We start from the raw sequence: 113,028 nt of genomic DNA on the forward strand, positions 1-113,028 counted from the left end.
CTTGCCATCGTGCGGGTCAACGCCCCGGGCGAGCAGGATCCCCGCTTCCCGTTTGGCAGCATCCACTTCGGTCAGCTCGGTTTTGCCAGCAATGATCAGGTGGTGCAGGAGACGGCCCACGATGGGGTCTACCGCGGCGCGGATGACTATGCGGCCATCCAGGCCATCGAGCAGGCCGGGGTGCCCATGGTGCTCTCCGTCTATCTGGACAGGCCCGCCATCCTGACCGAGGTGGCCCCGGCGGCCCGGGTGCTGCTCGCCAACTTCGGTGCCCTGGATCAGGCCCTGTTCGATGTCATGAGCGGCACCCAGAAGGCACGCGGCAAGCTCCCCTTCGAGCTGCCCTCCAGCTGGCAGGCAGTGCTGGCCCAGTCCCCGGACGTGGCCAAAGACTCACAAAGCCCGCTCTATCCCTACGGGGCCGGTCTGGCCTATTGACGGACAGGGATGTTCTGTCTCTCATCAAGGCGCCTTCGGGCGCCTTTTTCATGGGGAGGTGGTGATGGCCACGCCTGTTGGCCAGCGCTGCTGGTGGGAGAGAATGTGGTCCAGATGAGGAGCATTTCAGAACCAGCCCGGTTGTTATACTCTGGGGCACCCATGAGAGGGGCACTGGCAAATAATATCTGGACACCTGGCGGCCGGCATATCGGACAGCGTGGGTGGCAATAATAAAAATGGGCGAGGTAGCTATGCACCATCACAATAACGAAAAAATATTTGATCCAGATTTTTTGTCCAGCTTGGGGCCCGGCAAGACAATCACCATCCCGGTCACCTTTATTCAGGACCTGACCAGGGCCGCGTCCCTTCAGGATGTATTGAACGTGATGGCGAAGTGGATATTCCATCTTTTTTCTGCCGAACGGGTCAGCATCACCATCAAGGAAAATGAAGACTCCCTGACGCTCTATTCGGTGATGGGCAACAATGCCATTCCCATGGATTTTCTGGTGCCCATTCAAGGGACCATGGTGGGCCGGGTATTTTCGACCGGCATGCTGAGAATATGCGACGACCTGGCCCAGTCCGCGGATCTCGATTGCGAGATGCTCTCCCGGCACGGCATGGGCTGCTGCATGGATGCCCCCATGATTCAGGGGACGGTCAGTATCGGGACCCTGAATGTCGCCCACCACGAGAAGGGCTATTACACCGCCGACCACGCCATGGTATTGCAATGTCTGGCGAACTGGCTGGCCCTCAATATCCAGCTGCACCTTCAAATCGCCGACATGGAGCAGCAGGCCTGCACGGATTATCTGACGGAGACCGCCAATCGCCGGGCCTTCATGAATGAGGGAGAACGGCGGCTGATATTGTCCAAGCTGACGGGCACCCCTTTTATCATCGCCATTCTGGATCTGGACCATTTCAAACGTCTCAATGACCGATATGGTCATGTCGCCGGGGATCATGCATTGAAGGCGGTGGCCAGCCTCGTCAAGCGCAACATGAGGCAGGAGGATATCTTCGCCCGCATCGGGGGAGAGGAATTTGCCATGATCATGACGGGGGGTGACAGCGAGCCCCCGTTTTCCGTGCTCGACCGCCTTCGCGCCCTCATCGAGGCCCAGGTGATCGAGTACGAGGGCGAGACCATCAGGCTGACCGCGAGCATCGGGTATTCATCCTCGTCACCTGAAGACGGCGCCCTCAGCACCCTTCTCAAGCGGGCGGATGATGCCCTCTACGCCGCGAAACGGCGGGGCCGCAACCGGGTGGAATTCACTCCCGGCTAGTGCGAAGGCCCGGCGAGGGCTGGGAAGAGAGTGTCCCTGGGCGCCTTCGGGCGCCTTTTTCATTGCCCCCATCGACAATCCCGGTTTGGCGCAAGGGGTTGGCTTGGGCATAATGGCGCCCCGGCAACGGGTGCGGTGGCCAGCGCGGCTGGCACCCGGTCACAGTGCACAGGAGATGAGATGAAATTTATCGGAGCCCACGTCAGTGCGGCGGGCGGGGTGGAAAACACCATCGCCCGGGCCAAAGCCATCGGGGCCAACGCCTTCGCCCTGTTTACCAAGAATCAGCGCCAGTGGCAGGCGGCGCCCCTCTCCGAGGCCAGCATTCGCGCCTTCAAGGCCGCCTGCGAGAAGGAGGGCTTCCACCCCGAGCAGATCCTGCCCCACGACAGCTACCTCATCAACCTGGGTCATCCCGACCCCGATGCCCTCGCCAAGTCCCGGGATGCGTTTCTGGACGAGATGAAGCGCTGCGAGCAACTGGGGCTGTGCTACCTGAACTTCCACCCGGGCAGCCATCTCAAGCAGATCCCCGAGGCGGTGAGCCTCAAGCTCGTGAGCGAGTCCATCAACTGGGCGCTGGAGCGCAGTGAAGGGGTGACGGCGGTGATCGAGAATACCGCCGGCCAGGGTACCAACCTCGGCTGGTCGTTCGAGCACCTGGCCACCCTCATCGACGGGGTAGAGGACAAGAGTCGGGTCGGCGTCTGCTTTGACACCTGCCACGCCTTCGCCGCCGGTTACGATCTGCGTACCCCCGAGGGGGGCGAGGCGGTGTTTGCCGACTTCGACCGCATCGTGGGGTTCGAGTACCTCAAGGGGATGCATATCAACGGCGCCAAGTGTACCTTCGGTAGTCGGGTCGACCGTCACCACAGCCTGCGGGAGGGCAACCTCGGCGAGGCGGTGTTCCACCACATCATGAACGACGACCGTTTTGACGGCATCCCGCTTATCCTCGAGACCATCGACGAGTCCATCTGGGGCGAGGAGATAAGCTGGCTGCGCAGCCTGGCCGGGAGCCCGCGCCCGGCGTGATGCCGGGGTCCACCATTGGGTAGCAAGGAGAGACGATGCACGACGAGACAAGGGCGCCCCTGCGCTTTGGCATTGCCGGGGCGGGGGCCATCGCCCGGCGTTTTTGCCGCGATGTGAACGGGCACGCCAGGGGAGCCGAGGTGGTGGCCATCGCCGCCCGGGACCAGGGACGGGCGGACGAGTTCGCCCGGGATCTGGGGCTGCCCCACGCCTATGGCAGCTATGAGGCCCTGGCCGCCAGCCCCGAGGTGGAGGCCGTCTATGTGGCGGTCATCCACCCGGAGCACGCGGGCCTGGTGAGGCAGATGCTGCTGGCGGGCAAGCACGTATTAGTGGAGAAACCGGCGGTGACCCGGGTGGCGGATTGGGACGCCCTGGTGGCGCTCGCCCACGCCCGGGGCCTGCTGCTGCTCGAGGCCATGAAGGTAATGTGCTTCCCCGCCATGCGCGCCCTGTTGCAGCGCCTGCCCCTGCTCCCGCCGCCGCGCGAGCTGCGGGCGGCGTTCGGTTCGGCCCAGCCCAGGGTGGGCAAGCTGTTCGATCCGGCGCTGGATGGCGGCGCTGCCTGGGACGTGGGGGTCTATCCCCTCTGGTTCCATGCCGCCCTCTGCCATCGGCTGGGGCTGGGCTGCCCCGCCCCCGAGGTGACGCTGACGCGGGCTCCGGGGGAGGTGGATCTCGCCGCCAGCTTCACGTTCGATGAGCCGTTTCGGGCCGAACTCGGGGCCTCCATCATCGAGGATCTCGAGCGGGAAGCGTCCTTGTCCGGGGAGGGGTGGCGCCTGGTCATCGAGGGCAAGTGGTGGAATCCCCAGCACATTCGCTGGCAAGGGGGGCCTGCCCCCGTCATCTGGCCGGCGGACATCTATCTGCCGGTGGAGGGGGGCGGCATGCAGCACGAGGCGGATCACTTTGCCGATTGCCTGCGCCACCGGCTGCTGGACTCCCCCTGGGTGCCCCAGGCCGTGACCCGGCAGGTGCTCGGCTGGATTGAAGGGGGACTCGCCGGCTGAGGCCGGGGAAGGGCTGAGGGCCGAGGGGAGTATCGGCTGAACGACAAGGGTGCCAATGGCGCCCTTGTTGCATCCGAAGGGCTTCTCACGCCAGGGTCTGGGCGCGGCAGAAGGCCAGGAAGCGGCGCAGGGCGGCGGAGTGGAACTTCTGCTTGTGCCAGACAAGGGAGAGCTGGCGGGGGAAGCGGCGACTCGGGGTGAGGGCCACCAGGCGCCCCTGTGCCAGTCGGTCCGCCACCGCGAGGCGGGAGATGAAGGAGATACCGAGCCCCTTCTCCACCGCCAGCATCACCGCCTCCAGGGTATTGAGCTCTATCCCCGCCTGCCAGCGGGGCAGGTGGGGCTGGAGCTGCTGCTCGAACTGCTCGCGGCTGCCGGATTGCGCCTCGCGCAGCACCCAGGTTTCCCCGGCAAGCCGGCGCAGGGGCAGCTCGAGCTGATCCGCCAGGGGGTGACCGGGGGCGGCGATGATGAGCATCTCGTCCTCCAGCCAGGGTTCGCTCACCAGATCCGGGTGGTGGTTCTCCCCCTCGATGAGGGCGAGATCCAGCTCGAAGTGGGCGAGGGCATGGCACAGGAGGTGGGTGTTGGCGATGGTGACCCTGGGGGCGGCCCCCAGCTCCTGGGCCCCCTCCGCCAGCAGGGCGGGCAGCAGGTAGTTGCCGATGGTCTGGCTGGCCCCGAGGTGCAGCTGGCCGCTTGGCTCGGCATCGGGGCTGAAGAGCTGTTCTATCTCCTGCATCCGGGTCAGCAGCTCCTCGGCGGCCGGTTGCAGCAGGCGCCCCTCGCTGTTGAGCTGGAGCCTCGGGTGCACCCGGTCGAACAGGGGCGTGGCGAGCTGGCGCTCCAGCTCCTGCAGCGACTGGGAGACGGCCCCCTTGCTCAGGCAGAGTTCATTGGCGGCGCCCCCCAGGTTGCCGTGGCGGGCGATGGTGGCAAACACCTTGAGTTGTTGCAGGGTGAGCTTCATATCGTTTGATTTTCCTAAACGCTAAGTTCAATTCATTTAGATATCGTAAACGATAGACCCCCTTTATCCTATGCCCATCGTCATCATCAAGAGGGTATTCGCCATGATCGCAAGAACCCGCCGCTCCCTGGCCGCCGCCCCGACCCCCATGGCCGGTCTGGCTCTGGGGATCGCCAGCCTCGGCTGGTGCTGGGAAAATGCCGGTCAGTTCGATGGCCGTCTGCAACTGCTGGGGGCCGCCATCGCCGCCGTGCTGCTCCTCGTCCTGACCTTCAAGTTTCTGATCCACCCGCGCCTGCTGTGGCAGGATCTCGCCCATCCCGTGGTGGGCAGCGTGGTGCCTACCTACGCCATGGGGACCATGGTGGTCTCCAAGGCGGTCGGCCTGCTCGCCCCGACCCTGGGGCAGGGGCTCTGGCTGTTTGCGGTCATCATCCACCTCGTCTTCCTCGCGACCTTCGTCTGGCACAGGGCCAGAGCGTTCGAAATCCATCACATGGTGCCGAGCTGGTTTGTGCCGCCGGTGGGGATCATCGTGGCTGACGTGGCCTACCCGGGCGGTCCCTTCGCATCCCTGGCCACCGGCCTGCTCTGGTTCGGCATGGCCTGCTACGGCCTGATGCTGCCGCTGATGCTCTATCGCCTCATCTTCAGCCACGAGGTGCCGGATGCCGCCAAGCCCACCATCGCCATCCTGGCCGCCCCGGCGAGCCTGTCGCTGGCCGGCTACCTCACCGTGAGCCAGGATCCCTCCCTGCTGCTGGTGGCGGTGCTGCTCGGAATCGCCGTGCTGATGACCGGCATCATCTACCTGGCCTTCATCAAACTGCTGCGCCTGCCGTTCTCGCCGGGTTACGCCGCTTTCACCTTCCCCCTGGTGATCGGGGCCACCGCCCTGTTCAAGGTGAGTCACCTGCTGTCGCAGTGGCCACAGGCGGCCCGCTATGCCGAGCAGCTCCATCAGCTGGCCTATCTGGAGCTGGGGGTGGCCACCCTGGTGGTGGGTTACGTGGCCCTGCGTTACCTGATGTTCTTCCTGCCGGCGGTGCAGGATGACCTGCCGGGGCAGCCCGCACGCCGCTAGGCACAAGGTTTTCATCCCCCCTTGTCATCGACCCCGCCCGTGCGGGGTCTGCCGTTCGTGATGCAGTGACACAGAGGGGAATCAAATGAAGCAGATTAATTTTGTCAATCCGTGAAGTGGCTTAAATAGTTGCCCATACAGGCGACATTCAGTTGGCGTTAACTGGTAATACCTGTCACGATGCGCGCCACTTTATCTTCCCACTGTTTTGTCGTGCCCCATGTCCTCATCTGATCCCGTGTTTGACGCCCGATTCCAGCCTCGTCTGCTGCACCCCCGTTACTGGTTGAGCTGGCTCGCCCTCGGCGCCATCGGTGTGTTCGCCTTCGTGCCCCCGCGCTGGCGGGATCGCCTGGCCGATGCTCTGACGCCCCTGGTATGCGCCATCTCGAAGAAGCAGATCTACATCGCCAGGACCAACCTCGCCATCTGCTTCAAGGAGAAGAGCGAGGCCGAGCGGGAGGCCATCCTGATGACCTCCATCCGGGTCGGCCTCAAGAGCCTGCTGGGCTTTGGCGAGTTCACCTGGCGCAGCCCCGCCCACGTGATGGGGCGGATCCAGGTCCGCGGCTGGGAACATATCGAGGCGGAGCAGGCCGCTGGCCGACCGGTGATCCTGGTGGTGCCCCACAGCTGGCCCATCGACGCGGCGGGCTACTACTTCGCCCAGCGGGGCCTGCCCATGTGCACCATGATGAAGAGCGCCCGCAACCCGGTGTTCGACTGGCACATCAACGGCGCGCGGGCCCGGCACGGCTGCCGCGTCTATGAGCGCAGCGCCGGCATCAAGCCGGTGATCAAGGCGGTGAAATCCGGTCTGAGCTTCTTCTATCTGCCGGATCAGGATCACGGCCGGGAGGCGAGCCTGTTCGCCCCCTTCTTCAACCACCCCAAGGCGACGTTGCCGGCCCTGCCACGGCTGGTGAAGCTGACCGGTGCCCGGGCCCTGCCGGTGCTGGCCTGCTATGACGAGCAGGCGCACGGCTACCGGTTGGAGGTCGAGGCTCCCTACGCCGACTACCCGAGCGGGGATCTGATGGCGGATACCTGCCGCATGAACGACAGCGTGGAGCGCCAGCTCTGCCGCCACCCGGGCCAGTACATGTGGTTCCTCAAGATCTTCGACACCCGTGAGGATCAGGTGGGGCCGGATGGCCTCTACGAAGAGGGGATCCGGCGCATCCGCCGGGGCCTTGCTCCTCACCCCTGAGCCTTGCGCTCACCCGGTGCAAAAATGTGGCCCCAAGCGGGCCACTTTTTATTTCTAACTTGTCTGATCAGTGACTTGGCGCGAGGGCGCTGTGCAGGGCAGGGTAGAAAAAGCTGTCAGGATCACTAAAATGACGGTCTGTTTTGATGATTCGATGGCGACCATGTCCGCACAAGATCCGGTGTTTGATACCTCTTTTCATCCGCGCCTGCTGCACCCCCGTCTGTGGGGCAGCTGGCTGGCCGTCGCCCTGCTCTCCCTGCTGGCCTGGGTGCCGGCAAGGGCACGGGACAAGCTGGCCGACTACCTGGCCCCCCTGCTGCTGCGCGTCTCCAGGAAGCAGGCCTACATCGCCGACACCAACCTCAAGATCTGCTTCCCCCATCTCGACGAGGCGGGCCGTCAGGCCCTGCTGCTGAAATCCATCCGGGTGGGGCTCAAGACCTTCCTGGGCTTTGGCGAGCTGACCTGGCGCAGCCCCGACTTCCTCAAGGGGCGCGTCAAGGTGAGCGGCTGGGAGCACGTGGAGGCGGAGCGGGCAGCCGGTCGCCCCATGATCTTCGTGGTGCCCCACACCTGGGCGGTGGACATGATTGGCCGCTACTTCCCCCTCCAGGGGATCAAGATGTGCACCATGATGAAAAGCCCCAAGGATGCGGTGTTCGACTGGTACATTAACCGCGAGCGCAGCAAGGGCGGGCGTATCTACGAGCGCAGCGTCGGCATCAAGCCCGCCATCAAGGCCCTGCGCAGCGGCGACAGCTTCTTCTATCTGCCGGATCAGGATCACGGCCGGGAGGCGAGCCTCTTCGTGCCCTTCTTCAACCACCCCAAGGCGACCCTGCCGGCCCTGCCCAAGCTGGTGAAGCTGACAGGTGCCCGCGCCGTGCCCATTCTGGCCTGCTACGACGAGGACGAGGGGTGCTACCGGCTGGAGATCGAGGCGCCGTTCGATCCTTATCCCACCGCGGATCTGGTGGCGGACGTCAACCAGATGAACCGCATGGTAGAGCAGCAGCTTGGCCGCTTCCCCGAGCAGTACATGTGGTTTCTCAAGATCTTCGAAACCCAGGAGCACGATCAGGGCGAGGACGGTCTCTACGAGGCGGGGATCCGCCGCATCCGCCAGGGGCTGCCACCGGAACCTTGATCGACACGACCCCCTTGCGGGCCGTTTCTGACAGGGGTGGCAGGCCACCAGCAAACAGGTGCAAACAAGGTGCAAATAGGGTAAAAGGGCGGTCATGAAAATTCCAAATCGAATCCAACCTCTGGTTGATGACGGCCTGGTGGACGATGTCATCAGCCGGCTGATGAGCGGCAAAGAGGCCGACGTCTATGTGGTGCGCTGCGGCGACGAGATCCGCTGCGCCAAGGTCTACAAAGAGGCGTCAAAGCGCAGCTTCAAGCAGGCCGTGGTCTATCAGGAAGGGCGGCGAGTGCGCAGCAGCCGCGATGCCCGCGCCATGGAGAAGGGCTCCAAGTACGGTCGCAAGCAGCACGAAGAGGTGTGGCAGAACACCGAGGTGGATGCCCTGTTCAAGCTGGCGGCGGCCGGGGTGCGGGTGCCCAGGCCCTATGTCTGCCTCGATGGCGTGCTGCTGATGGAGCTCATCACCGACGCCGACGGCAACGTCGCCCCCCGTCTCAACGACGTGGCCCTGACCCGTGAGCAGGCTTTGGTGGATCATGGCAAGGTGATCCGCTACGTGGTGCGCATGCTCTGCGCTGGCCTCATTCACGGGGATCTCTCGGAGTTCAACGTGCTGGTGGACGAAGAGGGGCCCGTCATCATCGACCTGCCCCAGGTGGTGGATGCTGCCGCCAACAACCAGGCCAGGGCCATGCTGGAGCGGGATGTCGACAACATGCGCAACTACTACGGCATGTATGCCCCCGAGCTGCTCAAGACCCGGTATGCCCGGGAGATGTGGTCCTTGTTCGAGGATGGCAAGCTGGGCCCCGAGACCGAGCTCACCGGCCTGTTCGAAGAGAGCCGGGAGGCCATCGATCTGGATGGCGTGCTGCACGAGATAGAGAGTGCCCAGGAAGAGGCCATGGCCCGCCGGGCCAGGTTGCAGGCGGAGCAGGAAGAGGGGTCCTGACGGGCCTTCATTCCAATCAACAAGAGCGCCATGGGCGCTCTTTTGTTTTGGAACCCTGGCTCAGAGCCCGGTCAGGGGCGGCGCCTTGAGACGGGGCCCCTGGTAACCCGTCACCTCGCCAAAGCGCGGATGACCGCTCTCCCAGTCGGCGGCGGCGGTGCGAATGGCCTCCTTGTCGACGTTCACGAAGTTCCACCAGATCTGCAGCGGTCTGGGCAGGGGCTCGCCGCCGATGAGCAGCAGCCGGGCGCCCGGGCGCAGAGTCAGCGCCACCTCCCGGTTGCCGGGGGGCAGGTAGAGCAGCTGCTCCGGGGCCAGGACCTCCCCTGCGACGATGGTCTCCCCCGCGAGGGGAAAGAGGCCGTGCTCGAAGGCGGGATCCAGGGGGAGGGTGATCTCGCCTCCCTCGGGGGCGTGCAGATCCAGCCCCAGAATCGGGGAGAAGTGCAGGGTGGGGGCGCGCTGGCTGCCGTGCTCACCGATGAGCAGGGTGAGGGTGATCTCCCCTTGCTGCCAGCGGGGGAGCGTCGGGTAGTGATCGAAGCGTGGCGGGGTATGCTGATCCGCCTCGGGCAGGGCTATCCAGAGCTGGGCGGCGTGCAGATCGGGCTGGTTCGGGACCGACTCCTCGGTGTGGGCGATGCCCCGTCCTGCGGTCATCAGGTTCACCTGGCCCGGACGGATCACCTGCTTGCTGCCCAGGCTGTCCCGGTGGAGGATCTCCCCCTCCAGCATCCAGGTGAAGGTCTGCAGGGCGATGTGGGGGTGGGGCCCCACATCCATGCCGGGGGCGCCGGGGGCAAAGCGGGTCGGGCCGATATGATCGAGAAAACACCAGGGCCCTATGGTGCGCCGCTCCTTGACCGGGATGGCGCGAGCCACCGGGATGCCGCCCACATCGGTGAGGCGGGAGGCAATGCGTTGCCACTGTTGTGTCATGGGGTGCTCCTTGTCGAGGAAAAGGTTGGCGCACGCGGGCGCAGGTTGCAGCGTCTGCAGGGGGACGGACATGCCGTCTCGCCCGGTGCCGGTGAGTGATGCCGAGGTTACTATGCCCCAATCCGGCGCCGGATGGCAAAGACGGGGCACAGCGCCTGCCCTGAGGGCCCAGCCCGGCAATTGCAGCCGGGTACTGTATGAACGTACAATAGTCCCATCCCACTCTTGAGCCCGACCACCTGCATGACCGACATCCAGCCCCTCCCTCCCGTGACCCCGCCGCTCGACGGCTTCATCCTGACCCGCCATGGTCGGGATGTGCAGGGGCGTACCGAGATCGTGATGTGGCTCTGGAGCGCACAGGGACCGGTACGGGTGGTGGTGCCGGGGCAGGAGCCGGTCTTCTTCCTGCCGGAACGCCACCTGGAGGAGGCGGCCGAGCTCTTCAAGGGGGCCGGGGTGAGGGGGCGTTTTCGCCGCCTCCCCATGCACACCTTCGAGGGGAGCCGGGTGGTGGGCTGCTACTTTGCTACCCTGAGCGCCTTTCACCGCGCCATCGAGCTGCTGCTCATCCGTGGTTTGGAGCACTTCGAGGCGGATATCCGCCTGCCCGAGCGCTTTCTCATGGAGCGCTTCATCACCGCCGGGATGCGCTTTGACGGCAAGGCGAGGCGAAAGGGGGGCAGGCAGGGTTACTGGGAGGTAAACGAGGCGCGCTGTGCGCCGCAGGCGGTGACGCCGACCCTCTCCTGGGTCTCCCTGGACGTGGAGTGCGCCATGGATGGCACCCTCTTCTCGGTGGGGCTCCATAGCGAAGAGGACGCGCGGGTCATCATGATTGGTGCCCCGGAGCCGGACTCGCAGGACTGGGAGACCCCCGTCGAGTGGGTGGCGGACGAGCCTGCCCTGCTCGGTGCCCTGGAGGGCTGGTTCAGCCTGCACGATCCCGATCTCGTCATCGGCTGGAACGTGGTGAATTTCGACTTTCGCCTGCTGCTGCGCCGCGCCGAACTCCACAAGCGGCGGCTGCGGCTCGGGCGCGGGCGGGAGCTCTGCTTCTGGCGCTCGTCCCGAAACGACCCCCAGAGCGGCAACGTCATCATCCCGGGGCGCATGGTGCTGGACGGCATCGATACCCTCAAGAGCGCCACCTGGCAGTTCCCGAGCTACAGCCTGGATGCGGTGGCAAGCGAGCTGCTCGGGCGGGGCAAGGACATCGAGGACGTGGCCAACCGGGGGGAGAAGATCACCGAGCTGTTCCACTCCGACAAGGAGGCGCTGGCCCGCTACAACCTGGAAGATTGCAGGCTGGTGTGGGAGATCTTCGATTTCTGCCACCTCATCCCCTTCGCCATCGAGCGCGCCTCCCTCACCGGTCTCGAGCTCGACCGGGTTGGGGGGTCGGTGGCGGCGTTCACCAACCTCTATCTGCCACGGCTGCACCGCGGTGGCTATGTGGCGCCCAACCTGCCGGCAGACGGCGGGCTCGCCAGCCCCGGCGGCTATGTGATGGACTCCAAGCCGGGGCTCTATCGCCACGTGCTGGTGCTCGACTTCAAGAGCCTCTATCCCAGCATCATCCGCACCTTCTGCATCGACCCCATGGGGCTGGTGGAGGGGCTCAAACACCCGGATAACGCCATTCCAGGCTTTCGCGGCGCCCTGTTCTCCCGAACCCGTCACTTCCTGCCGGATCTCATCGCCACCCTCTGGGCGGCGCGGGATCGGGCCAAGGCCGCCAGTAACAAGGCCCTCTCCCAGGCCATCAAGATCATCATGAACTCCTTCTACGGGGTGCTGGGGTCGGGGGGCTGCCGCTTCTACGACCCGAGGCTCGCCTCCTCCATCACCTTGCGGGGCCACGGCATCATGCAGCAGACCCGGGAATGGATAGAGGCAGAAGGGTTCGAGGTGATCTATGGGGATACCGATTCCACCTTCGTGCACCTGGGGAGCGATATCCGTCTCGAACAGGCGGACGAGATTGGCCAGCGACTGGCGAAGATGATCAACGACAACTGGGCCGCGCTGATCAGGCGGGAGTTCGACCTGCCGAGCCATCTGGAGATCCAGTACGAGACCCACTACCGCCGTTTCCTGATGCCCACCATTCGCGGGCTGGAGAAGGGGAGCAAGAAACGCTATGCGGGACTGGTGGGCGAAGGGGAAGGGGAGCACCTGGTGTTCAAGGGGCTGGAGACGGTGCGCACCGACTGGACCCCCCTTGCCAAGGCATTCCAGACCCGGCTCTACGAAATGGTATTCCACGACCAGGATCCCAGCAGCTATGTGCGCACCATGGTGGACGAGACCCGGGCCGGCCGTCACGACGATCTGCTCATCTACCGCAAGCGGCTGCGCCAGAAACTCGAGGAGTATCAGAAGAACGTGCCGCCCCATGTGCGGGCGGCGCGCCTGGCGGACGAGGAGAATCTGCGCCGCGGCCTGCCCCAGCGCTATCAGCACAGGGGCACCATCGCCTACCTGATGACCCTGAACGGCCCCGAGCCTTTGGAGTACCGGCGCAGCGCCGTCGACTACGAGCACTACATCGACAAGCAGCTCAGGCCCATCGCCGACGCCATCCTTCCCTTTGTGGGGGAGTCGTTCGAGCGGATCTGCGGCCAGCAGCTCGATCTCTTCTGACAACGCGAGGTAAACGCGGCGGCCATGGCAGAACAATGGCGGCCCGCGGGCCAGAGGGAGGCAGAGGACGGGGGAGAGCGGGTGTCAGAGCCGGGCAATGCAAAAAGCCCGCTATCAAGCGGGCTTTTCAAATCTGGTGCGTCCTAGTGGATTCGAACCACCGACCCCCACCATGTCAAGGTGATGCTCTAACCAGCTGAGCTAAGGACGCAGGGTGCGCAAGGCGACTTTGTGTGTCATTGCAGGGGAGTGGTGGGTTTAATTGGATTCGAACCAACGACCCCTACCATGTCAAGGTAGTGCTCTAACCAACTGAGCTATAAACCCACATCAAATTCATATCTGCAATTTATTCAAACTGTTATGGTGCGTCCTAGTGGATTCGAACCACCGACCCCCACCATGTCAAGGTGATGCTCTAACCAGCTGAGCTAAGGACGCATAACAGGGTTTCGTGATGGTGCGTCCTAGTGGATTCGAACCACCGACCCCCACCATGTCAAGGTGGTGCTCTAACCAGCTGAGCTAAGGACGCATCACGAAAAGTGGTGGGTTTAATTGGATTCGAACCAACGACCCCTACCATGTCAAGGTAGTGCTCTAACCAACTGAGCTATAAACCCACTTCATAAACCGGGCTGAAGACCCGTTTTATCCCGCCAGCACTGCTGGCGTGGTCGGCATACTACCCATGGCCCCCAAGGCTGTCAACAAGGGACATGCACAAAGGAGACTGTTTGCCCAGTTCTTGTGCAGCCTGTTGATTTTACAGGCGAGCCGCCCCAAAAGTGCGGCTCCCCGTGCCCCTGGCCGCGCCCTATTGCGCCCGGGAGAGGGCGGTGCAGGCCGCGGGGCTGGCGAAGCGGCCGTAGATGACGCGCAGCCGTGCGCCCAGCATGAGGGCGGCGGAGGTGAGACCGACGATGAAGCCTATCCAGAATCCCTGCGGGCCCATGCGCGGTACCACCCAGTCGGTCAGCCCCAGGATCATGCCGGTGGGCAGACCCAGCCCCCAATAGGCGACGATGGTGACGTAGAAGATGGCCTGGGTATCCTTGTAACCGCGCAGGGCTGCCGCGGCCACCACCTGCACCGAATCGGAGATCTGGTAGATGGCGGCGAAGAAGAGCAGGGTGGCGGCGAGGCCGATCACCTGCAGGTCGTCGGTGTAGATCCCCGCGATGGGGTCGCGCAGCAGCACGGTGAGGGCGGCGGTCGCGGCGGCGACGCCCATGCCCAGCATCAGGCCGGTGCGGGCGGCGACCCTGGCCTGATCCGGTTGACCTTCCCCTATGTTGTGACCGACCCGGATGGTCACGCCGACACCGATGGAGAGGGGCAGCATGAAGACCAGGCTGGAGAAGTTGAGCGCAATCTGGTGACTCGCCACCGTCTCCGCGCCGAAGGGGGCCAGCATCAGGGCCACCACGGTAAACAGGGTCACCTCGCAGAAGATGGCCATGGCGATGGGGAACCCCAGGCGGAACAGGCGCCAGATCCGGCTGCCGTTGGGGCGTGCCAGCTGGGCGAACAGGTTGATGCGCTTGAAGTGGGCAGAGCACTTCACATAGACGATCATCGCCAGCAGCATGGCCCAGAGCACGATGGCAGTGGCCACGCCGCAGCCGACGCCGCCGAGTTTCGGCATGCCGAAGTGGCCGTGAATGAAGATGTAGTTGGCGGGGATGTTGACCGCAAGCCCCACGAAACCGATCACCATGGTCGGCATGGTGTGGGAGAGCCCCTCACTGAAGTTGCGCAGCACCTGGAACATCACGAAGGCGGGCAGGCCCCACAGGATGGCGTGCAGGTAGCCGGCAGTCTTGGCCGCCATGACGGGATCCACGTCCATGAATTGCAGTGCCAGGGGGCTGAAGTAGAGTGCTACCATGGCGATGGGCGTGACGATGAGGGCGAGCCAGAAGCCCTGGTGCACGGCGGGGCGTACCTCGTCCTGCTTGCGGGCGCCGTTGAGCTGGGAAACGATGGGAGTGAGGGCCATGATGATGCCCTGCACCAGCAAGATGATCGGCAACCAGAAGCTGGACGCCACCGACACGGCGGCAAGATCCACGGCGCTCACCTGTCCCGCCATCACGGTATCGACGAAGTTCATGGCGATCTGGGCCACCTGGGCGACCAGAATGGGGCTGGCTAGACGAACGAGCTGCTTCGCCTCGGACCAATAACGTTGCACTGACACCTCCGAGTGGATCAGATAAAAGAGAAAGAGCGGGCAAGAGAGATGGGCTTTTGCCTCCTCGTCCTGAGGAGACAAAATGCGGGGGTGTCATTTTAGCCTGAAAAACCGCCAACGGGGAAGGTCGGCGGCAGATTTGTAGCCGGGATCAGGCGTCTTCGTGATCGCTGATCAGCAGGTTGGCCGCGGCATAGGCCGCCTGCTCGCGCAGATCCGCCGGTACCCGCTCGTCGGAGGCCACGGCGTTGAGCGCCCGTATGCTGGCGGCAATGGCCTGGGGCACATAACCCTGCTCGCCGGAGCCAATCTGGTTGTAGGCGATGCGAATGGCTTCACAGCATTGATATACCTGCATTTTTGTTTCCTCATTCAGTCTGGATTGATTGGGGTCACTATAGCGATCGCGCCTCTCCTTGTCAGCCGGCACCCTTGTCTTGCAAGGTGCCCGGGGGTAACCTGCCGACAATTTTCACAGCCTGGAGAGACTCATGTTCACCGGCATCGTACAAGGGACCGCCGAACTGGTGGCCATCGATTCACTGCCCAATTTTCGCACCCACGTGATCCGCATGCCGAGCCCGGCCTGGGGCGAGGGGCTGGCCCTGGGGGCCTCGGTGGCCCACAACGGCTGCTGCCTGACCGTCACCCGGGTGGAGGGGGACCTGGTCAGCTTCGATCTGATGCAGGAGACTCTGCGCCTCACCAACCTTGGGCAGCTGGTGGTGGGTGACAAGGTCAACGTGGAGCGGGCCGCCCGCTTTGGGGACGAGATTGGCGGCCATGCCATGTCCGGCCACATCATGGGCACGGCCGAGGTGACCTCGGTCATCGACACCCCCAACAACCGCCAGGTGTGGTATCGCCTCGATCCTGCGCTCATGAAGTACGTGCTGACCAAGGGCTACATCGGCATCGACGGCATCAGCCTCACCGTGGGCGAGGTGCGCGCCAGCGAGTTCTGCGTCAACCTGATCCCCGAGACCCTGGCCCGCACCAACCTGGGCTGGGTCAAGGCCGGCTGGCGGACCAACATCGAGATTGACCCCCAGACCCAGGCCATCGTCGACACGGTGGAGCGGGTGCTGGCGGCGCGCCAGTAACCACCTGAGCGCTGCCCCCAGGGTACGAAGAGGAGGGCGGCATCACGGAAAAGGCGCCCTCCTGTGGAAGAGGCGCCGCCCCAGAGCCTTGGAGACTTCCCTATGTTTGTCGTGACATTGACCTATGTGAAACCGCTGGCGGAGATCGATGCCCTGATCCCGGCCCACATTGCGTGGCTGGAGCGGCAGTATGCCGCAGGCCATTTTCTGGCATCCGGGCGTCGGGTACCCCGAGTCGGGGGCGTCATACTGGCGCAGGGAGTGAGCCGAGACGCCCTGGAGGCGATGCTGGCAGAGGATCCCTTCAAGCAGGCAGAGGCGGCCGATTATCAGGTGGTGGAGTTTGTTCCGACCATGACGTCGGCGAAGGCGGCGTGCTTGAGGGAGGCGTGATCCAGCCTGACGATGGCACCAGAACAAACGGGACCCACAGGGTCCCGTTTGTTTTTGTCTGTGTCTGGACAGGGGGATTCAGAACAGCTGCTCGTCGTCGGCATCCACGAAGAGTTGCAGGCAGTCGCGGGCTTCATCCCGGTGCAGCCGCAGATGGATGGGGTTGCAGCAGGCCATGCAATCTTCGTAGAACTCCTGATCCCCCTGGCTGGCATCCAGCTCGACCCGGGTGTGGTGGCCGCAGTGGGGGCAGACGATACGCTTGCTGGTGTATTCGATCATGGTGACCTCCTCGGGCCCGTGGGCCGTCTCTGTGCTCCTGCTGATTCTAGTCGCCACAAGGCGGCGCAACCGCGAGCAAGCGCACGTTTATGAGCGGGCTCAAGGGAGGCAGGAGGTCAGTCCGTGTTGCCTACTTGACCCAGCCGGCCAGCATCTCTGCGTTCAGCTCGGCAAGAGAGCGCAGCTCGTGGTTGGCGATGGCCAGACGGGGATCGCCGACCAGCGCCGGGTCCGGCACGATCAGCGCCGTCATGGAGGCTGCCTTGGCCGCCAGCAGGCCGGTGAAGCTGTCCTCGATGGCGAGACAGTGCACAGGCTCGACGCCGAGCTTCTCGGCGGCGTGGATATAGACATCCGGGTGGGGTTTGCCAAAGCGCTCCACCTCGGCGGAGTGGACCGCCATGAAACGGTCCTGGATGCCGAGTTTGCCGAGCACCGCCTCGACCATGGCAAACGGGGAGGAGGTGGCGAGCCCGATCTTGAGCCCTTGGGCCTCGATGAGGTCGAGGGCTTCCAGCACCCCGGCCTTGGGCTGCCCCTCTTGCAGGATGAGCGCGATCACCTGATCCAGAATGCGCTGTACCACCTCTTCCTGGCTGGGGCTGCTCCAGGGGCGGATCCGGTACCAGTGGGCCACCAGCTGATCGATGCGCACCCCTATGGTGGAGTTGCAGTCCTCCTCGGTGTGGAAGTGGCCCAGTTCGGCGAAGACGGCCATCTGTGCCCGTTGCCAGAAGGGTTCCGAGTCGATCAGAACACCATCCATATCGAAGATCACGGCAGTTAACATCTTGTACTCCTGACATAGGTGAAGGGGGGATTATAAGCCCGGTGCTTCAATGGGAAAGGGGCAGTCACCTGCCCCTTGCGCCGGATCACGCAGATAAACGTTTGTTTTTGCGTGGTAAAGCGGATTGCCTAGAACAGTACTTCTACCCGGGCTGCCACCGTCTTGGCCTGCTCCACGGCTTCCTGGCAATCCTGCCCACGGGCGAGCGCCACCCCGAGGCGACGACGACCTGCGATCTCCGGCTTGCCAAAGAGACGCAACTGGGCACCCGGCACCAGGGCCAGTGCCTCGCCAATCCCCTGATAGCGGATATCCTGGCTGTGGCCTTCCCGCAGCACCACGGCAGAGGCGCTCGGGCCGTACTGGGTGATGGTGCCGACGGGCAGCCCCAGGATGGCGCGCACGTGCAGGGCGAACTCGGAGAGATCCTGGGAGATCAGGGTCACCATGCCGGTGTCGTGGGGGCGGGGGGAGACTTCGCTGAACCACACCTTGTCACCCCTGATGAAGAGCTCGACCCCGAACAGACCGTAGCCGCCAAGGGCTTCGACCACCTTGGCCGCCACCTCCTTGGAGCGGGCCAGGGCCAGCTCGCTCATGGCCTGGGGCTGCCAGGATTCGCGGTAGTCGCCATCCTCCTGACGATGGCCGATAGGCTCGCAGAAGTGGATGCCATCGACGGCGCGCACCGTGAGCAGGGTGATCTCGTACTCGAAAGGAACGAAGCCTTCGACAATCACCTTGCCACGACCGGCACGGCCCCCCTCCTGGGCATAGGTCCAGCTTTCATCCAGCCTGGCGAGATCGCGCAGCAGGCTCTGCCCCTTGCCGGAGGAGCTCATCACCGGTTTGACCACGCAGGGGAGGCCGATGGCCTCGACGGCGGCCACAAACTCCTCCTTGCTCTGGGCAAAGCGGTAGGCAGAGGTGGGCAGCCCCAGGGTTTCGGCGGCGAGGCGACGGATCCCCTCCCGGTTCATGGTGAGCTGGGTGGCGCGGGCATTGGGCACCACCTTGACCCCTTCCTGCTCGAGAGCGGCCAGGGTGTCGGTGGCGATGGCTTCAATCTCGGGGATGATGAGGTCGGGCTTGACCTCGGCCACCAGGGCGCGCAGGGCGGCACCATCCAGCATGTCCAGCACGCGGGCCTGGTGGGCCACCTGCATGGCGGGGGCGTTGGCATAGCGGTCGGCGGCGATCACCTCGATACCGAGCCGCTGCAGCTCGATGGCGACCTCCTTGCCGAGTTCGCCTGATCCCAGCAGCAGGGCGCGGGTCGCAGTGGGGCGGGTGGCGGTTCCAAACATCTGATCTCTCCTGAGGTCGGTGGTCAGCAGGGCTGATCCGGGTGAGCAAAAAAAGAGGCACGCATGGCGTACCTCAGGAAGTGGGTGGGTGGGCGCGCTGCTCCAGATGGGTGAGCAGGGTGATGGCGCCGATGATGATGGCCGCCCCCAGCCACAAGCGACCGGGGGGCGCCCAGCCAAATACCAGCCAGCCGGCCAGCACGTTCATGGGCAGCTTGGCAAAATCAAAAGGTTGCACGAAGGAGGCCTCCGCCACGCTGTAGGCGCGGGCGATGGACATCTGGGCCAGTGCCGACAGTACGCCCGAGGAGGCCACCAGCAGCCACTGGGTTTCGCTCGGCCACTGCCATTCAGGGATCGCCAGCATGGCGTTGAACGGGGTGCTGAAGACGAGCAGGTAGACGACGATGGTGTGGGACGACTCGCTGGCCGCCTGATAGCGCACCAGCAAGGAGTAGCCTGCCCAGAAGAGGGCGGCCGCCACCGGCAGCAGGGAGGCCAGGGTGAAGTCGTCGGTCCAGGGGGCCAGGATCAGCATGGCGCCCACAAACCCCGCCAGGGTCGCGAGAATGCGGGCCCGGCTCACCTGCTCTTTGAGAAAGAGGGCTGATCCCAGGGTGGCAAACAGGGGGGAGGTCATCAAGAGCGCGATCCCCTGCCAGATGGGGACGGGGACCGCCAGTGCCCAGAGCCAGAACTGGATGCCGGTCACCGCAAGGGCGACCCGCAGCAGGTGCAGGCGCAGCTGGTTCGTCATCAGGGACTGGCGCAGACCGTGGCGCACCAGCCAGGGCAGCAGGCAGACCAGGGCGATCAGATATTGGTGAAAGGCGACCTGGGTCGAGGGGAGGCCGAGCGTGAAGCTGACATACTGGCTCAGGCTGTTGACGGCGGCGAAGCAGAGGCCTGCCACCATCATCCAGACGGCGCCGGCAAAGGGGGAGTGCCTGCGGGAGGAGGTCATGAGATCCGGATCACGTACAAAAAGTGCGGCGGATCATAACGGCAATCGTTTGTCATGCCAAGGGTGCGGAGTTTGATGAGCCCCTCTCTGTCGAGGAAATGCACAGACATCAAATTTTTTGAATGACTTGAGCATCTATTTTCGCTATCAGGCTTTAATGCCAGTCTTTATAGTGACCTCCATCGACAGCCTGGCTGTTCAATTGACAATCAAATGGAGTTTCACCATGGCCAATATCCTCGTTCTGAAGTCCAGCATCCTGGGCCAGTATTCCCAATCCAACGCCCTGATCGACGGCTACCTGGCCGAGCGCCAGGGTGACACCATCCAGGTACGCGATCTGGCGACCCTGAACCTGCCGGTGCTGGACGGCGAGCTGGCCATGGGCCTGCGTGGTGGCGAGAACCTGAACGAGCGTCAGCAAGCGGTGCTGGCCCAGTCCGACGAGCTGGTCGCCGAGCTCAAGGCGAGCGATCTGGTGATCATCGCGGCCCCCATGTACAACTTCAACATCCCGACCCAGCTGAAAAACTGGATCGATCTGGTGGCCCGTGCCGGCGTGACCTTCCGTTACACCGAAACCGGTCCGGTCGGCCTGGTGGAGAACACCCGCGCCCTGGTGGTCAGCCCCCGTGGCGGCATGCACGTGGGCAATGCCACCGACCTGGTGACCCCCTACATGCGTACCGTGCTGGGCTTCATCGGCATCAACGAAGTGGACTTCATCTATGCCGAAGGCATGGGCATGGGTCCGGAGGCGCAAGCCAAGGGGATCGAGCAGGCCAAGGAGCAGCTGGAAACCCTGGCTTACTGATGCGACTCGGGGCCTGGGCCCCCAGTATCCTGAAACAACAACGCAGCCCTCGGGCTGCGTTGTTGTTTTTGCGCAGGCATCACGCTCTGGCGTCGTTATTCGCGCAGGAAGTGGCGACAGCCGCTGCCGACCATCAGAAAGACCGCCACCAGGGAGGCCAGCAGCAGGGTGGTGAGCCACTGCTCGGCGCTGCTGGGGACCTGGGGGAGGAAGAGGCTGATCACCAGCAATGTGCAGAGGGTGATCAGGCTGATTGGTCGAATGAGGCGCATCATGGGTCATCCTTGGCTGCGGGTGGTGAACGAGAGGCTAACCGCGGTCTGTGACAACAAGATGTATCCATACCTCTTGCGAAGATCAACTGACCGGGTAGCCACCACCTTAGCAGCTTTTGCCGACGGAGCCAGCGGCATGGGTCGGGTTGTGATCCGGATCCCTATCTGAACTGCTTCTGATCTTCCTGATAGTGAAAATCGCCACTGGCCAGTCTGGCAATCAGGGCCTCTTGATCGAGATCCTGCGCCCGGCAGAGATCATCGAGATCCTCGTAGTGATCACGCAGCTGCATGTTGACCAGGCTCAGCAGCATGTTGACATCCATGGTGGCAAAGTTGTTCAGCTTCATGAGGGTTGCTCGTTGTCCAGCAGGTGAAGTTGTTCGATGGCATCGCTGACGCTCTGCAGGTGCAGGCGAATGCTCTGGCGCGCCTCGGCCGGCAGATAGTCGGTGAGGGTGTGCTGCCAGCTTCCCGCTTCCGTCTTGAGCTGCTGGAACAGGGTGAGCCCCGCCGGGGTGAAGGAGACCAGGCTGATGCGCTTGTCCTGCACGCTGTTCTCGGTGAACAGGATGCCTTTCTCCACCAGACGATGGATCTCGCGGGAGATCCGTACCTTGTCCATGCCGCTCGCCTCCACCAGCTCCTTCTGGCTGATGGGGTAGTGGGGGCCGAGCACCATCATCAGGCGCCACTGGGGCACGGTGAGTTGGTACCGCTGCTGATAAAACTGTTCAAAGGTATCGCGCACCATCTCAGCGGCGTGAACCAGCTGATAAGGAGGGTAGTGCGCGAGCAGCTCAATGATCTTCGACATATGACATCCTGCTGTGGCGGCTGCATCGGGTGCAGTTTCTCTTGATACTTTGGCCTTGATGATACGTAACACAGGGGCATTTGTCTGACCAGTCACCAGAAAAATGTGCGTTTGCGCACGTGTTCTGTCATCGAATCGGCAATTGGGGTCTCAACTGGCCTGCTTGCCCGCACTCTTTCGCAGCCATATCAAGGCGTTGTGGGTCAGCCAGGCCTCGCGACTCTGCAAGGCGTAGAGCGCCGCCTCGTCACGGCTGCCTCCCTGCCAGCGGCGAGGCTCCTGCTTGGGCAAGCGGCGCTGGCCCAGCAAAGTGGCGGGCACATGGGGATTGACCCCCATTGCCGCCGCCAGATGAGGGCGCGCCGCCGCTTCCCCTTCGCAGACAAAGCTCATCAAGGCCTTGTTGTAGAGCAGCCAGCAGGAGGCTTCATCAAAGCGCACCAGCAGTTGTTGCAGGGCATCCCACTCCCCTTGCCAGGCATAGAGGGTGGAGAGGGGGTGGCGGCAAGCGGGCTCGTCGGCGCGGCAGAGTGCGAGCAGGGCCAGGTACTCATCCCGAGCCTGCCCAAGCTGCCCAAGTCGCAGCAGGCAATCGGCTCGACCGGCCCTGGCCGCGATCAGAGGGCGTGCCTCGGGGACCTGCCAGCCATGGCCCGCGTGGGCTTGCCAGAATGCCTCATCGAACAGGAGGTTGGCATCGGCAATGATGCGCTCGAACCAGCCAAGGCGAGGGAGGGGATCGCGGCTCTCTGCCGCCAGCTCGAACCACTGCTGCCACTGGCGAGTCTGCTCGTTGTCCAGGGACGGGCTCTCTTCAGGCTCGGCCTCGTAGTGATCCTGGCCGAGCAGGAGGTTGAGGGCCGTCTTCATCTGCTGGCGTTGACGCTTGCAAAAATCGAGGAAGGGGAGCTCGCTGGCCGCAGCCTGGTGCAGCATCATGGCCATGGGCTTGTCGCGAAACAGGCAGAGCTCGGCCACCAGGCTGAAGCGATGGCGGGTCGCCGGATCGTTCAGGTCGGTCGGCGCCGGCCAGCAGGCCACCCCCTGACTGAAGCCATAGCTCCATTGGCCCAGAGGATGGCGCTTGTCAAACACCTGCTCCGGGTTGTCGGTAGAGAGGCGACACTGGCTCGGCAGGGCCAGCTGCGCGTCGTCGGCCTGGGCTTCCAGCTCGGCGATCAGGTGATGCAGCGCCTCGGCACTCTTCTCGTCCAGCGCTGCATCATGAGGCAGCAGGCCGGCCAGCGGATCTTGCCAGTCGGGGGCAACGGGCCCCGTCAGACGGGCGCACAGGAAGCCGTGCAGGGCGGGGTAACTCATCTCCTGCTGGCTGTGGGTCTGGATCCATTGATTGAGATGACGGGTACGAGTGGCTGGGTTCATCGACGCTTCCTCTGGATTTGACGGCCGCGAAGTCTACCTAAAAGTGGGGTTATTTGCAGCAAAGGGGAAACTGAATGCTGCTAATATCGTCAATCTGGCCGCCCGGGAGCGGGAAAAGAGGTCAGACACAGGGGGGAGGGGCTAGGTCCTGCTGCCGCTCTGGGGTAACATGCGCGCCTGCATGACATAAATCGGCCCCGTCCTCTCTCATCTGACGGCGGCGATGCACCTCTATATGACGGGTCTTCCATGAGATGGGCCCATCCGGATATTGAAAGAAGAGATCACCATGTTACAGATTGGCAAGATGAACACCCTGACCGTCGTCGAGATCGAGGAGCGCGGCGCCTGGCTGGCGGCGGGGGAATACGGCGAGCTGCTGCTGCCCAGGCGCCAGTTGCCGGAAGGCGTCGCCGAGGAGAGCGAGGTGTCCGTCTTCCTCTATCTGGATGCGGATTGCGAGCCGGTGATCACCACCGACAAACCCTTCGCCATGGTGGGGGACATCGTCGGTCTCAAGGTGGTCAACGCCAACAAGATTGGTGCCTTCCTCGACTGGGGCATGAAGAAGGATCTCTTCGTTCCAAGCCGCGAGCAGAACAAGCCGATGCAGGTGGGCCATGTCTATCTGGTGCACCTGATGCTGGACAACGAAGGGCGCATGGTCGGTACCAGCCGTCTGGAGCGCTTCCTGCGCATCGACCCTCCTTTGAAGAGCGGTGACGAGGTGACGGTGCTGCCGGGGGAACACACCCCCCTTGGCATCAAGGCCGTGGTCAATGGCCAGTACGCCGGCATGCTGTTCAAGAACGAGGTGTTCGGCCGCGTGATGACGGGCCGACCGCTGACCGCCTGGGTCAAGCAGGTGCGCGAAGATGGCAAGCTGGACCTGACCCTGCAAAAGCCGGGGCTGGCCCGGATGGATGACGCCGGTGCGCGCATCCTGCTGCGCCTGCAAAAGCAGGGGGGCAGCCTTGCGGTGGGAGACAAGAGCGATCCTGACGTCATCTACAAGATGTTCAGCATGAGCAAGGGCACCTTCAAGAAAGCGATTGGCGGCCTCTACAAACAGGGCAAGATCGTCATCGAGGAGCACAGCATCCGCCTCGTGGGCTCCGACACGCCGGCAGGGGACGAATAAGTTGCCGAGTCCCTGCATCGGTGACTGCCGGGCCAAAGAGGGGCTCTGCCTCGGTTGTGGCCGCACCCTGACCGAGATAGGCCAGTGGTCCACCATGGACAGCGAGGCCCAGCTGGCCCGCATGGCCGAGCTCGATGGCTCGAAGAGCACCCATGCCTGCCCGGGCTGCGGCGAGCCGGCGTTCTGCGCCGTATCGGCGGGGGAACCCATCGAGCGCTGCTGGTGCAACCAGCTTCCCGCGTTGCCTATGAGCGATGCCAGCGCCTGCTGGTGTCGCCGCTGTCTGGCCAAGGCCATCGCGGCACGTCCCTGACTCGGGCATCGCAAAAAACGAAAAAGGCGCCTGGGGCGCCTTTTCTTATGCCTGTTGCTGGCGGTGCCAGCGGATATGCACGTCGTGCTCGCTCTGATCCCGGGGGAGCAGGAAGGTGGCGTAGATCACCTCGAACTCGTCCTGATGATCCAGCAAGCCGACCCAGACCTCGGCCCAACGTGCCATGTCCACCGGCTCGCCGAGTTCGGTCGACCAGTCGGCATTGGGCAGGGTTGCCTCCACCGCGCCACGTTGCTCGAACTCGAGGGTGATGTCGACGATTTGTTCGGGGGCCAGCATGTCGGCGGCCTGCTCCAGAAACTGATCATAGGCCCACTCGACCAGCTGATCCGGGCTACGTTGTTCCATGAAATCACTCCAGATACGTCCAGGTTCGCCACTTTAACAAGTATTGGGATGGGCAGCCAGCCCGGGGGCGGTGACGCCGTGCTGTCAAATGGCGGGATCAGGGGATAAGGTTAACAGAGCCGCCAGCAGGGGCGGCGTGACGGGGCGGCCTGGCAAGATGAAGCGACGACAGTACAGAAGGCAGATCAAGCGGCGGCGCGAAACCTGGTGGTGGCACTATCTGCCCCTTCATCGGGAAACCGTCGGCGGCCATCTGGGGCCCGCCTCTGATCCGCTGGATGGCGCTACTCTGTGCCGTGGACCCGGTTCAGGGTGACTTGGCCGAGTTGACCCATCTGACGACGGATCCAGGCCGAGCGCTGTTGCACATAGGGTGAGGGGGGCTTGACCCGATAACGCCAAGGATTGGGCAGGGCGGCGGCGAGCAGGGAGGCCTCGTAACGGGTGAGGCGTATCGCCGGTTTGCCGAAGTAGTGCCTGGCGGCCGCCTCGGCGCCATAGATGCCGGGTCCGAACTCCACGATGTTGAGATACACCTCGAGAATGCGGGACTTGTCCCAGCCCAGCTCCATCAACAGGGTGAACCAGGCCTCTATCCCCTTGCGCAGGAAGCTGCGATCGCTCCACATGAAGAGGTTCTTGGCGGTCTGCTGGCTGAGGGTGCTGGCACCGCGCACCCGCCCGCTTTGCTGGTTGTGCCTGAGGGCCGAGCTGATGGCGTCCATGTCAAAGCCGTGATGTTCGGCAAAGCGCTGATCCTCGGCGGCGATCACCGCCAGTTGCAGCTCCCGGGAAATCTGCTCAAGCGGCACCCAGTCGTGCTTCACCTCGGCCACCTTGGCAGGGGGAAACAGGGCGCGTTCGAGGCGCCAGGTCCACATGGGAGGGTCGATGAAGCGCAGCAGCGCGACCGAGACGATGGTGCTCGCAAAGGCGGCCAGCAGCAGCTTGCCGAGCCAGCCCAGCAGTCGCCGTCTCCGCGAAGGCCTCACGGGCTCGGGCCCGCCGTCCCAGTCATAGTGGCCAGGATCATCGGGATCCGGAATTATTGGGGCAGCCATTCGATGTGGCAGAACTTCTCGTCGACGCGGCGGGAGAGCAGCATGCGGGCAAACAGGTGCTCGTACTCTTCTTGTTCGTTGCCAAGGCCGACCCAGATCTCGGCATAGTCGGCGTCGCTCACCTCAAATCCCACGTCGGCCGCCCAGTCGTCGGCGGGATCGGTCTCCGCCAGCAGGCCGCGGTCGTTGAACTCCTGATTGAAGCGGACGATCTCCTGCTCGGGCAGGTTGTCGGAGGCCAGCTCCATGAAGAGTTCGAGGGCGGTGTCGAGCAGTTCCTCGACGCTGTGCATTTCGTCATTCAAAGACATAAAAGCCGTGTTCCAGATAAGGGGGGAGGGAAAGTCCGTCGGCAGCGCCTCGGGGTGCGCGGTATTCTAGCTGGCCCTGATGCCCTTGGCGAGATGCCGGGACGCAAGGCATTAAAAAACCGGATCCTGGGAAAGGATCCGGTCTTCATTGGGGGAAGGGGTCGCGCATGGTGCGTCAGCTCATCCCTTCTTCTGGTCGTCGGCGAAGGTGATGTTGAGCTCCAGCACCGACAACTCGTCACTCTTCTGATCAAGCTGGACGGTGATCTTGTCCGGGTCGATCTGCACGTATTTGCGGATCACGTCGAGGATGTCCTGCTTGAGCTGGGGCAGGTAATCCGGCCCCCCTCTGGATGAACGCTCGTGAGCCACGATGATCTGCAACCGCTCTTTGGCCAGTTGTGCGGTGTTCTGTTTCTTGTTGGAACGAAAATAATCCAATAATGACATGCTTAACTCCCGAACAGTCGGCTAAAGAAGCCCTTCTTCTCTTCTTCCAGAAAACGGAAATCCTTGGTGTCACCCAGCAGACGGGCGACGGCGTCCTCGTAGGCCTGACCGGCATCGGACTCCTTGTCCAGAATGACCGGCTCGCCGGAGTTGGAGGCGCGCAGCACCGCCTGGGACTCCGGGATCACCCCGAGCAGTTTGATGGCCAGGATCTCCTGTACGTCCTGCACGCTCAGCATGTCGCCGCGGTTGACGCGGGTCGGGCAGTAGCGGGTCAGCAGCAGGTGCTCCTTGATGGGATCCTCACCGCGCTCGGCACGGCGGGACTTGGAGGCCAGGATACCGAGGATGCGATCCGAGTCACGCACGGAAGAGACTTCCGGGTTGGTGGTGACGATGGCCTCGTCGGCGAAATAGAGCGCCATCAGGGCACCGGATTCGATACCGGCGGGGGAGTCGCAGACGATGTAGTCAAACTGCATCTCCGCCAGCTGATCCAGGATCTTCTCCACCCCTTCACGGGTCAGGGCATCCTTGTCACGGGTCTGGGAGGCGGGCAGGATGAACAGGTTTTCGCAACGCTTGTCCTTGATGAGGGCCTGGTTGAGGTTGGCTTCCCCGTTGATGACGTTGACGAAGTCATAGACCACGCGCCGCTCGCAACCCATGATGAGATCCAGGTTTCTCAGACCAATGTCAAAATCGATGACCACGGTCTTGTGGCCACGCTGGGCCAGACCGGTGCTCAGTGCCGCGCTGGTTGTCGTCTTGCCAACGCCACCCTTGCCCGATGTAACGACTATGATTCGCGCCATTCTCGCTTCCTTGTAACTCTATTTGATTCGGTCTATACGAAGTTGTTCATTGTCGAGCCGGATATGGACCGGCTCTTGTATCACGCCTGCAGGCAATGCATCGCTGAGCTGGAAGGTGCCCGCGATGGAGAGCAGCTCGGCCTGCAATTGCTGGCAATAAATGCGGGCCTTGGGATTGCCCTTGGCCCCTGCGATGGCTCGGCCACGCAGGGCACCATAAACATGGATGCTGTCATCGGCGATGACTTCGGCGCCAGGGCTCACCGAGCCCAGCACCACCAGCGAGGTGCCGGCTGCATAGATCTGCTGACCGGAGCGCACCGGGCCCACGTGGACCTTGCTTGCCTCCACGGGCGCTGGCACCGGAGGAACCGGTGCGGCCTCCACTGGCTTGGGCTCAGGCACTGGCGGCGTCGGTTCAGGCTCTGCCTTGCGGCTCTTGCCTGACACCATGACGGCGAGGCCTGCCGCCTTGGCGGCCGTCTTCATCGCCTCGTCCCGCGCCCCCGTGATCCCGACCAGCACGAAGTCTTCCGACTCGACCAGCTCCCTGAGCTGTTCGAAATCGGGGATCGCCTCGAGGCGTTCCACATTGAGGACGAGGGGGGCACAATTAAAAAACTGGGGGGCCTGCGCGACCTTGGCCTCCAGCAGTTGTCGGATCCGGGCCGGATTGCCATCGCTGAGATGCAACACAGAAATAGTGAAGGTGGTCCCTTTCAATTCGTTATCGCGTTCAACCATGAATCTTCCCCGAACCGAGACGGTAATACGTTATTGTTATTCAATTCCTGATGTTATAGTTTGCCACCACCAGAGGCAATAAACCCGTCGGATTATATCAATTTCCATGTTGTGTGCAGTCTATAAAAGTCGCAAAAAAGCCGAGACCTATCTCTTTATTGAACGAAGAGAGGACTTTTCCCGCGTTCCCGAGGTGCTGATGAGTACCTTCGGGCGTCCCGAACTGGTCCTGATGACCAAACTGGACCCGGCCAAGCCCCTGGGGCTGGCCTCCACGGAGCGGGTGATGGCCGCCCTGAAGAGCCAGGGCTTTTATCTGCAGGTGCCACCGCCACCGGAAAACCTGCTGGAGCAGCACAAGGCGCAATTAAAGGACGCACGATGAGGGCGGGGCGGCTGGCACTGCTGTTGTCAGGCGCCCTGTCGGGATCGCCGGTGCAGGCCGGCCCCGATTTTGACCAGTACGTGGCAAGCCTCAAAGAGCAGGCGCTGGCGGCGGGCATGTTGCCCGAGACGGTGAGTGCGGCCTTTGCGGATGTCCACCTTGTCGATGCCGCCATCAGGCACGACAAAAATCAGCCGGAATTCAAACTGACCCTGGACACATATATTCCCCGAGCGGTGCCGGAATGGAAAGTCAAGCAAGCCCAAACCTTATATCGCCAGCATTTGCCGCTGCTCACAAAAATAGGCCGGGAATATGGGGTTCAACCCCGCTTTATTGTTGCCTTGTGGGGAATTGAAACCAATTTCGGCAAAATAACCGGTCATTATCCCCTTATCTCTTCTCTCTCGACCCTGGCCTGGGACGGTCGCCGTGAAGCCTTCTTCAAAGGCGAGTTGTTCGATGCCCTGCGCATTCTGGAGCAGGGACATGTGAACCCCGCCCACTTCAAGGGATCCTGGGCGGGGGCCATGGGACAGGTGCAGTTCATGCCCTCGTCATTCCTGCGATACGCGGTGGATCAGGACGGGGACGGCAAGAAGGATCTCTGGGGCAATCTGGCGGATGTATTTGGATCGGCTGCCAATTATCTGAGCCAGAACGGCTGGCGTGAAGACCAGACCTGGGGACGGCGGGTGAGGGTGCCCGAGGCGCTCGATCCGGCGCTGCTGGGGCTTGAGATCCGCAAGCCGCTGTCGGCCTGGCAGGCGCTCGGGGTGCGGCAACTGGACGGCTCCCCCCTGCCCAGGGTCGACATGCAGGCCTCCCTCATCCGCCCCGACGATATTCACGGGCGAAGCTACCTTGCCTATGACAATTACCGGGTACTGCGTCACTGGAATCGCTCCCCCTATTTCGTGGTGGCCGTCGGTACCCTGGCCGATCGCATCGTGAAATAGCTCTCCCCTGTTCTCCTGTCACGGCGAACGGGTGGAGGTGATATGCCCGTCTCTTTTTATCCCTTGTCGGCCTCCCTTTATTCAGGAACGCTGCCCTTTAAATCGCGACCAAAAAAAAAGCGGGAATATATCCCGCTTTTTTCATGTCATCGCGACTCGGCGTTAGTCGCAGGCAACCTGCATCACCTTGATGGCCAGGCCACCGCGGGAGGTCTCGCGGTACTTGGAGTCCATGTCCTTGCCGGTGATGTACATGGTCTCGATCACCTTGTCCAGCGACACGCGCGGCTTGGAGGTGCGACGCAGGGCCATGCGGGAGGCGTTGACCGCCTTCATGGCAGCGATGGCATTGCGCTCGATGCAGGGTACCTGTACCTGGCCGGCCACCGGGTCGCAGGTCAGACCCAGGTTGTGTTCCATGCCGATCTCGGCGGCTTCACAGACGTGCTCGGGGCTGCCGCCCATCAGCTCGGTCAGGCCGGCGGCGGCCATGGAGCAGGAGACGCCCACTTCACCCTGGCAGCCCACTTCGGCGCCGGAGATGGATGCGTTCATCTTGTAGAGCATGCCGACGGCGGCAGCGGCCAGATAGAAGCGGGTGTACTCGTCGCGGCCCACCGGCTGGATGAACTTGTCGTAGTAGGCCAGCACGGCGGGGATGATGCCGGCGGCGCCGTTGGTCGGCGCGGTGACGACGCGGCCACCGGCGGCGTTCTCTTCACTCACCGCCAGGGCGAACATGTTGACCCAGTCCACGATGTTCATGGGATCGTTGGAGAGGTTCTCGTTGGTGGTCAGCTGGCGGTAGAGCGGCGCGGCGCGGCGCGGTACGCGCAGCGGGCCGGAGAGGACGCCCTCGGTGCGGCAGCCGCGCTCGATCCCTTCCCGCATGGTGGTCCAGATCTTGCCGAGCTTCTTGTAGATCTCTTCCGGGGTGTTGAAGCACTTCTCGTTTTCCATCATCAGGGCGGAGATGGAGAGACCGCTCTGGCTGCAGTGGGCGATGAGCTCGGCGGCACTCTTGAAGGGATAGCTGACGGACATGTCGCCGCTGTCACCCTTGCCAAAGTTCTCTTCGTCGACGATGAAGCCACCGCCGATGGAGTAGTAGGTCTTGCTGTAGACGGCGTCATCTTCGATGAAGGCGGTCAGCCTCATGCCGTTTTCGTGCAGGGGCAGGGCCTCGTCATGGAAGATCATGGCGCCCTTGGGGAAGCTGACGGTGTGGCAGTGCAGGCCGATGGGCAGACGACCGGTCTGCTCCACGCGGGAGATGAATTCGGGGATGGCGTCGATGTCGACGTTCTCCGGCAGGTTGCCCGCCAGACCCATGATGATGGCGGTATCCGTGTGGTGGCCTTTGCCGGTCCAGGAGAGTGAGCCATAGACATCGACCTGGATCCGGGTGATGTCACGGATCTTGCCGCCAGCACGCAGTTCATCCACGAACTGTTTGGCTGCCTTCATGGGGCCGACAGTGTGGGAAGAGGAGGGGCCAACACCGATTTTGAAGATATCAAAAACGCTGATCATGTAACAATTACCTCAGGGTAGAAGGGGGCGCCATGCCCACTCGCAGAAAAGGGATCCATGGGACGGGTCTGTCGTCACAAAGGCCAGGGAACCGGATAACCACAGTGTAACGGTTCAATGCCTAAAAAAAGTTGAAACAGATCTATTTTTGTTGAATTCGTGGCGCGAGTATAAAATTTATTTTGATGGTTATCCATTTTGTTAAGCGCCAGACAAACGTTTTGCAAAAAAATACCCGGCGATGCCGGGTATTCGAGTGCCATATGCGGCTTTATCACAGAGGCTTAACACTCGGTGATGTTGACGGCAAGGCCGCCCCGGGCGGTCTCCTTGTACTTGGTCTTCATGTCGTTGCCGGTTTCCCACATGGTTCTGATCACCTTGTCCAGCGACACCTTGTGCTCGCCGGTGCCGCGCAGGGCGAGGCGGGCGGCATTGATCGCCTTGACCGCGCCCATGGCGTTGCGCTCGATGCAGGGCACCTGCACCAGGCCACCGACGGGATCGCAGGTCAGCCCGAGATTGTGCTCCATGCCGATCTCGGCGGCGTTCTCGACGATGGCGGGACTGGCACCCAGCAGCTCGGCCAGGGCACCAGCGGCCATGGAGCAGGCCACGCCGACCTCGCCCTGACAGCCGACCTCGGCCCCCGAGAGGGAGGCATTCTTCTTGTAGAGGATGCCGATGGCGGCGGCAGTGAGGAAGTACTGCATCAGCAGCTCGTCATCCACCTTGCGCACGAAGCGATCGTAATAGTGCAACACGGCGGGGATGATGCCGGCGGCGCCGTTGGTCGGCGCCGTCACCACGCGGCCTCCGGCGGCGTTCTCCTCGTTGACGGCCAGCGCAAAGAGGTCCACCCACTCCATCACCATCAGCGGATCCTTGTTGAAATTGGTTTCGCCACAGAGCTGGCGATAGAGGGCGGGAGCCCGACGCTTGACCTTGAGGCCGCCTGGCAGCACCCCCTCGCTCTTGCAGCCACGCTCCACACACCCCTGCATCGCCTGCCAGATCTTGCGAAGCCCGGCCTTGATCTCCGCTTCCGAGCGAAACACCTTCTCGTTGGCCAACATCAGCCCCGAGATTGAGAGGCCGCTCTCCTGGCACTGGGCCAGCAGTTCGGCGCCGCTCTCGAAGGGATAGGGGATGGGGTGGGCGGCATCGAAGCGGGCCGCCTCTTCCCGGGCGTTGGCGAAGTGACTCTCCTCGATGATGAAACCGCCCCCGATGGAGTAGTAGGTCTGCTCGAACACAAGGGTGTCACCCTCATAGGCGCGCAATGTCATGCCGTTGGAGTGGGCGGGAAGGGTTTTGCGCCGGTTGAAGAGGATGGCGCCGATGCGAGGAAATTCGCTGGGTTGCTCGCCGCCCAGGCAGAGGGTCTGGGTCTGCTCTACCTGGGCGAGGAAGGCGGGAATGGCCTCGATGTCCACGGATTCGGGTTCAAATCCGGCCAATCCCAGGATGATGGCCTTGCCGGTGCCGTGCCCCTTGCCGGTCTGGCCCAGTGAGCCGTAGCACTCGACGACAACGCGTCCGGTACGGGAGAGGAGTGCGTTCGCTTTGAGGGTCTGGATGAAGGCGCAGGCGGCCCGCATCGGTCCCACGGTATGGGAGGAGGAGGGGCCTATCCCGATGGAAAACATGTCGAAGACACTGATCATGACGTACTCCAATTATGGATTTCGTCTAAACATTGTAAATTTTTTGTAGTCGTTGAAAAGGGGGGAGATAGCGGGGTGTGATGGCGGTAGGGAAATGGGCGCGGGATAGACGCGCCATGGGGGAGCCGCTCGGCATCCCATGGCGCCCGTGATACATCAGTCGAGGAACTCGCACAGATAGGCGGAGGCGATCTTCACTTCCAGCTTGAAGGAGGAGTGACCGGCCACGTCGAAGGATTCCCCCTGCTGGTAGGTGTGCCACTCATCTTCGTCGGCCAACTGGATGGTGAGGGCGCCCTTGATCACCGTCATGCGCTCCGGGGCGGCGGTATTGAACAGGTACTCGCCCGCTTCCATCACACCAACGGTAGCTTTCTCGCCTTTTTGCTCGAAACCGATGGATTTAACATTTCCGTCAAAATACTCGTTAACTTTCAGCATCTTTTCTTCCCTGTATGCACGTTTGCAGAGCCAACGTAGCACACTGTTTTGGATGTTGTCATGGTAAAAGGAGCAAAAACAGCCGTGTCTCTTTTGAGGCTTTACTTTCTCATAAAGTTATCAATGCATTTCGTTAACGGATTCTGATGTAAAACGGGGCGCAAATATGAGATAAAGCGCACCGCCAGAGCAATGGAGAGGATTTGACGCTCTGGGTGGTCATTTACGCTGTAAAAGTGTGAGTAATTGCTAAATAAAGGAACATTCTGTGTTAACAAAAGGATTAATCAAAAACATCGGCTTCCAGGTAGTGGTGGCCATGGTGCTGGGCGCGCTGGTCGGGGCGCTCATGGGAGAGCAAGCCACGGTGTTTGCGCCGCTCGGCACCCTGTTTATCCAGCTGATCAAGATGCTGGTGATCCCGCTGGTAGCGGTGGCCATCCTGTCCGGGGCCGCCAACCTGGGGGCCAGCCCCGCTGCTGGCAAGATTGGCGTCACCACGCTCGCTTTCTTCCTCGTCACCTCCGCACTGGCGGTGTTCCTGGCGTTGGTGATGGGTCAGGTGTTCAAACCCGGTGTGGGTGTTGACTTTGGCGCCACCGCGGCCATGTTCTCCGGCGACTACGCCGACAAGGGGGCACTGCCCGATGCAGTGGCCACCCTGCTTGGCATGATCCCGACCAACGTGTTCAGCGCCTTGAACGAGGCCAACATCCTGCAGATCCTGGTGTTCTGCATGTTCCTCGGCATCGCCCTGGCCAAGCAGCCCCGCGAGCGCGCCAAGCCGCTGGTGGATGGGCTCAACACCCTGGTGGACGCCTTCGTCTGGATGATCAACAAGGTGATGCTGATCGCCCCCATCGGCGTCTTCGGCCTGATGGCCGACGCCATCGGCACCTACGGCTTCGACGTGCTGACCCTGGTGCTCAAGCTGTTCGTCGTCTATGTCGCCGCCATCCTCATCTTCGGCTTCGTGGTCTATCCGCTGCTGATCGCGTTCTTCTCCAACACGCCGGTACGCAAGTACTTCTCCGCGATGAAGAAACCGCAGATCGTGGCCTTCTCCACCGCCTCTTCCATGGCGACCCTGCCGGTCAACATGGAGACCTGCGAGCGCGATCTGAAGGTGACCAACGCCACCGCGTCCTTCGTGCTGCCGCTGGGCGCCACCATCAACATGAGCGGCAACGCCATTTATTACGGCCTGGTCGCCATCTTCTTCGCCCAGGTCTACAACATCGATCTCTCCATGGGTGCCTGGGCGGCGATCATCGTCACCTCCACCCTGGGTGCCATCGGTCAGGCCGGTGTGCCGGGCCCGAGCTTCCTGGTGGTTGCCGTGCTGCTGGCGGCCGGGATCCCCATCGAGGGTCTGCCGCTGCTGTTCGCGCTGGATCGTCTGTTCGACATGATCCGGACCGCGCTGAACATCACCGGTGATGCGGCCTGCGCCATCATCGTCGATCGCTACAGCCCGGATTACGATCCGAACCGCTGGAGCAAGGAGGCCTGATATCGGGTCATCCACCGTGCATGACAAGAGGGAGGCTTCAAGCCTCCCTCTTTCATTTGTGTCTATTTGCTGGCGGTGTTCCCCGCTCGCCTCGCCCGTCTGCGTGCCTCAGGGAGAGAGGTGTGCCAGGGCCTGGCGGCAGCGCTGTTCGGCCGCCTCCAGCTCCAGCAGGACCATCTGGATATCTTCCAGCTGTTGCTGCAGGGTTTCCCGCTTGTCGGCCACCAGCCCCAGCATGGTCTGCAACTGGGAGCGGCTGCTCTTGTCCGCATCGTAGAGATCGAACAGCTCCCGGATCTCTGCGAGGCTGAAGCCCAGACGCTTGCCACGCAGGGTCAGCTTGAGCCGCACCCTGTCCTGACGGCTGTAGATCCTGTGCTGTCCCTGGCGGGTCGGGTTGAGCAGGCCCTGATCCTCGTAGAAGCGGATGCTGCGGGTGGTCACATCGAACTCGCGAGCCAGTTCGCTGATGCTGAAAGTGCGGGTGTCGTCCCTGGATTTGGTCATGGGGCTGTCTTGGCTGCCATCTGGTTGTCAATGCAGGCTGGCACCTTACCCAAACGTCAACTTCCCCGCAAGTCTTGTTCCCGTCGCGGCCGCGGCATATGTTATCCCGATGTAACAAGGAGAGTGCTATCGATGGATATCGTGATTGTGGCGGCCAAACGTACCCCCATGGGGGCCTTCCAGGGGGCCCTGAGCGGGCTCGGTGCCCCCGAGCTTGGCGCCTGCGCCATCCGCGCCGCGCTGGCGCAGGCCGGGATGACGGGGGAGCAGGTCAATGAGGTCTATATGGGCAACGTGCTGAGCGCAGGGGTCGGCCAGGCGCCAGCCCGCCAGGCGGCGCTCAAGGGGGGGCTGCCGGACAGCGTGCCCTGCACCACCATCAACAAGGTGTGCGGCTCCGGCATGAAGGCGGTGATGCTGGCGGCGGACAGCCTGCGCCTGGGGGAGGCCGAGGTCGTGGTGGCGGGGGGCATGGAGAGCATGAGCCGCGCCCCCTATCTGCTGGACAAGGCGCGCAGCGGTTTTCGCATGGGGCATCAGAGCGTGCTCGATCACATGTTCCTGGACGGCTTGCAGGATGCCTACGAAGGCCATCTGATGGGTCATTACGCCCAGTTGAGTGCCGATCGCAGCGGACTGACCCGGGCCGACATGGATACCTTTGCCATCGCCTCCCTGGAGCGGGCGCTGACGGCGCAGCGCAGCGGTGCCTTTGCCGCGGAACTGGCTCCCGTCATGACCTCTGAGGATACCTTGCTGCTGGCCGAGGATGAGCAACCGGGCAAGGCCAGGCCCGACAAGATCCCCGGCCTCAAGCCGGCCTTCAGCAAGCACGGTACCATCACGGCGGCCAATGCAAGCTCCATCTCGGACGGAGCTGCAGCCCTGGTGCTGATGCGGGGCGAGACCGCTGCCCGGCTCGGATTGCCGGTGCTGGCCAGGGTAGTGGGTTACCAGAGTCACGCCGCCTTGCCGGCGGAGTTTACCAGTGCCCCCGTCGGCGCCATCGACAAGTTGCTGGCCCGGGTGGGCTGGTCGGTGGAGGAGGTGGATCTGTTCGAGGTGAACGAGGCATTCGCCATGGTGAGCATGCTGGCCATGGCCGGGTGCGGCATTCCCCATCACAAGTTGAACGTGAACGGCGGGGCCTGTGCGCTGGGGCACCCTCTTGGCGCCAGTGGCGCCCGCATCCTGGTGACCCTGATCCATGCCCTGCGTACCCGCGGCCTCAGGCGAGGGGTGGCGAGCTTGTGCATCGGGGGAGGGGAGGCAACGGCCATCGCCATCGAGGCAGGCTGAATGCGTGGGTGAGATTGCAGCGGGTTGATGACATGACAACGTCCCTTCAAGAGGGACGTTGTCATGTCTGGCGGGAGTGGATCGGTTGCTCTTCCATGGCCTGAAGCTGCTGGTTGACCCAGGCGGTGGCGCTCAGATAGAGGTGGCTGACCTTCTCTTCGTTGAGGCCGAGCCGGACGGTGTTGGCGGCGACCCGCTGCCAGTCGGCTTTCTCGAAATCTTCACAGAACGCCAGGTAGAACCCGAGTTTGCCCTTGCGGGTGAGCAGGGCGGCACGAATGTCGTCGGTCAGGGGAATGGAGCCGAGCAGCTGATCCAGCGGTTCTCCCATGAGCACGTCCAGCAGGGAGAAGAGGCCGGTGACAAAGGCTTGCTGTGCCTGCTCTGCGGGCGCATGGGTCTGGGCCAGCAGTTCGCAGAACCGGGCTCGGATGAGGGACATCTGATGGAGCTCGGCGCTCTTTTCACTCCCCGCACTGGTGGCGGCGATCAGGGCGACGAAGCGCTTGAGCTGGGCGTGCCCCAGGGAACTTGCGGCCTGGCGAAACGAGGCGATGGGTTGGGGGAAGCGCTTGAGGTGGTTGATGTAGCGCAACAGCTTGAGGGAGAGGGTGAGATCCTGGTTGAGCAGTTGCTCAATCTTGTCCAGATCCGGTTCGGTCTGATTGACCACCTCGAGCAGCTGCATCACCACCAGCTGGGCCGGCGGTATGGTGGGCTGTTGCACCATCTGGGGGCGGCTGAAGAAAAATCCCTGGAACAGGGTGACGCCGAGCTGCTTCATCCGCTCGAACTCGGCCTGATCCTCGACTTTCTCGGCCAGATAGGTGAGGGGCAGGTGGCGATGATTCGCCATGAAGTGCTCGATGCAGGGTTGCGGCGTGCTGCGCAGGTCGAACTTGATGATATGGATGTAGGGGAGGAACCTGTCCCAGTCTGAGACCATGGTGAAGTCATCCAGCGCCAACCGATAGCCCAGCCCATAGAGCTGGATCACTTTCTCCAGCAGCGCATCGTCGGGCTCGGCATCCTCCAGGATCTCGATCACCACCTTGTCACGGGGGAGGCATTCGGCCAATCCGTCCAGCAACAGGGAGTGGGGGAAATTGATGTAGCAGGGGTGATCTCCGATGAGCTGATCGATGTTCTGCTGCAAGAACTGCTCGGCAACCAGCCTGGAAGTGGCCTGCTGTGCGGAGACGGAGGGAAATACATTGTCCAGGCTGTCGCGAAACAGCAGCTCATAGGCTTGGGTGTTCAACTCCCGATCCAGAATGGGCTGCCTTGCTACATAGGAATACATGCATCTCTCCACCATGGTTACAGGCTTGATTCTATGGTGAAGCGGATCACTATGCCAGTGCCGACCGGTCGGGAAGGTCAACAACTGGCATACTATTTGTCAGGAAACCCGGGGTGTCAGAACAGGTAGTTGAGCTGCAGGCCGGCGAGCCAGGCATCCCCTTCCGAGGTGCCATTGAAGGTGGAGGTGGTCTGGGGGATGCCGGGCCTGAGCTGCATGGTTTCGCTCACGTCCACCTTCTTGCCGTCGATCAGGGTCAGCCCCAGATCCAGCGAGAGGTGACGGTCAATCTGGTAGCCCACGCCAGCGCTGTACCAGACCCGATCCGAGTCGGGGATGGAGATGGTGCGGCGATCCGCCGGGACCGGGCTGCGGTCGTAGGCGATACCGGAGCGCAATTGCCACTGGGGGGCCAGCTGGTAGGTCATCCCCAGGGCATAGCGCCAACTGTCTTCCCAGTGCTCCTCCTTGATATGCATGGTGCCGTGGTGGTCGAGTTCGGATTCGAGCTGCACGAACTTGCTCCAGTTGGTCCAGTTGATGCTCGAATGCAGCGCCAGGGCCGGGGTGAGTTGATGGAACAGAGCCAGCTCGGCGGTGGCGGGCAGGGGCAGATCCAGGCTGCCGGTATCGGTGAAGGGCTGGCCCCTTTGATCGATGCCGATGGCGTCACCGGAGAGGGTCAGGGTCACGTCGTGGCGATAGGAGAGACCGACGCGGGTTGCCTGCGACAACTCAAGCAGGGTGCCCAGGTTCCAGCCCATGGCCCAGCCATCCCCTTTCAAGTGCTTGGCTATCTGGTTGTTGGAGGGGAAAGTGCCGCCCACTTCCCCTTCCCCCTGAATGGCGGAGAGACCGGCCCCGACGGACCAGATGCGGTTGATGCGATAGGCCAGGGAGGCCCCCAGATCCACTGTCTTGATGTCGGAGACGCTGCCGAAGTGACCGGCGTTGTAGTTGTCCGGCATCTTGACCCCGAGTCCGTAATAGGAGGTGGCGGCAAGCCCGAGGCGCCATTGCTCGCTGAGGGGCACGATGAGATAGGCGTTGGGTACCCAGGCGTCACCCGCAATGTCGTGGGCTCCGGCGTCCAGGCTGACCGGCCCCTGGGTGGTAGGCACCCGGGTGGTGCCCTCGATGTTGACGTCGGGGTGCACGTGGATGACGCCGCCGGAGAAGGCCAGGGTATCGAATCGGGTCATGGCGGCGGCATTGCGGGAGAGCACGCTGGCATTGTCGGCGATGGCGGCCTCACCCGCGAAGGCACGCCCCATGCCGGTGGCGGATTGCTCAGCGAGCTGGAAGCCGGCAGCCTGCACCTGGCTCGACAGCAGCAAGAGGGCAATGAGGGAGGGTTTGAACGTCGGATGCATGGTCTTTCCTCGGGATGAACTGGGTGTTCATTCTGTTATTCGGTTGGGGCCGGGATTTTATATGGTATGACCAGCAAGGCAACGGGGAGAGGGGAACGTGGGGCAAAACGGGATTAAATGCTGAAAGAAATACCCATAACAGCTTGATAAAAAAAGAAAAGAGTACAGTTGTTTACTACAGCTGTGCGCTCAGATAACGAAATTGGATAAAAAAAGAGCGCCCTGGGGCGCTCTCGATGATGACATGAAAATCAGAATTTCATGTTGAACTGGGCGGAAGCCAGCAGGGCGTTGCCGTGAGAGGTGCCCTTCCAGCGCAGCGCATCGCTGTGGTTGCGCAGGCCTTCGTTCACGTCCACTTCCTTGCCGTCCAGATAGGCCATGCCGAAGTCGAGGCTCATGTCCGGATTGATGTGGTAGGTGGCACCGGCGCTGTACCAGATACGGTCGGAGTCAGGAATGCTCAGGCTGCGGTATTCCGGCTCGATGGGGCTGTTGTCGTAGGCGAAGCCGATACGGGCTTCCCAGGACGGGTTGACGTACCAGGTACCGCCCAGGGCGTAACGGGCAGAGTCCTTGAACTTCTCGTCTTTTTGCAGGCACACGCCGCCGGCGCAGTTGCTGCTGGTGGCCTTGAGCTCCTGGAAGGCGCTCCAGTCGGTCCAGTTCACGGAGTAGTGGACAGCGAATTGCTGGTTCAGGCGGTGGTAGCCTGCGAACTCGGCCTGGGCCGGCAGATCCAGCTTCAGGTTGCCATCGACGACGCGGTTGCCGGAGGTGGCACCCTGGAAGTCGCCGTCAAAGCTCAAGTCCACCTGGGAGCGGTAGGTCAGGGCGAGACGGTTGTTTTCGTTGATCTCGTACAGGGTGCCGACGTTCCAGCCAAAGCCCCAGGTGTCGCCCTTCAGGTGAGCCAGACGGGTATCGGAGTTGGCGCCCGGAATGGCGGCGGAAAGCGCACCGGCATAACGGTTCAGCTCGGCGGCGGCGTAGACGGCATTGATGCCGGCACCGACGCTGAAGCTGGAGTTGATGCGATAGGCGATGTTGGGGTTGATGTTGAAGGTCAGGAGCTCGGTGTCACCGGCGCCGGCACCGGCCGCGAAGGTCTTGGAATATTCGGTGGAGAGGCCGTAGTTGGAGAAGAGGCCGATCCCCCAGGCCCACTGATCATTCAGGGGCTGGATGAAGTAGGTGGCCGGCACGAAGGCATCGGGGGCGATGTCGCTTTCGCTGGACGGAGCCAGCTTGGTGGGGCCGGCATAGATGTCGCCAGCCACATCCACGTCGGGCTTGATATAGGTGCCGGATACAGACAGTGCCATCTTGTCGAAGGTGGTCATGGCCGCCGGGTTGCGGGACAGCACGGCCGCGTTGTCGGCGATGGCTGCTTCACCTGCGTAGGCGCGACCCAGACCGGAGGCCGAGTGCTCGTTCAGCTGGAACGCGGCGGCGAAGGTCTGGGTGCTGGCCAGGGTCACGGCCGCAGCGATCAGGCTTTTCTTGAAAAAGGCAGTTGTCATAGTGTTCTCTCTTTGTAAGCAGATTTTCTGTCGACATCGCGGCTCTTTGGCGGCTATTGACGACATGATCTGTTGTTATGTCAGCTTCTTCCCATTCATTGCTGGCGTGATTCTATGGATCTGGTAGGAGGTAAGAAATCAGACCAGTGACAGCAGAATACATAAAAGTTTCCATTGTGTTAATCATTTGTTTTAACTTGCCGTTTTATTAGGCTGATTTATCTATTATTGGATAAATAAAGCACAAATGGTGCCGTTTGCGTCATTTAAAATAAATAGTAAAAATGTGACTTCGCGCGGGCAATGGGCGGGAACATGCGGGGATGTGGGGATGAACAGGCAGACAATGAGGATGTCTGCCTGTGATGTGGCTGAGGCGGAGGACGAGTCAGCCTGGGTCAAGGTCTGTTAAATGGACCAGTGCAGGCGTGACTCAAGCTGGCGGGCAACCGGGGCGAGGGGCTCCTGCATGTTTCCGATGAGCACCATGTTGGCCCCCTTGAGCGGCAGTATCTCCCCCTTGAGGGTCCCGTCTGCAAAATCGGACTGGATCGTCAGTGGCAGGTGCTTGGGGACGAGGAACAGGGTGACCGGTCCCATCTTGCCCTGCAGCACCATGTGCAGGGCCGGTCCCTGGTAGAAGGCGCAGTGGTTGACATAGGTTACCTTCATGCCCGGCATCTCGCTCAGGGTGGCGCCATATTTCTCCATTTTCGCGTTGATGGTGTGCAGGCTGACCCGCTCATCCACCGCATGAATGAAGGGCTCTTCCCCATAAACGTGGGACATGGCGACTTGAGCCAGCGACAGGGTGTCCGGTGCCACAGGCCAGCTGATCCAGCGGGTGCTCATGCCGAGCAGGAAGGCGACCGAAGCCGCGATGGCCAGAGCGCGCCATGGCGTGCGTGCAGGAGTGGCGGGTAGCGGGACCACCTGCTCCTCTTCGGCTGCCATCGCCTGCCTGAGCAGGATCCGCTCCGCAAGACCGGCCGGTACGTCCACTTCCAGAGTGCTGCGCACCTGGCGCTCGAGCTGCTGCATCTCGTCCAGATGCTTGCGATTGGCCGGTGACGCCTCGGCGGCTTTCAGGAAGGCGGGATCCCTGTCCGAGGGGTGAGTGATGGCCCGGCGGCGAAATTCAAGCTCATCCATTGGTGTGTCCTCTCTGTTGTTTCGCAGACTCCATGGCCTCTTTTATCTGGTTGCGGGCGCGAAACAGCCTTGTCATGACGGTGTTCTTGTTCAGGCCGAGTTGCTCGGCGATCTCTTCTCCGCTGAATCCCCCCAGTACCTGCAGCAGCAGCGGCTCCTGATACTCGGCAGGCAGGCGGGCGATGTGGCGCCTGAGCCATTCGTGCTCCATCTCCTGCTCGCTTGGCAGGACACCCTGATCCCGCAGGGGGTGCTCGTCGAGGTCGACGAGATCGAACTGCTTTCGCTCAAAGCGGCGGGCATTCTCCCGCCGCAATATGGTGATGAGCCACGCCTTGGCAGCCTTGTCGTCCAGCAGGGTATCTATCGCCTTCCAGGCGCGCAGGAAAGTCTCCTGCACCAGATCCTCGGCGATTTGCGGATCCCGGCACAGCCAGTAGGCGTAGCGGTAGATGTCCCCGTGCAGGGCGTGCACCAGGGCTTCGTACTTGGTTTGTTTGTCTGCCATCTCCCCATAGACCGGAGAAGCGCAGGGATCCTTTCCCGTGTCGGCCCTTTTTCTTCTGAAAAAACCTAACGCCATAAAGGGGTGTCCTGTTTCATGAGGGGCGCATCATGCACGCATCCACGCCAGTATTCGAAGACCATAGGCTATCGCAAAGCTCTCCCAGGTGCACAACTCCCTGGCGAGCGCCTGTCTGGGCAGGTGTTCGCCAGGGGCGAGTACGGGGGCAAAACAGGCCCGATCCAGGTCGTCCAGCAGCGCCCCCATGGCGGGGTCGCGGTGACAGGGCAGCCTGGTCAGATGAAGACTGGGGGTGTCCCAGCGCAGGGCGGCCCAGGTCAGCAGGGTTTCTCTGGTCTCGTCAGGAGAGCCCGTTGCGAGGGCCCGTTGCAGGCGATAGAAGGCGCGCCAGCGCGGCCAGCGGCGCATGAATGCCCGCAGCAGGATGGCCAGGAGCACCCAATAGAGATACTGGACCCCTGGTGCGGGGGAGGCGGGAGTGGCGCTCTCCCTTGCCGTGAACACCAGAGAATGTGCGGGCAGGCGCGCCTCCTCGATGCGGCCGCTCTGGGTGTTGAACCAGCGAAGGGTCTGGGGGGGCAGCACATAGCGCCCCGCCTCGTCGGCGGTCAGGGCCTGGCGCCACTGGCGCTCGAAGCGAAGCGCCCCCTCGGCCACGAATCGCTCCTGTTGCTGCTCGCCGTCCGGCTTCATGGAGAGGCCGGCGGGCAGGGGCGGGGCCGGCAAGGGGGGCAGGCGGTTGCCATCCCCCCCTTCCATCACCAGGGTGAGGGTGCGGATCACCGGCTCACCCACCCTGGCCTGCGCCGGGCTGAACTGCTGGCGCAACACCAGGCTGCTCGCCACCGGCTCCAGGGGGGCCTTGTCCACCTTGATGAAGAGGGTCGCCGCCCTGGCGGACAGCAGATCCCCCGCGTTGCCCGGCGCGGTCGCACCGGCCGCATCCTGGTGCGGCAACCGCCCCTGAAAGCGGGGGGATTCGATGGGATGGAGCCCGGGCCCTTTGGCCTGCAGCAGCCATTTTCGCGTGAGACGCCCGGGCAGGCCGGGGCTGGCGGGAGAGTCCCAGCGGTCCTCGCCGAGGCGGCGGATGGTAAAGGCCGGGGTGATGGGCTCGCCGAGGTTGGGGGCCTCCAGGTTGGCAGGCAGCCAGAGGGTCAGCTCATAGATGAAGGGCTGGCCGGGGTAGAGATTCCCCTCATGGAGCACCCGGGCCTGCAGCTCGACCGGAGAGAATACCGGGTCTTGTGTCGGCATCAGGGTGCCGTCCAGGGAACGTGTCGGCACCGCCAGGGAGGGGGTGAGATCGGCGCCAAGGGGCAGGGAGGGCACCTGGCGCGGGCTGGTATCGAGCAGGTGCAGGGGGATCTGCCAGCGAGTCAGGCTGCGGCTCTGGGCACTGACCCGCTGGATACTGACCCGCCCGACCGCAAACTGGCGCAGCAGCGGTTGCAGGTTGAGATCCTCATCGCGGTGCAGCCCGTCGGCCTCGATGACGAGCAGCCAGTCACGCTCGCTCGCCCCCGGCAACAGCTCGGCCTCGACAGGGGCGGCCTGCACCCGCATGGCGCACAGGGCGAGCAGCAGCCAGCAGCCGATCCGGGGGGAGAGCAAGCGCAGTACGAGGATCACCAGGGCTCCTCCACCTTGATCAGGGGGCGGCGCAGGGCCTCCTTGCGAAGACGCTGCTCCAGCAGCAGCACGGGGGGCGCCGGGGGGCGGGGAGCCTCTGAGGCGTGGGCGGGGTCGGGAGTGTCAACCTGCTCCGGGGCATTTGCCGAGGGCGTTGTCTGCGGCGGGTTGGCCCGCAGCAGGGCCAGGTTGTGCAAGGCATCCCTGTGCCCAGGTTCAAGGCGAAGGGCGCTCAGATAGGCCTGCTCCGCGGCGGCAAGATCCCCGAGCCAGACCAGGGCATTGCCCCTGTTGTAGTGGGCGGTGGCGCTGTTTGCCCTGCCATAGGCAGCGACTGCCCTGGCGTAATCCCCGGCTCTATACCAGGCGTTGCCTTGCCAGACCGGATCCTGGAAGGTGTTGGCCGCTTCCCGATAGTGTCCCTGGCGATAAGCCTGCCAGCCTGCTTCATCTTGTCGGGAGGCCGCCTGCAGGGAAGGGGGCGCGACGCCAATGACGAGGATCACCAGCAGCCAGTGGGCGCCGATCCGCGCCAGCAGCGCCAGGGGGAGCAAGGGGATGAGCAGCCAGGGGCCGAGATCCCGGGATTGCCCCTGCGTCAGGGCCTGGCCCATGGGCAGGGGGGCAAAGCGGGGCTGGCCGGAATCAAGCCAGGCCAGCCTGCCTCCAGTGCTGGCGGCAAGGGCGGTCATGGCCTCCTCGTCGGGCGCAGGCAAGGTGTGACCGATCGGGCTGCCGAGCTGCCAGCGCTCGGCAGCCACGCCGGGCAGCCGGGTCTCCTTGCCCCCGCTGGCCAGCAGGATGTCGAGCCGCGGGGCCGAGCCTGCCTTGCAGAACAGGTCGTTGAGGCAGGGCCAGAGGGCTGCGATGCGATCGCGCGCTGTCCCGGAGAGGCCGTCGGTCACGAGCAGCAGACGGGCGGACTGGCCCGGCGGGATCAGGGTGAGGGCCAGGGCAACGGCGCGCTCGGGGGCGCTGCCCTGGACAGGCATGATGGCCGGGCGCAGGTCCGGCAGCAGCAGGGCGATGGCCTGATGATCCCGGGTGGGAGGCATGGCGAGGTAGGCATCCCCGGCAAACAGGATGAGGGCGATGGGATGGGCCGCGTCCTGCCGCGCTATGTCGGCCAGCATCTCCTGCAATCCCAGTCTCACCCGGGTTGCCCGGTCCGGCGCCAGATCCTGTGCCAGCATGGAGTCGGAGAGATCCAGCAGCCAGATATCGAGGGCCGGGCTCGGCATGGGGAGACTCTGCTGGCGCAGGGCGGGGCCCGAGAGCGCCAGGATCACCGGCAGACAGGCAAGCCAGCGCCAGGGGATGGCCCGATGGCGGCTCGGCAGCAGATAGGCCTGCATGGCCGGGGAGAGCAAGCCGGGATCGCGGCGGCGGCGCCACCCCCGCCACAGCCAGGGGAGCAGGGCCAGCAACCAGAGGGGGCGCAGCAAGGTCAGCTCCATGGTGCCACCATCATGGCCTGCCTACTCATGGGATGGCCTGTGTGACAGGGGGATGCGCCAGCGGGCTGGCCAGCAGAGCAGCAGCCAGGCCAGGGCCAGTGGCCAGGGGTAGAGCTCCTGGTGGGGCCGAGAGAGGGTCTGGGGCCGGGCGAGGGGCTCCAGGGTGTCGATGGCCTGGTTGATGGCGGCGAGATCGCCCCGGTTGCGGGCGCGAAAATAGCGGCCTCCTCCCAGCGTCGCCAACTGCTGCAACAGGGCTTCATCCAGTTCGGCACTGGGATCGGCGTCCCCTGCGGGCGCGGCGAAGGTGTCGGGGTCGGCGCCCACCCCCAGGGTATAGATACGGATGCCTGCTTTGGCGGCGAGCCTGGCCTCGGTCAGGGGATCCGCATTGCCCGAGGTATTGCGCCCGTCCGTCACCAGCAGCAGGGCGGTGGGGCGGGTGGGGTCGGCGTGCTGGCGTGCCAGCAGGATGGCTTCCCCCAGGGCCGTGGTGCGCCCCACCAGATCGAAGTCGAGCTCCCTGGCCAGGGTGAGCAGAGCCCCGGTCTCCTGGGTGAGGGGGGAGAGCAGATAGGCGTGATCGGCAAAGACGACAAGGGCGATGCGATCCCCCGGGCGGGAGGCGACAAGGTTGCTTATCTGCTGGCGCACCGCGGCAAGCCTGTCCGTTTGCTCTCCGTCATCCAGCATGTCCTGGGTGCGCATGCTGTCGGAGAGATCCACCGCCAGGATGAGGTCCCGGCTGCTCTGGTAGTGAATGATCGGGGGCTCCTGCCACTGGGGGCGGCACAGGGCCAGTACCAGGGCGCACCAGCAGAGCATCATACGCCACAAGGGCTGCCCCGCCTGGGGCTGGAGCAGGGGAAAACCTCCGTGAACGAGCCGGTTTCCTCCCTTGCGCCCCTTCATGGGAGGCAGGCCGAAGCGCACCAGCAGCGGCAAGGCGAGGGCGAGGGAAAACCAGGGCCAGGCGAGGATCATCGCGTACCCTCCGGGGGAGGTGCCCCTCGCTTGCTTGCCGGGAATCGCGGCGCACTGACGCAGCGTCGCCCCCAGGCGAGATAGGCGAGGCGCAATCTTTTGCGCTGCGCCTCATCGGGCACTCTGCCCCCATAGAGCCAGAGCGGCCACTGGGCGGCAAACCGGGAAAAATCGCTCCCCCCCTTGCTGTCCAGCCAGGCGAGCCAGGCCTCCCCTTGCAGGGGGGCCGCCTCGGGCCAGCGGGCCATGGCCGCTTCTCGCAGGGCATCCTGCAGCCTGGGGACGAGATCGTCTGCCTGCCAGTCTATCCGGTGCGCCCAGCGGCGCTGGCGCAACAGGGTGAGGGCAGTCGTGGCGATCAGGCAAGCGGCGATCGCCGCGATCAGCAGCCCCCCGAGGGCCATCAGGCGAGGATCCTGTGCAGGCTCGAGAGCGGGGCCTTGGTGGATGTCACGCAGCTCGGCACGGATGGCTTGCAAGGACTCGCTGGACGAGGGCTGGCGATATGCATCCGGTGCGGGCACGCCCTGCTCCCCCCTCAAAACAGACGGCATCCGCCCTCCTGCCACTGGCGTTGCAGGGTGGCGCCGTTGTCGAGGCGATAGAGGCGCGTCACCAGGGGCAGCAACTGCTGGCGACAGGCCTCGGCCTGTTCGTCGGCCGCCCTCTGATAGCGGGCGCGAAAGCGGGGGTCTTCTCCCGCGAGCCAACCGCTGTGTCTGCCTGCCTGCACTGCCAGCTGCCCCTGCTCGGGCAGGGCGGCTTCCAGGGGATCGCGGATCTGCCAGTAGTGGATATCGTGGCGCAGGCGAAGGCGTTGCAACTGCTGGCAGAGGGCCTGGTCCGGTGCCTGGTGATGGCTTATCAGGGTCAATCTGGCCCCGTGGGGCAGGGTGAGTCGTGCCAGGGTATGGGCCAGCGTCCAGGGTGGGGGGGCGCGATCCAGCCCTGCCTCGTAATGGCGGCAGAGCGCTTCCAGCAGAGGCATGAGAGAGCCGCGCTGGTGCTCTGTGTGGGGGACTGCGCCCTGGCAGATCAAGGTATTGGCTTGTTTCTCCCCCTGCCAGAGCAGGGCGGCGGCCAGCTCGCAGCCAAGGCGGGCCTTGAGCTGGGCGCGGGAGCCAAAGTACATGGCGGGTGAGAGATCCAGCAGCAACCAGTGGGCCTGATCCTGCTCTTCCCCGTAGAGGCGGGTGTGGGGGCGGCCGAGGCGGGCGGTGACCCGCCAGTCGATGTGACGCACCTCGTCACCGGCCTGATAGAGGCGAAGCTCCCTGAAATGGAGCCCGGGCTGGCGCCCGATACGCCCCTGGGCCGCCTGATGAATGCGGGCACGCTCGTCCTGGCGCGTCCAGAGGCGCACCGCCAGCAGCCGCTGGAGGGTGAGGGCGATGTCGGGGTGATCCCGGGGCTCGGCGACGGGGGTCATGGCGCTAGGGCTGCCTGTGGGGGCCGGTTCAGGGGCATGGAATGGCATCCAGCAGCAGGGTGATGAGCGCCTCGCTATCGAGGTTGTCCGCCAGCGCCTGATAACTCGGGATGAGGCGGTGGCGCAGCACGGCTGGCGCCAGTTGCTGGATGTCTTCGGGCAGCACGAAGTCGCGCCCGGCGAGCCAGGCCCGGGCCCGTGCGGCTCTTGCGAGGCCGATGCTGGCTCTGGGACTGGCCCCCACCGCGACCAGGGGGTCTAACTCGGGGCACAGGCCGCTGCCGGGTCGGGTGGCGCACACCAGTTGCACCAGATAGTGCTCGAGGCGCCCCTGCATCTGTACCCCCTGAACGGCGGTGCGAGCTTCCAGCAAGTCGGACTGGCTCAGGGTGACCGGCGGCGTCGGCAGGGCGTCGCCGCGGGCGTTGAGTTGAAGGATGGCCAGCTCCATGGCGGGGCTGGGGTAATCCACCAGCAGCTTGAGCAAGAAGCGATCGAGCTGGGCCTCCGGCAGGGGATAGGTCCCTTCCTGCTCGATGGGGTTCTGGGTGGCGGCGACCATGAAGAGGGAGGGTAGGCGCCAGCTCTTCTTGCCCACGGTGATCTGGTGCTCGGCCATGGCCTCCAGCAGGGCGGACTGCACCTTGGCCGGCGCCCGGTTGATCTCGTCCGCCAGCACCAGATGGTTGAACAGGGGGCCGGGTTGAAACACGAAACTCGCATCCTGGGGATGGAAGACCTCGCTGCCGGTGAGATCGGCGGGCAGCAGATCCGGGGTGAACTGGATACGGGCAAAGCGCCCCTCCACGGCGCCGGCCAGCGCCTTGACCGCCCGGGTCTTGGCAAGACCGGGGGCCCCCTCGATCAGCACATGTCCTTCACATAAGAGGGCGATCAGCAGCCCCTCGATGAGGGGGCCCTGTCCCAGGATCTGGCTGCCCAGATAGTCTCCAAGTGCTCTGAACTCGGCCGCTGCCATGCGATAAACCCGTTGTTTTTATGGAAGTTGATCTTTTTATACCCCAGTTGGCTCACAAGGGCGAGGGAGGGTGGCAAGATGGGGACAATTTAGTTTCAATCAGCCGTATGAAAGTTGTGATTGGATTGTTAAGATGTGGCGCAATGAGGTCAGACCTCTGCCTTTTTAACCCAAGGAGCCAGGATGAAACAGCCATTGAAACTGACGACTCGCCAGGGCGAACGGATAGCCGTCGTGGCGGGTCTGCGCACCCCCTTTGCCAAGCAGGCCACCGCTTTTCACGGCGTGCCTGCGGTGGATCTGGGCAAACTGGTGGTGAGCGAGATGCTCGCCCGCACCGATCTCGACCCCAAGCTCATCGATCAGCTGGTGTTCGGCCAGGTGGTGCAGATGCCGGAAGCGCCCAACATCGCCCGGGAGATCGTGCTCGGCACCGGCATGAGCGTCAGCACCGATGCCTATAGCGTGTCGCGCGCCTGCGCCACCAGTTTCCAGGCGGTGGCCAATGTCACCGAATCCATCATGGCCGGCACGGTGGACATCGCCATCGCCGGCGGTGCCGACTCCTCTTCCGTGCTGCCCATCGGGGTCAGCAAGTCTCTGGCCCGCGCCCTGGTGGATCTCAACAAGGCGCGCAACCTCCAGCAGCGTTTCAATATTCTGCGCCGTCTGCGCTTGAAGGACCTGCTGCCGGTGCCCCCGGCCGTGGCCGAGTATTCCACCGGTCTCTCCATGGGGCAGACCGCCGAGCAGATGGCCAAGACCCACCAGATCAGCCGCGAGGCGCAAGATGCGCTGGCCCACCGCTCCCACACCCTGGCGGCCGAAGCCTGGGCGCAGGGCAAATTGAATGGCGAGGTGTTCACCGCCCACGTGCCCCCCTACAAGTCGCCGCTGGAGCGGGACAACAACATCCGTGAAAGCTCGGATCTGGCGAGTTACGCCAAGCTCAAACCGGTCTTTGACCGGGCCCACGGTTCGGTGACCGCCGCCAACGCCACTCCGCTTACCGACGGCGCCGCCGCCGTGCTGATGATGCGTGAAGGGCGGGCCCGCGAGCTGGGTCTGGAGCCGCTGGGTTACATCCGCAGCTTCGCGTTTTCCGCCATCGATGTCTGGCAGGACATGCTGATGGGCCCCTCCTATGCCACGCCGCTGGCGCTGGACCGTGCCGGCATCACCCTTGGGGATCTGACCCTCATCGACATGCACGAAGCCTTTGCCGCCCAGACGCTCGCCAACCTCAAGATGTTTGCAAGCGCCGAATTTGCCCGTGACAAGCTGGGCCGGGATCAGGCCATCGGCGAGGTGGACATGGAGAAGTTCAACGTGCTCGGCGGCTCTTTGGCCTTTGGTCACCCCTTTGCCGCCACGGGGGCGCGCATGATCACCCAGACCCTGCACGAGCTGCGGCGTCGGGGTGGGGGATTGGGGCTCAACACCGCCTGTGCGGCGGGTGGGCTGGGTGTGGCCATGGTGCTGGAGGTGGAATGATGAGTGCCAAGACTTTTTCTCTGGATATACGCAAAGACGGCATCGGCATCCTCACCATGGATGTGCCCGGTGAGAGCATGAACACCCTGAAGGCCGCCTTCGTAGACGAGATCCGCACCGTGCTGGCCGAGGTGAAAGCGAACGGGGATCTGATCGGCCTGGTGATCGTCTCCGGCAAGAAGGACTCCTTCATCGCCGGGGCCGACATCGCCATGCTGGCGGCCTGCACCAGCGCCCAGGATGCCGAAGCGCTGTCCCGGGCCGGACAGGACGTGTTCGCCGAGATCGAAGCCCTGGGGATCCCGGTGATCGCCGCCATTCACGGCCCCTGCCTTGGCGGCGGGCTGGAGCTGGCGCTCGCCTGTCATGGCCGGGTGGTGACCGATCACGGTAAAACCGTGCTGGGCCTGCCGGAAGTGCAGCTCGGCCTGCTGCCGGGCTCCGGTGGTACCCAGCGCCTGCCGCGCCTCATCGGGGTGGCCAAGGCACTGGATCTGATGCTGACCGGCAAGCAGGTGCGGGCCAAACAGGCCAGGAAGCTCGGGCTGGTGGATGACATGGTGCCCCCGTCCATTTTGCTGGAGGCCGCCATCAAGCTTGCCAAGAAGGGCAAGCCGCGCCACCACCTGAAACGGGATCTGCAGGGCAAGGTGCTGGAGACCAACAAATTTGGTCGCAAGGTGCTGTTCGATCAGGCCCGCAAGGGGGTCAAGGCCAAGACCCGGGGCAACTACCCGGCGCCGGAGCGCATCATCGAGGTGGTGCGCATCGGCGTGGAGGAGGGGATGCAGGCTGGCCTGCTGGCCGAGGCCCGCCACTTCGGCGAGCTGGTGATGACGCCGGAATCCGCCGCCCTGCGCTCCCTCTTCTTCGCCACCACGGAGATGAAGAAAGAGGTGAGCTATCAGGGGGCCGAGCCGCGCAAGGTGGGTCATGCCGCCGTGCTGGGGGGCGGCCTGATGGGGGGTGGTATTGCCTTCGTCACCGCCACCAAGGCGGGGGTACCGGTGCGGATCAAGGATGTGGCGAGCGCCGGCATCGGCAATGCCATGCGTTACAGCTACGACCTCCTCGCCAGGAAACTCAAGCGTCGCCAACTGCTGCGCAGCGAGCTGGAGAAACAGATGAGCCTGCTCACCGGCACCCTGGACTATTCCGGTTTCCACCGGGTGGACATGGTGGTGGAAGCGGTGTTCGAGGACATCAACCTCAAGCACCAGATGGTGCAGGACGTGGAGCGCGAGTGCGGGGAGCACACCGTGTTTGCCTCCAACACCTCCTCCCTGCCCATCCACCAGATCGCCTCGGCGGCGACGCATCCGGAGCGGGTGGTGGGGCTGCACTACTTCAGCCCGGTGGACAAGATGCCGCTGGCCGAGATCATTCCCCACGCGGGTACCAGCGCCGAGACGGTGGCCACCACCCTGGCCTTCGCCCGGGCCCAGGGCAAGACCCCCATCGTGGTGAAGGACGAGGCGGGCTTCTACGTCAACCGTATCCTGGCGCCCTACATGAACGAGGCGGCGCGCCTGGTGCTGGAAGGGGAGCCGGTGGAGGTACTGGACGGCGCTCTGCTCGACTTCGGTTTCCCGGTCGGGCCCATCACCCTGCTGGACGAGGTGGGGATCGACGTGGGGGCCAAGATCTCCCCCATCCTCGAAAAAGAGCTGGGTGGCGAGCAGTTCCAGGCGCCCAAGGCCTTTGACAAGCTGCTGGAGGACGATCGCAAGGGGCGCAAGAACGGCAAGGGCTTCTATCTCTATGGCAAGGCGGCCCCGCGCAACAAGCTCACCGGCAAGGAGGGCAAGAAGACGGTGGACGCGAGCGTCTACGACGTGCTGGGCGTCAAGCCCCAGGCCAAACTGGCCAGGCAGGAGATCGCCGAGCGCTGCGTGCTGCTGATGCTCAACGAAGCTGCCATGGCCCTGGATGGCGGCGTGGTGGCCTCGGCCCGGGATGGCGACATCGGCGCCATCTTCGGTATCGGCTTCCCCCCCTTCCTGGGCGGTCCGTTCCGCTACATGGACAGCCTCGGCATCGACTATCTGGTGGGGCGTCTTGAGCACCATCAGAAGCGCTTTGGCGACCGCTTCGCCCCCTGTGCGCGGCTGAAAGCGATGGCGGCGGAGCAGCAGACCTTCTACTGATGGCTCTCGACGGCATACATCGAGCGAGGCGACCCCAAGGTCGCCTCGCTTTTTGTTGGGCATACCTTTCCGGTTTGGGGCGGGGGCGCGAAGAAAAACGGGGCGGGGAGGGGTAAAACCTTGATCTGGCGCAAACTGGTGCCCCATTTATTACTTTGGTGGCATAGGACTCAGGCGCGGGTTGAGGTCAAATAGTCTTATCAGGAACGGGGGCGACCCCGTCACGAAAGGGACACCCATTTCACTGGATGAAGGACACACTATGAGTCTGCTTGAACACACCATCTGGACTGTATTGGGGTATGGGGCCATGCCCTTTATCTTCCTGAGCGGGTTCGTGGCAGTGGCAGTGACCTGCTGCCTGCTGCTCAATGCCTTCGGGGTCAAGTCCGCCGAGAAGTGAGTCACTCTCGTTCATGCCGCCAAATGCCAGTCTCACGACTGGCATTTGTTTTTTGTGTCTTCTGAAGCACTTGCCCGCCCCTGATGGGGTAAAGGGAGCGCAAGACGGTCGAACCCGGCGGCCATTTTGATTACACTGACGCCCGGCATGTCCGCCCCCTTCTCTTTTATCAGGTATTCACGACTTCTATGGCGCTCAAGGCAACCATCTTCAAGGCCCAGATCAGCTTGTCTGACATGGATCGCAATCTCTATCAGGACTTCTCCCTCACCCTGGCCCGTCACCCCTCCGAGACCGACGAGCGCATGATGATCCGCCTAGCGGCCTTCGCCTGGCATGCCGCCGAGCGGCTGGAGTTCACCAAGGGGCTCTCTGCCGACGACGAGCCCGAGCTCTGGTGCAAGAACTATTCCGATGAGATTGAACTCTGGATTGAGCTGGGTCAGCCGGACGAGCGCCGCCTCAAGAAGGCATGCAACCGCTCTCGCCAGGTGGTGCTCTACCTCTATGGCGGTCGTGGCACCAGCGTCTGGTGGAAGCAGAACCAGGGCAAGCTCGGTCTGCACGACAACCTGAGCGTCATCGAACTCTCCGACAGCCAGACCCTGCCCCTGGCGGCCATGGTGGAGCGCACCATGCAGCTCACCTGCACCATCTCCGACGGCCAGCTCTGGGTCAGCAACGGCAGCCAGGAGGTGACGCTGGACCCCGTGGTGCTGATGGGACGCCCGGCCCGCGAACTGTAAACGGGATACCCATGTTCAGCGCCCTGCTCAATATCGTCATTCCCGTGTTTGCGGTGGTGGGCCTTGGCGCCCTCTATGGACGGTTGCGACCGGGCGGGGCCCTGGGTTATGTCAACCGGGCCAATATCGAACTCTTTACTCCGGCGCTGGTCTTCTCGGCCCTGGTGAAATACCCCTTGGATCTCGCGGCGCACTTGCCCCTTGTGGGGGCCGGTGCCTTGGTGATCCTGCTGCCCGGCTTGCTGCTCTCCCTGCTCAAACTCAAGGAGATAGAGCGGGCCGCGCTGATCCTGCCCGCCATGTTTCGCAACACCGGCAACCTCGGCATTCCGCTGATGGTGCTCGCCTTTGGCGAGCAGCAGCTCGGCGCCATCGTCATCCTCTTTGTGCTCTCCAACCTGCTCCACTTCTCGGTGGGCATGTTCATCCTCTCTGCCAGCAGCTCCCGCTGGCTCTGGCTGAGAAGCCCCGTGCTCTGGGCCGCCTTCGCCGGGCTGCTGGTGGCCAACCTGCATATCCCGCTGCCGGAATACCTGGTGACCAGCGCCGCCCTGCTCGGCCAGATAGCGGTGCCCCTGATGCTGTTTGCCTTAGGCATTCGGCTGATGGAAGGGGAGCTGGATCACCAGGGGCTGGCCATCAAGTGCAACCTGCTCTACCTGTTGGCGGGGGGCCTCTCCCTGGGGCTCGCCGTCTGGCTGCTGCCCCTCGAACCTGACTGGATACCACTCCTGATGCTGTCGGTGGCGCTGCCCCCGGCGGTATTGAATTACATCCTGTGCGAGCAGTACCAGTGTCAGCCCGACAAGGTGGCCAGTATTGTGCTCGGCGGCAATGCGCTCTCGGTGGTGGTGATCCCGCTGGCGGTCTGGTTGGCGCTGCATCTGGGGAGTTGACCCTGCTCTGTCTTCCTCTTCAAGGACGCCCGATGGCGTCCTTTTTATTGCTATCGTGCATGTCCGATGTTGTTTTGCTCATCGAGTACAGCCGAACTTGCTCGCGTATCTGACAAGGTTTTGAAGCCGGTTTAGCCGGATAAGGCAGAGAGTGGAAGGGGGAGAAAGGGAATAAAACAGGGCGGCCTTGGCCGCCCTGTTTAGTGATGGGGAGCAGGCTGAACCTGGCCATCCTTGCGCAGCTGGGAATAAAGGCCAACTCCCGCCAGCAGCCCGGCGAGGGCAAGCAGGTACCAGATGGCGGTGGCGGGGCGGCTGCCCGCATCCCCCAGCATGAAACCGATGAGCAGGTTGCCAAAGAGCGCCATGCAGCCCCCGGCGCTGGCATAGAAGCCGTAGTAGCTGCCGAGCTGCTCAGGGGGGGCGTAGCGGGGCAGTTGGGCGGCGAAAAGCGGGAAGCAGAGGATGGAGCCGAGGGAAAGCAGGGTCACCTGCGTCAACACACCTGCCGTCGGCCAGGGTGCCAGCAGGGGCAGGGCGAGATAGCTGAGGCCCATCATGCCTATCCCCAGTCCCATGGCGAGCGGTACTCCCAGGCGGCGCTCCACCAGGCGGGAGGCCGGGAGCTGGAGCACGACACCGATCACCGCCGAGAGGGTGAAGACGCCGCCGAGCAGGTGGGTGGCGTCCGGCAGGCTCTGGATATGGGCGGGGAGGGCGAGGTAGAGCTGGTGGAACAGGATCTGGTAGCTGCCTGCCAGCAGGGTGAACCCCATGAAGGGGCGCTGGCGCACTATCTCCCCCCATTGGCGCAAGATGGCGCCACGGGGGCTCTGGTTGCTCACCGGGCGTTTGGGTAGCACCCGGTATTGCAGCACTCCGAGCAGAGCGAAGAGGCTCGCCGCCAGGATCCCCGTCAGGGAATAGCTCTGCTGGGTCAAGGTGAGGCCGACCAGGGGGCCGATCAGCATGCCCGCCTCGCTGGCCAGATTGTGCAGGGCGAAGGCGCGCTGACGCTGGCCCGGGTTGTGGCATTCGCTGGCAAGGTAGGCCTGGGCGCAGGGGGTGAACAGGGCCCCCGCAAAGCCGGTGAGGGCGGCGGCCAGCAGCAGGATGGGCAGTGACTCGGCCCAGCCCAGCAGCACGAAGCCCAAGGATCGTACCAGGCAGCCCCAGACGATGGCGGGATGGTAGCCGATGCGATCCCCAAGGGTGCCGCCCAGCAGGAAGAGCCCCTGCTGGCTGAAGACCCGCATCCCCATGACGAGGCCGCAGGCCCAGCCGGCCAGGCCGAGCCCGCTGCCCATGTGCTGGGCGAGGAAGGGCATCATCATGTAGAAGCCGAGGTTGAAGGCGAGCCCATTGGTGATGAGCAGGCGGGCGGCCGGGCTCATGCCCTGCCAGTCCCGCCAGTAGGAGGCGCCGTTCATGGTCGTCTCCCGCCAGCGCGTGGGGCGGTGGTCGCCGGGGTGGCGCAGTACTGTGTCATGATGTCTTTCGCAGGGTTCTGAGGAAGGGGATGCCGTGCTGATCGTGGCTTATCTCCACCGGCACCTGGTAGAGGCGCTCGATGAGGGCCGCGTCGAGCACCCGGGCGGGGGGGCCGAAGGCCTGCAGATCTCCCCCTGCCAGCACGATCAGCTGATCGGCAAACTGGGCGGCCAGGTTGAGATCGTGCAGCACCACCAGGGTGATCCACTGCTGCTCCCGGGTCTGCTGGCACAGGTGCTCCATCAGTTGCATCTGGTGGTGCAGGTCCAGGGCGCTGACCGGCTCGTCCAGCATCATGATGCGGGGGTCGCGCAGCAGCACCTGGGCGAAGAGCACCATCTGCCGCTGGCCGCCGCTCAGGGAGTAGAGGGGGCGATCCGCCAGATGGGCGATGCCGAGCGCCTGCAGGGCGCGGCCGGCAGCCAGGATGTCCTCGTCCGCGAGGCGCATGGAGAGGCTGTCGAGGCGCCCCAGCACCACCACTTCGATGACGCTGAGGTCCAGCTCCAGCTGGATGTTCTGGGGCATGTAGCCAAACTGCTGGCGCCACCTGGCTTGTGTCATCTGGCGGGCACTCTGGTCCCCGAGGCGAATGTCGCCACTGTCCGGGGTCAGTTCACCAAAGAGGGTGCGCATCAAGGAGGTCTTGCCGGTCCCGTTCGGGCCGATGATCACATGGACCTGACCCGGATGCAGAGTGAGGCTGAGATCCCGCAGCAAGGTCTGCTGGCCGAGGGAGAGGGAGAGTCGGGATATTTCAAGCACGTTTACGCCCCCTGCCGAGGATCAACCAGATGAAGAAGGGCACGCCAATGAGCGCAGTGACGATGCCGATGGGGAAGAGGGCCCCCGGAATGATGGACTTGGAGAGCACCGAGGCCGCCGAGAGCATGCAGGCGCCGCACAGGGCGGAGAGGGGGATCAAGAAGCGCTGATCTTCCCCCACCAGCATGCGGGCGATATGGGGGGCCACCAGGCCGACGAAGCCGATCACGCCGACGAAGCTGGTGGCGGTGGCGGTGAGCAGAGCAACCAGCACCAGGGTCTTCATGCGCAGTCTGTCGACGTTGACCCCGAGGCTGCGGGCGCGGGCTTCCCCGAGGCGCAGGCTGGTGAGGGCCCAGGCATCCCGGTAGATGAGCAGGGTGCAGATCAGGGTGACGACGGCGGTGATGATCAGGGAGTCCCAGGTGGTGCGCATCAGGCTGCCAAACAGCCAGAACAGGATCTGCTGGTTGAGTTCGGGGGAGGAGAGGAACTGCAGCAGGGAGAGCAGGGACTGGAACAGGAACAGCAGGGCGATGCCCGCCAGGATCAGGGTCTGGCTGCTGACATGGCGCATCATGGCCAGTCCAAACAGCAGGCAGGCGGCAAACATGCACAAAATGAAGGCACCGGCCGGGATGGCCACCAGGGGAGGAAGTCCGAGGCCGCCGGTGTAGAGGGCCAGCGCCGCGCCAAGGCCCGCCGCCGCCGCGAGCCCGAGGGTATAGGGACTGGCGAGGGGGTTGTCCAGCAGGGTCTGCATCTGCACGCCGCCAAGGCCGAGAGAGGCGCCGACCACCAGGGCCATGAGGGCGATGGGCAGGCGCATGTCGTGGACGATGGTGCGGGTCATGGGATCGGCCTGGGTGGGGGAAACCAGGGCATCGATCACGTCGTGCAGGGCCAGCAAGGAGGGGCCGGTGGCGATGTCGAGCACCAGGGTAATGCACAGGACCAGGGCGAGCAGCAGGAGCCAGTGCCAGCGACGGCGCTCCCGTTGCCGCTGCCGGGCGAGGGTCTGCTGCAGGGCAGCCAAATCATTCATGATGTCAATCCTGAAACGGGCGCCGCAAGAGGCGCCCACACAATCCAAGAGGGTTGCTGAAGAGGGGGTGGCCGAGGTGGGCCGCACCCGAAGTGCCGGGGTTAGCTTGCGTCATCCTGCTTGATGCCCAGCATGAAGGTGCCCTGGGGACGGATGGGCAGATAGTGCTGGTAGAACGCCTGATAGGTGGCCAGGGGATCGAGATCCTGGAAGAGGTCCGGATAGAGGGCCTTGGCCATGAACTCGATGAGGGCGGCATCCATGATGCTGCGGGTGGCGCCGTGATAGACCGCGTAGAGGCGACCCTCCTTCACCGCAGGCAGCTCGCTCCAGCCCGGACGGGCGGCAAAGCCTTGCAGACGCTGGCGCACGGTCTCTGCCGACACATCCTGGCCCACCTGCATGGCGACGGCACTGCTCACGCTCTCGTAGCCCGCCATCAGGATCACCTCGGGCTTGCTCGCCAGCAGTTGTTCCGGGTGGATGGGGCCCCAGCGATCGACGAAGGGGGCGGCCACGTTGTCGCCACCGGCCAGCAGGGCCATGGCGCCCCACATGTCCTTGCCATAGGTGTAGCTGTACTCGGCCGGACCCTTGTCACCCAGCTCGATGTAGACCCGGGGCGGCGTGCGCTTCGCGGCGGCAATGCGGGAGGTGATGGTGTCAATCTTGGCCTTGTACTCGTCGGCCATCTTCCGGGCGCGGGCCTCCTGGCCGGTCAGCTTGCCAAGCAGCAGGGTGCTCGCCATGTGCTGTGCCAGGGTCTGGGCGTTGTAGTCGATGACCACCACCGGGATCCCCGCCTGCTCGAGGCGTGGCAGGTCCGCGGCCAGGGCTTCATATTGCCACTTCGCCAGGATCACCAGGTCGGGCTTGACCGCCAGGGTCTTCTCGATGGAGAAACTCTGATCCTGCACGTTGCCAAGGTCGGGGACCTTGGCCAGTTGTGGCTGGCTGGCCACGTAGAGAGACCAGATGGCGGGACGGGACTTCATGAACCAGCCCAGGGACATGCCCACCAGGCGTTCGGCCCCGCCTTCACCGGCCACCGCCAGGTAATCTTCGGGATAGAAACCGAGCACGATGCGGTTTGCCGGAAGGCTGAGGGAGACCTTGCGGCCCATCACATCTTCCACTTCAACGGGGGGGGCGGCCTGCGCCATCCAGCTCACCAGGACGAGCTGGCCGAGCAGCAGCAACTTTGCCAGGGGGTGACGAAACATCTTGTAGCACCTCGAGAATAGAGACGGTCAAAAAAGAAAGTGAGAACTATTGCCATTCGCGAGCGCAAAAGCAACAAACGTTTGTGTCATCCCCTCTCTTGTTATTTCTGTCATTACTGGAACCGGTTCCACTAGAGCACCAGGAGAGAGTCTCATCCCCCGGTTTTCTGCCTTCTCGGGCCACGAAGGGAGTGGCGCCCGGTATGGCACCCATGGATTTGTCCATGATCCGGAGTCTGTGACTGGCGCTGTTCACGAAATGGTACCGGGCAGGGGCCGCCGTAGTGTTCCCCCCGTCTGCCCCGGCGCCGATGTCGCTCCCTGACAGAGGCCGCCAGCAGGGGCTGGGGGGCGACAACTTCCTGCGCAGCGATGGCAGACACTGCCCATTCGGGTATTGCCCGTCACCTTGGCGCAACATTTTGTTGTCATTGTTAGCCAGCTCGCAGCAGCCCCGGCGCCGACGGGGCAGAGTGGGCGCGCAGTTTCGGCCGGGGGCTGACATGCCTCCCGTTGATGGCTGCATCCAAGGTGCTGCGGCCCGCCTTGTGCGGGGCGCCAATAACATGATCTGCAAATAAAAAAGGAAACTGACCATGTCAGGAAGACACTCTCTGGTGGCGCTGGCCGTCGGGCTGGCCCTCGCTGGACAGGCACAGGCGCAACTGCTCATCACCGAATACCTGGAAGGCTCGGGCAACAACAAGGCGGTGGAGCTGAGCAACCTCGGCAGCGACGCCGTCGATCTCTCCCAATACCGGCTGGCCCTCTACGCCAACGGCAAACCCATCACCGATGCCCCCACCAACAGCCTGGCGCTGCAAGGCACCCTCGCCCCGGGCGCCACCCTGGTGCTGGCCAACCCCTCAGCAAATGCCGAGATCCTGGCCAAGACGACCCAGACCAGCGGCAACCTGGTGTTCAACGGTGACGACGCCCTGGTGCTCTATCGCGGCAGCGAGATAATCGACAGCGTCGGCCAGGTAGGGGTGGATCCCGGCACGGCCTGGGTGTCGGGCAACGTCTCGACCCTGGACATGACCCTGCGCCGCAAGGCCACCGTCACCATGGGCCGCACTGATGCGACGTCCCCTTTTGATCCGGCGCAGGAATACGTGGCCGCCCCGAAAGATGACGCCAGTGGCCTGGGGTGCAGTGGCGATGGCCCCTGCGATGGTACCCAGCCGCCCGCCTTCGTCTGCCCGGTGGATCAGTTGGTGCCGGTGCCCGCCATTCAGGGCCCGGGCACCAGCAGCCCGCTGGTGCCAGCCGGCAAGTTCGAATCGGAACAGGCTTACGCCACCCGCGGCGTGGTGACCCAGGTAGTGAGCGGCCTCTACAAGGGCTTCTTCATTCAGGACGAGCAGGGGGACGGGGATGCGGCTACCTCCGACGGCCTCTTCGTCTACAGCACCAAGGCCAACGCTGCCGTCGTGCCGGGGGCCGAGGTGTGTGTGTCTGGCAAGGTGAAGGAGTATTTCAACCAGACCCAGATCAACGCAGACGAGCTGGTGGTGACTCGGCCCGCTGGGGCAGTGCCGGCGGCAGTGGATCTGGTGCCGGTGGCGGGGGAGAGCCTGACCGAGCTGCTGGAGCGTCACGAGGGGATGCAGGTGCGGCTGGTGCCTGAATCCAGCCTGGTGGTGACCCGCAACTTCAGCTTCGATTACGACGGCAAGCGCAACAACCTGGTGCTCTCTTATGGCGCGCCGCTCATCAAGTCGACCCAGAAATTTGCCGCCATGAGCCAGGAGGCGAGCGACTGGGCCCTTCGCAACCAGCAGAACCAGCTGGTGGTGGAGACCGACGCCAAGGCGCCGGACGGTGTGCTGCCCTGGTTCCCCGGCTTCAACGCCGAGGACGGTTACCTGCGCATCGGCGACAAGCTCAACGGGCTGGAGGGGGCCCTCGGTTACTCCTACAACCTGTTCAGGCTGGTGGCCAGCAACCGCATCGACGCCAGCCAGATAGATCACAGCGGCTGGGATCGGGTGGAAACCCCCGAGCTCGCCGAGGCGGGGGATCTGCGGGTCGCGAGCTTCAACGTGCTCAACTTCTTCACCACGGTGGTGGGGGGCGATGCCAACCCCACCGGCAGCAACCGGGGCGCCATGACGGTGGCGGAGTTCGAGCTGCAGCGCACCAAGATAGTCAGCGCCATCACCCGCCTCAATGCCGACGTGGTGGGGCTGATGGAGATAGAGAACAACGGCTACGGTGACAACTCCGCCATCGCCAACCTGGTGGCGGCCTTGAACGCGGCCCTGCCGGACGAGGCGGATCACTACCGCTGGATTGCCTCGCCGGATGGCAAGCCCATTGGCACCGACGCCATCACGGTGGGCCTCATCTACCGACCCGCCAAGGTGACCCCGGAGGGGGTCGCCGGCCTCATCGCGCTGCCGGTGCAGCAGGCCGAGGCGGTGGACGCCAGCGGCAAGCCGGTGACCATCAATCAGGGGATGCGCGAGTCGCTGGTGCAGCGCTTCAGCTCGCCCAAGGGGGATGCGCCCCTGACCCTGGTGGTCAACCACCTCAAGTCCAAGGGCTCCGCCTGCTTCGAGGATTACCCCGACTACGCCAGCGCCGATCCGCTGGATGGCCAGGGTCACTGCAACGCGCTGCGGGTCTCCGCCGCCAAGGTGCTGGGGGAGCACCTCAAGGATCTGGCCGGGGATCTGCTGCTCATCGGCGACATGAACGCCTACGGCATGGAAGATCCCATCCGGGTGCTGACCGACTATGATCCGGCCGCTCAGGCGCGCCAGATCATGAGCGCCTCCTTCACCACCCTGGCGGGCCAGCCCTTCGAGGAGAGCGGCAGCGCCCTTGGCAAGGGGTATGGGTTTGTGAACCTCAACACCCGCTTCCACGGCACCGACACCTACTCCTACAGCTATGAAGGGGAGCTCGGCAACCTGGATCACGCCCTGGCAAACCCGAGCCTCGCGGCCAAGGTGATCGGCATTGAGGATTGGCACATCAACTCCGCCGAGAGCAACTTCTTCGAGTACGGCAGCAAGTACAGCGGTCACTTGGCGAAATCCGAGGGCCCCTTCAGCGCCTCGGATCACGATCCGGTGCTGGTAGCCATCCAGTATCCGCTGCCGCCCGCCGGGGTATTGAGCCTCGAGAGCGCCGCTGCGAACGTGGAGGAGGGGAATACCTTGTCCCTGAGTGTCAGTCGCAGCGATGGCAGCCACGGGGAGGCGAGTGTGAGTTATCGCATCGTCCATGGCAGCGCGGACGCAAGCGACGTGGCACCCCTCACCGGTACCCTGCACTGGGCTGCCGGGCAGAGCGAGCCCCAGACCATCAGCATCCCGGTGAAAAGCGACACCCTGCACGAGGGGGACGAGACCTTTACCCTGGAGCTGTTTGACCCGAGTGGCGCGACCCTGGGGGATCAGCACCAGACCCTGGTGACCATCAAGGACAAGCTGGCGCCGTCCACCATCTCGCTGGCTCAGGCCAGTATCACGGTGAACGAGGGGCAGTGGTTTGCCGAGATCCCCCTGGTGCGAAGCGGCGATCTCAGCAAGCCGGCCCGGGCCCGGGTGGCCCTTGACGGGGTCACGGCGCGCTGGGGGCTGGATTTCCTGCCCTGGTTCAGCCAGACCGTGAGCTGGGCCGCGGGCGAGGGGGGCAGCAAGTCGGTCAAGGTGCTGATCATCGATGACTGGTTTGTCGAGCCCACCGAGCAGTTCAGGGTGAGCCTCGAGCGGGTGGAAGGGGGCCAGCCCGGCGCCTTGCAGCAGACCCGGGTCGACATTCTGGACAACGACAAGTCCTGGTGGCCCTTCGGTCGCCACTGAGGATGAGGTCTCAATATAAAAAGGGGCCTGCGGGCCCCTTTCTTAGTTGGGAAGACGTTTGTTGGGAAGACCTGTTGCAGACAGGTTGGGTTGCGAAGATGAAAAAGGCCCACCGTCGTGGTGGGCCTTCCTCATGGCAGGGCGCTCCTACCGGAGTATCAACCCTGCGCGTTGCTCAGTACCAGCTTGCCATCCTTGACCGGAATGGTGGGGCCGGGTTGCTTCTCCATGCGTACCACCCCTTCCTGGCCGGCGAGACGGTAGGTGACGTCATAGCCGATGGTGCGGGTGCTGCTCTCCTGCACCGTCTTGCAGCGCTGCTCCGTGGTGGTGTAGGTATCACCCGCCTGCATGTTGCCCTGCACCTGATTCCCGGCATAACCCCCTGCCACGGCACCGGCGGCGGTGGCCACCTTCTTGCCGCTGCCACCGCCAAACTGGTGGCCGACCACGCCGCCCAGGGCCGCGCCAACCACGGTACCCAGGATCTTGTGCTCGTCCTGCACCGGCTTGCGGTGGGTCAGGGTGACGTTGCGGCACTCCTGACGCGGCGTCTTGATGGTCTCGGTCACCGGCTTGCTGGCCAGCACCTCGGCAAACTGGGGCTCTGATGAAAACAGGGATCCGCTGGCGACCGCCGACAATGCCAGCGCAGAGGCCACACCGATCCCGACACCTGCCAACATGGATTTGTTCATCACTCTTCTCCTCGTACTCATACCCGTTGAGGGCTTGGGATCATTCTTGGCATTTTGCGCCGCAGGCTCAAGGCAAGGGCCACGGGATCGCGACAGGGGCTGACTGCGCAAAAAGTGACCGCGCAAAAATAGCGTCGGCGATTGGCGACAGGGGGAGCAGGGCCGAGGGCCCCTAAGACGTTTCGCTAATACCTGGGATCTGCCCCCCTTGATACCCTTTCATCCGGTTCCAGCCGGCATCCTGGCCCCGCATCAGGGCGCAATGCCGGTCGTGGTGAACCGCGAGAGCCACCCCGTTTTGTGTCCCTGTGAGGAAGGATCCGATGACAGAGCAGAACATGTACGACGCCGGCCTTGGCAAGACGCCCGCCAATTTCGAGGCGCTGACCCCCTTGAGCTTTCTGGGGCGGGCCGCCCGGGTCTATCCCGACTATCCGGCGCTGATCCACGGGCCCCTTCGCCAGAGCTGGGCCCAGACCGAACGCCGTTGCCGCCAGCTCGCCTCGGCCCTGCGCCGTCGCGGCATTGGCGAGGGGGACACCGTCTCCATCGTTGCCCCCAATGTGCCGGCCATGTTCGAGGCGCACTTCGGGGTACCCATGAGCGGCGCCGTGCTCAACACCATCAATACCCGGCTCGATGCGGACGCCATGGCCTTCATCTTCCAGCACGCCCGGAGCAAGGTGGTGCTGGTGGACCGGGAGTTCGGCGCCGTGGTGCGAAAGGCGCTCTCTCTCATTGATAGCCAGCCCCTGGTGATCGCCATCGACGATCCCCTCTACCGGGAAGGGGAGCTGGTCGGCGAGCTCGACTACGAGGGGTTCATCGCCCTGGGGGACGGGGACGAACCCGGCTGGCTGCCGGCGGACGAGTGGCAGGCCATTTCCCTCAACTACACCTCCGGCACCACGGGGAACCCCAAGGGGGTGGTCTATCACCATCGCGGCGCCCACCTCAATGCGGTCAACAATGCCCTCTCCTGGGAGCTGCCCAAGCACCCCGTCTACCTCTGGACCCTGCCGATGTTTCACTGCAACGGCTGGTGCTTCCCCTGGACCCTGGCGGCCACCGCCGGGGTGAGCGTCTGTCTGCGCCACGTGCAGGCGGCGGCCATCTACGGGGCGCTGCGCGAACACAAGGTGAGCCATTTCTGCGCCGCCCCCATCGTGCTCAATATGCTCAACAATGCCGATCCGGCCCTCAAGCAGGGACTCGACCACCCGGTCAAGGCGATGACGGCGGGGGCAGCGCCACCCGCCACCGTGATCGCCGGCATGGAGGCCATGGGGATCGCCGTGACCCATGTCTATGGCCTCACCGAAACCTATGGCCCCTGCGTGGTGTGCGAGCCGCAAAGACGCTGGCAGGGGCAGGATGCCACCACCCTCTCCCGTCTCAAGGCGCGCCAGGGGGTGGCCTCCCCCCTGCAAGGGGAGATGCGGGTCATCAACCCCGTCAGCGGCGAGCCGGTCCCCATGGATGGCAAGACCCTGGGAGAGATAGTGCTGCGGGGCAACATTGTCATGAAGGGCTACCTCAAGAACCCGGCGGCGAGCGAGGAGGCGATGGCACAGGGATGGTTTCGAAGCGGGGATCTCGCGGTCTGGCACCCGGACGGCTATGTGGAGATCAAGGACAGATCCAAGGACATCATCATCTCCGGCGGGGAGAACATCTCCAGCCTGGAGGTGGAGGATGTGCTCTATCGCCACCCCGATGTGGAAGAAGCCGCGGTGATCGCCATGCCGGACGAGACCTGGGGGGAGGTACCCTGCGCCTTCGTCAAGCTCAAGGAGGGGCGCGAGCTCACCCAGGCCGAGCTCATCGGGTTCTGCCGCGAGCAGATGGCCCACTTCAAGGCCCCCAAGCGCATCATCTTCACCCCGCTGCCCAAGACCTCCACCGGCAAGGTGCAAAAATTCATGCTGCGCAAGCAGTTGGCGTGACGACAAAGGCGCCGCGCCATCAACGGGCCTGCGGGCCCGTTTTGTGTTGCGCGATGCAAAGAAGCAGGGCCTCGCCGGTAGCGGTCGCCAGCCAACAAGACGTGCCTTTCGAGCCCGTCCCGGCTTACCATGGCCGCCATGTCCCGCCAGCCTGAGGATGCCTGTGAGAAAATCGGACCGACTGTTTCAACTGACCAACCTGCTGCGGGCGCATCAACCCCTGACCGCCCGGGATCTGGCGACGCGCCTGTGCGTGTCGGAGCGCACCATCTACCGCTATGTCGACGATCTCTCTTTGGCGGGCATTCCGGTTTACGGGGAAGCCGGGCTGGGCTATCGGCTGAGCGAGGGGTTCGAAATGGCCCCGTTGCAACTGAGTGCGGCCGAGCTGGAGGCCCTCATCACCGGGGTGAACCTGGTGGCGGTGCTGACGGGCAAGGGGATGGCCGATCCGGCCCGCGCCCTGCTCGCCAAGATTGAGGCGGCCCTGCCCGCCAAGGAGGCTCGGGCACCTCGCGTCCCCGTGGTGCGGGTGCCGGACTATTCCACGGCGCAGCCTGCATACGCTCGCTGGGACAGGTTGCACGACGCCATCACGGCCGGTCACTGGCTGCACATTGGCTACCGGGATGCCAGCGCCAGCAGGACGGAACGTCAGCTCTTTCCCCTCGGGCTCTTCTACTGGGGCGGATGCTGGACGCTCGGCGCCTGGTGTGCGCTGCGCCGGGCCTACCGGGATTTCAGGGTGGATCGCATCGACACCCTGGCGCCGTGCCGACCGGGAGAAGGGGCACCACCTGGCGCGACCCTGGCCGATTACCTTGCCCTGCGCCAGTCGGACGCGTTCCCCCCTGGGCGCAGTGGCGCCGAAAAAGTCATTCAGGACTGACACAAGGCTGTCAGTAGCCCTTCGTTATGCTGGGTTTTCCAGACCATCCACAACGGAGAAAACGAGATGATCATCAAGGGTGACATGCAACAGGCAGGGGGCGTCGAATTTGCCACCTTCAGGCTCAGGGAAGGGGTGACGGAGGCGGATTTGCTCGCCCTGTCACGGCGGGTCGAGTCCGAGTTTCTTGTCCAGCAATCCGGGCTCATCATGCACTGCCTGCTGCGCGGCGCCGACGGCCTCTATGCCGACGTGGTGATGGCCCCCAGCCAGTCGCTGGTGGAAGCCTATTGCCAGCAGTGGCTGCACAACGACGTGGCAGGGGAGTACCTGACCCTGCTTGACCATGACTCGGTCAACATGAGCTTCTGGACCCGTATCGGCTGAGGGCGGCGCGGGGCCTGCCATCCCCCGGCGAGGTGGCAATCATGAAATGAAACGGGCCCACAGGGCCCGTTTTGTTGAACAGAATTCAATAATTACTTGGTGTGGCGCTCATGCAGGCGCTGCACCACATCCTTCAAACCCAAGCCTTCGTTTTGCAGCAAGACGGTCAGGTGGTAGAGCAGGTCAGCGGATTCGTTGATGAGCTCTTCCCTGTCTTTCGCCATGGCGGCCAGGGCCACTTCCACCCCCTCTTCACCCACCTTCTGGGCGATGCGCTTGGTGCCTTTGCCATAGAGGCTGGCGGTGTAGCTGGTGGCGGGATCTGCCCCTTTGCGTGATGCCAGGATCTGTTCGAGCTCGGCCAGGAAGCCGAGCGGCGGCACGGGGTGGCCGTCGAAGCAGGAGGGGTTGCCCAGATGGCAGGTGGGGCCGACCGGGTCGGCGGCAATGAGCAGGGAGTCCTGATCACAGTCGGTGGTGATGGCGACGAGCTTGAGCACATGGCCCGAGCTCTCGCCCTTGGTCCACAGGCGCTGCTTGCTGCGGCTGAAGAAGGTGACCTGGCCGGTGGTCTGGGTCTTTTCCAGCGCCTCGCGGGTCATGAAGCCCTGCATCAGCACTTCGCCGCTGAGGGAATGCTGGACGATGGCGGGGATCATGCCCTCACACTTGGCCCAGTCCAGGCGCTCGGCCAGCGGCAATGCATTGTCTACTGCTTGATTATTCACGGATGGCGACTCCTTCGTTTTTCAGCCAGCGTTTCAATTCGGGAATGGGAATGAGGCCCTTGTGGAACACGGAGGCGGCCAGCGCCCCGTCCACGTCGGCCAGGGTAAAGGCATCGCGAAAGTGCGCCATGGCCCCGGCGCCGCCGGAGGCGATGAGGGGCACCTTGCACACGGCGCGCACCAGCTTGAGCTGCTCAAGGTCGTACCCCTGACGCATGCCGTCCTGGTTCATCACGTTGAGCACTATTTCCCCGGCGCCCCGGCGCTGCACTTCCTGTACCCACTCCAGGGTGGTCCAGGTGGTGGTGCGGGTGCGGCTCTCGTCGCCGGTAAACTGTTTGACCTGATATTGACCGAGGGCGGCATCGAAGTAGGAGTCGATACCCACCACCACGCACTGCACGCCGAAGCGCTCGGCGAGCCGGGTGATCAGGGTGGGATCGGCCAGGGCGGGGGAGTTGATGGAGACCTTGTCGGCACCGAATTCCAGGATCTGGCGGGCATCCTCCACGCTCTTGATGCCGCCGGCGACGCAGAAGGGGATGTCGATGACTTCCGCCACCCGGCTTACCCAGCTCTTGTCCACTACCCGTTCGTCGCTCGAGGCGGTGATGTCATAGAAGACCAGCTCATCGGCGCCCTCGGCGGCGTAGCGGCGGGCGAGGTCGACAATGCCGCCCATCACCTCGTGGTTGCGAAACTGCACGCCCTTGACCACCACGCCATCTTTGACGTCGAGGCAGGGGATAATACGCTTTGACAACATGCTCATTGCTCCATGTAAAGCACGGTTAAAGAAACGTCGTTCTGCCGCCGGCGTTGGCCCGGGCGGCGGACGGGAACAGGGTTGGCATGCCTTGAACGGGGGCCCCTGACGGGGGAAACGACAGGCCCGGCAGGCCGTCTCGTCGCCTCTGGGCACCCCACTATATGCATGACTTTATTCAGTGATTCAACCCTTTGTCGCCCTTCACCTGCCCAGGATGGCAGGCTGGCGCCTCGGGGAGGGGAGCCCGATCGTCCGGGTGGGTCTCGTCCGTTGCCATATGCTGGCGCAGGGTGAGCAGGGCGGCATCAAAATCAAACGCCTTCAGTTGCCTGGTCAGGGTGTCGCTGCGAGACCCCAGCATGAGGCGAAGGGGACCGGCATACTGCTCGTAGAGGGGGATCACGGCGGTGTCGCTTTGCACCAGCAGGGCTTCCATCTGGCCCAGCAGTTGCTGGCGCCACTGATCTCCCAGGGGCACCAGATCGGTGGTCGGGGCGGCGAGATCGTCCCCGAGCAGAGCGCAAAGGGCGGCGATCTCCTCATCGATGGATGACATGAGTCCGGTGGGCTCAGTGTCGCCGCCCGCGATGGCCTGCTCCAGGGCCAGGCAGTGGCGCGACAGCTCATGTGCCCCCAGGGTGCTCGCCACGCCGCGCAGGCTGTGGGCCATGCGGGTTGCATCGCGGTGCTCCCCGGCCTGCAAGTGGTGGTGCAGCCGCGCCATGTCCTGGCCATGCTCATGGATGAAGTAGCGAAGCAGGGCCAGGTATTTCTCCTGATTGCCGTTGAGGGTCGCCAGACCCTGGTCGAGATCCAGGCCCGGGTGTGCCTGCAGGCGGGCAAGGGGGCCTGTCACGGGATGGCGAGTGCTGTCGTCCGGGGCAAGCTCGGGGACCTTGCTCTGGGGCAACCAGCGCTGCAGGGCGTCAAACAGCTTGGCGGGGGTGACGGGCTTGGCAATGAAATCGTTCATGCCGGCCGATGCGCTCGCCTTTCTGTCCTCCTCGAAGGCGCTGGCGGTGAGCGCCAGGATGGGCAGCCTGTCCATGCCGGGCAGGGCCCGGATGGCGCGAGTGGCGCTGTAGCCATCCATCACCGGCATCTGTATGTCCATCAGGATGAGGTCGAAGGGGTGCTGGCTGACGCGGGTCAGGGCCTCCTGGCCGTTGACGGCCGTCTCGATGACGAGGCCGCTGTGGCACAGGAGCTCGAGCACCACTTCCCGGTTGATGGCGTTGTCTTCCACCAGCAGGACTCGGGCGTGGCGAGGGAAGCTGAAGGACTGTTGGTTCCCCTGCTCGGACGGGGTCCGGGAAGGAGCGTCCTCTTTTGCCTTGAACAGCCTGGCGGTAAACCAGAAGCAGCTTCCCTGGCCTGGCTCGCTGGTGACCCCGACCTCGCCCCCCATCAGGGCGGCGATCCGGCTGGTGATTGCAAGGCCAAGGCCAGTGCCGCCATATCTGCGAGTGGTGGAGACATCCGCCTGTTCGAACGCCTGGAACAGCTTTTCGCGCTGCGCAGGGGTGATGCCGATGCCGGTGTCTTCCACCTCGAAGCGCAGCAGGTAGCCGGTGGTGAGGGGGCGGGCCAGCCTGACGCGCAGGGTGACGGTTCCCTGCTCGGTGAACTTGATGGCGTTGGTCGCATAGTTGAGCAGGGCCTGGCGCAGGCGGGTGATGTCACCGTGCACCCAGGCGGGGGTATCGCCGATGTCCGTCACTATGGTGAGCCCCTTGGCCCTGGCCTGGTCGCTCATCAGGGTGCGGACGTTGTCCAGCATGGCGGTGAGGGAGAAATCGGTCAGATCCAGCGTCATCTTGCCCGCATCGATCTTGGAGAGATCCAGGATGTCGTTGAGGATGCTGAGCAGGTGCTGGGCGGCAGTGTCTATCTTGGTCAGCCGTTCGAGGTCGGTGGGATCCCGGGTGTCGCGCTTGAGCAGATAGGTGAGCCCCAGGATGGCGTTCATGGGGGTGCGGATCTCGTGGCTCATGTTGGCAAGGAAGGCGCTCTTGGCGTGGTTGGCGCTTTCGGCCCGCTGGTGGGCCTGGGCCAGCTGCCGGGTGCGCTCGTTGACCATCTCCTCCAGGTGGTAGCGATACTGGTCCAGCTCCTCGCCGAGCTGCTTCTTCTCGGTGATGTCGGCCTGGACCGTGACGTAGTGGGTGATTTCACCGCTCTCCTGGCGGATCGGCGATACCGTGGCCAGCACCTGGTAGTGGGAGCCATCCTTGCGCTGGTTGATGAATTCGCCATGCCAGCGCTGGCCGTGGTTGATGGCATCCCACAGGGCGACATAGCTGGCATCCGGGGTGAGGCCTGAGCGCAGCAGGGACGGGGTCCGGCCTATCACTTCGTGCTGCTGGTAACCGCTGGCGGCGAGGAAAGCGGGGTTGACGTACTCGATGCGCGCCCGGGTGTCGGTGATGAAGACGCCGTCAGGGCTCTGTTCGAGGGCCAGGGACAACTGGCGCAACTGCTGCTCGGCCAGCTTGCTCTGGGTGATGTCCAGATGGATGCCAAGGAGGCGCACGGGCCGCTGCTGGGCGTCCCGATAGACGCTCCCTTTGCTCACCAGCCAGCGGATGCCGCCATCTGGCAGCAGGATCCTGAACTCCAGCTCGACGGGGGCGCCGCTGACCGCCCGCTCCGCCAGCAACTGCTCGATGCGGGGCCTGTCATCCGGATGCAGGCAGGCTTGCCAGGCGGCAAGCTCGCCGAGCGCCTCGGCACTGCGGCCATAGAGGCGGGCACATTCCGGCGAGAAGAAGAGGCGGTTGCTGACCATGTCCCATTCCCAGATGCCGACATGGGCTCCTTCCTGGGCCATCAGCAGGCGCTGTTCGCTCTCGCGCAGGGCGCTGCTGACGGTTTCGGCGCGCACCCGTGCACTGATGGCGTCGTCCATCAGGTTCAGGGCTGCGAGGCGAGCACGACGCTGGGTATCGAGCGCCATCTGCTGATTGTGTTGCAGGCGCTGCTCCGCGAGCTTGCGCTCCGTGATGTCCTGCACGGTGCCGTAGAGCTCGAGTATGGTGCCATCCCTGTCCCTGAGCGCCGCCCCGCGGGCAATGACCCAGGCGGTCTCCCCCTGCTCCGTGATCACTTCGGCATCGCACTCGTAGGGCTGCCCGTCCATCCTGCAGCGCTCGACGGCCTGGGCCACCGTGTGCCACCCCTCCTGGGTGAAGTATTTTCTGACCTCGGGATAGACGGCGGGGGGGAGGGCCGGATCCCGGCCATAGATGCGATAGATCTCCGGTGACCAGAAGTGGCTGTCATCGGCCACGCGCCAGCGCCAGTTCCCTATCTTGGCGAGACGCTGGGACTCGCGCAGTATGGCTTCGTTGCGGCGCAGCGCCTCCTCGGTCTCCTTGTTCTGCCGGTTGTCCTCGATGATGGAGATGAAGTAGTCGGGATTGCCTTCGGCGTCGCGCACCAGGGCCACCGTCAGGGTGGTCCAGATGATCTCGCCCCCCTTGTGCAGGTAGCGCTTCTCCAGGGTGTAGTGGGGGATTGTCCCCGCCAGCACCCGGGCCACGTGGGCCTCATCGAGGTAGAGATCGTCCGGGTGGGTCAACTGCTGGAACGTCATCCCGGTGAGTTCGTCGGCCCGGTAGCCCAGGATGTGGCACAGCCGCTGATTGACACGCAGCCAGTGTCCATCGGGGGAGACCAGGGCGATGCCGACCGCCGCCTGTTCGAAGGTGACCTGGAAGCGGTTCTCGCTCTGCTGCAACTGGTTCTGGGTGTTCATCAGCTCCTGCCAGCGCAGGACCTCTCTGGCCCGGGCGCGATGAAAGGCGGCACTGAGCACGCTGATGAGCAGACCGTTGGCGATGAGCAGGCACCATTGCACCAGATCCTGGCCAGCCTCGACACTCAGTGAATAAATGGGGGGGAGCATGAAATAGCTGGTGACCAGGGCGGTGATCAGGGTGCAGAGCAGACCTGGCAACAAGCCCCCCAACAGGGCGCAAACGATGATGGGCAACATGAAGAGAACCAGCAGCGGTCGCTCGCCAAAGGCAATGGGCAGCTGGACCCGGATTTGCAACATCAGAACGGGCAGCAGCACGGCCAGCAGGGAGATCCCCCAGCGCTGGGTGGAGGGGCGCACATGCCACAGGGGTGACCAGCTCATCATGGGAGATCCTCCGGTGGCATGGGGGCCTGGGGATAGGGGGGCGGCACTCCGAGCTGACGGGAGAGCCCGTTGATCTGGTGCTTGAGGGCCAGCATGGCGAGCTCCCTGTCCACCATCACCTTGTTGAACCGCTCCAGCTCATGGTTCTGCTGGCGCAGCTCGCTGGCCTGGCGGGTCAGGGCCTGTTCAACCTGCTCCCGTTCGGTGACATCGAGCAGAATGCCGATGATGGCGGGCTGACCGAGGTAGTCGACGCGCCGCCCGTACAGCTCGACCTCCAGAGATTCCCCGTGCTGATGCAGGGCACTGAAGCGGGTGTGAATATCGCGCGCGTCCTGCTCGCACGCGCGCACCAGCTCGGCGACCCTGGTGCTGTCCTTGGGAGCGGCAAGGGCGTGCAACTGGCCAACGGCGATCAGCGCCCCCGGAGTGTCATAGCCAAACAGTCGGGCAAAACAGGGGTTGATGTAGCAGAGTCGACCTTGCTGGATGATGTAGATCCCGGCAAGGGATTGCTCCACCAGGGCACGGAACAGCCCCTCCCGCTCTCGCAAGTCGGCCTCGGCCCGTTTGAAATCCGTGATGTCCCGAGAGATGCCGAAGATCCCGATCACCTGCCCCTCGCTGTCTTGCAAGGGGCCTTTGGTTGCGAGAAACACATGCTCGCCATCGGGCAGGGTCAGGTACTCCTCCTCGGTCTGCACCCGGTTGCGCTCTATGACCTGGCGCCCGGATGCCATCAGCATCTGCGCCTGCTGCGGCGGGAAGAGCGTCAGATCATCCTGGCCCAGCACCTCGTCAACCGGCTTGCCGACAAACTGGCTGGCGGCCCGGTTGAAGAGGATGTATCTGCCCTCCTTGTTCTTGGCGAAGATGGCGTCTTCCGAGCTGTCGGCGATGGCGGAGAGCAGTTGCAACGCCTCCAGCCGCTGGGACTGGGAGTGCTGGAGCTGCTCGGCCATCTGCAGCCGGGTGTGCTGGCGCAGCAGGATGATGCCGGCGTTGGTGACAAAGAGCACCAGCAGGCCGATGAGACCGATCCAGACGCTCTCCTTGAAGGTGGCCTGGTAGAGTTCCGCCTTGTCGATCTTGGCCAGCAGGTACCAGTCCGTGTTCATGACCGGATAGACAACCCCGAAGACCTCGCTGCCCCGGTAATCCTGGCCATAGAGTACCTGGGGCGTGCCGCGTTCGGCGAGCCGCAAATACTGGGCTGCCAGCAGGGTGGGGTGGGTGACGGGATAGTGCAGGGTGAGAGCCGGTTCCGGGCGATAGCGCAGGCTACTCAGATAGTGCACCTGATCCCCCTGCTGGCGAAACAGAATGGCTTCTCCGCTGCTGTCTGGGACGGGCCAGGCCCCCAGGATCTGATCGAGCCAGCGATTTGCGCTTATCTGCATCACCAGCACGGGGGCAGGTCCTGCAGCGACCTCCAGATTGACCAGAAAATCCAGCCTGGCGTGACCGCGATCATCGAGATAGGGACCAAGACGCATGACGTTGCCCTGCTCGAGCCGTGGCAGGGCGTCACGCAACGTGGCATTCATGGTGTCGCCACCCGGGGTATGCCACAGGGGTTGCCCGGCAGGATTGAACACGGCCGCACCGTGAAATCCGCGTACCGAGATGAATTCGAGCAGCCTTGCCAGTGGTGGCGTGATCGCTTCGGGTGAGGATGGTGCTTGTCCGGGGCGATAGAAATCAGTACTGCCCAGACCCTTTATGAGCTGGTGAATATCCTCCTCGTGGGTACCGAGCCACTCGGTGACGCGCTGGCTCTTGAGATCGGCGATGGCTTCGAGACGAGCCACCTCCTTGTTGCGTGCCAGTTCGATGTTGCGGGCGATGGCCATGGCGGTCAGGGCCAGAATGAGCCCGTTGAGCAACAGGAAGGGGATCCATTGACGCCGCGTAAAGACAGGTGTGCTGCCGGTGGTGTCAATGCGACGACGCAGCATGGCATAGAGCATGAGGGCCGTGATGAGGATAAAGAGCCAGCCCTTGATGGTGCTTGCCATGGCGAACTGGGCAGGGGTGCTGAACAGCCACTCCACCGCCTTGTCGGAGAGCAGGATCCACAGGCTTGCCACGGCGGCATAGGTGAGCACGACGTTGAGCACATGTGCCCGGGTCAGAGGAGCCTCAGCCATCCACGGCCTCGCTGCCATCCTGGTAGCGTTCGGCAATGGTGACGAACGCGTCGAAATGGCGATCGAAGGCGGTCACGACATCGGGGTCGAAATGGTGGCCACTGCCGGAGAGGATGAGGGCGCGAGCCTCGTCGTAGCTCATGGCCGGCTTGTAGACCCTGGCGCAGATGAGGGCGTCAAACACGTCTGCCAGTGCCATCAGGCGGGCCGAGAGGGGTATGGCGTCCCCTTGCAAGCCGTCCGGGTAGCCGCTGCCATCCCACTTCTCGTGGTGCCAGTGGGCGATCTCCTTGGCCAGGGTGAGGAAGGCCAGGGGCTGCTCCATGTCCTGTTCGGCCTCCTCGATGGCATCGCTGCCGAGCTTGGCGTGGGTGCGCATGATCTGCCACTCCTCCGGGGTCAGCTTGCCCGGCTTGAGCAGGATGTGGTCGGGAATGCCCACCTTGCCAATATCATGAAGCGGTGCGGAGCGGCTCAGCAGGTCGATGTAACCCGGGGTCAGGGTATCGGCGAAACGGGGGTGATCAGCCAGGGCGCTTGCCAGCAGACGCACATAGCCCTGGGTGCGCAGGATATGGTTGCCGGTTTCGGGGTCGCGGATCTCCGCCAGATGAGCGAGAGCGCGGATGGAGACCTGCTGGATCAGGTCGTTTTCCGCCATTCGCCGCGCGACCTCGGCTTCCAGCGCCGCATTCTGGTTTTGCAGGCCGTCACGGGCCTGCTTGGCCTCCAGCTGGGTACGCACCCGGGCCTGAACGACCACCGGCTTGATGGGCTTGGTGATGTAATCGGCGGCGCCGAGGGAGAGGCCGAACTCCTCGCTCTGGGGGTCGGCGAGGGCGGTGAGCAGAACGACGGGAATACGGCTGCTGATCGGGGACTGACGCAATTGCCTGAGCACTTCATAACCATCCATGCCGGGCATCATCACATCCAGCAGGATGAGGTCAGGCTTTGGATCCGCGCTGACGATGCGCAGGCATTTTTCCCCGCTCTGCGCAGCCAGCACGCGGTAATGAGGCGAAAGCAATTCGGTCAGTACCATCAGATTTTCGGGTGAGTCGTCGACGATCAGGATGGTGGCGTTGTGAGGTGTCAACATATGTCTTCCATGACGCTATCCCTGTGAGGTCGAGTATAGAGCCAATTGCTGCCAAATCATAAGGTTCGCCCCCATCGGGGAGAAAGAGGCCTGCCCGGATGGGCAGGCTGTCTGATGCCGGAAAGGGCGCGTCACGCAGCGCGGCCGTCACCCCAGCAGCGAATGGCTTCTGCCACGTCAAACTTGCCCTCCAGCAGGGCACGGCCGAGGATGATCCCCTTGACGCCGGTTCCCTTGAGCGCCTCGATATCCGCCAGACCGCCGATACCGCCGGAGGCCTGGAAGCCGACGCTCGGGTAGCGGGCACAGAGATCCCGGTAGAGTTCGACGTTGGTGCCCGCCAGGGTACCGTCCCGGCTGATGTCGGTGCAGAGCACGTGTCTGAGCCCGACGGGGAGGAAGCGCTCGATCAGCGCCTCGATGGAGATGCCGCTGTTCTCCTGCCAGCCAGCCACCGCGATGTGGCGATTGCCCTGTTCATCGATGTTGACATCTAGGGCCAGCACGATGCGCTCGGGGCCATATTTCTCCATCCAGCTGGCCACCAGATCCGGGGATTTGACGGCGGTGGAGCCGATCACCACCCGACTGGCGCCAGCCGCCAGCAAGTCGGCCACATCCTGTTCGCTGCGCACACCGCCGCCGACCTGCACCGGTGCCTCGGTGGCGGACAGCAGCTGGGCGATGAGGGCCAACTGGCGGGCCTTGGCATCCTTGGCGCCGTCCAGATCCACCAGGTGCAGCTGCGCCGCCCCCTGGCTGACATAGTCATCGAAGCGGGCCTGCGGGTTGTCGCTGTAGGCGGTTTTCTGGCCGTAGTCGCCCTGGTAGAGGCGCACGACCTGACCGTTGATGAGGTCGATTGCGGGAATAATCATGCCTGTCATAGCTCCAGAAAGTTTTGCAGTAGGCGGGCACCGGCCGGGCCGGATCGCTCCGGGTGGAATTGGGCGCCAAAGAAGTTGTCCCGCCCGACGATGGCGGTAAAGGGCAGGCCGTAGTCGCAGGTCGCCAGGGTCGCGTCGGTCACCTCCAGCGCATAGGAGTGGACAAAGTAGAAGTAGCTGCCGCTGGGAATGCCTTTGAGTAGCGGGTGGGTCTCGTCGTGCTCAATCTGGTTCCAGCCCATGTGGGGCAGGCGCAGGTTGCCTACCTCCATCAGGCGGATCCTGCCAGGCACGATGCCGAGGCAGTCGATGAGTGCTCCTTCGCTGCCATCGGCGCTCATGTTCTCTTCCGAGGCCTGTGCCAGCATCTGCATGCCGAGGCAAAAACCGAGCAACGGCTGCTTGGCGGCGCGAATGAGGGGCACCAGTTCCCGCTCATTGAGGTTCTTCATGGCGGCGATGGCGGTGCCGACGCCGGGCAGGATCAGCTTGTCCGCCTGCTCGATGTCGGCGGCCTTGCAGCTCACCCTGGGTTGCACGCCGAGGCGCTCGAACGCCATGCGCACCGAGGCGAGGTTGGCGCAGCCGGTGTCGATGATGACCAGGTTCTGTTTCCCCATCACAGCACCCCCTTGCTGGAGGGAAGCTCGCTCCCTTCCACGCGAATGGCCTGGCGCAGGGCGCGGCCAAAGCCTTTGAACAGCGCCTCCACCTGATGGTGGGTGTTGCCGCTGCCCACCTTCATCTGCAAGGTGATGGCCATGGCGTCAGAGAGGGAGCGGAAGAAGTGGGGCACCATCTCGGTGGCCATCTCTCCCACGCTGTCGCGACCAAAGCCGCTCGGGCAGTCGAACACGAAGTAGGGACGGCCGCTCAGATCCAGCGCCGTGGCCACGTCCAGCTCGGTCAGCGAGGTGTTGTCAGCCTCCTGGCGGGGACGCCCGTCGATCACCGCCTGCACCTCGTCCATCGCCAGCACGAAGCCGAAGCGGCCGATGCCGCGCTTGTTGCCAAGGGCCTGGCGCAGGGCTTGACCCAGCGCCAATCCCACATCTTCCACCGTGTGGTGATCGTCGATGTGCAGATCGCCGCTCACTTTGAGCTTGAGGCGAAAGCCCGCGTGGGTCGCTATCTGATCCAGCATGTGATCGAAGAAGCCGATGCCGGTGGCGATCTGGTTGCCACCGCTCTTGTCGAGATCCACCGCCACCTGGATGCGGGTCTCCTTGGTGTAGCGCTCCACCTCGGCCACACGCCCCTTGGAGATCAGCTGATCACGAATGGCAGTCCAGCCGTGATCTTGCGGGTGGTAGCGTATGCCGCGGATGCCCATGTTCTCGGCAAGCTGGATGTCGGTCTGTCTGTCGCCAATCACGAAGGAGTTGGCAAAGTCGATGCGGCCCGAGGCGAGATACTCCTTCACCAGCCCAAGGTGAGGCTTGCGGCAGCTGCAACCGTCGGTAGGGAAGTGGGGACAGATCAGCACTTGCTCCCAAGTGACGCCCTGGGATTCGAAGAGGTGCATCATCAGGTCGTGAGGCGGCTGGAAGTTTTCAAGGGGCAGGCTGGCGGTGCCGAGCCCATCCTGGTTGGTCACCATCACCAGCACGTAGCCAGCGGCCTGGAGCTCACGCAGCACAGGTATCACCATGGGCTCGAAGCGCAGCTTCGCAAGGCTGTCCACCTGCTTGTCGGTGACCGGCTCCTCGATCAGGGTGCCGTCACGGTCGATAAACAAAAACGGGGTTTTCATCGCTACATCCTTGCTTGTCTTACAGAGAGGGTGGGGGCAGGTCACGCAGCACGGCGAGCACGGCGTCCATTTCGCCCTGATAGCCGATGGTGATGCGGATACTGTTGTCAAGGCCAGGCTTGCTGGAGAAATCACGCAAGATGATGCCGGCGGCCTTCATGGCGGCGAACACGGCGGCGCCATCTTTGAAGCGCACCAGCACGAAGTTGCCCTTGTCCTCGAACACTTCCTTGACGCAGGACAGACGAAGCAGCTCCGCCTTGATGAGCGCCTTTTGCTTGTTGAGTTCCAGCACCCGCTCCTGCATCAGTTCCAGCCCCATGGGAGAGAGCGCCTGGGCGGCAATCTGGGCGATGGGGTCGGGAATGGGGTAGGGCGCGATCACCTTGGCCAGCATGGCAATCACCTCGGGATCCCCCAGGGTAAAGCCGCAGCGGATCCCCGCCAGGGCGAAGGCCTTGGAGAGGGTGCGGGTCACCACCAGGTTCGGGTATTGGGCGAGCAGGTCCACCACGGAGGCCTCCGGGCAGAACTCGATGTAGGCCTCGTCCACGACGATGATGGCGCGGTCCCGGGCCTTCTCCAGCAGGGCGACGAGTCCCTTGCGGCCCACCAGATCCCCGGTGGGATTGTTGGGGGAGCAGAGGAACACCAGCTTCACGTCAGAGAGGCGATCGGCGATGGCGGGCCAGTCCGGCTGACGGCTGGCGGTCAATGGCTGCTCGACAATCCCCACGCCACAGGTCTCGGCGCTGATGGCGTACATGCCGTAGGTGGGGGGGCAGATGAGGATTTGATCTTCCCCTGCCTCGCAGAAGGTGCGGATCAGCAGCTCGATGGCCTCGTCGGCACCGCGGCTTACCAGCACCTGATCCGGATTGACCCCGGCGTAGGCGGCATAGCCATTCACCACCTCGGCCGGCTGGCACTCGGGATAGCGGTTGAGGCGGCTCCCCTCGACGGTGAAGGGATAGGCCAGGGGGGCCTCGTTGGCATTGAGCCAGACGTGGCCCTTGCCGCCGATGCGGCGCGCGGACTGGTAGGGAGTGAGAGCCCGCACAACGCGACGGGCCAGATTGACGATGCTCATGACAAATCCTTCTGCTGTGCTGTTTGTTGGGGCTCGGCGGCCAGGGCGTTCAACCTGAGGGTGACGGCATGCTTGTGGGCATCGAGCCCCTCGGCCTGGGCGATGCGCTGGACAATGGGGCCAAGGCCGCGAATGCCGTCTGCAGTGAGCTCTTGAACCGTGTAGCGGCGCTGATAGTCGGCAAGCCCCAGGCTCGAGCAGGTGCGGGCATAGCCGTAGGTGGGCAGGGTGTGGTTGGTGCCGCTGGCGTAATCACCGACCGACTCCGGTGTCCATGCCCCGAGGAAGATGGAGCCCGCGTTCTCGAGCTTGTCCAGCAGATCCCGGGGTGCCCGGGTCTGCACGATGAGGTGTTCCGGGGCATAGGCGTTGGAGATGGCGCAGGCCTCCTCCAGGTTGTCGCAGAGGATCACCAGGCTTGCCTTCAGGGCTTGCTCGGCGATGTCGCGGCGGCTGAGGTCGGCGAGCTGCGCCTGGAGCTCGCTGCCGATGGCATCGGCCAGGGAAGCGGAGGTGGTGACCAGCACCACCTGGCTGTCGGGGCCGTGCTCGGCCTGGGAGAGCAGATCCGATGCCACGAAGGCCGGGTTGGCGCTCTCGTCTGCGATCACCAGCACCTCGGAGGGGCCGGCTGGCATGTCGATGGCGGCGCCCCGCCAGTCACGGGAAACCTGGCCCTTGGCTTCGGTCACATAGGCGTTGCCCGGGCCGAAGATCTTGTCCACCTTGGGGATGGTCTGCGTGCCATAGGCCATGGCCGCGATGGCTTGGGCACCGCCGATGGCGAACACTTGACGGACGCCACAGGCGCGGGCGGCAAACAGGATCTCGTCGCTCGCCGGAGACGGGGTGCAGAGCACCACTTCACGACAACCGGCTATGGCGGCCGGAATGGCCAGCATCATCACGGTGGAGGGGAGCGGCGCGCTGCCTCCCGGGACATAGAGGCCGACCCGGCTGATGGGTTGGGTGCGCAGCTCGCACAGTACCCCGGGTTGGGTCTCGACGCGCACGACGGGTTGTACCTGGGCGGCGTGGAAGGTACGGATATTGGCGATGGCGGCCTCGATGGCACCCTTGATGTCATCACCGAGTCGAGCGCAGGCGGCATCCACTTCCGCGTCGCTCACCCGAAGCTGTTCGCGGGGCGCGCGTTCGAAACGCTGGCTCAGCTCGCGCAGGGCCTCATCGCCCCGGCTGCGTACCGCAGCAATGATGTCTCGCACCACGGTACCGATGTCGGCTTCGTCGCCAAGGGCGGGCCGGGTCAGGACCTCGGCTTGCCGGGCGGGGGAGAGGGTCTTCCAGATCAGGGTCTGCATGATGTGTCTTCCTTATTCCATCATCTCGGCTTATTCCATCATCTTTTCAATGGGCAGCACCAGGATGGAGCTGGCACCCAGGGCCTTGAGCTGTTCCATGGTCTCCCAGAACAGGGTTTCGCTGGAGACGACGTGCAGGGCCACCTGGTTGGTGTCACCGGCGAGCTGCATGATGGTGGGACGCTCCGCCCCCGGCAGCAGATCGGTGATGGCATCGAGCTTGTCTTTGGGGGCGTGCAGCATGATGTATTTGCTTTCGCGCGCCTGCTGCATCCCCTGGATGCGGGGCAGCAGCTTGTCGATGAGTTTCTGCTTGGCATCGTTCAGGGGGTTGGGGGCCTGCACCAGTACTGCCTTGGAACGGTAGATCACCTCGACCTCTTTCAGGCCGTTGGCTTCCAGGGTTGCGCCGGTGGAGACCAGATCGCAGATGGCATCGGCCAGACCCGCGCGGGGGGCCACTTCCACCGAGCCGCCCAGCATCACGCTCTTGAAGCCCAGGCCCTTCTCGTCGAAGAAGCGCTTGAGCAGACCGGGGTAGGAGGTGGCGATGCGCTTGCCAGCCAGGCTCTCGGGTCCTGTGTAGTTGACATCGTCCGGCACCGCCAGAGAGAGGCGGCAGCCGCCGAAGTCGAGCTGCTTGAGGGTCTTCACCGCAAAGGGCTGCCCCTGGGCTGCGCGGATGAGCTGCACCTCTTCGAGAACGTTCTCGCCGATGATGCCAAGATCGACCACCCCTTCCATCACCAGACCCGGGATGTCGTCATCACGCACCCGCAGAATGTCGATGGGCATGTTCTCGACATGGGCGATGAGGCGCTGTTCCCGCAGGTTGATCTTGAGGCCGCAGCTCTTGAAGAGGGCCTGGGAATCCTGGCTCAGACGACCGGATTTTTGCATGGCGATGCGCAGACGTTGTGTTTCCATTGCTCGATTTCCTTCTAGTCAAAAACGAAAAAACCCTCGGAAGTATGTGCTTCCGAGGGTTCATGAATCTTGCGGTCCTTTTGGAAGTCACCAGTTAAGTGTCTTCCAGCAGTCAACCTCCTGAAAGACTATTCGGGATGATGATGGTGATGATGAGTCTTCAGGGTGTTGAACTTCATGATGTAATCAATCCTTTACAAATCAGATGCCGTTGTTGACGCCCGGTTTAAACTACCTGCCTTGACAGAAAATGCAACCGAAAAATGTGATCAGGACGATTAAAGTTGAGAAAACGATTTTCTGGTCGATAACTAGACAATGAGATGCAAAAGGAGGCGACATCATGCCCAGCCAGGACCTGTTATTTCCCATCCTGCCCCGTGCACCCTCGACACCGAGCCCGGATGACATCAAGCGGGAAGTAACCCAGATCAGCCAGAAACATCAGCTGCGCAAGATAGGCACCGACAATGGCGGCGGTGGCCAGCATCACCAGCAGAGAGAGCAGCCGCCAAAGCCTGATCAACCAGCGGTGCAGAATGATGATCACAAACCGGATCCGGACCACCGGATTGATCTCTTCGTCTGAACGCATTATCAGTCCCGCTTTTTCCGCGCTTTTGGCATAATGCCCGCTTTTGCAGCGGGACATGCCTTTGACCATCATCCAGACCCTGTTCAAGCCAGACGGCCCCCTGGCCCGCCATATTGACGGCTTCAAGGCCCGTGCCCCGCAACTGGAGATGGCCGAGGCGGTGTCCCGTGCCATCAAGCAAGGTGGCCGCTTGCTGGTGGAGGCTGGAACGGGCACTGGCAAAACCTATGCCTATCTGGTGCCTGCGCTGGAATCCGGCAAGCGGGTGGTGATCAGCACCGGGTCCAAGAATCTGCAAGAGCAGCTCTTCTATCGGGATCTGCCCACCATCACGGGGGCGCTTCACTACACCCCGCCGGTGGCACTGCTCAAGGGGCGCAGCAATTACCTCTGCATCGAGCGGATGAACCGGCTGTTGAGTGAATCCCATCTGCAAAAGCCCGAGATCCTGAGCGATCTCGTGAAGGTCAAATCCTGGTCGACCGCTACCGACAACGGCGATGTGGGGGATATCCCGGGGCTACAGGAGAACGCCGAGATCCTTGCCCACGTCACCAGCACCAACGACAACTGCCTGGGTCGCGACTGCCCCTATTACGATGATTGTCACCTGGTCATCGCCCGGCGCCGTGCCATGGACGCCCAGGTGGTGGTGATCAACCACCATCTCTTTTTCGCCGACATGGCGGTCAAAGACACCGGCTTTGGCGAGCTGGTGCCTGAGGCGCAGGTCTATGTCTTCGACGAGGCGCACCAGCTGCCCGAGATCGCCAGCCACTACTTCGGCAAGTCCGTGGGCAGCCGCACCATCCAGGATTTGGCGCAGGATATCCAGCTCGCCTACCGGGCAGAGGCTCATGACATGGCCCAGCTTGGCAAGGCGGCGGACAGGCTTGCCATTGCCAGTCAGGATCTGCGCCTTGCCTTCGGCGTGGAGGGGGGGCGCGGCAATACCCGGGATCTGCTGAGACAATCCCTCTGGGCCCAGGCGCTGGCCCGCCTCAACGATGCCATCGGGCTCTGTTATGAAGTGCTGAAACTGGCGCTCGGGCGAGGGGAGCAGCTGGATCACTGTTTCGAGCGCATCAGCGAGCTGCGTACTCGCCTTGGGGAGGTGCTGGCGGTCAACCAGACCGGTTTCTCCTACTGGTATGACTGTTCGCGTCTGCACTTTACCCTCAATCTGACGCCGCTGTCGGTCGCCGAGCGCTTCGGTGCCGAGGTGCAGCGCCCCGAGGTGGCCTGGATCTTCACCTCGGCCACCTTGACGGTGGACAATCGCTTCGCCCACTTCGTCGCCGAGATGGGGCTGGCCGGCAGCGCCGAACTCATTCTCGACAGTCCGTTCGATTACGCCGAGCAGGCGCGCCTGTGCGTACCCCGTTTCTTGCCAGAGCCCAATGCCTTCGGGCGCGGGGAGCAGCTGGCGACCCTGATGATCCCCCTCATCAACAAGACGCCAGGGGGGTGCTTCTTCCTCTGCACCAGCCATCAGGTGATGCGCCAGGTGGCTGAGGTGCTACGCCGGGAAATCGGCCGCACCGTCCTGCTGCAAGGGGAAGACAACAAGCAGCGGCTGCTCAAGACCTTCGTGGAGAACGGTCGGGCCGTGCTGGTAGCCACCAGCAGTTTCTGGGAGGGGATAGACGTGCGGGGGGCGGCATTGTCCTGTGTTATCATCGACAAGCTGCCCTTTGCGAGCCCGGACGATCCCCAGCTCAAGGCACGGGTGGAGGATTGCAAGCTCAAGGGGGGAGATCCCTTTGCCGAGCTGCAGTTGCCCAAGGCGGTGATTGCCCTCAAGCAGGGGGTGGGGCGGCTCATCCGTGATCGCAGTGATCACGGCGTACTGGTTATTTGTGATCCTCGGGTGGTCAACAAGCCCTATGGCGCCACCTTCATCAAGAGCCTGCCTGCCATTCCACGGACCCGGGAGCTGGCGACCCTGGGAGAATTTTTCGGACCACGGGAGTGAGTCCGCCGCGCCGGGGCTGATTGCCCCCGGCCATGCATGACGGCAGGCCTTGGCCATGCTGACGATTTAACTGACTGATGTGAAGAGAATAAAAAGAATGGATGAGTTGAAGATCCTGGCCGTGGATACCGCCACCGAAGCCTGCTCCGCAGCCCTCTTGGTGGGCGATACCCTCTACTCCCGCTGGGAAGAGGCGCCCCGTGACCATACCCGCAAGATCCTGCCCATGGTTCAGGCTCTGTTGGATGAAGCCGGTCTATCGTTGGATGAGCTCGACGCCATCGCCTTCGGTCGTGGGCCTGGCTCCTTCACCGGGGTACGGATCGGGATCAGCGTGGCCCAGGGGCTCGCCTTTGGTGCCGGCGTGCCGATGATCGGTGTCTCCACCCTGGCGGCCATGGCCCAGGGGGCCCATAAGCTGGAAGGGGCCGAGCAGGTGCTTGCCGCCATCGATGCGCGCATGGACGAGGTCTATTTCGGCCACTACGCCTTGGTGGACGGGGTGATGACGCTGGTGGGCGAGGAGGTGGTGAGCGAGCCAGCCGCACTGGTGCAGGCCCGTGACAAACTGACTGGCGCGGTGAGCTGCGTTGGCACCGGTTTTGAAACCTATGGTGAGGCCCTGGGCGGCCTGGCAGATGTGCTGATGGCAAGCCAGGTGCGTTTCCCGGCGGCCGCCGACATGCTGCCTCTGGCACGCCAGGCCTGGTTTGCGGGTGAGGCGGTGCCGGTTGAGCAAGCCACCCCTGTCTATCTGCGTGACAAGGTGACCTGGAAGAAACTGCCGGGTCGCGAATAAACGGCAGCGGCTGCCCCGGGCTGCTTTGTCGGACGATGAAGGAGAGACGAATGAGAAAATCCGTGATCATGCTGGGATTGGTGGGGCTGCTGCTGGGCGGTTGCAGCACGGTTCCCAAAGAGCTTGCCTATGAGCCTGCGGATCAGCTGGTGGCCTATCAACCCGCCCTGCAGGGGATGGAAGGCAAGCCGGCCCGCTGGAGCGGTGTCATCTCGGCGGTCCACAACAAGGCGGATCAGAGTGTCATCGAGGTGGTCTATCTGCCCCTCAAGTCCAACGGGGTGCCGGAGCAGACCGAGCAGAGCCCCGGTCGTTTTCTCGCCATCATGCAGGGGTTTGTCGACCCGACCCTCTATGCCAAGGGTCGCAGCCTGACGGTGCTCGGCACCCTCGACAAGCCGGTGGACAGCCAGATTGGCGAGCACAAGTATCGCTTCTCGGTACTCAAGGTGACGGGGAGCAAGCTGTGGCCACCGGTGAAGGAGGTGGAGATCCGCTACATGGATCCCTACTTTTACGATCCTTTCTATGATCCCTTCTGGCCCAGACGGCCCCTGCGCCGCTGAGGAGCCCGGATGACGGCGATATTGCAGGAGCGCAGGCTGCGCCTGGCGGACGGGCGGCACATCGCCCTGCTGGACAATGGTCAGGAGGGCAGACCGCTGCTGGTGGCCCTCCATGGCTGGCTCGACAACGGTGCCAGCTTTTTGCCTCTGGCCCCCTGGCTGGGGGCGTTTCATCTGGTCTGCGTCGATCTGCCGGGCCATGGTCACTCCGATCACAAGTCGACTCCCTATGTCTTCGTGGACTGGCTGGATGATCTCTACCAGATCACCCAGGCCGCGGGCTGGCAGCGTTTCATCCTGCTTGGTCACTCCCTGGGGGCGCTGATTGCCTCTGCCTATGCTGGCGTTTTTCCCGAGCAAATCGAGCGGCTCATTCTGCTGGAGGGGCTCGGCCCCTTGAGCCAGCCCGACGAGGAGGTACCGGGGCAGCTGCGCCGCGCCATCCTCAACCGCACTCGTACCCGTGAGCGTGCAACCAGTGGATTTGCCACCCTCGAGGAGGCGGTGGCTGCCCGCTGCAAGGTGGCGGACATCCCCCCGAGTGCGGCACGCCTTATCTGCGAGCGACAACTGGAGGCACGGGCAGGGCGTTGGTATTGGCGCAGTGATCCCCGTCTTCGCGATCTCTCGCCCCTGCGCATGAGCGAGGGGCAGGCCCAGGCCCTGATCCGGGCCATCGCCTGTCCGGTGCTCTTTATCCGGGGAGAGCAGGGCTTCCCCGGGCTCCTGGCACAGTGGCAGTTGCGGGAGGCGGCCTTTGGCCACATTGAACGGGTGACAGTGGCAGGAGGCCATCATTTTCATATGGAAAATTCATCAGAAACCGCCGTTTATATCGAAAACTTCGCTCAAATCCGGTAGGATCGGCGGCTTTGAATCATGTCAGGTTTGCTTTCTCCCTCACATTTCCCTTTGTTAATTCACTGTTAATTGATGTTGTCTTATGTAAATATGTGCGGCATTAGAGCATGAGCTTAAAACAACTGATTGAAATGGATGTGACAGGGACGGAGGCAACACAGTGAGCGCACAGGTGCGAGTTATGCAGGAGAAGTTCGTGGAAAGAGTCTGGCTGAAGCGTTATCCAGAAGGGGTGCCCGCCGAGATCAATCCAGACCAATACGGCTCTCTGGTCGAGATGTTTGAAGAGTCGGTGAACCAGTTCGCCGATCAACCCGCCTTCGTCAACATGGGGCAGACCATTACCTACCGCCGGCTGGAAGAGCAGTCCCGAGCCTTCGCCGCCTACCTGCAAAACGAGCTGAAGCTCGGCAAGGGGGACAGGGTGGCCGTGATGATGCCGAACCTGCTGCAATACCCCATCGCGGTATTCGGCATCCTGCGGGCCGGCATGACGGTGGTGAACGTCAACCCCCTCTATACCCCGCGCGAGCTGGAGCATCAGTTGAAAGACTCCGGCGCCAAGGCCATCGTCATCGTCTCCAACTTTGCCCACACCCTGGAAAAAGTGGTGTATGACACCCCGGTCAAGCATGTGATCCTGACCCGGATGGGAGACAACCTGGGGCTGGCCAAGGGGACCCTGGTCAACTTCGTGGTCAAATACGTCAAGAAGCTGGTGCCCAAGTACAACCTGCCCCATGCCAGCACCATGCGCCAGGCCCTCGCCAAGGGGCGCTACCTGCAGTACATCAAACCCGAGATCAGCAACCAGGACATCGCCTTCCTGCAATACACTGGCGGGACCACCGGCCTCTCCAAGGGGGCCATGCTGACTCATCGCAACATGATCGCCAACGTCGAGCAGTGCCTCGGTGTCTATGGCCCCGTGCTGGAGCGCGGCAAGGAGTTTGTGGTCACGGCGCTGCCGCTCTATCACGTCTTCGCCCTGACGGTGAACTGCCTGCTGTTCATGCGTCTGGGGGGCTACAACCTGCTCATCAGCAACCCCCGCGACATCCCGGGGTTTGTCAAAGAGATCAAGAAGTATCCTTTCACCTGCATCACAGGGGTGAACACCCTGTTCAACGCCCTGGTCAACAACGACGAGTTCAAGGGCATGGATTTTGCCAAGCTCAAGCTCACCATCGGTGGCGGCATGGCGGTGCAACGGGCGGTGGCCGAGCAGTGGAAGGGGCTGACCGGCACTCCGCTGCTGGAGGGCTATGGCCTGACCGAGTGCTCGCCCCTGGTGAGCGTCTGCCCCTATGATCTGGTGGATTACAACGGCTCCATCGGTCTGCCGGTCTGCTCCACCGAGATCCGTCTGGTGGATGACGAGGGGAACCAGGTCACCGAACGGGGTGCCCCCGGCGAGATGCAGGTACGCGGTCCTCAGGTGATGACCGGCTACTGGCAGCGCCCGGAGGCGACCGCCGAGGTGATGCAGGATGGCTGGCTCTGCACCGGCGACATCGCGGTATGCGACGAGCAGGGTTTCTTCAAGATTGTCGATCGCAAGAAGGACATGATCCTGGTCTCCGGCTTCAACGTCTACCCGAACGAGATAGAAGACGTGGTAGCCCTGCATCCCAAGGTGCTGGAGGTGGCCGCCGTCGGCGTACCCAACCCGGTGTCCGGCGAGCAGGTGAAGATCTTCGTGGTCAAGAAAGATGCAAAGCTGGCGGAAGAGGAGATAATTGCCCACTGCCGCAAACATCTGACTGCCTATAAGGTGCCGAAACTGGTAGAATTTCGCGACGAACTTCCCAAGACCAACGTGGGCAAGATCCTGCGCCGCGTGCTGCGCGACGAGGAGATTGCCAAGCAGTAACCGGCATGCACTGCTTTGCAGTCCAGCGCTGTCGTTATGCAAAACCGTGGGACATCCACGGTTTTTTCTTTCTGGATCCGACCAACGTGCAGGCAACGATGCAATATCAACTCATTTCACAGCAAGCCGAACTGGATCAGTATCTCGCTTCTCTGGCCGACGTTCCCCTGGCCATCGATACCGAATTCGTTCGCACCCGTACCTACTATCCCCAGCTCGGTCTGTTCCAGATCTACGATGGCAAGCAGCTTGCCCTGCTCGATCCCCTGACCCTGGATCTCTCCGGTTTGTGGCAGCGCCTCGGTCGGGCCGGACAGATTGCCATCCTGCACGCCTCCGGTGAGGATCTGGAACTCATCCAGCATCAGGCGGGTCACCTGCCCAACCAGATGCACGATACCCAGCTGGCGGCAGCCTTCCTGGGCCATGGCGTGTCGGTGGGGTTTGGCGCCCTGGTCAACGAATTCCTCGGGGTCGAGCTTGAGAAGGATCAGGCCCGTACCGACTGGCTGGCGCGCCCCCTTACCCCTCGTCAGCTGGAATATGCCGCGGCGGATGTCTTCTACCTCATGCCCCTCTACGAGAAGGTGATGGCCAGACTGCGCGAGAGCGGCAAGTTCCCCTGGTTCGAGCAGGAGTGCCAGAACCACTCCGCCCGCAAGACCCAGGGCAGCGATCCCCGTCAGGCCTACCTCGAGATAGTCAACGCCTGGCAACTGGGTCGCCGTGAGCTGGCCATCCTGCGCGAGCTGGCCGCCTGGCGCCAGCAGGAAGCGGTACGCCGGGATCTCGCCCTCAACTTCGTGGTCAAAGAGCTGCACCTGTTCAAGGTGGCGGAGCGTCGTCCCGCTTCCCTTCGGGATCTCAACGAGCTGGGCCTCTCGCCCATCGAGATCAAGATCCACGGCAAGCGGATGCTGGACATCGTCGCCGCCGCCCAGCAGAGCGATCCTGCGAGCTGGCCCGATCCCATCCGCCGCTTGGTGGACTTCCCCCAGTACAAGGCCGAGCTCAAGCGCATCAAGGCCATGGTGGAGGAGAAGGCCAAGGCCAGCAACATTCCACCGGAGCTGGTGGCGAGCAAGAAGATCATCCACCAGTACTTCACCTGGAGCTGGCGCATGAGTGCCGAGGAGCGGGCCAGGGCGGACAAGCCCATGCTGCTGCAAGGGTGGCGTCATGAGCTGGTAGGCCACCTGCTGGCACAGTGACGAGTACGCAGTACGAGAAGGGGAGTCCATGACTCCCTTTTTTCATGCCTGTGCGGCTGCCCCCGGGGGTTGCCGGGATCGTCGCGCCAGGGGGTTGGTCATGATGGGAAGCGAGTAGGGGTGGAGGAGGAAAATGGCGGGCACAAAGGGTGCCCCCATCAGAGTTCGTGAGCGTGGAATCCCTTGCGGTAGCGGGCCTCACAGCGCGGGCAGCGTTGCAGGGTCGGATCCTGTTCCAGCTGTTCAGGGAGCAGCGGCTCCTCACAATCGGAGCAGAAGCCATAGAGCCCCAGATCCATCTGGCAGAGCGCTGCGTCCAGCCGCTTGAGGCGTGCCACGCTGTGTTCCACCCCGGGCAGATCGAGACGGCTGGTCAGATCAACCAGTTGATCCCGCTCGCAGCGCTCCACCTTCTGTGCCCAGTCATCTTGTCGACAGGCCTTGAGCTGACGGATCAGCTCCTCTCTTGTTTGCGCCCAGTCGGTCAGAAGGCGCTGATGCCATTCGGCCAACCGGGCTTGCGTCACTTCACACACAGCAGCCCCCAAAAACGAGTGATAAAACTCGGCCAGTATAGGGAAACCCGCGGTTTATCAAGATGACATGAGTCAAGTTAACCGTGCTTTGACGGGTTTTTCCGGCAGGTGCTGCGGCTTGCCGGTGATGACGTAGAGCACCCCCGCCACCAGACAGACGACACCTACCAGGGTACTCGTGGGGGGCATGATCCCGCGCAGCATAAAAGCGTACAAGAGCCCCGCCAGAGTCTCGAACACGATGAGCGGCCCGACCAGCACGGTCGGCAGGCGCTGGCTCGCCTCGTTCCAGCACAGGGTGCCGAGCCAGGAGCAGAAGAGCCCCACCGCCCCCATCAGCAGCATGAAGCGCAGGGGCGTCGGCCCGAAGGGCAGGGGAAAGTCCGGTGCGCTCAGGGCAAGATGGCCGAGGCTGCCGAGATAGGCAATGAGCGCTACCGGCAGGGTCACCAGCCCCTGGGCGGTGGCCCAGACGGCCGGACTGCGGCCCGGGTGCTCGCGCAGCCAGCGGGCGTTGCGCAGGGGATACCAGGTCCAGCACAGCACGGCGCCCACCGCCAGGGCGAGCCCAAGCAGTTGTTCGGTGCGCGCCTCGGTGTGCCAGGTGAGCTCGGCGCTGTTGACCAGATAGAGGCCGGCCCCCATCAGCACCAGGGACGGGTAGAGCCGGGTGCGGGAGAGGCGACCGTCCCGTGCGCCATAGAGGCGGTTGGCGGCCAGGGCCGTCACCACCGGCAGGGTGCCGATAAACATGGCCGCCAGGGGCGAGCCGATGCGCAAGATGGCCCCCGACAGGCAGAAGTAGTAGAGGAGGTTCCCCACCAGAGTGAGGGCGAGGGCCTCTCGCCAGTCGCTGGCTGAGAGGGCCGCCAGGTGCTTGCGGGCCTGCCAGGCGAGCGGCAGCACGATGAGGCCGAAGGCGAGGTAGCGGCCGCTCGCGAGCAGGGCGGGGGGATAGCCGTCCACCAAGAGGGGGGCGACGAAGATGAGCCCCCACATCAGGCCGGCCAGCAGGGCAAACAGGACTCCGATCAACATGTTTCATATCCGGTAAAGAAGAAGGAGGCCAGCCTAGCAGGGGGGAAGGGGGGCGTATTGAACCAGATTGCGCTTTAGCGGCCAGCCTGCACCTGTTTCTGGTAGCGGACCGGGGTGGTGCCATAGCGGCGCAGGAAGGCACGGTTGAGGTGGGACTGATCGGCCAGACCACAGGCGGCGGCCACCTCGGCTGCGGGCAGGCCGGCGGCCAGCCACCCCTTGGCGCGCTGCAGGCGGATTGCCATCAACATCTGCTGGGGGGTGACGTGAAAGCGGGCCTTGAAGCTGCGCTGGAAGTGGTAGGGGCTGAGGTTCACTGCACCGGCCAGCTCGGCCAGGGTCATGGGGCGAGCGAAACAGGCCTGCATATAGTCGATGGCGCGGCCCAGAGGGTGGGCCGCTTCGCGCGGGGCCGCCAGGGCCCGGGCATGGGGGCGCAGGGTCTCGCACACCCTTAGCAGCAGGCCGTCGGCGGCGAGCTCGCTGTCACAGTGCCAGAGGGCATCCAGGGCCGCCTGCAGGACGGGGGCAGTGCGCGGATCGCTTCGCACGGCATCGGTGAAATGCCAGTCGCGCTCGCCGCTGATGGCCTCGAGCCGATCGGCGGGCAGGTAGAGCATGCGATAGCGCCACCCTTGCTCGCAGGCTGACTCGCCCGTGTGCAGCTCATCGGGGTTCATCAGCACCAGGCTGCCGGGACCGGCCAGGAGCTGGCTGCCGCGATAGCGAAAGCGCTCGGCACCGCACTCAATGACACCGAGGCCAAACCCCTCGTGACTATGGGGATCGAAGATGTGGTGCTGGATGTGGGCGCGATAGAGCTCGGTCGCAGGCTGCCCCGGCAGGGCGCGAAAATCGGCCCTGTCGTGCTGATGGGTAAAGTTGACCGGCACTCCCTGCATCCTGACCTCCTGTCAATGAGCCTTCATCATAGGGCGCCGCGGGGCGGCGGCCAAGTCTAGGCCTGTGAGGCGCACTCGTGCTCAAGGGCGGCGCGGATCTCCTCTGCGGTCTTGATGGTGCGGATGCGACGAAACAGCTCGTCGGCCTGGGGGTATTCCCGCACTATGTAGGAGAACCACTGCTTGATGCGGCTCGGGTAGTAGTCGGCCTTGTCGCTCGCCAGATCCTGCTCGGTGTAGGTCACCATCAGTTGCAGTACCTCGGCCCAGCTCATGTGGGCACACCCCGTCTTCATCACGTTGGCCAAGTTGGGGAGGGAGATGGCGCCCCGGCCCACCATGAGGGCATCGCAACCTGACACCCGGGCACAGGTCAGGGCATCGGCATGGTTCCAGATCTCGCCGTTGGCGGTGACGGGGATGGGCAGGGCGCGGCGGATGGCGTCCACGTACTCCCAGTGGGCCGGCGCCTTGTAGCCTTCGCGCTTGGTGCGGGCATGCACCGCCAGCTCGTTGGCGCCCCCCTGATAGACGGCCTGGGCGTTGTCCAGATAGAGATCCTTGTCATCGTATCCCAGGCGGATCTTGGCGCTCACCGGCAGGTGGGCAGGCACGGCCTCCCGCACCGCCTTGACGATGCGATAGACGGTCTCGGGCTCCTTGAGCAGCACGGCACCCCCCTTGCTCTTGTTGACCGTGGGGGCTGGGCAGCCGAAGTTGAGATCGACCCCGGGAGAGCCGAGCTCGATGGCCCGGATGGCATTTTCTGCCAGCCACTCCGGATGCTGTCCCAGCAGTTGCACCCGTACCGGGGTCCCCGCACGGGTCTTGCCATCCTGTTTCAACTCGGGGCAGAGGCGATGGAAGACCTTGGCGGGCAGCAGTTGATCGACCACCCGGATGAATTCACTGACGCAGAGGTCGTAATCATTGACGGAGGTGAGGACCTCCCGCATCAGGTGATCCAGCACCCCCTGCATGGGGGCCAAAATAACGCGCATAGCTGCTTCCGAAGACAAGGGGAGAAAAAAGAGCGCAGATTGTAGTGGCAATGGCCGGGATTGTCAGCCGTCTGCCCACTCGATGGCCCCCATCGACGGCCGCCGACTGGGCCAGGCTGTCAGCTTCCGGGCCAACTCTGTTAGGCTAAAGGCAGTGATACATGCAGAGGAGTACCCATGAAACGCTGGTGTCTGATGGCCCTGGGCTGGCTTGCCTTCGCCACCGGGATAGTCGGGATAGTCCTGCCCCTGCTGCCGACAACCCCCTTCATGTTGCTGGCGGCGGCGCTGTTTGCGCGCTCCTCCCCCCGCTTTCATGGCTGGTTGCTGGCGCATCCCTGGTTTGGCCCCCCCATCCTCGACTGGCAGCAGTATCGCGGCATTCGCCGTCACGCCAGACGCCGCGCCATCATCTTCATCCTGATCTCGTTCTCGGTATCGTTGTTGGTGGTGCCGTTGCCTTGGGTGAGGTGGCTGCTGGTTGTCATAATGGTGATCCTGCTCACCTGGTTGATGCGTCTGCCGGTGCTGGAGCCGGTTGCAATGAAGAAGTGAAATCCCTAAGCTATCGCGGCAATAATGCTATGGAGTTGGCTCGTCATTTTTGCGTGACGGGCCTTTTTATTGCCCCCAGGCGGAGACCCCGTGCGCCGCCATGGCAGGGCTCAAAAAATAAGCGGTCAAATAATGAATCCGGAAACCCTGAAGTTTATCGAAGCGAGCATCAAGACCATTCCCGACTATCCGAAGCCGGGCATTCTGTTTCGCGACATCACCAGCCTGATCGAGAATGCCGAGGCCTTCAAGGCCACCATCGATCTGCTGGCCGATCATTACCGTGATCAAGGCATCACCAAGATTGTCGGCACCGAGGCCCGTGGCTTCATCTTCGGCGCCCCGGTTGCCTACGCCATGGGGCTGGGGTTCGTGCCGGTGCGCAAGCCGGGCAAGCTGCCCCGCGCCGTCATCGAGGAGTCCTACGCCCTGGAGTACGGCACCGACACCCTGCAACTGCACACCGATGCCATCGTGCCCGGTGACAAGGTGCTGGTGGTGGACGATCTGCTGGCCACCGGCGGCACCGTCGATGCCACCGTCAAGCTCATCCGCCGCGCCGGCGGTGAGGTAGCGGATGCCGCTTTCATCATCTCCCTGCCGTCCCTGGGCGGTGATGCCCGCCTGACCGCCGCCGGCGTCAAGGTGGTCTCTCTGGTGGAACTCGCGGGGGCGTAAATCGCCCCTTCGCGCGGCAGGCCTCGTCACCCTGCTTTCTGCCGCAAACCGGTGCCTGAACGGGCACCGGTTTGAAATTCAAGCGATCCCTCCCAAGGCGGCGCATCCCCCATACAGCCAGCCCTCCATTTGTGTTAGCATCCAGCCTCAATGCCTCGTTTCCCAGCATCGAGATCTATGAGCTATCAGGTTTTGGCGCGCAAATGGCGCCCCCATACGTTTGAACAAGTGGTCGGCCAGCAACATGTGCTGACTGCCCTGACCAATGCCCTGGATCAGGGGCGGCTTCACCATGCCTACCTGCTGAGCGGGACCCGCGGGGTGGGCAAGACCACCATCGCCCGCATCCTGGCCAAGAGCCTCAACTGCGAGCAGGGGATCAGCAGCCATCCGTGCGGTGTGTGCGATACCTGCCGCGAGATCGATCAGGGCAATTTCGTCGATCTGCTGGAAATCGATGCGGCGTCCCGCACCAAGGTGGAAGACACCCGAGAGCTGCTCGACAATGTCCAGTACCGTCCGGCCCGTGGTCGTTTCAAGGTGTACCTCATCGATGAAGTGCACATGCTGTCGCGCCACAGCTTCAATGCGCTGCTCAAAACCCTGGAAGAGCCGCCCCCCTATGTGAAATTCCTGCTGGCCACCACGGATCCGCAGAAGCTGCCGATCACCATCCTCTCGCGCTGCCTGCAGTTTCATCTGAAGAGTCTGGATCAGACCCAGATCGCCAGGCAGCTCGAATGGGTGCTGGATCAGGAGGGGCAACCCTTCGAGCCTCGCGCCCTGCTGGCCCTGGCCAAGGCGGCCGATGGCAGCATGCGCGATGCCCTGAGCCTCACCGATCAGGCGTTGGCCCACGGCAACGGTAGCGTGCGCCTGGAGAGCGTGCTCACCATGCTGGGGACCCTCGATCATCACCACCTGCACCAGTTGCTGGAGGCGGTGCTGCGCCAGGATGCCCCGGCCACCATGGCCAAGATCACCGAGATTGCTACCCTGGGGCCGGATTTCGACCAGCTTCACGCCGAGCTGGAAGCCTTGCTCCATCGGGTGGCCATGGCGCAACTGCTGCCTGCGAGCGTGCAGGAGCAGGGGGCGGATGCCGATGCCTTGCTGCAGCTCGCCGGAGCCATGAGCCCGGAAGAGGTGCAGCTCTGCTATCAAATCGTGCTGGGGGGGCGCAAGGATCTGCCCTGGGCCCCTGACGGGCGCACCGCACTGGAGATGACCTGTCTGCGGATGCTGGCCTTCTCTCCCCGGCGCGAGGTGGTTCATCCCGCCAACCTGGCGGCCCAGCCTCTCATGACAGGGCACTCCGGCGTGATGGCGGCTGCGAGGGAAAGCGCGCCGCTCCTGCCGGGAAAGCCCCAGGGGGCTGAGCCGGCCCCGGCTGCCAGCGCAGCACCACAGGCTCCCGCCGCGCCAGCATCGGTCCTTGCGGCCGAGCACGTCGCCCCCGCACCCAAGGCGGAAGAGGGCGCAGTGCTGGATCCGCTCTTTGCCGAGCAGGATGAGCTGCTGCGCGAGGCCGAACGGATGGGCTACGAGGCCGCGGTGCCCGCCAGTCCGCCTGCAGAGCCTGCCTCTGCGCCGTTGGCGGCGGATGACACCGGGCTGACGCAGCAGGTTGAGGTCCAAGGGGAAGACGTCGCCATCTCTTCGACCTCCAGCATGCAGAGCCTGCTTGGCAAGCGCAATCTGCTGCGAAGCCGCCTGCGTGGCGAGCAGAGTGCAAACGCCGCGCCTGCCCGGGTCACTCCCGTCAAACCGGTGGCCGCGACCAAACCGGCCCCGATGCCTGCCGTCGCGACTTCGCCCCAGGCCGAGGTGCAACCAGCGGCGCGGCCCGAGATGCCGGGGCAGGGACCTGCCTTGCAAACAGGGTATGACGACCTGCCCCCTCTCGATGCCTATGAAGAGGGGGCCAGTGACTACGAAGAGTATCTGAGTCAGGGGTTTGACGAGGGGTTTGCCAGTGCCCCGTTGCCCACGCGGGCAGTGACTTCCGCCCAGCCAGCTCCCGCCACCATGGCTCCTCCTTCGCAGGAGGATCTGCCGCCCTGGGATCTGGGCGCTGACGTCGGCAGCGCGGATGCGGCGGCACCTGCTGTTGCCGCTATGGTGCCTGCCGCGCCTCCAGTGGTCGCCAGCGAGCCTCAGCCCGCCATTGCGTTGATGGAGACCATCGACTGGGATGCGCTGGAAAGCGACGAACAACCCGAGGAGGAGGGGGAGGTCGCCCGTCTGATCCCCTCGTCCTTGCTGGTCAATTGCGGGGACGCCTGGGCCGAGCTCATCGCCCGCACTGGGGTGGGTGGTCGGCTGCGTCAACTGGCCATCAACGCGGTGATGACCCGGGAAGGCAATCGGGTCTCCCTGCTGCTCAAACCCGAGCAGCGCCATCTGGTGAGCGACAAGGCCCGCGCCGATCTGGCCGAGCTCATCGGTCCCGAGCTGGGCGGCCCGGTTCACATCGATGTGACCCTGGGCTCGGATCCCGCGCGGGAGACGCCGCTCGAGATAGAGCACCGTCTCTATCTCGGGGTGCGTGAACAGGTGAGCCGGGATCTGGCGGCGGATCCCAACGTACAATTCTTGCAGCAGCGTTTCGGCGCCGTGCTCCATCCCGAGAGCATCGAACCACTGAGTCGCTGAATTGCGGTGAAAAAACCGTGCCGGGGTTTGTCCCCGGTTGAAAAGACTTTTGGCTGCCCCCACTTAGGGCAGATGAACCCACAGCCCGGCGCTGGATGCCGGATTTCAAGACGAGAGACGATCTATGTTTGGTAAAGGTGGAATGGGTAACCTGATGAAACAGGCCCAACAGATGCAAGAGCGCATGCAGAAGATGCAAGAGCAGCTGGCCCAGATGGAAGTGGTCGGCGAGGCGGGAGCAGGCATGGTCAAGGTGACCATGGCCGGCAGCCACAGCGTGCGTCGTATCGAGATCGATCCCAGCCTGATGGAAGATGACAAGGAGATGCTGGAAGATCTGGTCGCCGCCGCCGTCAATGACGCAGTGCGCCGCGTGGAAGAGCAGAACAAGGCCAAGATGGGCGAGCTGACCGGCGGCATGCAATTGCCCCCGGGCTTCAAAATGCCCTTCTGAGGATCCTGCCCGTATCCGTTTCCCCTCCTCTGGGAAGGGGAAAAATGAAAAGGCCAGAGCCAAGCTCTGGCCTTTTGCATGTCAGCACACCCGGGAACGGCCATGCACAGATCATGGCGGGGGCGGCGTACTTGCCTGCCCCAGGGGGGAGAAGCCCTCGACCAGATGATCGATGAGGGCGCGGATGGCAGGCAGCAGACCGCGGCGTGAGGGGAAGACCGCGTGGATCACCTCCTGGCGCGGTGCCCAATCGGGGAGCAGACGCACCAGCCGGCCATCGGCCAGGGGCTCATTCATCATCATGGTGGGCAGTTGCACGACCCCGAGCCCGTCGATCGCCCCCTGACGCAATGTCTGCATGTCGGTGGTGGCAAAGCGGGGGTTGTGGTGCTGTTTGACTCGGGCCCCATCGGGGCCCAGCAGGGTCCAGTGATGGCCTTCCAGGCTGGCGCCATGACCGAGGCTCGGCCATGACAGCAGATCTGCGGGGGCCCGGGGCATGCCGAGTGACGCGACAAGGGCCGGGCTTGCCACCAGACACTGGGTTGCATAACCCAGCACCCGCATGGCGAGATCGCTGTCCTCCAGGGGCAGTGGCCGCACCCTGAGCGCCATGTCCAACCCCTCCGCGACCAGATCCACCGCCCGGTTGACCCCGACGAGCTGCACCTTGACGCTGGGATGGGCCAGGGCGAAAGAGACCAGCATCCTCCCTACGTGGGCGTGCAGCAGATCGATGGGGCAGGCGATGCGCACCAGACCGCAAGGCTCGCTCTGGGTCGCGGCGATGAGATCCTGCGCCGCATCGGCTTCCACCAGCATGGCCCGGCAACGGGTGTAATAAGCCTGCCCGAGTTCGGTGACGGTGAAGCTGCGGGTGGAACGCTGGATAAGACGCACCCCGAGTCGCTCCTCCAGCATGGCGATGCGGCGGCTGAGCCTGGATTTGGGCATGCCGAGGGCCCTGCCGGCCTGGGCAAAGCCCCCGTGATCCACCACCTGGACATAGAAATAGAGGTCGTTGAGATCCTGTTGCATGGGGTTATCGTTCACAAAATAGGACGCTGATGGCAAATTTTACGTCTACCGGACGCAGCGTTCCAGACTCACAATGCGAGCAACGGCACATCCCGTGACGATCACCCAGGAGAGCATCATGAAAAGAGTCATCGGTATTTACAGCGCCCCTCGACAACACTGGGTCGGCGACGGATTCCCGGTTCGCTCGCTGTTCTCGTATCAGACCCATGGCCGCGCCTTGAGCCCCTTCCTGCTGCTGGACAGGGCTGGCCCGGCACATTTCGAGCCCGCCGATCATGCCAGGGGCGTGGGGGAACACCCGCACCGTGGTTTTGAGACGGTCACCATCGTCTATGAAGGGGAGGTCGCCCATCGCGACTCGACCGGCCAGGGGGGGATCATCGGTCCGGGAGACGTGCAGTGGATGACGGCCGCCGCCGGCATCATGCACGACGAGTTCCACTCTCAGGGGTTCACCCGTCGTGGTGGCACCCTCGACATGGTGCAGCTGTGGGTCAACCTGCCCGCCAAACACAAGATGTCGACGCCCGGTTATCAGGGCATCACCAGCGACACCATCCCGCAACTGAGCCTCAAGGAGGGCGATGTGCGGGTGCGCATCATCGCCGGGAACGATGCCGGGTTGCAACAAGGCGAGGTAGAGGGGCCAGCCCGAACCTTCTCGCCCATGAACATCTGGGATCTGCGGCTCAAGGGCGGGGCCAGCGTGGTGCTGCCGGCGGTAGCGGGATGGAACAGCGCCTTGGTGGTGCTCAAGGGCTCTCTCTTGATCAACGGTCAGGAGCGCGCGGGCGAAGCACAACTGGTGCTGCTCGATCCCAACGGGGAGGAGTTCATGCTGGAGGCGGAGGGCGAGGCCAGCTTGTTGCTGCTAAGTGGCGAGCCCATCGATGAACCCATCGTGGGTTATGGTCCCTTTGTCATGAACAGCGAGGCAGAGATCCATCAGGCGATAGATGATTTCAACAGCGGCCGGTTCGCCGTCATCGCCCCCTGAGACAATCCCGATAAAAACAAAGCGCCTGATGGCGCTTTGTTTTTTTTATGAGCCTTGGTCAACCGAGCCAGCCGAGGGCCAGCGCCAGCCTGCCGCACAAGGCGGCCAGCAGGATGCCAAGCAGGGTGCGCAGCAGCCAGATCACCACCAACTGTCCCACGCTCACCGGGATCCGGGTGGCCAGGATGCAGGGGATGGAGGCAGAGAAGAAGAGCACCGAGCTGACCGAAACCACGGCCGCGACATAGCGCACCAGCAGGTCGGCATCCTTGAGCAGGATGGCGGGCAGGAACATCTCGGCCAGACCGGCAGAGAGGGCCTTGGCGGTGGCGAGCGGCTCGCCGAGATCCAGCAGCCAGGTCAGTGGCCAGAGCAGCCAGCCCAGCAGATCGAACAGGGGAGTGTGCTTTGCCAGCAGCAGGCCCAGCAGACCGACGGACAGTATGGTGGGCACCACGGCAGCGGCCATGTGAAGACCGTCCCTGAGGTTGTCCTTCAATTGCCGCAGCAGGGGATCAGCCTGGTGGGACTGGGTCAGGCCGCAGGTGAGGGCCGCCTGCCAGCGGCTCATGCCAGCCGGTAGCGGCTCGTCGGTCTCCCCATGGTGAGCCAGGCGGCTGATGGGAGGAACACGCGCCAGGATGGCGGTGATGACGAAAGTGATCACCAGGGTGGACCAGAAGTAGAAGTTCCAGTGTCCCATCAGGTTGAGGGTCTTGGCCACGATGATCATGAAGGCGGCCGAGACGGTGGAGAAGCCGGTGGCGATGATGACGGCTTCTCGCACCGTGTACTTGCCCGCGAGGAAGACCCTGTTGGTGATGAGCAGGCCCACCGAGTAGCTGCCGACGAAAGAGGCGACGGCATCGATGGCGGAGTGACCCGGCGTGCGCCACAGGGGGCGCATCACAGGTTGCATCAGCACCCCGATGAATTCCAGCAGGCCGAAACCGAGCAGGAAGGTCAGGGCCATGGCGCCGATAGGCACGATGAGACCCACAGACATGGCCAGTTTATCGAACAGGAAGGGGAGGCGATCCGGGGTCATCAACCAGGCAGGGCCCCAGTCTGTGACATACAAAATGGCCAGGGCCAGCCCGAGCAGCTTGAACAGGCTCAATACCCTGTCGATGGGACGGGCGCGCCAGCGGCCATCCAGCAAGGGGGTGATGGCGCCATAGGCGATGAGCAAGAGAATGAGGGTCAGGGCAAGGGGGCGCTGGGCAATCAGAAAGCCGGCCAGGTGATCCACCACTATGGTGCTGCGCCCGCCAAGCTCGAAGGGAACAAAAAAGATGGCGATGCCAAGCAGACTGGCCAGCAGCAGCTTGATGCCGGCCCCTGATCCTGCCGGTGCAGTGAGCGTGTGTTCAGGTTCCATTTTCTCTCCTTGTTATCCGCATGGTTCAATTCCATTGAGGGGATGATTTGTATATACAATATCGTCCGGCGCTCAAAATGGAAACACCAAAGTCACCAAAATGCAACATGTGAATCGGTGTGGATGCAGATGACCCCAAGGTTGAAAAGCGTGATCTTGGGGGGAAGAGGGGCCGGGATGGCGAGTGGGTGGTGAGGCATCAAGAGGCAAAACAGGAAAGTAAGCGACCAGCGCCAGGAAAAACATGAGCGGCTATTTACCCTTTCTGGTCATATTCATTCATGAGCCTATATTCATGACTATTTATGAATAAATCATAAACCCTTTGTTCATTTGACTACTTTTCGGCTATACCATTGCAGAGTAAGATGCCTCTTCAATAAAAATAAGAATTAGGAGTTCGGGTGTGAAGGCATTAGAGAAAGAAAGGATATCGCCCTATATCAGCCAGTTATACGAGTGCGGTATTAATGATTCTGACATTAAGCTCGTCGTGGACCAATTTCGCGCCGACGTTTCCTGCAGTTCATCCCTGTTTTTATTGCGGGATGATGACAAGAGCGACGGAATAAAGCTTTTTTCCAGCGGTCTGACCGAGGCCCAGCAGCAGTTTTACCTGCAACATCATCGCCAGGATGTGTGGTTCAACCATTACCTGGATAAAGGGTGCAAGGGGATTGTCAGCGCCAACAGCATTTCAAGCTCGGTGGGCCTGCTGGCAAGTTTCGGCGCCCAATTCGCCGCCGGCGGCGTCTGCCAGGTGAAAGGGAGGGGGCTGAGCGGCCTGTGCAGTTACCGTGGTGCAGCGCAAGATGATTTCAGTAGTCGCGACCTCACCTCGCTCTCTGAAATCTATTCCGGACTGGCGGCCTGGAGCCACCATTATTGGAACTTGCTGGCCCTGGAAACCCAGAACTATCAGTTGCAACAGCTGGTGAAAAACCATAATAAGCCCAGCGCCATCATAGACGACAAGGGGCATATTCATTATTCCAATGTGGCCTTCAACCGTATCGCCGATGAAAATGTGGAATTGCGGGCCATCAATGGCATTTTCTCTTTGCAGAATAAGGAGCAGCAACGCCAGCTCAAGGAGATCCTCAATGGCTTTGCCTATTTGCTGCCCGGCGCCAGCGCCTATATGTCCATTCCCCGTCAGCCTAACCTGCGTCCGCTGCTGGTCCAATGCACCCTGATGAGCGGACTCAGCCGCTTTGAACGCTATGTGGAAGTGGTGCTGCGTGACCCCGAGCACGCCTTCAACCCCGACATCGAAGCGCTGGCCAGCCTCTATCCCCTCACCATTGGCGAGAAGGAGCTGCTGGTGCTGATGAGCAAGGGTTACAGCAGCAACGACATCGCGGAGCTGCGCGGTGTCAAGGTGGAAACCGTGCGCTCCACCCTGAAAGGGGTGTTCAAGAAGACCGACTGCCACAGCCAGAACGAGCTCTTGCTCTTGCTGCAATCCATCTCCTGATCCATGCGGACTATGCTTGGAGTGAGCCGGACATAGTGCCCGGCTCTTGCCTCCCCTCGGGAGGCTCGTTGGGGGAAAGCGTCATGGAATCACTCAAGGCAAAGGACTACATGCAGACCAAGCCCATCACCTTCAGCGCAGAGATGATGGTACAGGCGGCGGTGGAAAAATTTCTCAACAGTCATCAGTTGGGCGGCCCCGTAGTGGACAGCCAGGGACATCTGATTGGCTGGGTCTCCGAGCAGGATTGCATCGCCGTCATGTTGAAAGAGGCCTACCACTGTGAACAGGTGGCCCAGGTCAGGGATGTGATGCGCAAGGAGGTGCTGGCAGTCGGCCCCGACACCAGCATCCTGGATCTGGCGGAGATGATGATGGGTCAAAAGCCCAAGATCTATCCTGTGGTGGAGGAGGGGCGCCTGCTCGGGGTCATCAACCGCCACAATGTGATGCAGGCCATCCACGCCCAGCTTGGCACCTGTTTCGTGCATCAGGCCAGAGTCTGAGCGGTGTTGTCTGGTTGTTTTCAAAGAGCAGGCTCCGGCCTGCTCTTTTCATCCGTGACGGTCATGACGCCTCCGGCTTGATGTGCTGGCGCGGCGCTTTAAGGCTTGCACCGCCCAGCCTCGCTCTTTAGGATCTCCCCCAGCTATCGATATGGCCCTTGATGGGCACTCTTTTAAGGAATTCGTACCTTGTCTCTCTCTATCGAGGCGCTGCGCCGCCGTCTTACCGCCTGCATGAATCTCGACGCCCGCCGTCTCTCCAGTCGACTGCACGGGGTCAAGAAGCTGCCGGAAGCCAAGCAGGCTGCCGTGCTCGAGACCATCGCCGCTGACCTGGATGTGGCACAGGCGCGCTATCAGTCCCGTCTGGCGGGCGTGCCCAAGGTCACCTATCCGGACAATCTGCCAGTCAGCCAGAAGCAGGGGGAGATCGCCAAAGCCATTGAAGAGCATCAAGTGGTGATCATCGCCGGCGAAACCGGTTCGGGCAAAACCACCCAGATCCCCAAGATCTGTCTGGCGCTCGGGCGTGGGGTCAAGGGCTTCATCGGCCACACCCAGCCGCGCCGTCTGGCGGCCCGTACCGTCGCAGCCCGCATCGCCGAGGAGATGGAGTCCGAGCTTGGCCACTACGTGGGTTACAAGGTGCGCTTTACCGATCAGGTGAGCGAGCAGACCCACATCAAGCTGATGACCGACGGTATCCTGCTGGCGGAGATCCAGAACGACCGGATGCTCACCCAGTACGACACCATCATCATCGATGAGGCCCACGAGCGCAGCCTCAACATCGACTTCATCCTGGGCTATCTCAAGCAACTGCTGCCCAAACGCCCCGATCTCAAGGTGATCATCACCTCGGCCACTATCGACCCGCAACGTTTCTCCCGGCATTTCAACAAGGCGCCGGTGATCGAGGTCTCTGGCCGCACCTACCCGGTGGAGGTGCGCTACCGCCCGCTAGTCAGTGATAAAAGCGAAGGGCTGGAAGAGCGTGACGAGCTGCAGGGGATCTTCGATGCGGTAGAAGAGCTGGCACGCGAGGGGCTCGAGGACATCCTCATCTTCATGAACGGCGAGCGGGAGATCCGCGATACCGCCGATGCCCTGCGCAAGCTCAACCTGCGCGATACCGAGGTACTGCCGCTCTACGCCCGCCTCTCCAACGCCGAGCAGAACAAGGTGTTTCAGCAACATGCCGGGCGGCGCATCGTGCTGGCCACCAACGTGGCGGAGACCTCGCTGACGGTGCCGGGCATTCGCTACGTCATCGATCCGGGCACCGCCCGCATCAGCCGCTACTCCTGGCGCACCAAGGTGCAGCGCCTGCCCATCGAGCCGATCTCCCAGGCCAGCGCCAACCAGCGTAAAGGGCGTTGCGGTCGGGTGGCGGATGGTATCTGTATCCGCCTCTACTCCGAGGAGGATTTCAACGGCCGTCCGGCCTTTACCGACCCCGAGATCCTGCGCACCAACCTGGCATCGGTCATCCTGCAGATGCTGGCGCTCGGCCTTGGCAACATGGAGGCCTTCCCGTTCGTCGAGCCACCGGAGTCGCGCCATATCAAGGACGGCCTGACCCTCTTGAAAGAGCTGGAGGCGGTGCGCGAGCTGCCCGCCACCGGCGATCACGAAGCCAAACTGCAGCTGACCGAGATCGGTCGCCAGCTCTCGCGCATTCCCCTTGATCCGCGTCTGGCCAAGATGGTGATCAGTGCGGCGCAGACCGGCTGCCTGAGCGAGGTAATGGTGATCACCGCCGCCCTCAGCATTCAGGATCCCCGCGAGCGGCCCATGGAGAAAAAGCAGGCCGCCGACGAGCAGCACAGACGCTTTGAAGACAAGGATTCCGACTTCCTCGCTTTTGTTAACCTCTGGACCTATCTGAAAGAGCAGCAGGATCTCCTTGGCAGCAACCCGTTCCGCCGCATGTGCCAGAAGGAGTTTCTCTCCTACCTGCGGGTGCGCGAGTGGCAGGACATTCACTTCCAGCTGCGTCAGACGGTGAAAGAGCTGGGTTTTAAAGCCAACCAGGAACCGGCAGACTTCAAGACGGTGCACTGTGCGCTCTTGACCGGTCTTTTGAGCCATATCGGCAACAAGGATCTGGAAAAGCCCGAGTTCCTCGGGGCCCGCAATGGCCGCTTCCACCTCTTCCCGGCCTCGGGCCTGTTCAAGAAGCCGCCCAAGTGGGTGATGGCCGCCGAGCTGGTGGAGACCTCGCGCCTCTACGCCCGCATCAACGCCAAGATTGAACCGGAGTGGGTGGAGCCGCTGGCGGGGCACCTCATCAAGCTGCACCACAGCGACCCTCACTGGTCGAAGAAAAACGGTGCCGTGATGGCCAAGGAGAAGGTGACCCTCTATGGTCTGACTTTAGTCAACGAGCGCACCATCAACTTCAGCCGTATCGATCCGGCGCTGTGCCGCGAGCTGTTTATCCGCCGCGCCTTGGTGGAGGGGGATTTCGAGACCCGTCACCGCTTCTTCAGCGATAACCGCAAGCTCCTGGCCGAGGTGGAGGCGCTGGAGCACAAATCCCGTCGGCGCGACATCCTGGTGGATGACGAGGACTTGTTCCGCTTCTATGATGCCCGTTTGCCGGAGGAGGTGATATCAAGCCGTCACTTCGACAAGTGGTGGAAAGAGGCGCAAAAGCAGGATCCCGAGCTGCTCAACTTCGAAAAAGAGATGCTGATGAAGGGGGATGCGGCACACATCAGCGATCTCGACTACCCCAACTTCTGGCAGCAGGGGCGCCTCAAGCTCAAGCTGACCTATCAGTTCGAGCCGGGGGAGGCCGCCGATGGCGTGACCCTGCATATCCCGCTGCCACTCCTGAATCAGGTGGAGGTGAAGGGGTTCGAGTGGCTGATCCCGGGGCTGCGTCACGAGCTGTTGGTGGCCCTTATCAAGTCGATGCCAAAGCCGATGCGCAAGAACTTCGTGCCTGCGCCGAACTATGCCGATGCGCTGCTCGCCAGCATCAACCCTGAACAGGGGCCGCTCTTGGACGAGATGGAGCGTCAGCTGCGCCGCATGACCGGTGTGACCGTGCCCCGTGAATCCTGGGACTGGTCTGCGGTGCCCGATCACCTGAAACTCACCTTCCGTGTGGTGGACGACAAGCACAAGAAGGTGGCGGAAGGCAAGGATCTGGAGGCATTGAAAGAGTCCCTGCGTGGCAAGGTGCAGGAGACCCTGTCGCAAGTGGCGGACGATGACATCGAGCAGTCTGGCCTCACCCTGTGGAGCTTTGGCGAGCTGCCCCAGGAGTACAGTCAGAAGCGGGGCGGTTTCGAGGTGAAAGCCTATCCGGCGTTGGTTGATCAGAAGGATTCGGTCGCCATCCAGCTGGTGGAGAGTCCGGTGGTGCAGCAGCAGCTGATGTGGGCTGGCCAGCGTCGGCTGGTGCTGCTCAACGTGCCATCTCCCATCAAGTACCTGCAGGAAAAGCTGCCCAACAAGGCCAAGCTGGGGCTCTATTTCAACCCCTTTGGCAAGGTGGCCGAGCTGATTGACGACTGCATCGCCTGTGGCTGTGACAAGCTGATTGAGCAGCACGGCGGCATGGCGTGGGACGAAGCCGGTTTCGAGGCGCTCAAGGAGTTTGTCCGCGCCGAGCTCAACGATGCGGTGGTGGAGGTTGCCAAACAGGTGGAAGCCGTGCTGACCCTCTCCCATGAGATCAAGAAACGGCTCAAGGGCAAGATGCAGCTCGACACCGCCTTTGCCATGTCGGACATCCAGCAGCAGCTCGGCAACCTCATCCACAAGGGCTTTGTCACCGAGACCGGCTGGCAACGGCTGCCTGACTTGCTGCGCTACCTGCGGGCCATCGAGCGGCGCCTCGAGAAGCTGGCCATCGATCCCAACCGGGATCGGGTCTACATGCTCAAGGTGCACAGCGTGGAGTCGGAGTACAAGGCACTGCTCGCCAAGATCCCCAAATCCCAGCTTATTCCCACCGAGGTGGCCAATATTCGCTGGATGATCGAGGAGCTGCGAGTCTCCTTCTTCGCCCAGCAACTGGGGACGCCATACCCCATCTCGGATAAACGGGTGCAGAGCGCCATTGCCCAGTGCTAAGCTGCTATCTATCTGTTTTCTGAGCCATAGTGTGAAAGCAACGGGACGCCAAAGGGAAGGGAGGCCGTCATATGCTGGGGATCTGGTTGGGGGTGGCACTGGTCAACATCAGCGGGTATCAACCCATTGCGGAACAAACCTGGGTGCAGCTCAACCCGGAGTTCTATCCGGTGCTGCGCCCCGTGCCGCCCATTTTTGCGGCCTGGCGGGGCAATCAGTTTCCCCCACTTGAACAGAGAAAGAAGAATGGCCGCTGGCAGATCCTCTTTCCTGCCCGGCTGGTGCCCCCCTTCGATCTGTTCGAAGGGGAGGCCCAGCTCTCCAAGGCTTACCTGGCCAGGCTAAAGCGCATCGATGAGATGGCCTATGGCATGGCGCCCCACCAATCAGTACAGCAAGCCGCTTCCTCGGCCCCCTCGTTCGAAGTCCCGGGCGCTGTCGCCTTTGTCGCCGAGTTCTCCCTGCCTCGGGAAAGGAAGGCACGGATGCCCCTGGGGGAGCCCTTGCTCGCACGGCTGGGGGGGCAGGTCCCCACCCAGGCCTTGGCAAGACAGGGAGATGCACAGCCCATGGCCACCGCAGATTCTGCCCCTGAGCAGGCGACCTTGACTCTTTCCGCCACGGCGGCAGGGGAGGCCTCGCGGGTTTGTCATCAGGTGGCGGCGGGAGAGACCCTGTGGCGTATCGCAAGCCAGCTTCAGTCAAAGGAGGCCGGCGGTTCGGATACTTACAGCTATCTGCTGGCGCTGGTACAGGAAAATCGTGACAGGATGGTCAAAGGGATCCGGGTGCAGGCCGGGCTGCGCCTCTATTGCCCCACAGCGCAGACTCTGGCGCAATTCGATGCCCTGAGCCCGGCCCAGCGACAGCAGCAGTTTGCCCGTCTGGAGCAGGGGCGTTAGGGGATGGCGAGAGGCGTGGTGGAGTGCCTCTTGGCCAAAGAGGAGTGACGCGGGTTCTTTCCTTGTATCCCCTCCGGGCCCGTGCTAGTATTCGCGCTCGTTTTGCGAGGTGCTGACCGGTCGCAGTCAACACCATACATTCATCTTAAAAGAGATAATCACTATGTCTTTCGTATTCCAAGCTGAAGTCCGTTCTGACCTGGGGAAAGGTGCGAGCCGCCGCCTGCGTCATGCTGACCTGGTTCCTGCCATCGTTTACGGTGCAGGCAAAGAAGCCGTGTCCGTTACCCTGGACCACAAAAAACTGATCCTGGCCCAAGAGAAGCCGGAGTTCTACTCCTCCGAGCTGACCCTGGTCATCAACGGTGAAGAAGTCAAAGTGAACGTGAAGGCTATCCAGCGTCACCCGGTTCGCTACAAGCTGGTTCACCTGGATTTCGTTCGCGTCTAATCGACAACGAACTTTCCTGTGAAGAGGCCACCCAATCGGGTGGCCTCTTTGTTTTTACAGCATTTTTTCCGGGAAAATAAAATACTCAAACAGCACTATTGGTCTTTACTTGTAGGCATGATTGACAGCAGGACACGTGTTGTGGTGCTCTGATGTTCAAGAAGTACTCGGACAAGTCCATTTTTCGGGGCGATGTTGACCGTTATGAAGGGAATCGTACGGACATATATCCTGCTGTTTTCACCTATTCTGCTGCTGGTCCTGGCGGGTGGCTATTTGCTGGGCAATGCACTGATCGAACGCGAGCTCTATCGCGTTCGCAGCGATGAGAACACCTTCCTGGCGCTCGCCAGCGGCCGCCTTGACGGCGAGCTGGCGGTGCCACTGCGCCATGTGCGCAGCATGTCGGAAGAACCCATCCTGCTCGAAGCGGCGGCTCGCAATGACCGTGACACCCTGGCCGTCCAGTTCACCATCCTGATGAACCGCAATCCCGACTATGCCCAGGTGCGTTGGCTTGCCCCGGATGGCATGGAGCTAGTGCGCATCGATCGTCAGGGCCCGCGTCTGTGGCGGGTGGCGGACGACCAGTTGCAGAACAAGGGGGATCGTTACTACTTTCGTGATGCCATGGCGCTGCCCTGGGAGCGGGTCTACGTCTCGCCGCTCGATCTCAACGTTGAACACGGGGTGATCGATCGCCCCTTCAACCCCATGATCCGCATTGCCAAGCGTCTGCGCCTTGGGGGGCGTGATCTTGGTTTGCTGCTTATCAACGTCCAGGCCGCCCGTATGCTCAAGGAGTTTGCCGACAGCAGCGGCAAGGCAGCCGATCACACCATGCTGTTCAACCAGGATGGATACTGGCTGCGCAGCCCGGACCCATCCCGGGAGTGGGGCTTCATGCTCGAGCGCCCGGATCTCACCCTGAAGCACACTTCCCCCCAGGCCTGGCAGGCGTTCTGGGACGCATCAAACGGCCAGATGGAGTCTGCCGACGGGCTCTGGAGCTGGACCACCCTGTACCCGGCACAGAATCATGATCAGCTGATCTGGAAAGCCGCGTCCCTGGTGCCGCACAGCGAGCTGCAGGCCATTCGCACCCACATCTGGGGGATCATATTGGCCGCCAGCGCCGTGCTGCTGCTGTTGTTTGGTACCGGTGTGGCTGCACTGGTGCGCAGCAGGCACAAGGAGCAACTGGCCCAGCAGGAAGCGGCCAGGTTGGCACAGGTCAAAGGTGATTTCATCGCCAATATGAGCCACGAGATCCGCACCCCCATGAACGCCATCATGGGGCTGACCTACCTGCTCGAACAGGGAGGGCTCGACGATAGTCAGCATGCCCTGGTGCGCAAAATCCACCAGGCCGGGCAGGCGCTGCTCGGGATCATCAACGACATCCTTGATTTCTCCAAGATTGAGTCGGGTCGGCTCGAGCTTGAGCGGGTGCCATTCAGTCTCGAAGAGGTGCTCGATCACGTGGCGGCCATCATGTCCACCTGCGTTGGCCAGAAGCACCTCGAACTGGTGGTGAGCAGTGCCCCCGAGCCGGTTTCCCATCTGATTGGGGACGCCCTGCGCCTCGAGCAGGTGTTGCTCAACCTGACCGGCAATGCCATCAAGTTTACCGAACGCGGCGAGGTGGAGGTCAAGGTCGTGCTGGAATCAGAGCAAGACGGCATGGCCACCTTGCTGTTTCGGGTGCGCGACACCGGGATCGGCATTCCCCCCGAGCAGCAGGCCAACATTTTCAATGCCTTCTCCCAGGCAGACTCCTCCACCAGCCGCCGCTTCGGGGGTACCGGGCTTGGTCTGACCATCAGTCGCCGCCTGGTGAACCTGATGGGTGGGGACATCGGCGTCACCAGCGAGCTTGGCAAGGGGAGCGAATTCTGGTTCCGCGTCCGGCTGGAGCAGGTAGAGCGGCCCGAGGCCTTGAACGAGCGTCTGCAGCACATCTCGCTGCTCATCGCCGACGACAATCAGGTGACCCGCGACGCCCTGTCGATGACGGTGGGTTCCCTCGGATGGCAGTCGCGGGTGGTGGAGTCCGGTGAGCAGGCGCTGCATCATCTGCTGCGCCAGGGGGAGCGTTTCGACGTGATCCTGCTCGACTGGATCATGCCGGGCATGGACGGGCTCGAGACCTGCCTGGCCATTCGCCGCGCCTTCGAGCAGCAGGAGCGTTCACCCATCATCATCATGGCGACCGCCTATTCCCAGGATGAACTGATGCACCGCCCCGGCTCGGATCAGGTGGATCTGGTACTGCACAAACCGGTCACCGGATCCAGTCTTTACAATGCGGTGGCGCGTCTCATCCACGAGAAGCGCGAGCATGTGGAGCCCCTTGAGAGTGGCCAGCGCCGTCTGCGCCTGCCGGGCGTGCACATACTGCTGGTGGATGACAGCGACATCAACCTGGAGGTGGCGACCCGCTTGCTGCAACGGGAGGGGGCCGAGGTGATCACCGCCATCGACGGGGAGCGAGCCCTGGCCTGCCTGGCAGATCCGGCCCGGCGCATCGATCTGGTGCTCATGGATGTGCAGATGCCGGTGATGGATGGCTACGAGGCGACCCGTCGCCTGCGCCTGCTGCCGGGGCGGGAGGAGACTCCCGTGCTGGCTCTCACCGCCGGGGTATTCAAGGATCAGCGGGAGGCGGCATTGGCCTCTGGCATGAACGACTTCATCGCCAAGCCGCTCGATGTGGAGCAGCTCATCGCGACCTTGCTGCGTTATCTGCCGGACGTTGTCCTGCCGCTCACCGTGAACGACGAACTACTCCCCCACGAGCCGGTGGCCGGCATCGATATCGATACCGGACTGCGCAACTGGGGTGAAGCCTCGGTCTATCTTAAATACCTGCGGCGTTTTCGCGATGACTACATGACGGTCGGTACCGTGTTGCCGGGTTACATCGCCCAGCATGAGACCGATGCGGCCGCGAGCCTGACCCACAAGCTCAAGGGGGTGGCGGGCAGCCTGTCGCTCACCGATGTGGCGCGTATCAGTGCCGAGTTGAACGAGGCCATCGAGCAGGGTGGCGACACCAGCCAGCTTATCGCACCCTTCCTCGAGGCCCTGGAGCGGGCGCAACACTCCATCGATACCTATGCCGGGCGCGAGCCGGGCGCGGTCAGCTCCCCGCTGGCCCAGGGGGAGGCGCGGGAGGTCTGCCTGCACGCCCTGCATCAGGCCCTGGTGAGCGAGGATCTGGATCTGATTGAGCCGGCGCTGAGCCAGGCAAGGAGTCACTTGCCTTGCGAGCTGATGAGCGAAATAAGTGCAGCCCTGGAGCTGTTCGATATCCCGTTCGCCACCCGCAAGCTGGAGGCATATCTGGAGGATCGGGAGGAACCTGCGCCATGAGTCGACCGCGCGTGCTGATCATCGACGACGAGCCGAGCAACCTCGGGTTGCTGCGGCAAATCCTCAAGGAGGAGTACAACCTCTTCTTTGCCAAAGGGGGAGAGGAGGGGTTGGCCGCCGTGGGGCGTCACGAGCCGGCACTTATCCTGCTGGACGTGCGCATGCCCGACATGGATGGTTACGAAGTGTGCCGCCGGCTCAAGGCCGATCCGGCTCACGCCGGGATCCCGGTGCTCTTTATCACCGCGAGCGACAACGCAGACAGCGAGAGCCAGGGGTTCGAGGCGGGCGGAGTGGATTATATCTACAAGCCGGTCTGTCCGAGCACGGTGCGTGCCCGGGTGCGCAATCATCTCTCCCTGGTGCGCCTCGATCAGCTCGAGTGCAGCTATCGCACTGCCATCGTCATGCTGAGCGAGGCGGGCCACTACAACGACACCGACACCGGGGTGCATATCTGGCGCATGGCCGCATACGCCCGGGCCCTGGCTGATGCGGCTGGCTGGAGCCCGGAGCAGTCGGATCTGCTGGAGCTGGCGGCCCCCATGCACGACATGGGCAAGATTGGTATCCCCGATCACATCCTCAAGAAGCCTGGCCCCCTCACCGAGGAGGAGTGGGTCATCATGCGAAGTCACCCGCGTATCGGTTACGAGATCCTGAGGCGATCCGATGCCCCCATTTTTCGCATGGCGGCGGAGATTGCCCTGCACCACCACGAGAAATGGGACGGCTCGGGCTATCCCGCCGGCGAGACCGGTGAGGGGATCCCCGAGGCGTCGCGGATAGTGGCCATCGCCGACGTCTTTGACGCCCTGAGCGTGCGTCGTCCCTACAAGGAGCCCTGGCCCCTGGACCGGGTGCTGGCCACCATGCGCGATGGTGCAGGCCAGCACTTCGATCCCCGGCTGCTCTCCCGTTTTCTCGAGATCATGCCGGAGATCTTGCGCCTCAAGGCTCAATGGGATGCCCGCGAGGAGCGGGGGGATTACCAGATGGGCTGTGTCAGATAGGGATTGCTGGCCCGTTCGTGACCAAAGGTGGAGCTCGGGCCATGGCCCGGAATGAAGACGATCTCATCCCCGAGCGGCAGCAGGGTCTCGGTGATCGACTTGATCAGCGTCCCGTGATCCCCGCGCGGGAAATCGGTGCGGCCTATGCTGCCGGCAAAGAGCACATCCCCCACCCATGCGAGGCGTTCTGACTGGCAGAGCAGCACGATGTGGCCCGGAGTGTGGCCCGGGCAGAAATAGACCTCCAGCTCGCATTTGCCAACCTGTACCTTGTCACCCTGTTCGAGCCAGCTATCCGGTGTAAAGGCCGGAGTATGGGCAAAGCCGAACATCTGGCTC

The 113,028-nt window shown here is 63.3% G+C and carries 102 protein-coding genes, 5 tRNA genes and 1 other annotated feature (2 of these 108 only partly in view); of the genes, 46 read left to right on the forward strand and 61 right to left on the reverse strand.

What is annotated here, in order from left to right; genetic code table 11:
* The 4 genes from AB5Y68_RS03265 to AB5Y68_RS03280 all read left to right on the forward strand — a co-directional run.
* Positions 1–438, forward strand: partial view of a glycoside hydrolase family 3 protein gene (locus tag AB5Y68_RS03265; RefSeq protein ID WP_039039083.1) — the 3' end only. The gene continues 1,599 nt to the left of window position 1, outside the view; 438 of the gene's 2,037 nt are visible here — the last part of the coding sequence; its start codon lies off the left edge, out of view; the stop codon is at positions 436–438.
* Positions 439–692: 254 nt separating this feature from the next.
* Positions 693–1,742, forward strand: a complete 1,050-nt coding sequence (locus tag AB5Y68_RS03270) for a diguanylate cyclase (protein ID WP_368206916.1) — start codon at positions 693–695, stop codon at positions 1,740–1,742.
* Positions 1,743–1,922: 180 nt separating this feature from the next.
* The gene (gene nfo, locus AB5Y68_RS03275; RefSeq protein ID WP_368206917.1) at positions 1,923–2,780 is read left to right on the forward strand and encodes a deoxyribonuclease IV; all 858 of its coding nucleotides are present in this window, start codon (positions 1,923–1,925) and stop codon (positions 2,778–2,780) included.
* A 35-nt stretch (positions 2,781–2,815) separates the two neighbouring features.
* The gene (locus AB5Y68_RS03280; RefSeq protein WP_368206918.1) at positions 2,816–3,793 is read left to right on the forward strand and encodes a Gfo/Idh/MocA family protein; all 978 of its coding nucleotides are present in this window, start codon (positions 2,816–2,818) and stop codon (positions 3,791–3,793) included.
* 85 nt (positions 3,794–3,878) lie between these two features.
* Here the strand turns inward: AB5Y68_RS03280 and AB5Y68_RS03285 are convergent, their stop codons facing one another.
* Positions 3,879–4,763 (reverse strand): LysR substrate-binding domain-containing protein, encoded by an 885-nt coding sequence (locus tag AB5Y68_RS03285; protein WP_039039086.1) that lies wholly within the window; start codon positions 4,761–4,763, stop codon positions 3,879–3,881.
* Between the two features lie 103 nt (positions 4,764–4,866).
* Here AB5Y68_RS03285 and AB5Y68_RS03290 point away from each other — a divergent pair, with 103 nt between their 5' ends.
* From AB5Y68_RS03290 to AB5Y68_RS03305, 4 genes are all read left to right on the forward strand, one after another.
* Positions 4,867–5,847 (forward strand): TDT family transporter, encoded by a 981-nt coding sequence (locus AB5Y68_RS03290; RefSeq protein WP_039039171.1) that lies wholly within the window; start codon positions 4,867–4,869, stop codon positions 5,845–5,847.
* Positions 5,848–6,067: 220 nt separating this feature from the next.
* Entirely contained in the window at positions 6,068–7,057 is a 990-nt protein-coding gene (locus AB5Y68_RS03295) for a lipid A biosynthesis (KDO)2-(lauroyl)-lipid IVA acyltransferase (protein WP_039039087.1), read from the forward strand.
* Positions 7,058–7,211: 154 nt separating this feature from the next.
* Positions 7,212–8,207, forward strand: a complete 996-nt coding sequence (locus AB5Y68_RS03300; protein WP_029314477.1) for a lipid A biosynthesis acyltransferase — start codon at positions 7,212–7,214, stop codon at positions 8,205–8,207.
* Positions 8,208–8,301: 94 nt separating this feature from the next.
* On the forward strand, positions 8,302–9,162 hold the full coding sequence (locus AB5Y68_RS03305) for a PA4780 family RIO1-like protein kinase (RefSeq protein WP_039039088.1): 861 nt from the start codon (positions 8,302–8,304) through the stop codon (positions 9,160–9,162).
* Between the two features lie 60 nt (positions 9,163–9,222).
* On the opposite strand, the gene AB5Y68_RS03310 is transcribed toward AB5Y68_RS03305, so the two are convergent.
* The gene (locus tag AB5Y68_RS03310) at positions 9,223–10,101 is read right to left on the reverse strand and encodes a pirin family protein (protein ID WP_039039089.1); all 879 of its coding nucleotides are present in this window, start codon (positions 10,099–10,101) and stop codon (positions 9,223–9,225) included.
* A 243-nt stretch (positions 10,102–10,344) separates the two neighbouring features.
* On the opposite strand from AB5Y68_RS03310, the gene AB5Y68_RS03315 reads away from it, so the two are divergent.
* Positions 10,345–12,747 carry a DNA polymerase II gene (locus AB5Y68_RS03315; RefSeq protein WP_039039090.1) on the forward strand — a complete coding sequence of 801 codons (2,403 nt, stop codon included), beginning with the start codon at positions 10,345–10,347 and terminating at the stop codon, positions 12,745–12,747.
* A gap of 134 nt (positions 12,748–12,881) precedes the next feature.
* Here AB5Y68_RS03315 and AB5Y68_RS03320 read toward each other — a convergent pair.
* The 7 genes from AB5Y68_RS03320 to AB5Y68_RS03350 all read right to left on the reverse strand — a co-directional run bounded on the left by AB5Y68_RS03320 (position 12,882) and on the right by AB5Y68_RS03350 (position 15,302).
* A tRNA-Val gene (locus AB5Y68_RS03320) sits at positions 12,882–12,958 on the reverse strand.
* Between the two features lie 39 nt (positions 12,959–12,997).
* A tRNA-Val gene (locus AB5Y68_RS03325) sits at positions 12,998–13,074 on the reverse strand.
* A gap of 37 nt (positions 13,075–13,111) precedes the next feature.
* A tRNA-Val gene (locus AB5Y68_RS03330) sits at positions 13,112–13,188 on the reverse strand.
* Between the two features lie 17 nt (positions 13,189–13,205).
* Positions 13,206–13,282: transfer RNA gene (locus AB5Y68_RS03335), tRNA-Val, on the reverse strand.
* Positions 13,283–13,293: 11 nt separating this feature from the next.
* Positions 13,294–13,370: transfer RNA gene (locus AB5Y68_RS03340), tRNA-Val, on the reverse strand.
* 194 nt (positions 13,371–13,564) lie between these two features.
* Positions 13,565–14,944 carry an MATE family efflux transporter gene (locus AB5Y68_RS03345; RefSeq protein ID WP_029314480.1) on the reverse strand — a complete coding sequence of 460 codons (1,380 nt, stop codon included), beginning with the start codon at positions 14,942–14,944 and terminating at the stop codon, positions 13,565–13,567.
* A 151-nt stretch (positions 14,945–15,095) separates the two neighbouring features.
* Positions 15,096–15,302: a YaeP family protein gene (locus AB5Y68_RS03350; protein ID WP_010674629.1), complete on the reverse strand. Its 207-nt coding sequence runs from the start codon at positions 15,300–15,302 to the stop codon at positions 15,096–15,098.
* 133 nt (positions 15,303–15,435) lie between these two features.
* Here AB5Y68_RS03350 and AB5Y68_RS03355 point away from each other — a divergent pair, with 133 nt between their 5' ends.
* Together AB5Y68_RS03355 and AB5Y68_RS03360 are read left to right on the forward strand one after the other, a co-directional pair.
* Positions 15,436–16,047, forward strand: coding sequence for a riboflavin synthase (locus AB5Y68_RS03355; protein ID WP_039039091.1), 612 nt, complete (start codon positions 15,436–15,438; stop codon positions 16,045–16,047).
* Positions 16,048–16,149: 102 nt separating this feature from the next.
* Positions 16,150–16,440 (forward strand): YciI family protein, encoded by a 291-nt coding sequence (locus AB5Y68_RS03360; RefSeq protein WP_029314482.1) that lies wholly within the window; start codon positions 16,150–16,152, stop codon positions 16,438–16,440.
* A 78-nt stretch (positions 16,441–16,518) separates the two neighbouring features.
* Here the strand turns inward: AB5Y68_RS03360 and AB5Y68_RS03365 are convergent, their stop codons facing one another.
* From AB5Y68_RS03365 to AB5Y68_RS03380, 4 genes are all read right to left on the reverse strand, one after another.
* On the reverse strand, positions 16,519–16,722 hold the full coding sequence (locus AB5Y68_RS03365; RefSeq protein ID WP_005336871.1) for a CPXCG motif-containing cysteine-rich protein: 204 nt from the start codon (positions 16,720–16,722) through the stop codon (positions 16,519–16,521).
* A gap of 130 nt (positions 16,723–16,852) precedes the next feature.
* Positions 16,853–17,512, reverse strand: coding sequence for a hexitol phosphatase HxpB (hxpB, locus tag AB5Y68_RS03370; RefSeq protein ID WP_010674632.1), 660 nt, complete (start codon positions 17,510–17,512; stop codon positions 16,853–16,855).
* A 128-nt stretch (positions 17,513–17,640) separates the two neighbouring features.
* The gene (gene purT / locus AB5Y68_RS03375; RefSeq protein ID WP_039039092.1) at positions 17,641–18,819 is read right to left on the reverse strand and encodes a formate-dependent phosphoribosylglycinamide formyltransferase; all 1,179 of its coding nucleotides are present in this window, start codon (positions 18,817–18,819) and stop codon (positions 17,641–17,643) included.
* 73 nt (positions 18,820–18,892) lie between these two features.
* Positions 18,893–19,783 carry a DMT family transporter gene (locus tag AB5Y68_RS03380; RefSeq protein ID WP_039039093.1) on the reverse strand — a complete coding sequence of 297 codons (891 nt, stop codon included), beginning with the start codon at positions 19,781–19,783 and terminating at the stop codon, positions 18,893–18,895.
* A gap of 226 nt (positions 19,784–20,009) precedes the next feature.
* Here AB5Y68_RS03380 and AB5Y68_RS03385 point away from each other — a divergent pair, with 226 nt between their 5' ends.
* Complete coding sequence (locus tag AB5Y68_RS03385) at positions 20,010–20,597, forward strand: FMN-dependent NADH-azoreductase (protein ID WP_039039094.1); 588 nt, start codon at positions 20,010–20,012, stop codon at positions 20,595–20,597.
* Positions 20,598–20,692: 95 nt separating this feature from the next.
* On the opposite strand, the gene AB5Y68_RS03390 is transcribed toward AB5Y68_RS03385, so the two are convergent.
* The 4 genes from AB5Y68_RS03390 to AB5Y68_RS03405 all read right to left on the reverse strand — a co-directional run bounded on the left by AB5Y68_RS03390 (position 20,693) and on the right by AB5Y68_RS03405 (position 23,072).
* Positions 20,693–20,872: a hypothetical protein gene (locus AB5Y68_RS03390; RefSeq protein ID WP_039039095.1), complete on the reverse strand. Its 180-nt coding sequence runs from the start codon at positions 20,870–20,872 to the stop codon at positions 20,693–20,695.
* Between the two features lie 161 nt (positions 20,873–21,033).
* Positions 21,034–21,222 (reverse strand): DUF4250 domain-containing protein, encoded by a 189-nt coding sequence (locus tag AB5Y68_RS03395; protein WP_039039096.1) that lies wholly within the window; start codon positions 21,220–21,222, stop codon positions 21,034–21,036.
* Complete coding sequence (locus AB5Y68_RS03400; protein ID WP_010674639.1) at positions 21,219–21,689, reverse strand: MarR family winged helix-turn-helix transcriptional regulator; 471 nt, start codon at positions 21,687–21,689, stop codon at positions 21,219–21,221. Before AB5Y68_RS03400 ends, AB5Y68_RS03395 begins: the two co-directional genes overlap by 4 nt.
* 150 nt (positions 21,690–21,839) lie before the next feature.
* Positions 21,840–23,072 carry a UPF0149 family protein gene (locus tag AB5Y68_RS03405; RefSeq protein ID WP_039039097.1) on the reverse strand — a complete coding sequence of 411 codons (1,233 nt, stop codon included), beginning with the start codon at positions 23,070–23,072 and terminating at the stop codon, positions 21,840–21,842.
* A gap of 271 nt (positions 23,073–23,343) precedes the next feature.
* Here AB5Y68_RS03405 and AB5Y68_RS03410 point away from each other — a divergent pair, with 271 nt between their 5' ends.
* Positions 23,344–24,213, forward strand: a complete 870-nt coding sequence (locus AB5Y68_RS03410) for a S1 RNA-binding domain-containing protein (protein ID WP_039039098.1) — start codon at positions 23,344–23,346, stop codon at positions 24,211–24,213.
* Position 24,214: 1 nt separating this feature from the next.
* Entirely contained in the window at positions 24,215–24,526 is a 312-nt protein-coding gene (locus AB5Y68_RS03415) for a DUF1289 domain-containing protein (RefSeq protein ID WP_039039099.1), read from the forward strand.
* A 45-nt stretch (positions 24,527–24,571) separates the two neighbouring features.
* On the opposite strand, the gene AB5Y68_RS03420 is transcribed toward AB5Y68_RS03415, so the two are convergent.
* The 6 genes from AB5Y68_RS03420 to minC form a co-directional block, all read right to left on the reverse strand.
* Positions 24,572–24,895 carry an HI1450 family dsDNA-mimic protein gene (locus tag AB5Y68_RS03420; RefSeq protein WP_010674643.1) on the reverse strand — a complete coding sequence of 108 codons (324 nt, stop codon included), beginning with the start codon at positions 24,893–24,895 and terminating at the stop codon, positions 24,572–24,574.
* Between the two features lie 284 nt (positions 24,896–25,179).
* A complete protein-coding gene (gene mtgA / locus AB5Y68_RS03425) occupies positions 25,180–25,887 on the reverse strand; it encodes a monofunctional biosynthetic peptidoglycan transglycosylase (protein ID WP_080767838.1) in 708 nt (235 codons plus the stop codon).
* Between the two features lie 53 nt (positions 25,888–25,940).
* Positions 25,941–26,267 (reverse strand): HI1450 family dsDNA-mimic protein, encoded by a 327-nt coding sequence (locus AB5Y68_RS03430; protein WP_029314491.1) that lies wholly within the window; start codon positions 26,265–26,267, stop codon positions 25,941–25,943.
* Between the two features lie 180 nt (positions 26,268–26,447).
* Positions 26,448–26,717 (reverse strand): cell division topological specificity factor MinE, encoded by a 270-nt coding sequence (gene minE, locus AB5Y68_RS03435; protein ID WP_010674646.1) that lies wholly within the window; start codon positions 26,715–26,717, stop codon positions 26,448–26,450.
* Between the two features lie 2 nt (positions 26,718–26,719).
* Positions 26,720–27,532 (reverse strand): septum site-determining protein MinD, encoded by an 813-nt coding sequence (minD, locus tag AB5Y68_RS03440; RefSeq protein ID WP_010674647.1) that lies wholly within the window; start codon positions 27,530–27,532, stop codon positions 26,720–26,722.
* A gap of 18 nt (positions 27,533–27,550) precedes the next feature.
* A complete protein-coding gene (gene minC, locus AB5Y68_RS03445; RefSeq protein WP_039039101.1) occupies positions 27,551–28,276 on the reverse strand; it encodes a septum site-determining protein MinC in 726 nt (241 codons plus the stop codon).
* Positions 28,277–28,382: 106 nt separating this feature from the next.
* Here minC and AB5Y68_RS03450 point away from each other — a divergent pair, with 106 nt between their 5' ends.
* Together AB5Y68_RS03450 and AB5Y68_RS03455 are read left to right on the forward strand one after the other, a co-directional pair.
* Positions 28,383–28,661: a YcgL domain-containing protein gene (locus AB5Y68_RS03450; RefSeq protein ID WP_039039102.1), complete on the forward strand. Its 279-nt coding sequence runs from the start codon at positions 28,383–28,385 to the stop codon at positions 28,659–28,661.
* The gene (locus tag AB5Y68_RS03455) at positions 28,658–29,620 is read left to right on the forward strand and encodes a lytic transglycosylase domain-containing protein (protein ID WP_039039103.1); all 963 of its coding nucleotides are present in this window, start codon (positions 28,658–28,660) and stop codon (positions 29,618–29,620) included. Before AB5Y68_RS03450 ends, AB5Y68_RS03455 begins: the two co-directional genes overlap by 4 nt.
* A 162-nt stretch (positions 29,621–29,782) precedes the next feature.
* Here the strand turns inward: AB5Y68_RS03455 and AB5Y68_RS03460 are convergent, their stop codons facing one another.
* From AB5Y68_RS03460 to AB5Y68_RS03470, 3 genes are all read right to left on the reverse strand, one after another.
* On the reverse strand, positions 29,783–31,153 hold the full coding sequence (locus tag AB5Y68_RS03460; RefSeq protein WP_039039104.1) for an L-serine ammonia-lyase: 1,371 nt from the start codon (positions 31,151–31,153) through the stop codon (positions 29,783–29,785).
* Between the two features lie 284 nt (positions 31,154–31,437).
* A complete protein-coding gene (locus tag AB5Y68_RS03465; protein WP_010674652.1) occupies positions 31,438–32,820 on the reverse strand; it encodes an L-serine ammonia-lyase in 1,383 nt (460 codons plus the stop codon).
* Positions 32,821–32,976: 156 nt separating this feature from the next.
* Positions 32,977–33,261: a pyrimidine/purine nucleoside phosphorylase gene (locus tag AB5Y68_RS03470; RefSeq protein WP_010674653.1), complete on the reverse strand. Its 285-nt coding sequence runs from the start codon at positions 33,259–33,261 to the stop codon at positions 32,977–32,979.
* A gap of 268 nt (positions 33,262–33,529) precedes the next feature.
* Between AB5Y68_RS03470 and AB5Y68_RS03475 the strand changes: the two genes are divergently transcribed.
* Positions 33,530–34,774 (forward strand): dicarboxylate/amino acid:cation symporter, encoded by a 1,245-nt coding sequence (locus AB5Y68_RS03475; RefSeq protein WP_039039105.1) that lies wholly within the window; start codon positions 33,530–33,532, stop codon positions 34,772–34,774.
* 108 nt (positions 34,775–34,882) lie between these two features.
* Here the strand turns inward: AB5Y68_RS03475 and AB5Y68_RS03480 are convergent, their stop codons facing one another.
* Positions 34,883–35,281, reverse strand: coding sequence for a MerR family DNA-binding transcriptional regulator (locus AB5Y68_RS03480; protein WP_010674655.1), 399 nt, complete (start codon positions 35,279–35,281; stop codon positions 34,883–34,885).
* A gap of 132 nt (positions 35,282–35,413) precedes the next feature.
* Here AB5Y68_RS03480 and AB5Y68_RS03485 point away from each other — a divergent pair, with 132 nt between their 5' ends.
* Entirely contained in the window at positions 35,414–36,580 is a 1,167-nt protein-coding gene (locus AB5Y68_RS03485) for a thiolase family protein (protein WP_039039106.1), read from the forward strand.
* A gap of 61 nt (positions 36,581–36,641) precedes the next feature.
* Here AB5Y68_RS03485 and AB5Y68_RS03490 read toward each other — a convergent pair whose 3' ends face one another.
* From AB5Y68_RS03490 to AB5Y68_RS03540, 11 genes are all read right to left on the reverse strand, one after another.
* Entirely contained in the window at positions 36,642–37,883 is a 1,242-nt protein-coding gene (locus AB5Y68_RS03490) for an EAL and HDOD domain-containing protein (RefSeq protein ID WP_039039107.1), read from the reverse strand.
* Between the two features lie 116 nt (positions 37,884–37,999).
* Entirely contained in the window at positions 38,000–39,256 is a 1,257-nt protein-coding gene (locus AB5Y68_RS03495; protein ID WP_039039108.1) for an outer membrane protein transport protein, read from the reverse strand.
* 251 nt (positions 39,257–39,507) lie between these two features.
* On the reverse strand, positions 39,508–40,779 hold the full coding sequence (locus tag AB5Y68_RS03500) for an outer membrane protein transport protein (protein WP_039039109.1): 1,272 nt from the start codon (positions 40,777–40,779) through the stop codon (positions 39,508–39,510).
* Between the two features lie 408 nt (positions 40,780–41,187).
* Positions 41,188–41,931, reverse strand: a complete 744-nt coding sequence (locus AB5Y68_RS03505) for a DUF3379 domain-containing protein (RefSeq protein WP_039039110.1) — start codon at positions 41,929–41,931, stop codon at positions 41,188–41,190.
* A complete protein-coding gene (locus AB5Y68_RS03510; protein WP_080769901.1) occupies positions 41,924–42,514 on the reverse strand; it encodes a sigma-70 family RNA polymerase sigma factor in 591 nt (196 codons plus the stop codon). Before AB5Y68_RS03510 ends, AB5Y68_RS03505 begins: the two co-directional genes overlap by 8 nt.
* Before the next feature lie 30 nt (positions 42,515–42,544).
* Positions 42,545–44,023: a BatD family protein gene (locus tag AB5Y68_RS03515; protein WP_052258792.1), complete on the reverse strand. Its 1,479-nt coding sequence runs from the start codon at positions 44,021–44,023 to the stop codon at positions 42,545–42,547.
* Between the two features lie 62 nt (positions 44,024–44,085).
* Positions 44,086–45,546 carry a VWA domain-containing protein gene (locus tag AB5Y68_RS03520; RefSeq protein ID WP_039039112.1) on the reverse strand — a complete coding sequence of 487 codons (1,461 nt, stop codon included), beginning with the start codon at positions 45,544–45,546 and terminating at the stop codon, positions 44,086–44,088.
* Between the two features lie 21 nt (positions 45,547–45,567).
* The gene (locus AB5Y68_RS03525; RefSeq protein WP_039039113.1) at positions 45,568–46,530 is read right to left on the reverse strand and encodes a VWA domain-containing protein; all 963 of its coding nucleotides are present in this window, start codon (positions 46,528–46,530) and stop codon (positions 45,568–45,570) included.
* Positions 46,527–47,084, reverse strand: coding sequence for a DUF4381 family protein (locus tag AB5Y68_RS03530; protein WP_234704006.1), 558 nt, complete (start codon positions 47,082–47,084; stop codon positions 46,527–46,529). Before AB5Y68_RS03530 ends, AB5Y68_RS03525 begins: the two co-directional genes overlap by 4 nt.
* Entirely contained in the window at positions 47,069–47,959 is an 891-nt protein-coding gene (locus tag AB5Y68_RS03535) for a DUF58 domain-containing protein (RefSeq protein ID WP_039039115.1), read from the reverse strand. The genes AB5Y68_RS03530 and AB5Y68_RS03535 overlap by 16 nt, the downstream gene beginning before the upstream one ends.
* A 28-nt stretch (positions 47,960–47,987) precedes the next feature.
* Positions 47,988–48,938: a MoxR family ATPase gene (locus AB5Y68_RS03540; protein ID WP_039039116.1), complete on the reverse strand. Its 951-nt coding sequence runs from the start codon at positions 48,936–48,938 to the stop codon at positions 47,988–47,990.
* A gap of 183 nt (positions 48,939–49,121) precedes the next feature.
* On the opposite strand from AB5Y68_RS03540, the gene fadI reads away from it, so the two are divergent.
* The 5 genes from fadI (at position 49,122) to AB5Y68_RS03565 (ending at position 54,624) form a co-directional block, all read left to right on the forward strand.
* Complete coding sequence (gene fadI / locus AB5Y68_RS03545; protein ID WP_039039117.1) at positions 49,122–50,432, forward strand: acetyl-CoA C-acyltransferase FadI; 1,311 nt, start codon at positions 49,122–49,124, stop codon at positions 50,430–50,432.
* Positions 50,432–52,579, forward strand: a complete 2,148-nt coding sequence (gene fadJ, locus AB5Y68_RS03550) for a fatty acid oxidation complex subunit alpha FadJ (RefSeq protein ID WP_039039172.1) — start codon at positions 50,432–50,434, stop codon at positions 52,577–52,579. Before fadI ends, fadJ begins: the two co-directional genes overlap by 1 nt.
* Positions 52,580–52,841: 262 nt before the next feature.
* Positions 52,842–52,982, forward strand: coding sequence for a TIGR02808 family protein (locus AB5Y68_RS03555; protein ID WP_010674670.1), 141 nt, complete (start codon positions 52,842–52,844; stop codon positions 52,980–52,982).
* A gap of 188 nt (positions 52,983–53,170) precedes the next feature.
* Entirely contained in the window at positions 53,171–53,728 is a 558-nt protein-coding gene (locus tag AB5Y68_RS03560; RefSeq protein WP_010674671.1) for a YaeQ family protein, read from the forward strand.
* A gap of 11 nt (positions 53,729–53,739) precedes the next feature.
* Positions 53,740–54,624, forward strand: coding sequence for an AEC family transporter (locus tag AB5Y68_RS03565; RefSeq protein WP_039039118.1), 885 nt, complete (start codon positions 53,740–53,742; stop codon positions 54,622–54,624).
* Between the two features lie 200 nt (positions 54,625–54,824).
* Here the strand turns inward: AB5Y68_RS03565 and AB5Y68_RS03570 are convergent, their stop codons facing one another.
* From AB5Y68_RS03570 to AB5Y68_RS03585, 4 genes are all read right to left on the reverse strand, one after another.
* Positions 54,825–56,054: an MFS transporter gene (locus tag AB5Y68_RS03570; protein WP_039039119.1), complete on the reverse strand. Its 1,230-nt coding sequence runs from the start codon at positions 56,052–56,054 to the stop codon at positions 54,825–54,827.
* Between the two features lie 55 nt (positions 56,055–56,109).
* Entirely contained in the window at positions 56,110–56,880 is a 771-nt protein-coding gene (locus AB5Y68_RS03575; RefSeq protein ID WP_010674674.1) for an ABC transporter ATP-binding protein, read from the reverse strand.
* Entirely contained in the window at positions 56,873–57,925 is a 1,053-nt protein-coding gene (locus AB5Y68_RS03580) for an iron ABC transporter permease (protein ID WP_039039121.1), read from the reverse strand. The genes AB5Y68_RS03575 and AB5Y68_RS03580 overlap by 8 nt, the downstream gene beginning before the upstream one ends.
* Before the next feature lie 101 nt (positions 57,926–58,026).
* Positions 58,027–59,148, reverse strand: coding sequence for an ABC transporter substrate-binding protein (locus AB5Y68_RS03585; protein ID WP_039039122.1), 1,122 nt, complete (start codon positions 59,146–59,148; stop codon positions 58,027–58,029).
* Between the two features lie 596 nt (positions 59,149–59,744).
* Between AB5Y68_RS03585 and AB5Y68_RS03590 the strand changes: the two genes are divergently transcribed.
* Complete coding sequence (locus AB5Y68_RS03590; protein WP_039039123.1) at positions 59,745–62,963, forward strand: ExeM/NucH family extracellular endonuclease; 3,219 nt, start codon at positions 59,745–59,747, stop codon at positions 62,961–62,963.
* Positions 62,964–63,121: 158 nt separating this feature from the next.
* On the opposite strand, the gene AB5Y68_RS03595 is transcribed toward AB5Y68_RS03590, so the two are convergent.
* Positions 63,122–63,661, reverse strand: coding sequence for a glycine zipper 2TM domain-containing protein (locus AB5Y68_RS03595; protein ID WP_010674678.1), 540 nt, complete (start codon positions 63,659–63,661; stop codon positions 63,122–63,124).
* Between the two features lie 323 nt (positions 63,662–63,984).
* Here AB5Y68_RS03595 and AB5Y68_RS03600 point away from each other — a divergent pair, with 323 nt between their 5' ends.
* The 3 genes from AB5Y68_RS03600 (at position 63,985) to AB5Y68_RS03610 (ending at position 66,883) form a co-directional block, all read left to right on the forward strand.
* Complete coding sequence (locus AB5Y68_RS03600; RefSeq protein WP_039039124.1) at positions 63,985–65,607, forward strand: acyl-CoA synthetase; 1,623 nt, start codon at positions 63,985–63,987, stop codon at positions 65,605–65,607.
* Between the two features lie 190 nt (positions 65,608–65,797).
* Positions 65,798–66,496, forward strand: a complete 699-nt coding sequence (locus AB5Y68_RS03605; protein WP_039039173.1) for a YafY family protein — start codon at positions 65,798–65,800, stop codon at positions 66,494–66,496.
* Positions 66,497–66,562: 66 nt separating this feature from the next.
* Positions 66,563–66,883, forward strand: coding sequence for a hypothetical protein (locus AB5Y68_RS03610; protein ID WP_039039125.1), 321 nt, complete (start codon positions 66,563–66,565; stop codon positions 66,881–66,883).
* Between the two features lie 92 nt (positions 66,884–66,975).
* On the opposite strand, the gene hisIE is transcribed toward AB5Y68_RS03610, so the two are convergent.
* From hisIE to hisG, 11 genes are all read right to left on the reverse strand, one after another.
* Positions 66,976–67,611 (reverse strand): bifunctional phosphoribosyl-AMP cyclohydrolase/phosphoribosyl-ATP diphosphatase HisIE, encoded by a 636-nt coding sequence (gene hisIE / locus AB5Y68_RS03615; protein WP_029314506.1) that lies wholly within the window; start codon positions 67,609–67,611, stop codon positions 66,976–66,978.
* Positions 67,604–68,377 carry an imidazole glycerol phosphate synthase subunit HisF gene (gene hisF, locus AB5Y68_RS03620; protein WP_010674684.1) on the reverse strand — a complete coding sequence of 258 codons (774 nt, stop codon included), beginning with the start codon at positions 68,375–68,377 and terminating at the stop codon, positions 67,604–67,606. The genes hisIE and hisF overlap by 8 nt, the downstream gene beginning before the upstream one ends.
* Positions 68,378–68,555: 178 nt before the next feature.
* Positions 68,556–72,527 (reverse strand): PAS domain S-box protein, encoded by a 3,972-nt coding sequence (locus AB5Y68_RS03625; RefSeq protein ID WP_039039126.1) that lies wholly within the window; start codon positions 72,525–72,527, stop codon positions 68,556–68,558.
* The gene (locus AB5Y68_RS03630; protein WP_080769902.1) at positions 72,524–74,677 is read right to left on the reverse strand and encodes a PAS domain S-box protein; all 2,154 of its coding nucleotides are present in this window, start codon (positions 74,675–74,677) and stop codon (positions 72,524–72,526) included. Before AB5Y68_RS03630 ends, AB5Y68_RS03625 begins: the two co-directional genes overlap by 4 nt.
* Entirely contained in the window at positions 74,670–75,779 is a 1,110-nt protein-coding gene (locus tag AB5Y68_RS03635; RefSeq protein WP_010674688.1) for a two-component system response regulator, read from the reverse strand. Before AB5Y68_RS03635 ends, AB5Y68_RS03630 begins: the two co-directional genes overlap by 8 nt.
* 131 nt (positions 75,780–75,910) lie before the next feature.
* Positions 75,911–76,657 (reverse strand): 1-(5-phosphoribosyl)-5-[(5-phosphoribosylamino)methylideneamino]imidazole-4-carboxamide isomerase, encoded by a 747-nt coding sequence (hisA, locus tag AB5Y68_RS03640; RefSeq protein ID WP_039039128.1) that lies wholly within the window; start codon positions 76,655–76,657, stop codon positions 75,911–75,913.
* A gap of 5 nt (positions 76,658–76,662) precedes the next feature.
* Positions 76,663–77,286: an imidazole glycerol phosphate synthase subunit HisH gene (hisH, locus tag AB5Y68_RS03645; RefSeq protein WP_039039129.1), complete on the reverse strand. Its 624-nt coding sequence runs from the start codon at positions 77,284–77,286 to the stop codon at positions 76,663–76,665.
* On the reverse strand, positions 77,286–78,419 hold the full coding sequence (hisB, locus tag AB5Y68_RS03650; RefSeq protein ID WP_039039130.1) for a bifunctional histidinol-phosphatase/imidazoleglycerol-phosphate dehydratase HisB: 1,134 nt from the start codon (positions 78,417–78,419) through the stop codon (positions 77,286–77,288). The genes hisH and hisB overlap by 1 nt, the downstream gene beginning before the upstream one ends.
* Positions 78,420–78,438: 19 nt before the next feature.
* The gene (gene hisC / locus AB5Y68_RS03655) at positions 78,439–79,509 is read right to left on the reverse strand and encodes a histidinol-phosphate transaminase (RefSeq protein WP_039039131.1); all 1,071 of its coding nucleotides are present in this window, start codon (positions 79,507–79,509) and stop codon (positions 78,439–78,441) included.
* Positions 79,506–80,831: a histidinol dehydrogenase gene (gene hisD, locus AB5Y68_RS03660; RefSeq protein WP_039039132.1), complete on the reverse strand. Its 1,326-nt coding sequence runs from the start codon at positions 80,829–80,831 to the stop codon at positions 79,506–79,508. Before hisD ends, hisC begins: the two co-directional genes overlap by 4 nt.
* 30 nt (positions 80,832–80,861) lie before the next feature.
* The gene (gene hisG / locus AB5Y68_RS03665) at positions 80,862–81,758 is read right to left on the reverse strand and encodes an ATP phosphoribosyltransferase (RefSeq protein ID WP_010674694.1); all 897 of its coding nucleotides are present in this window, start codon (positions 81,756–81,758) and stop codon (positions 80,862–80,864) included.
* 28 nt (positions 81,759–81,786) lie between these two features.
* Positions 81,787–81,911: a sequence feature (His leader region), on the reverse strand.
* A gap of 190 nt (positions 81,912–82,101) precedes the next feature.
* Between hisG and AB5Y68_RS03670 the strand changes: the two genes are divergently transcribed.
* The 7 genes from AB5Y68_RS03670 to rnd all read left to right on the forward strand — a co-directional run bounded on the left by AB5Y68_RS03670 (position 82,102) and on the right by rnd (position 89,638).
* Entirely contained in the window at positions 82,102–82,347 is a 246-nt protein-coding gene (locus AB5Y68_RS03670; protein ID WP_039039133.1) for a hypothetical protein, read from the forward strand.
* A 61-nt stretch (positions 82,348–82,408) separates the two neighbouring features.
* Positions 82,409–84,328, forward strand: coding sequence for an ATP-dependent DNA helicase (locus AB5Y68_RS03675; protein ID WP_039039134.1), 1,920 nt, complete (start codon positions 82,409–82,411; stop codon positions 84,326–84,328).
* A 97-nt stretch (positions 84,329–84,425) separates the two neighbouring features.
* Positions 84,426–85,127: a tRNA (adenosine(37)-N6)-threonylcarbamoyltransferase complex dimerization subunit type 1 TsaB gene (gene tsaB / locus AB5Y68_RS03680; protein ID WP_039039135.1), complete on the forward strand. Its 702-nt coding sequence runs from the start codon at positions 84,426–84,428 to the stop codon at positions 85,125–85,127.
* A 50-nt stretch (positions 85,128–85,177) separates the two neighbouring features.
* Entirely contained in the window at positions 85,178–85,693 is a 516-nt protein-coding gene (locus AB5Y68_RS03685) for a Slp family lipoprotein (protein WP_039039136.1), read from the forward strand.
* 9 nt (positions 85,694–85,702) lie between these two features.
* Positions 85,703–86,554 carry an alpha/beta fold hydrolase gene (locus tag AB5Y68_RS03690; protein WP_039039137.1) on the forward strand — a complete coding sequence of 284 codons (852 nt, stop codon included), beginning with the start codon at positions 85,703–85,705 and terminating at the stop codon, positions 86,552–86,554.
* 196 nt (positions 86,555–86,750) lie between these two features.
* The gene (gene fadD, locus AB5Y68_RS03695) at positions 86,751–88,427 is read left to right on the forward strand and encodes a long-chain-fatty-acid--CoA ligase FadD (protein WP_010674700.1); all 1,677 of its coding nucleotides are present in this window, start codon (positions 86,751–86,753) and stop codon (positions 88,425–88,427) included.
* A gap of 98 nt (positions 88,428–88,525) precedes the next feature.
* Positions 88,526–89,638 (forward strand): ribonuclease D, encoded by a 1,113-nt coding sequence (gene rnd / locus AB5Y68_RS03700; RefSeq protein WP_039039174.1) that lies wholly within the window; start codon positions 88,526–88,528, stop codon positions 89,636–89,638.
* A 158-nt stretch (positions 89,639–89,796) separates the two neighbouring features.
* On the opposite strand, the gene AB5Y68_RS03705 is transcribed toward rnd, so the two are convergent.
* The 4 genes from AB5Y68_RS03705 to dusC form a co-directional block, all read right to left on the reverse strand.
* A complete protein-coding gene (locus AB5Y68_RS03705; RefSeq protein WP_039039175.1) occupies positions 89,797–90,165 on the reverse strand; it encodes a TraR/DksA C4-type zinc finger protein in 369 nt (122 codons plus the stop codon).
* A gap of 81 nt (positions 90,166–90,246) precedes the next feature.
* The gene (locus AB5Y68_RS03710) at positions 90,247–91,212 is read right to left on the reverse strand and encodes a DMT family transporter (RefSeq protein WP_039039138.1); all 966 of its coding nucleotides are present in this window, start codon (positions 91,210–91,212) and stop codon (positions 90,247–90,249) included.
* A 74-nt stretch (positions 91,213–91,286) separates the two neighbouring features.
* Positions 91,287–92,114: an AraC family transcriptional regulator gene (locus tag AB5Y68_RS03715; RefSeq protein ID WP_039039139.1), complete on the reverse strand. Its 828-nt coding sequence runs from the start codon at positions 92,112–92,114 to the stop codon at positions 91,287–91,289.
* A gap of 56 nt (positions 92,115–92,170) precedes the next feature.
* A complete protein-coding gene (gene dusC / locus AB5Y68_RS03720; RefSeq protein ID WP_039039140.1) occupies positions 92,171–93,115 on the reverse strand; it encodes a tRNA dihydrouridine(16) synthase DusC in 945 nt (314 codons plus the stop codon).
* Between the two features lie 177 nt (positions 93,116–93,292).
* On the opposite strand from dusC, the gene AB5Y68_RS03725 reads away from it, so the two are divergent.
* From AB5Y68_RS03725 to AB5Y68_RS03740, 4 genes are all read left to right on the forward strand, one after another.
* Positions 93,293–93,670: a YbaN family protein gene (locus tag AB5Y68_RS03725; RefSeq protein ID WP_039039141.1), complete on the forward strand. Its 378-nt coding sequence runs from the start codon at positions 93,293–93,295 to the stop codon at positions 93,668–93,670.
* 132 nt (positions 93,671–93,802) lie between these two features.
* Entirely contained in the window at positions 93,803–94,348 is a 546-nt protein-coding gene (gene apt / locus AB5Y68_RS03730; protein ID WP_010674707.1) for an adenine phosphoribosyltransferase, read from the forward strand.
* Positions 94,349–94,525: 177 nt separating this feature from the next.
* The gene (dnaX, locus tag AB5Y68_RS03735) at positions 94,526–97,003 is read left to right on the forward strand and encodes a DNA polymerase III subunit gamma/tau (protein WP_039039142.1); all 2,478 of its coding nucleotides are present in this window, start codon (positions 94,526–94,528) and stop codon (positions 97,001–97,003) included.
* Between the two features lie 124 nt (positions 97,004–97,127).
* Positions 97,128–97,457, forward strand: coding sequence for a YbaB/EbfC family nucleoid-associated protein (locus AB5Y68_RS03740; protein WP_005301028.1), 330 nt, complete (start codon positions 97,128–97,130; stop codon positions 97,455–97,457).
* Positions 97,458–97,568: 111 nt separating this feature from the next.
* Here AB5Y68_RS03740 and AB5Y68_RS03745 read toward each other — a convergent pair whose 3' ends face one another.
* Entirely contained in the window at positions 97,569–98,495 is a 927-nt protein-coding gene (locus AB5Y68_RS03745) for a LysR family transcriptional regulator (protein WP_039039143.1), read from the reverse strand.
* Between the two features lie 118 nt (positions 98,496–98,613).
* Here AB5Y68_RS03745 and AB5Y68_RS03750 point away from each other — a divergent pair, with 118 nt between their 5' ends.
* Positions 98,614–99,495: a pirin family protein gene (locus AB5Y68_RS03750; RefSeq protein WP_039039144.1), complete on the forward strand. Its 882-nt coding sequence runs from the start codon at positions 98,614–98,616 to the stop codon at positions 99,493–99,495.
* Positions 99,496–99,553: 58 nt separating this feature from the next.
* Here the strand turns inward: AB5Y68_RS03750 and AB5Y68_RS03755 are convergent, their stop codons facing one another.
* Positions 99,554–100,876, reverse strand: a complete 1,323-nt coding sequence (locus AB5Y68_RS03755) for a YjiH family protein (protein ID WP_010674712.1) — start codon at positions 100,874–100,876, stop codon at positions 99,554–99,556.
* A 406-nt stretch (positions 100,877–101,282) separates the two neighbouring features.
* Between AB5Y68_RS03755 and AB5Y68_RS03760 the strand changes: the two genes are divergently transcribed.
* The 7 genes from AB5Y68_RS03760 to AB5Y68_RS03790 all read left to right on the forward strand — a co-directional run bounded on the left by AB5Y68_RS03760 (position 101,283) and on the right by AB5Y68_RS03790 (position 112,689).
* Entirely contained in the window at positions 101,283–102,353 is a 1,071-nt protein-coding gene (locus AB5Y68_RS03760) for a helix-turn-helix transcriptional regulator (RefSeq protein ID WP_039039145.1), read from the forward strand.
* Positions 102,354–102,436: 83 nt separating this feature from the next.
* A complete protein-coding gene (locus tag AB5Y68_RS03765) occupies positions 102,437–102,859 on the forward strand; it encodes a CBS domain-containing protein (protein ID WP_010674714.1) in 423 nt (140 codons plus the stop codon).
* Positions 102,860–103,048: 189 nt separating this feature from the next.
* Entirely contained in the window at positions 103,049–106,948 is a 3,900-nt protein-coding gene (gene hrpA, locus AB5Y68_RS03770) for an ATP-dependent RNA helicase HrpA (RefSeq protein ID WP_368206919.1), read from the forward strand.
* 71 nt (positions 106,949–107,019) lie between these two features.
* Positions 107,020–107,850 carry a hypothetical protein gene (locus AB5Y68_RS03775; RefSeq protein WP_039039147.1) on the forward strand — a complete coding sequence of 277 codons (831 nt, stop codon included), beginning with the start codon at positions 107,020–107,022 and terminating at the stop codon, positions 107,848–107,850.
* 163 nt (positions 107,851–108,013) lie between these two features.
* Positions 108,014–108,301, forward strand: a complete 288-nt coding sequence (gene rplY, locus AB5Y68_RS03780; protein WP_010674717.1) for a 50S ribosomal protein L25 — start codon at positions 108,014–108,016, stop codon at positions 108,299–108,301.
* A 204-nt stretch (positions 108,302–108,505) separates the two neighbouring features.
* Entirely contained in the window at positions 108,506–111,676 is a 3,171-nt protein-coding gene (locus tag AB5Y68_RS03785; RefSeq protein WP_039039148.1) for a response regulator, read from the forward strand.
* On the forward strand, positions 111,673–112,689 hold the full coding sequence (locus AB5Y68_RS03790) for an HD domain-containing phosphohydrolase (RefSeq protein ID WP_039039149.1): 1,017 nt from the start codon (positions 111,673–111,675) through the stop codon (positions 112,687–112,689). Before AB5Y68_RS03785 ends, AB5Y68_RS03790 begins: the two co-directional genes overlap by 4 nt.
* On the opposite strand, the gene AB5Y68_RS03795 is transcribed toward AB5Y68_RS03790, so the two are convergent.
* Positions 112,665–113,028: the 3' portion of an MBL fold metallo-hydrolase gene (locus AB5Y68_RS03795; RefSeq protein ID WP_039039150.1), read on the reverse strand. It continues 281 nt past the right edge of the window; the window shows 364 of its 645 coding nt (coding positions 282–645); its start codon lies beyond the right edge, outside the window; its stop codon occupies positions 112,665–112,667. The genes AB5Y68_RS03790 and AB5Y68_RS03795 overlap by 25 nt on opposite strands.

The organism is Aeromonas sp. R6-1 (genome assembly GCF_040908165.1).
GTDB classification, from domain to species: Bacteria; Pseudomonadota; Gammaproteobacteria; order Enterobacterales; family Aeromonadaceae; genus Aeromonas; species Aeromonas caviae.

Bases quoted from the DNA above. Each gene is read 5' to 3' on its own strand.
- AB5Y68_RS03390 (WP_039039095.1), bottom strand. From the start codon at position 20,872: ATGATGCGCCTCATTCGACCAATCAGCCTGATCACCCTCTGCACATTG.
- AB5Y68_RS03630 (WP_080769902.1), bottom strand. From the start codon at position 74,677: ATGGCTGAGGCTCCTCTGACCCGGGCACATGTGCTCAACGTCGTGCTC.
- AB5Y68_RS03315 (WP_039039090.1), top strand. From the start codon at position 10,345: ATGACCGACATCCAGCCCCTCCCTCCCGTGACCCCGCCGCTCGACGGC.
- purT (WP_039039092.1), bottom strand. From the start codon at position 18,819: ATGTTTGGAACCGCCACCCGCCCCACTGCGACCCGCGCCCTGCTGCTG.
- rplY (WP_010674717.1), top strand. From the start codon at position 108,014: ATGTCTTTCGTATTCCAAGCTGAAGTCCGTTCTGACCTGGGGAAAGGT.
- fadJ (WP_039039172.1), top strand. From the start codon at position 50,432: ATGAGTGCCAAGACTTTTTCTCTGGATATACGCAAAGACGGCATCGGC.
- AB5Y68_RS03755 (WP_010674712.1), bottom strand. From the start codon at position 100,876: ATGGAACCTGAACACACGCTCACTGCACCGGCAGGATCAGGGGCCGGC.
- apt (WP_010674707.1), top strand. From the start codon at position 93,803: ATGAATCCGGAAACCCTGAAGTTTATCGAAGCGAGCATCAAGACCATT.
- AB5Y68_RS03520 (WP_039039112.1), bottom strand. From the start codon at position 45,546: ATGGAGCTGACCTTGCTGCGCCCCCTCTGGTTGCTGGCCCTGCTCCCC.
- hisH (WP_039039129.1), bottom strand. From the start codon at position 77,286: ATGGGGAAACAGAACCTGGTCATCATCGACACCGGCTGCGCCAACCTC.
- AB5Y68_RS03310 (WP_039039089.1), bottom strand. From the start codon at position 10,101: ATGACACAACAGTGGCAACGCATTGCCTCCCGCCTCACCGATGTGGGC.
- AB5Y68_RS03270 (WP_368206916.1), top strand. From the start codon at position 693: ATGCACCATCACAATAACGAAAAAATATTTGATCCAGATTTTTTGTCC.
- AB5Y68_RS03790 (WP_039039149.1), top strand. From the start codon at position 111,673: ATGAGTCGACCGCGCGTGCTGATCATCGACGACGAGCCGAGCAACCTC.
- AB5Y68_RS03540 (WP_039039116.1), bottom strand. From the start codon at position 48,938: ATGGCAGCGGCCGAGTTCAGAGCACTTGGAGACTATCTGGGCAGCCAG.
- AB5Y68_RS03510 (WP_080769901.1), bottom strand. From the start codon at position 42,514: ATGGCGTTAGGTTTTTTCAGAAGAAAAAGGGCCGACACGGGAAAGGAT.
- AB5Y68_RS03600 (WP_039039124.1), top strand. From the start codon at position 63,985: ATGACAGAGCAGAACATGTACGACGCCGGCCTTGGCAAGACGCCCGCC.
- AB5Y68_RS03360 (WP_029314482.1), top strand. From the start codon at position 16,150: ATGTTTGTCGTGACATTGACCTATGTGAAACCGCTGGCGGAGATCGAT.
- AB5Y68_RS03495 (WP_039039108.1), bottom strand. From the start codon at position 39,256: ATGCATCCGACGTTCAAACCCTCCCTCATTGCCCTCTTGCTGCTGTCG.
- AB5Y68_RS03675 (WP_039039134.1), top strand. From the start codon at position 82,409: ATGCCTTTGACCATCATCCAGACCCTGTTCAAGCCAGACGGCCCCCTG.
- AB5Y68_RS03420 (WP_010674643.1), bottom strand. From the start codon at position 24,895: ATGGAACAACGTAGCCCGGATCAGCTGGTCGAGTGGGCCTATGATCAG.
- hxpB (WP_010674632.1), bottom strand. From the start codon at position 17,512: ATGTTAACTGCCGTGATCTTCGATATGGATGGTGTTCTGATCGACTCG.
- AB5Y68_RS03670 (WP_039039133.1), top strand. From the start codon at position 82,102: ATGCCCAGCCAGGACCTGTTATTTCCCATCCTGCCCCGTGCACCCTCG.
- AB5Y68_RS03350 (WP_010674629.1), bottom strand. From the start codon at position 15,302: ATGCAGGTATATCAATGCTGTGAAGCCATTCGCATCGCCTACAACCAG.
- minE (WP_010674646.1), bottom strand. From the start codon at position 26,717: ATGTCATTATTGGATTATTTTCGTTCCAACAAGAAACAGAACACCGCA.
- AB5Y68_RS03530 (WP_234704006.1), bottom strand. From the start codon at position 47,084: ATGCCGTCTGTTTTGAGGGGGGAGCAGGGCGTGCCCGCACCGGATGCA.
- AB5Y68_RS03710 (WP_039039138.1), bottom strand. From the start codon at position 91,212: ATGTTGATCGGAGTCCTGTTTGCCCTGCTGGCCGGCCTGATGTGGGGG.
- AB5Y68_RS03355 (WP_039039091.1), top strand. From the start codon at position 15,436: ATGTTCACCGGCATCGTACAAGGGACCGCCGAACTGGTGGCCATCGAT.
- AB5Y68_RS03405 (WP_039039097.1), bottom strand. From the start codon at position 23,072: ATGAACCCAGCCACTCGTACCCGTCATCTCAATCAATGGATCCAGACC.
- AB5Y68_RS03595 (WP_010674678.1), bottom strand. From the start codon at position 63,661: ATGAACAAATCCATGTTGGCAGGTGTCGGGATCGGTGTGGCCTCTGCG.
- hisG (WP_010674694.1), bottom strand. From the start codon at position 81,758: ATGGAAACACAACGTCTGCGCATCGCCATGCAAAAATCCGGTCGTCTG.
- fadI (WP_039039117.1), top strand. From the start codon at position 49,122: ATGAAACAGCCATTGAAACTGACGACTCGCCAGGGCGAACGGATAGCC.
- AB5Y68_RS03625 (WP_039039126.1), bottom strand. From the start codon at position 72,527: ATGATGAGCTGGTCACCCCTGTGGCATGTGCGCCCCTCCACCCAGCGC.
- AB5Y68_RS03455 (WP_039039103.1), top strand. From the start codon at position 28,658: ATGAGGGCGGGGCGGCTGGCACTGCTGTTGTCAGGCGCCCTGTCGGGA.
- AB5Y68_RS03430 (WP_029314491.1), bottom strand. From the start codon at position 26,267: ATGTCTTTGAATGACGAAATGCACAGCGTCGAGGAACTGCTCGACACC.
- AB5Y68_RS03515 (WP_052258792.1), bottom strand. From the start codon at position 44,023: ATGCGGGTGCAGGCCGCCCCTGTCGAGGCCGAGCTGTTGCCGGGGGCG.
- AB5Y68_RS03740 (WP_005301028.1), top strand. From the start codon at position 97,128: ATGTTTGGTAAAGGTGGAATGGGTAACCTGATGAAACAGGCCCAACAG.
- AB5Y68_RS03385 (WP_039039094.1), top strand. From the start codon at position 20,010: ATGGCCAATATCCTCGTTCTGAAGTCCAGCATCCTGGGCCAGTATTCC.
- AB5Y68_RS03395 (WP_039039096.1), bottom strand. From the start codon at position 21,222: ATGAAGCTGAACAACTTTGCCACCATGGATGTCAACATGCTGCTGAGC.
- AB5Y68_RS03535 (WP_039039115.1), bottom strand. From the start codon at position 47,959: ATGACCCCCGTCGCCGAGCCCCGGGATCACCCCGACATCGCCCTCACC.
- AB5Y68_RS03285 (WP_039039086.1), bottom strand. From the start codon at position 4,763: ATGAAGCTCACCCTGCAACAACTCAAGGTGTTTGCCACCATCGCCCGC.
- AB5Y68_RS03365 (WP_005336871.1), bottom strand. From the start codon at position 16,722: ATGATCGAATACACCAGCAAGCGTATCGTCTGCCCCCACTGCGGCCAC.
- AB5Y68_RS03500 (WP_039039109.1), bottom strand. From the start codon at position 40,779: ATGACAACTGCCTTTTTCAAGAAAAGCCTGATCGCTGCGGCCGTGACC.
- AB5Y68_RS03525 (WP_039039113.1), bottom strand. From the start codon at position 46,530: ATGATCCTCGCCTGGCCCTGGTTTTCCCTCGCCCTCGCCTTGCCGCTG.
- AB5Y68_RS03450 (WP_039039102.1), top strand. From the start codon at position 28,383: ATGTTGTGTGCAGTCTATAAAAGTCGCAAAAAAGCCGAGACCTATCTC.
- AB5Y68_RS03685 (WP_039039136.1), top strand. From the start codon at position 85,178: ATGAGAAAATCCGTGATCATGCTGGGATTGGTGGGGCTGCTGCTGGGC.
- AB5Y68_RS03725 (WP_039039141.1), top strand. From the start codon at position 93,293: ATGAAACGCTGGTGTCTGATGGCCCTGGGCTGGCTTGCCTTCGCCACC.
- AB5Y68_RS03460 (WP_039039104.1), bottom strand. From the start codon at position 31,153: ATGATCAGCGTTTTTGATATCTTCAAAATCGGTGTTGGCCCCTCCTCT.
- AB5Y68_RS03690 (WP_039039137.1), top strand. From the start codon at position 85,703: ATGACGGCGATATTGCAGGAGCGCAGGCTGCGCCTGGCGGACGGGCGG.
- hisC (WP_039039131.1), bottom strand. From the start codon at position 79,509: ATGAGCATCGTCAATCTGGCCCGTCGCGTTGTGCGGGCTCTCACTCCC.
- AB5Y68_RS03465 (WP_010674652.1), bottom strand. From the start codon at position 32,820: ATGATCAGTGTCTTCGACATGTTTTCCATCGGGATAGGCCCCTCCTCC.
- AB5Y68_RS03295 (WP_039039087.1), top strand. From the start codon at position 6,068: ATGTCCTCATCTGATCCCGTGTTTGACGCCCGATTCCAGCCTCGTCTG.
- AB5Y68_RS03485 (WP_039039106.1), top strand. From the start codon at position 35,414: ATGGATATCGTGATTGTGGCGGCCAAACGTACCCCCATGGGGGCCTTC.
- AB5Y68_RS03610 (WP_039039125.1), top strand. From the start codon at position 66,563: ATGATCATCAAGGGTGACATGCAACAGGCAGGGGGCGTCGAATTTGCC.
- minC (WP_039039101.1), bottom strand. From the start codon at position 28,276: ATGGTTGAACGCGATAACGAATTGAAAGGGACCACCTTCACTATTTCT.
- AB5Y68_RS03380 (WP_039039093.1), bottom strand. From the start codon at position 19,783: ATGACCTCCTCCCGCAGGCACTCCCCCTTTGCCGGCGCCGTCTGGATG.
- AB5Y68_RS03400 (WP_010674639.1), bottom strand. From the start codon at position 21,689: ATGTCGAAGATCATTGAGCTGCTCGCGCACTACCCTCCTTATCAGCTG.
- nfo (WP_368206917.1), top strand. From the start codon at position 1,923: ATGAAATTTATCGGAGCCCACGTCAGTGCGGCGGGCGGGGTGGAAAAC.
- hisA (WP_039039128.1), bottom strand. From the start codon at position 76,657: ATGATTATTCCCGCAATCGACCTCATCAACGGTCAGGTCGTGCGCCTC.
- hisF (WP_010674684.1), bottom strand. From the start codon at position 68,377: ATGTTGTCAAAGCGTATTATCCCCTGCCTCGACGTCAAAGATGGCGTG.
- AB5Y68_RS03290 (WP_039039171.1), top strand. From the start codon at position 4,867: ATGATCGCAAGAACCCGCCGCTCCCTGGCCGCCGCCCCGACCCCCATG.
- tsaB (WP_039039135.1), top strand. From the start codon at position 84,426: ATGGATGAGTTGAAGATCCTGGCCGTGGATACCGCCACCGAAGCCTGC.
- AB5Y68_RS03305 (WP_039039088.1), top strand. From the start codon at position 8,302: ATGAAAATTCCAAATCGAATCCAACCTCTGGTTGATGACGGCCTGGTG.
- AB5Y68_RS03560 (WP_010674671.1), top strand. From the start codon at position 53,171: ATGGCGCTCAAGGCAACCATCTTCAAGGCCCAGATCAGCTTGTCTGAC.
- AB5Y68_RS03750 (WP_039039144.1), top strand. From the start codon at position 98,614: ATGAAAAGAGTCATCGGTATTTACAGCGCCCCTCGACAACACTGGGTC.
- AB5Y68_RS03775 (WP_039039147.1), top strand. From the start codon at position 107,020: ATGCTGGGGATCTGGTTGGGGGTGGCACTGGTCAACATCAGCGGGTAT.
- AB5Y68_RS03635 (WP_010674688.1), bottom strand. From the start codon at position 75,779: ATGTTGACACCTCACAACGCCACCATCCTGATCGTCGACGACTCACCC.
- AB5Y68_RS03765 (WP_010674714.1), top strand. From the start codon at position 102,437: ATGGAATCACTCAAGGCAAAGGACTACATGCAGACCAAGCCCATCACC.
- AB5Y68_RS03565 (WP_039039118.1), top strand. From the start codon at position 53,740: ATGTTCAGCGCCCTGCTCAATATCGTCATTCCCGTGTTTGCGGTGGTG.
- hisD (WP_039039132.1), bottom strand. From the start codon at position 80,831: ATGCAGACCCTGATCTGGAAGACCCTCTCCCCCGCCCGGCAAGCCGAG.
- AB5Y68_RS03555 (WP_010674670.1), top strand. From the start codon at position 52,842: ATGAGTCTGCTTGAACACACCATCTGGACTGTATTGGGGTATGGGGCC.
- AB5Y68_RS03480 (WP_010674655.1), bottom strand. From the start codon at position 35,281: ATGACCAAATCCAGGGACGACACCCGCACTTTCAGCATCAGCGAACTG.
- AB5Y68_RS03300 (WP_029314477.1), top strand. From the start codon at position 7,212: ATGGCGACCATGTCCGCACAAGATCCGGTGTTTGATACCTCTTTTCAT.
- AB5Y68_RS03580 (WP_039039121.1), bottom strand. From the start codon at position 57,925: ATGAATGATTTGGCTGCCCTGCAGCAGACCCTCGCCCGGCAGCGGCAA.
- AB5Y68_RS03570 (WP_039039119.1), bottom strand. From the start codon at position 56,054: ATGAACGGCGCCTCCTACTGGCGGGACTGGCAGGGCATGAGCCCGGCC.
- rnd (WP_039039174.1), top strand. From the start codon at position 88,526: ATGCAATATCAACTCATTTCACAGCAAGCCGAACTGGATCAGTATCTC.
- minD (WP_010674647.1), bottom strand. From the start codon at position 27,532: ATGGCGCGAATCATAGTCGTTACATCGGGCAAGGGTGGCGTTGGCAAG.
- AB5Y68_RS03585 (WP_039039122.1), bottom strand. From the start codon at position 59,148: ATGTTTCGTCACCCCCTGGCAAAGTTGCTGCTGCTCGGCCAGCTCGTC.
- AB5Y68_RS03785 (WP_039039148.1), top strand. From the start codon at position 108,506: ATGAAGGGAATCGTACGGACATATATCCTGCTGTTTTCACCTATTCTG.
- hisB (WP_039039130.1), bottom strand. From the start codon at position 78,419: ATGAAAACCCCGTTTTTGTTTATCGACCGTGACGGCACCCTGATCGAG.
- dusC (WP_039039140.1), bottom strand. From the start codon at position 93,115: ATGCGCGTTATTTTGGCCCCCATGCAGGGGGTGCTGGATCACCTGATG.
- dnaX (WP_039039142.1), top strand. From the start codon at position 94,526: ATGAGCTATCAGGTTTTGGCGCGCAAATGGCGCCCCCATACGTTTGAA.
- AB5Y68_RS03505 (WP_039039110.1), bottom strand. From the start codon at position 41,931: ATGGATGAGCTTGAATTTCGCCGCCGGGCCATCACTCACCCCTCGGAC.
- AB5Y68_RS03280 (WP_368206918.1), top strand. From the start codon at position 2,816: ATGCACGACGAGACAAGGGCGCCCCTGCGCTTTGGCATTGCCGGGGCG.
- AB5Y68_RS03590 (WP_039039123.1), top strand. From the start codon at position 59,745: ATGTCAGGAAGACACTCTCTGGTGGCGCTGGCCGTCGGGCTGGCCCTC.
- AB5Y68_RS03490 (WP_039039107.1), bottom strand. From the start codon at position 37,883: ATGTATTCCTATGTAGCAAGGCAGCCCATTCTGGATCGGGAGTTGAAC.
- AB5Y68_RS03715 (WP_039039139.1), bottom strand. From the start codon at position 92,114: ATGCAGGGAGTGCCGGTCAACTTTACCCATCAGCACGACAGGGCCGAT.
- AB5Y68_RS03745 (WP_039039143.1), bottom strand. From the start codon at position 98,495: ATGCAACAGGATCTCAACGACCTCTATTTCTATGTCCAGGTGGTGGAT.
- AB5Y68_RS03470 (WP_010674653.1), bottom strand. From the start codon at position 33,261: ATGCTGAAAGTTAACGAGTATTTTGACGGAAATGTTAAATCCATCGGT.